The organism is Nocardia beijingensis NBRC 16342 (assembly GCF_001612785.1).
GTDB classification, from domain to species: Bacteria; Actinomycetota; Actinomycetes; order Mycobacteriales; family Mycobacteriaceae; genus Nocardia; species Nocardia beijingensis.
Window position 1 is genome coordinate 1 of record NZ_BDBC01000002.1, and the last position, 113722, is coordinate 113722.

Annotated in this window: 113 protein-coding genes and 1 tRNA gene (1 of these 114 cut by a window edge); 59 read left to right on the top strand and 55 right to left on the bottom strand. The window is 68.9% G+C overall.

Going from position 1 to position 113722, the window contains the following annotated elements; all coding sequences use genetic code 11:
* The 8 genes from NB3_RS00730 to NB3_RS00765 form a co-directional block, all read right to left on the bottom strand.
* Nucleotides 1-1212, bottom strand: a 1212-nt coding sequence (locus NB3_RS00730; RefSeq protein ID WP_443093667.1) for a WXG100-like domain-containing protein, incomplete at its 3' end; no start/stop codon positions are given.
* Nucleotides 1209-1475 carry a hypothetical protein gene (locus NB3_RS00735; RefSeq protein WP_067794901.1) on the bottom strand — a complete coding sequence of 89 codons (267 nt, stop codon included), beginning with the start codon at nt 1473-1475 and terminating at the stop codon, nt 1209-1211. The genes NB3_RS00730 and NB3_RS00735, both read right to left, overlap by 4 nt.
* The gene (locus NB3_RS00740) at nt 1472-3229 is read right to left on the bottom strand and encodes a WXG100 family type VII secretion target (protein ID WP_067794903.1); all 1758 of its coding nucleotides are present in this window, start codon (nt 3227-3229) and stop codon (nt 1472-1474) included. Before NB3_RS00740 ends, NB3_RS00735 begins: the two co-directional genes overlap by 4 nt.
* 57 nt (nt 3230-3286) lie before the next feature.
* Nucleotides 3287-3700, bottom strand: coding sequence for a YbaB/EbfC family nucleoid-associated protein (locus tag NB3_RS00745; RefSeq protein ID WP_067794906.1), 414 nt, complete (start codon nt 3698-3700; stop codon nt 3287-3289).
* A 167-nt stretch (nt 3701-3867) separates the two neighbouring features.
* Nucleotides 3868-4620: a DUF427 domain-containing protein gene (locus tag NB3_RS00750; protein ID WP_067794908.1), complete on the bottom strand. Its 753-nt coding sequence runs from the start codon at nt 4618-4620 to the stop codon at nt 3868-3870.
* Nucleotides 4621-4713: 93 nt separating this feature from the next.
* The gene (locus tag NB3_RS00755) at nt 4714-5955 is read right to left on the bottom strand and encodes an MFS transporter (RefSeq protein WP_067794912.1); all 1242 of its coding nucleotides are present in this window, start codon (nt 5953-5955) and stop codon (nt 4714-4716) included.
* The gene (locus NB3_RS00760) at nt 5952-6410 is read right to left on the bottom strand and encodes a MarR family winged helix-turn-helix transcriptional regulator (protein WP_244891721.1); all 459 of its coding nucleotides are present in this window, start codon (nt 6408-6410) and stop codon (nt 5952-5954) included. Before NB3_RS00760 ends, NB3_RS00755 begins: the two co-directional genes overlap by 4 nt.
* Nucleotides 6411-6538: 128 nt before the next feature.
* Nucleotides 6539-7027, bottom strand: a complete 489-nt coding sequence (locus tag NB3_RS00765) for a cupin domain-containing protein (RefSeq protein WP_067794918.1) — start codon at nt 7025-7027, stop codon at nt 6539-6541.
* Nucleotides 7028-7104: 77 nt separating this feature from the next.
* On the opposite strand from NB3_RS00765, the gene NB3_RS00770 reads away from it, so the two are divergent.
* Complete coding sequence (locus NB3_RS00770) at nt 7105-7698, top strand: TetR/AcrR family transcriptional regulator (protein ID WP_218020513.1); 594 nt, start codon at nt 7105-7107, stop codon at nt 7696-7698.
* On the opposite strand, the gene NB3_RS00775 is transcribed toward NB3_RS00770, so the two are convergent.
* The 6 genes from NB3_RS00775 to NB3_RS00800 all read right to left on the bottom strand — a co-directional run bounded on the left by NB3_RS00775 (nt 7699) and on the right by NB3_RS00800 (nt 15108).
* Nucleotides 7699-9096: an FAD-binding oxidoreductase gene (locus NB3_RS00775; protein ID WP_067794923.1), complete on the bottom strand. Its 1398-nt coding sequence runs from the start codon at nt 9094-9096 to the stop codon at nt 7699-7701.
* A gap of 212 nt (nt 9097-9308) precedes the next feature.
* Nucleotides 9309-10364: an acyl-CoA dehydrogenase family protein gene (locus tag NB3_RS00780; protein ID WP_067794925.1), complete on the bottom strand. Its 1056-nt coding sequence runs from the start codon at nt 10362-10364 to the stop codon at nt 9309-9311.
* A gap of 121 nt (nt 10365-10485) precedes the next feature.
* The gene (locus NB3_RS00785; protein WP_067794927.1) at nt 10486-11511 is read right to left on the bottom strand and encodes an acyl-CoA dehydrogenase family protein; all 1026 of its coding nucleotides are present in this window, start codon (nt 11509-11511) and stop codon (nt 10486-10488) included.
* Complete coding sequence (locus NB3_RS00790) at nt 11508-12650, bottom strand: acyl-CoA dehydrogenase family protein (RefSeq protein WP_067794930.1); 1143 nt, start codon at nt 12648-12650, stop codon at nt 11508-11510. Before NB3_RS00790 ends, NB3_RS00785 begins: the two co-directional genes overlap by 4 nt.
* Nucleotides 12650-13555 (bottom strand): enoyl-CoA hydratase, encoded by a 906-nt coding sequence (locus tag NB3_RS00795; protein WP_067794933.1) that lies wholly within the window; start codon nt 13553-13555, stop codon nt 12650-12652. Before NB3_RS00795 ends, NB3_RS00790 begins: the two co-directional genes overlap by 1 nt.
* Nucleotides 13555-15108, bottom strand: coding sequence for a FadD3 family acyl-CoA ligase (locus NB3_RS00800; RefSeq protein ID WP_280516545.1), 1554 nt, complete (start codon nt 15106-15108; stop codon nt 13555-13557). The genes NB3_RS00795 and NB3_RS00800 overlap by 1 nt, the downstream gene beginning before the upstream one ends.
* A 75-nt stretch (nt 15109-15183) precedes the next feature.
* On the opposite strand from NB3_RS00800, the gene NB3_RS00805 reads away from it, so the two are divergent.
* The 5 genes from NB3_RS00805 (at nt 15184) to NB3_RS00825 (ending at nt 20013) form a co-directional block, all read left to right on the top strand.
* Complete coding sequence (locus NB3_RS00805; RefSeq protein WP_067794938.1) at nt 15184-16401, top strand: acyl-CoA dehydrogenase family protein; 1218 nt, start codon at nt 15184-15186, stop codon at nt 16399-16401.
* Nucleotides 16398-17195, top strand: coding sequence for an SDR family oxidoreductase (locus tag NB3_RS00810; protein WP_067794941.1), 798 nt, complete (start codon nt 16398-16400; stop codon nt 17193-17195). Before NB3_RS00805 ends, NB3_RS00810 begins: the two co-directional genes overlap by 4 nt.
* 186 nt (nt 17196-17381) lie before the next feature.
* A complete protein-coding gene (locus NB3_RS00815; protein ID WP_244891722.1) occupies nt 17382-18155 on the top strand; it encodes a hypothetical protein in 774 nt (257 codons plus the stop codon).
* 45 nt (nt 18156-18200) lie between these two features.
* On the top strand, nt 18201-18809 hold the full coding sequence (locus tag NB3_RS00820; protein WP_067794944.1) for a TetR/AcrR family transcriptional regulator: 609 nt from the start codon (nt 18201-18203) through the stop codon (nt 18807-18809).
* 10 nt (nt 18810-18819) lie between these two features.
* Nucleotides 18820-20013 carry an acetyl-CoA C-acetyltransferase gene (locus NB3_RS00825; RefSeq protein WP_371855870.1) on the top strand — a complete coding sequence of 398 codons (1194 nt, stop codon included), beginning with the start codon at nt 18820-18822 and terminating at the stop codon, nt 20011-20013.
* Nucleotides 20014-20227: 214 nt separating this feature from the next.
* Here the strand turns inward: NB3_RS00825 and NB3_RS00830 are convergent, their stop codons facing one another.
* The 5 genes from NB3_RS00830 to NB3_RS00850 all read right to left on the bottom strand — a co-directional run bounded on the left by NB3_RS00830 (nt 20228) and on the right by NB3_RS00850 (nt 24504).
* The gene (locus tag NB3_RS00830; protein WP_067794947.1) at nt 20228-20689 is read right to left on the bottom strand and encodes a YbhB/YbcL family Raf kinase inhibitor-like protein; all 462 of its coding nucleotides are present in this window, start codon (nt 20687-20689) and stop codon (nt 20228-20230) included.
* A gap of 312 nt (nt 20690-21001) precedes the next feature.
* On the bottom strand, nt 21002-22096 hold the full coding sequence (locus tag NB3_RS00835) for an NAD(P)H-dependent flavin oxidoreductase (protein ID WP_067794952.1): 1095 nt from the start codon (nt 22094-22096) through the stop codon (nt 21002-21004).
* Nucleotides 22093-22851, bottom strand: coding sequence for a CoA-transferase subunit beta (locus NB3_RS00840; protein ID WP_067794956.1), 759 nt, complete (start codon nt 22849-22851; stop codon nt 22093-22095). The genes NB3_RS00835 and NB3_RS00840 overlap by 4 nt, the downstream gene beginning before the upstream one ends.
* On the bottom strand, nt 22851-23726 hold the full coding sequence (locus tag NB3_RS00845) for a CoA transferase subunit A (RefSeq protein ID WP_067794959.1): 876 nt from the start codon (nt 23724-23726) through the stop codon (nt 22851-22853). The genes NB3_RS00840 and NB3_RS00845 overlap by 1 nt, the downstream gene beginning before the upstream one ends.
* Before the next feature lie 13 nt (nt 23727-23739).
* Nucleotides 23740-24504, bottom strand: a complete 765-nt coding sequence (locus NB3_RS00850) for an enoyl-CoA hydratase family protein (protein WP_067794962.1) — start codon at nt 24502-24504, stop codon at nt 23740-23742.
* Nucleotides 24505-24562: 58 nt separating this feature from the next.
* Between NB3_RS00850 and NB3_RS00855 the strand changes: the two genes are divergently transcribed.
* The 5 genes from NB3_RS00855 to NB3_RS00880 all read left to right on the top strand — a co-directional run bounded on the left by NB3_RS00855 (nt 24563) and on the right by NB3_RS00880 (nt 29301).
* Entirely contained in the window at nt 24563-25345 is a 783-nt protein-coding gene (locus NB3_RS00855; protein WP_067794966.1) for an SDR family oxidoreductase, read from the top strand.
* Nucleotides 25346-25373: 28 nt separating this feature from the next.
* The gene (locus NB3_RS00860; protein WP_067794969.1) at nt 25374-26285 is read left to right on the top strand and encodes an SDR family oxidoreductase; all 912 of its coding nucleotides are present in this window, start codon (nt 25374-25376) and stop codon (nt 26283-26285) included.
* A 1257-nt stretch (nt 26286-27542) separates the two neighbouring features.
* Complete coding sequence (locus tag NB3_RS00870) at nt 27543-27794, top strand: hypothetical protein (RefSeq protein ID WP_067794975.1); 252 nt, start codon at nt 27543-27545, stop codon at nt 27792-27794.
* Nucleotides 27791-28306: an ImmA/IrrE family metallo-endopeptidase gene (locus NB3_RS00875; RefSeq protein ID WP_067794978.1), complete on the top strand. Its 516-nt coding sequence runs from the start codon at nt 27791-27793 to the stop codon at nt 28304-28306. The genes NB3_RS00870 and NB3_RS00875 overlap by 4 nt, the downstream gene beginning before the upstream one ends.
* A gap of 8 nt (nt 28307-28314) precedes the next feature.
* Nucleotides 28315-29301: a hypothetical protein gene (locus tag NB3_RS00880; RefSeq protein WP_244891723.1), complete on the top strand. Its 987-nt coding sequence runs from the start codon at nt 28315-28317 to the stop codon at nt 29299-29301.
* Nucleotides 29302-29589: 288 nt separating this feature from the next.
* Here NB3_RS00880 and NB3_RS00885 read toward each other — a convergent pair whose 3' ends face one another.
* Nucleotides 29590-30006: a helix-turn-helix domain-containing protein gene (locus NB3_RS00885; protein ID WP_011207048.1), complete on the bottom strand. Its 417-nt coding sequence runs from the start codon at nt 30004-30006 to the stop codon at nt 29590-29592.
* A 359-nt stretch (nt 30007-30365) separates the two neighbouring features.
* The gene (locus NB3_RS00890) at nt 30366-31529 is read right to left on the bottom strand and encodes a steroid 3-ketoacyl-CoA thiolase (RefSeq protein ID WP_067794984.1); all 1164 of its coding nucleotides are present in this window, start codon (nt 31527-31529) and stop codon (nt 30366-30368) included.
* Between the two features lie 101 nt (nt 31530-31630).
* Here NB3_RS00890 and NB3_RS00895 point away from each other — a divergent pair, with 101 nt between their 5' ends.
* The gene (locus NB3_RS00895; RefSeq protein WP_067794987.1) at nt 31631-32932 is read left to right on the top strand and encodes a cytochrome P450; all 1302 of its coding nucleotides are present in this window, start codon (nt 31631-31633) and stop codon (nt 32930-32932) included.
* Nucleotides 32933-32986: 54 nt separating this feature from the next.
* On the opposite strand, the gene NB3_RS00900 is transcribed toward NB3_RS00895, so the two are convergent.
* The 5 genes from NB3_RS00900 to NB3_RS00920 are packed head-to-tail and all read right to left on the bottom strand — an operon-like array spanning nt 32987 to nt 37500.
* Nucleotides 32987-33409: a nuclear transport factor 2 family protein gene (locus NB3_RS00900; protein WP_067794990.1), complete on the bottom strand. Its 423-nt coding sequence runs from the start codon at nt 33407-33409 to the stop codon at nt 32987-32989.
* A gap of 25 nt (nt 33410-33434) precedes the next feature.
* Nucleotides 33435-34319 (bottom strand): TIGR03619 family F420-dependent LLM class oxidoreductase, encoded by an 885-nt coding sequence (locus NB3_RS00905; RefSeq protein WP_067795172.1) that lies wholly within the window; start codon nt 34317-34319, stop codon nt 33435-33437.
* A gap of 5 nt (nt 34320-34324) precedes the next feature.
* Nucleotides 34325-35491, bottom strand: a complete 1167-nt coding sequence (locus NB3_RS00910; protein WP_067794994.1) for a thiolase family protein — start codon at nt 35489-35491, stop codon at nt 34325-34327.
* Complete coding sequence (locus tag NB3_RS00915) at nt 35488-36522, bottom strand: thiolase family protein (protein WP_067794997.1); 1035 nt, start codon at nt 36520-36522, stop codon at nt 35488-35490. Before NB3_RS00915 ends, NB3_RS00910 begins: the two co-directional genes overlap by 4 nt.
* Before the next feature lie 12 nt (nt 36523-36534).
* Entirely contained in the window at nt 36535-37500 is a 966-nt protein-coding gene (locus NB3_RS00920; RefSeq protein ID WP_067795000.1) for a Zn-ribbon domain-containing OB-fold protein, read from the bottom strand.
* Between the two features lie 115 nt (nt 37501-37615).
* Between NB3_RS00920 and NB3_RS00925 the strand changes: the two genes are divergently transcribed.
* Together NB3_RS00925 and NB3_RS00930 are read left to right on the top strand one after the other, a co-directional pair.
* Complete coding sequence (locus NB3_RS00925; protein WP_067795175.1) at nt 37616-38653, top strand: LLM class F420-dependent oxidoreductase; 1038 nt, start codon at nt 37616-37618, stop codon at nt 38651-38653.
* A gap of 82 nt (nt 38654-38735) precedes the next feature.
* Nucleotides 38736-40274, top strand: a complete 1539-nt coding sequence (locus NB3_RS00930) for an acyl-CoA synthetase (RefSeq protein WP_067795003.1) — start codon at nt 38736-38738, stop codon at nt 40272-40274.
* Nucleotides 40275-40830: 556 nt separating this feature from the next.
* Here the strand turns inward: NB3_RS00930 and NB3_RS00935 are convergent.
* From NB3_RS00935 to NB3_RS00940, 4 genes are all read right to left on the bottom strand, one after another.
* On the bottom strand, nt 40831-41292 hold the full coding sequence (locus NB3_RS00935) for a hypothetical protein (RefSeq protein ID WP_067795007.1): 462 nt from the start codon (nt 41290-41292) through the stop codon (nt 40831-40833).
* Nucleotides 41289-41681, bottom strand: a complete 393-nt coding sequence (locus tag NB3_RS34710) for a hypothetical protein (protein WP_157111407.1) — start codon at nt 41679-41681, stop codon at nt 41289-41291. Before NB3_RS34710 ends, NB3_RS00935 begins: the two co-directional genes overlap by 4 nt.
* Before the next feature lie 79 nt (nt 41682-41760).
* Nucleotides 41761-41901 carry a hypothetical protein gene (locus NB3_RS34715; protein ID WP_218020514.1) on the bottom strand — a complete coding sequence of 47 codons (141 nt, stop codon included), beginning with the start codon at nt 41899-41901 and terminating at the stop codon, nt 41761-41763.
* A gap of 156 nt (nt 41902-42057) precedes the next feature.
* Nucleotides 42058-43056: a sigma-70 family RNA polymerase sigma factor gene (locus tag NB3_RS00940; RefSeq protein WP_067795010.1), complete on the bottom strand. Its 999-nt coding sequence runs from the start codon at nt 43054-43056 to the stop codon at nt 42058-42060.
* 183 nt (nt 43057-43239) lie between these two features.
* Between NB3_RS00940 and NB3_RS00945 the strand changes: the two genes are divergently transcribed.
* Entirely contained in the window at nt 43240-43659 is a 420-nt protein-coding gene (locus NB3_RS00945) for a VOC family protein (RefSeq protein ID WP_039794894.1), read from the top strand.
* Between the two features lie 60 nt (nt 43660-43719).
* Here NB3_RS00945 and NB3_RS00950 read toward each other — a convergent pair whose 3' ends face one another.
* Nucleotides 43720-44502, bottom strand: a complete 783-nt coding sequence (locus NB3_RS00950; protein ID WP_067795013.1) for a crotonase/enoyl-CoA hydratase family protein — start codon at nt 44500-44502, stop codon at nt 43720-43722.
* Nucleotides 44503-44563: 61 nt separating this feature from the next.
* On the opposite strand from NB3_RS00950, the gene NB3_RS00955 reads away from it, so the two are divergent.
* Complete coding sequence (locus NB3_RS00955; RefSeq protein ID WP_067795177.1) at nt 44564-46213, top strand: acyl-CoA synthetase; 1650 nt, start codon at nt 44564-44566, stop codon at nt 46211-46213.
* Nucleotides 46214-46268: 55 nt separating this feature from the next.
* Here NB3_RS00955 and NB3_RS00960 read toward each other — a convergent pair whose 3' ends face one another.
* The 3 genes from NB3_RS00960 to NB3_RS00970 all read right to left on the bottom strand — a co-directional run bounded on the left by NB3_RS00960 (nt 46269) and on the right by NB3_RS00970 (nt 48213).
* Entirely contained in the window at nt 46269-46466 is a 198-nt protein-coding gene (locus tag NB3_RS00960) for a hypothetical protein (protein ID WP_067795016.1), read from the bottom strand.
* 64 nt (nt 46467-46530) lie between these two features.
* Complete coding sequence (locus NB3_RS00965; RefSeq protein WP_067795020.1) at nt 46531-46995, bottom strand: hypothetical protein; 465 nt, start codon at nt 46993-46995, stop codon at nt 46531-46533.
* A gap of 30 nt (nt 46996-47025) precedes the next feature.
* The gene (locus NB3_RS00970; RefSeq protein ID WP_067795023.1) at nt 47026-48213 is read right to left on the bottom strand and encodes an FAD-dependent monooxygenase; all 1188 of its coding nucleotides are present in this window, start codon (nt 48211-48213) and stop codon (nt 47026-47028) included.
* Between the two features lie 100 nt (nt 48214-48313).
* Here NB3_RS00970 and NB3_RS00975 point away from each other — a divergent pair, with 100 nt between their 5' ends.
* On the top strand, nt 48314-48901 hold the full coding sequence (locus NB3_RS00975) for a TetR/AcrR family transcriptional regulator (RefSeq protein WP_067795026.1): 588 nt from the start codon (nt 48314-48316) through the stop codon (nt 48899-48901).
* A 28-nt stretch (nt 48902-48929) separates the two neighbouring features.
* Complete coding sequence (locus NB3_RS34720; protein WP_157111411.1) at nt 48930-49079, top strand: hypothetical protein; 150 nt, start codon at nt 48930-48932, stop codon at nt 49077-49079.
* 63 nt (nt 49080-49142) lie between these two features.
* Here the strand turns inward: NB3_RS34720 and NB3_RS00980 are convergent, their stop codons facing one another.
* Both NB3_RS00980 and NB3_RS00985 read right to left on the bottom strand, forming a co-directional pair.
* The gene (locus NB3_RS00980) at nt 49143-50237 is read right to left on the bottom strand and encodes an acyl-CoA dehydrogenase family protein (protein ID WP_067795029.1); all 1095 of its coding nucleotides are present in this window, start codon (nt 50235-50237) and stop codon (nt 49143-49145) included.
* A 20-nt stretch (nt 50238-50257) separates the two neighbouring features.
* Nucleotides 50258-51451 (bottom strand): acyl-CoA dehydrogenase family protein, encoded by a 1194-nt coding sequence (locus NB3_RS00985; protein ID WP_067795032.1) that lies wholly within the window; start codon nt 51449-51451, stop codon nt 50258-50260.
* Nucleotides 51452-51604: 153 nt separating this feature from the next.
* On the opposite strand from NB3_RS00985, the gene NB3_RS00990 reads away from it, so the two are divergent.
* From NB3_RS00990 to NB3_RS01045, 12 genes are all read left to right on the top strand, one after another.
* Nucleotides 51605-51793 carry a ferredoxin gene (locus NB3_RS00990; RefSeq protein ID WP_067795035.1) on the top strand — a complete coding sequence of 63 codons (189 nt, stop codon included), beginning with the start codon at nt 51605-51607 and terminating at the stop codon, nt 51791-51793.
* A gap of 43 nt (nt 51794-51836) precedes the next feature.
* On the top strand, nt 51837-52739 hold the full coding sequence (locus NB3_RS00995) for a 3-oxoacyl-ACP reductase (protein WP_067795038.1): 903 nt from the start codon (nt 51837-51839) through the stop codon (nt 52737-52739).
* 289 nt (nt 52740-53028) lie between these two features.
* Entirely contained in the window at nt 53029-53793 is a 765-nt protein-coding gene (locus NB3_RS01000; protein ID WP_067795040.1) for an MlaE family ABC transporter permease, read from the top strand.
* Nucleotides 53794-53797: 4 nt separating this feature from the next.
* On the top strand, nt 53798-54649 hold the full coding sequence (locus tag NB3_RS01005) for an MlaE family ABC transporter permease (RefSeq protein WP_067795043.1): 852 nt from the start codon (nt 53798-53800) through the stop codon (nt 54647-54649).
* Nucleotides 54650-54654: 5 nt separating this feature from the next.
* The gene (locus NB3_RS01010) at nt 54655-55869 is read left to right on the top strand and encodes an MCE family protein (protein WP_084485546.1); all 1215 of its coding nucleotides are present in this window, start codon (nt 54655-54657) and stop codon (nt 55867-55869) included.
* Nucleotides 55866-56894: an MCE family protein gene (locus tag NB3_RS01015; RefSeq protein WP_084485549.1), complete on the top strand. Its 1029-nt coding sequence runs from the start codon at nt 55866-55868 to the stop codon at nt 56892-56894. Before NB3_RS01010 ends, NB3_RS01015 begins: the two co-directional genes overlap by 4 nt.
* The gene (locus NB3_RS01020) at nt 56891-57952 is read left to right on the top strand and encodes an MCE family protein (protein ID WP_067795046.1); all 1062 of its coding nucleotides are present in this window, start codon (nt 56891-56893) and stop codon (nt 57950-57952) included. Before NB3_RS01015 ends, NB3_RS01020 begins: the two co-directional genes overlap by 4 nt.
* A gap of 61 nt (nt 57953-58013) precedes the next feature.
* Nucleotides 58014-59294, top strand: coding sequence for an MCE family protein (locus NB3_RS01025; protein ID WP_067795049.1), 1281 nt, complete (start codon nt 58014-58016; stop codon nt 59292-59294).
* A complete protein-coding gene (locus NB3_RS01030; RefSeq protein WP_067795052.1) occupies nt 59291-60544 on the top strand; it encodes an MCE family protein in 1254 nt (417 codons plus the stop codon). The genes NB3_RS01025 and NB3_RS01030 overlap by 4 nt, the downstream gene beginning before the upstream one ends.
* Nucleotides 60541-61965, top strand: coding sequence for an MCE family protein (locus NB3_RS01035; protein ID WP_067795060.1), 1425 nt, complete (start codon nt 60541-60543; stop codon nt 61963-61965). Before NB3_RS01030 ends, NB3_RS01035 begins: the two co-directional genes overlap by 4 nt.
* Nucleotides 61962-62750: an Rv1363c family protein gene (locus NB3_RS33840; RefSeq protein ID WP_084485552.1), complete on the top strand. Its 789-nt coding sequence runs from the start codon at nt 61962-61964 to the stop codon at nt 62748-62750. Before NB3_RS01035 ends, NB3_RS33840 begins: the two co-directional genes overlap by 4 nt.
* On the top strand, nt 62747-63241 hold the full coding sequence (locus NB3_RS01045; RefSeq protein WP_067795063.1) for a h domain protein: 495 nt from the start codon (nt 62747-62749) through the stop codon (nt 63239-63241). Before NB3_RS33840 ends, NB3_RS01045 begins: the two co-directional genes overlap by 4 nt.
* Before the next feature lie 15 nt (nt 63242-63256).
* Here NB3_RS01045 and NB3_RS01050 read toward each other — a convergent pair whose 3' ends face one another.
* From NB3_RS01050 to NB3_RS35460, 4 genes are all read right to left on the bottom strand, one after another.
* Nucleotides 63257-64717 carry a sensor histidine kinase gene (locus tag NB3_RS01050; protein ID WP_067795065.1) on the bottom strand — a complete coding sequence of 487 codons (1461 nt, stop codon included), beginning with the start codon at nt 64715-64717 and terminating at the stop codon, nt 63257-63259.
* The gene (locus NB3_RS01055; RefSeq protein WP_067795068.1) at nt 64714-65445 is read right to left on the bottom strand and encodes a response regulator transcription factor; all 732 of its coding nucleotides are present in this window, start codon (nt 65443-65445) and stop codon (nt 64714-64716) included. The genes NB3_RS01050 and NB3_RS01055 overlap by 4 nt, the downstream gene beginning before the upstream one ends.
* Before the next feature lie 70 nt (nt 65446-65515).
* Nucleotides 65516-67066: an alpha,alpha-trehalose-phosphate synthase (UDP-forming) gene (locus NB3_RS01060; protein WP_067795189.1), complete on the bottom strand. Its 1551-nt coding sequence runs from the start codon at nt 67064-67066 to the stop codon at nt 65516-65518.
* An 84-nt stretch (nt 67067-67150) separates the two neighbouring features.
* On the bottom strand, nt 67151-67321 hold the full coding sequence (locus NB3_RS35460) for a hypothetical protein (protein ID WP_168434172.1): 171 nt from the start codon (nt 67319-67321) through the stop codon (nt 67151-67153).
* Nucleotides 67322-67499: 178 nt separating this feature from the next.
* Here NB3_RS35460 and NB3_RS01065 point away from each other — a divergent pair, with 178 nt between their 5' ends.
* From NB3_RS01065 to NB3_RS33845, 4 genes are all read left to right on the top strand, one after another.
* Nucleotides 67500-68318 carry an alpha/beta fold hydrolase gene (locus NB3_RS01065; RefSeq protein ID WP_067795070.1) on the top strand — a complete coding sequence of 273 codons (819 nt, stop codon included), beginning with the start codon at nt 67500-67502 and terminating at the stop codon, nt 68316-68318.
* Between the two features lie 169 nt (nt 68319-68487).
* Nucleotides 68488-68727: an MbtH family protein gene (locus NB3_RS01070; protein ID WP_067795192.1), complete on the top strand. Its 240-nt coding sequence runs from the start codon at nt 68488-68490 to the stop codon at nt 68725-68727.
* 257 nt (nt 68728-68984) lie between these two features.
* A tRNA-Thr gene (locus tag NB3_RS01075) sits at nt 68985-69059 on the top strand.
* Nucleotides 69060-69900: 841 nt separating this feature from the next.
* Nucleotides 69901-71613 (top strand): glycoside hydrolase domain-containing protein, encoded by a 1713-nt coding sequence (locus tag NB3_RS33845; RefSeq protein WP_084485555.1) that lies wholly within the window; start codon nt 69901-69903, stop codon nt 71611-71613.
* Here NB3_RS33845 and NB3_RS01085 read toward each other — a convergent pair.
* Nucleotides 71610-72035, bottom strand: coding sequence for an HIT family protein (locus tag NB3_RS01085; protein ID WP_067795073.1), 426 nt, complete (start codon nt 72033-72035; stop codon nt 71610-71612). The genes NB3_RS33845 and NB3_RS01085 overlap by 4 nt on opposite strands.
* A gap of 40 nt (nt 72036-72075) precedes the next feature.
* Nucleotides 72076-72453 (bottom strand): PH domain-containing protein, encoded by a 378-nt coding sequence (locus tag NB3_RS01090; protein ID WP_067795076.1) that lies wholly within the window; start codon nt 72451-72453, stop codon nt 72076-72078.
* A gap of 181 nt (nt 72454-72634) precedes the next feature.
* Between NB3_RS01090 and purD the strand changes: the two genes are divergently transcribed.
* A complete protein-coding gene (gene purD, locus NB3_RS01095; RefSeq protein ID WP_067795078.1) occupies nt 72635-73906 on the top strand; it encodes a phosphoribosylamine--glycine ligase in 1272 nt (423 codons plus the stop codon).
* 20 nt (nt 73907-73926) lie between these two features.
* On the opposite strand, the gene NB3_RS01100 is transcribed toward purD, so the two are convergent.
* Nucleotides 73927-74892 (bottom strand): M23 family metallopeptidase, encoded by a 966-nt coding sequence (locus NB3_RS01100; RefSeq protein WP_067795198.1) that lies wholly within the window; start codon nt 74890-74892, stop codon nt 73927-73929.
* 53 nt (nt 74893-74945) lie between these two features.
* Between NB3_RS01100 and NB3_RS01105 the strand changes: the two genes are divergently transcribed.
* The 5 genes from NB3_RS01105 (at nt 74946) to NB3_RS01125 (ending at nt 79542) form a co-directional block, all read left to right on the top strand.
* Nucleotides 74946-76112 carry a pyridoxal phosphate-dependent aminotransferase gene (locus NB3_RS01105; RefSeq protein ID WP_157111413.1) on the top strand — a complete coding sequence of 389 codons (1167 nt, stop codon included), beginning with the start codon at nt 74946-74948 and terminating at the stop codon, nt 76110-76112.
* A gap of 128 nt (nt 76113-76240) precedes the next feature.
* Nucleotides 76241-76939: a TetR/AcrR family transcriptional regulator gene (locus tag NB3_RS01110; RefSeq protein WP_244891724.1), complete on the top strand. Its 699-nt coding sequence runs from the start codon at nt 76241-76243 to the stop codon at nt 76937-76939.
* Nucleotides 76940-76945: 6 nt separating this feature from the next.
* On the top strand, nt 76946-78367 hold the full coding sequence (purB, locus tag NB3_RS01115; RefSeq protein WP_067795084.1) for an adenylosuccinate lyase: 1422 nt from the start codon (nt 76946-76948) through the stop codon (nt 78365-78367).
* A gap of 64 nt (nt 78368-78431) precedes the next feature.
* Nucleotides 78432-78968 carry a hypothetical protein gene (locus tag NB3_RS01120; RefSeq protein ID WP_067795088.1) on the top strand — a complete coding sequence of 179 codons (537 nt, stop codon included), beginning with the start codon at nt 78432-78434 and terminating at the stop codon, nt 78966-78968.
* A gap of 151 nt (nt 78969-79119) precedes the next feature.
* A complete protein-coding gene (locus NB3_RS01125; protein ID WP_067795091.1) occupies nt 79120-79542 on the top strand; it encodes an HIT family protein in 423 nt (140 codons plus the stop codon).
* A gap of 200 nt (nt 79543-79742) precedes the next feature.
* Here NB3_RS01125 and NB3_RS01130 read toward each other — a convergent pair whose 3' ends face one another.
* Nucleotides 79743-80831, bottom strand: a complete 1089-nt coding sequence (locus tag NB3_RS01130; protein ID WP_067795094.1) for an alkene reductase — start codon at nt 80829-80831, stop codon at nt 79743-79745.
* Between the two features lie 46 nt (nt 80832-80877).
* On the opposite strand from NB3_RS01130, the gene NB3_RS01135 reads away from it, so the two are divergent.
* From NB3_RS01135 to NB3_RS01145, 3 genes are all read left to right on the top strand, one after another.
* Complete coding sequence (locus NB3_RS01135) at nt 80878-81249, top strand: MerR family transcriptional regulator (protein WP_067795097.1); 372 nt, start codon at nt 80878-80880, stop codon at nt 81247-81249.
* Nucleotides 81250-81259: 10 nt separating this feature from the next.
* Nucleotides 81260-83428: a S9 family peptidase gene (locus NB3_RS01140; RefSeq protein WP_067795200.1), complete on the top strand. Its 2169-nt coding sequence runs from the start codon at nt 81260-81262 to the stop codon at nt 83426-83428.
* A 133-nt stretch (nt 83429-83561) separates the two neighbouring features.
* On the top strand, nt 83562-84263 hold the full coding sequence (locus NB3_RS01145) for a DUF2334 domain-containing protein (RefSeq protein ID WP_067795203.1): 702 nt from the start codon (nt 83562-83564) through the stop codon (nt 84261-84263).
* A 120-nt stretch (nt 84264-84383) separates the two neighbouring features.
* Here NB3_RS01145 and gad read toward each other — a convergent pair whose 3' ends face one another.
* A complete protein-coding gene (gad, locus tag NB3_RS01150) occupies nt 84384-85775 on the bottom strand; it encodes a glutamate decarboxylase (RefSeq protein WP_067795100.1) in 1392 nt (463 codons plus the stop codon).
* Between the two features lie 192 nt (nt 85776-85967).
* Here gad and NB3_RS01155 point away from each other — a divergent pair, with 192 nt between their 5' ends.
* Nucleotides 85968-87323: a dipeptidase gene (locus tag NB3_RS01155; protein WP_067795103.1), complete on the top strand. Its 1356-nt coding sequence runs from the start codon at nt 85968-85970 to the stop codon at nt 87321-87323.
* A gap of 2 nt (nt 87324-87325) precedes the next feature.
* On the opposite strand, the gene NB3_RS01160 is transcribed toward NB3_RS01155, so the two are convergent.
* Nucleotides 87326-87970, bottom strand: a complete 645-nt coding sequence (locus NB3_RS01160; protein WP_067795106.1) for an MBL fold metallo-hydrolase — start codon at nt 87968-87970, stop codon at nt 87326-87328.
* 130 nt (nt 87971-88100) lie between these two features.
* Here NB3_RS01160 and purS point away from each other — a divergent pair, with 130 nt between their 5' ends.
* Both purS and purQ read left to right on the top strand, forming a co-directional pair.
* Nucleotides 88101-88337: a phosphoribosylformylglycinamidine synthase subunit PurS gene (gene purS / locus NB3_RS01165; protein ID WP_040773797.1), complete on the top strand. Its 237-nt coding sequence runs from the start codon at nt 88101-88103 to the stop codon at nt 88335-88337.
* On the top strand, nt 88334-89011 hold the full coding sequence (gene purQ, locus NB3_RS01170) for a phosphoribosylformylglycinamidine synthase subunit PurQ (RefSeq protein ID WP_067795109.1): 678 nt from the start codon (nt 88334-88336) through the stop codon (nt 89009-89011). The genes purS and purQ overlap by 4 nt, the downstream gene beginning before the upstream one ends.
* A gap of 17 nt (nt 89012-89028) precedes the next feature.
* Here purQ and NB3_RS01175 read toward each other — a convergent pair whose 3' ends face one another.
* Entirely contained in the window at nt 89029-90105 is a 1077-nt protein-coding gene (locus NB3_RS01175; RefSeq protein WP_067795111.1) for a substrate-binding domain-containing protein, read from the bottom strand.
* A 49-nt stretch (nt 90106-90154) separates the two neighbouring features.
* Here NB3_RS01175 and NB3_RS01180 point away from each other — a divergent pair, with 49 nt between their 5' ends.
* Both NB3_RS01180 and NB3_RS01185 read left to right on the top strand, forming a co-directional pair.
* Nucleotides 90155-90586 carry a MarR family winged helix-turn-helix transcriptional regulator gene (locus NB3_RS01180; RefSeq protein ID WP_067795114.1) on the top strand — a complete coding sequence of 144 codons (432 nt, stop codon included), beginning with the start codon at nt 90155-90157 and terminating at the stop codon, nt 90584-90586.
* A 228-nt stretch (nt 90587-90814) separates the two neighbouring features.
* Nucleotides 90815-92113, top strand: a complete 1299-nt coding sequence (locus NB3_RS01185) for a M18 family aminopeptidase (RefSeq protein WP_067795117.1) — start codon at nt 90815-90817, stop codon at nt 92111-92113.
* Here the strand turns inward: NB3_RS01185 and NB3_RS01190 are convergent.
* Nucleotides 92062-93375, bottom strand: coding sequence for a glycosyltransferase 87 family protein (locus NB3_RS01190; protein WP_244891725.1), 1314 nt, complete (start codon nt 93373-93375; stop codon nt 92062-92064). The two genes, NB3_RS01185 and NB3_RS01190, sit on opposite strands and share 52 nt — an antisense overlap.
* A gap of 170 nt (nt 93376-93545) precedes the next feature.
* Here NB3_RS01190 and purL point away from each other — a divergent pair, with 170 nt between their 5' ends.
* Entirely contained in the window at nt 93546-95840 is a 2295-nt protein-coding gene (gene purL / locus NB3_RS01195; protein ID WP_067795120.1) for a phosphoribosylformylglycinamidine synthase subunit PurL, read from the top strand.
* Nucleotides 95841-95901: 61 nt separating this feature from the next.
* Here purL and NB3_RS01200 read toward each other — a convergent pair whose 3' ends face one another.
* Nucleotides 95902-96192: a YiaA/YiaB family inner membrane protein gene (locus NB3_RS01200; protein ID WP_067795124.1), complete on the bottom strand. Its 291-nt coding sequence runs from the start codon at nt 96190-96192 to the stop codon at nt 95902-95904.
* Nucleotides 96193-96375: 183 nt separating this feature from the next.
* Between NB3_RS01200 and NB3_RS01205 the strand changes: the two genes are divergently transcribed.
* The 3 genes from NB3_RS01205 to NB3_RS01215 all read left to right on the top strand — a co-directional run bounded on the left by NB3_RS01205 (nt 96376) and on the right by NB3_RS01215 (nt 99314).
* A complete protein-coding gene (locus NB3_RS01205) occupies nt 96376-98109 on the top strand; it encodes an alpha/beta hydrolase (RefSeq protein ID WP_067795126.1) in 1734 nt (577 codons plus the stop codon).
* 32 nt (nt 98110-98141) lie between these two features.
* A complete protein-coding gene (locus tag NB3_RS33850; RefSeq protein ID WP_244891726.1) occupies nt 98142-98819 on the top strand; it encodes a CPBP family intramembrane glutamic endopeptidase in 678 nt (225 codons plus the stop codon).
* 105 nt (nt 98820-98924) lie between these two features.
* The gene (locus NB3_RS01215) at nt 98925-99314 is read left to right on the top strand and encodes a sterol carrier family protein (RefSeq protein ID WP_067795134.1); all 390 of its coding nucleotides are present in this window, start codon (nt 98925-98927) and stop codon (nt 99312-99314) included.
* Nucleotides 99315-99680: 366 nt separating this feature from the next.
* Here NB3_RS01215 and NB3_RS01220 read toward each other — a convergent pair whose 3' ends face one another.
* Nucleotides 99681-100949 carry an ABC transporter permease gene (locus NB3_RS01220; protein WP_067795137.1) on the bottom strand — a complete coding sequence of 423 codons (1269 nt, stop codon included), beginning with the start codon at nt 100947-100949 and terminating at the stop codon, nt 99681-99683.
* Nucleotides 100950-101165: 216 nt separating this feature from the next.
* Here NB3_RS01220 and purF point away from each other — a divergent pair, with 216 nt between their 5' ends.
* The 7 genes from purF (at nt 101166) to purM (ending at nt 110078) form a co-directional block, all read left to right on the top strand.
* Nucleotides 101166-102755: an amidophosphoribosyltransferase gene (purF, locus tag NB3_RS01225; RefSeq protein WP_067795139.1), complete on the top strand. Its 1590-nt coding sequence runs from the start codon at nt 101166-101168 to the stop codon at nt 102753-102755.
* 46 nt (nt 102756-102801) lie between these two features.
* Nucleotides 102802-103206: a hypothetical protein gene (locus NB3_RS01230; RefSeq protein WP_218020515.1), complete on the top strand. Its 405-nt coding sequence runs from the start codon at nt 102802-102804 to the stop codon at nt 103204-103206.
* Nucleotides 103207-103511: 305 nt separating this feature from the next.
* Nucleotides 103512-105077, top strand: coding sequence for an ABC transporter substrate-binding protein (locus NB3_RS01235; RefSeq protein WP_371855871.1), 1566 nt, complete (start codon nt 103512-103514; stop codon nt 105075-105077).
* 113 nt (nt 105078-105190) lie between these two features.
* Complete coding sequence (locus NB3_RS01240) at nt 105191-106201, top strand: ABC transporter permease (RefSeq protein WP_174553152.1); 1011 nt, start codon at nt 105191-105193, stop codon at nt 106199-106201.
* Complete coding sequence (locus NB3_RS01245) at nt 106201-107190, top strand: ABC transporter permease (RefSeq protein ID WP_067795145.1); 990 nt, start codon at nt 106201-106203, stop codon at nt 107188-107190. The genes NB3_RS01240 and NB3_RS01245 overlap by 1 nt, the downstream gene beginning before the upstream one ends.
* Entirely contained in the window at nt 107183-108871 is a 1689-nt protein-coding gene (locus tag NB3_RS01250) for an ABC transporter ATP-binding protein (RefSeq protein ID WP_067795148.1), read from the top strand. Before NB3_RS01245 ends, NB3_RS01250 begins: the two co-directional genes overlap by 8 nt.
* 130 nt (nt 108872-109001) lie before the next feature.
* The gene (purM, locus tag NB3_RS01255) at nt 109002-110078 is read left to right on the top strand and encodes a phosphoribosylformylglycinamidine cyclo-ligase (protein ID WP_067795151.1); all 1077 of its coding nucleotides are present in this window, start codon (nt 109002-109004) and stop codon (nt 110076-110078) included.
* 148 nt (nt 110079-110226) lie between these two features.
* Here the strand turns inward: purM and NB3_RS01260 are convergent, their stop codons facing one another.
* From NB3_RS01260 to NB3_RS35985, 5 genes are all read right to left on the bottom strand, one after another.
* The gene (locus NB3_RS01260; RefSeq protein WP_067795154.1) at nt 110227-110433 is read right to left on the bottom strand and encodes a DUF3073 domain-containing protein; all 207 of its coding nucleotides are present in this window, start codon (nt 110431-110433) and stop codon (nt 110227-110229) included.
* 175 nt (nt 110434-110608) lie between these two features.
* Nucleotides 110609-111562 (bottom strand): asparaginase, encoded by a 954-nt coding sequence (locus NB3_RS01265; protein ID WP_067795157.1) that lies wholly within the window; start codon nt 111560-111562, stop codon nt 110609-110611.
* Nucleotides 111559-112275 (bottom strand): MOSC domain-containing protein, encoded by a 717-nt coding sequence (locus NB3_RS01270; protein WP_067795160.1) that lies wholly within the window; start codon nt 112273-112275, stop codon nt 111559-111561. Before NB3_RS01270 ends, NB3_RS01265 begins: the two co-directional genes overlap by 4 nt.
* Before the next feature lie 101 nt (nt 112276-112376).
* Nucleotides 112377-113489 (bottom strand): CAF17-like 4Fe-4S cluster assembly/insertion protein YgfZ, encoded by a 1113-nt coding sequence (gene ygfZ / locus NB3_RS01275; protein ID WP_067795215.1) that lies wholly within the window; start codon nt 113487-113489, stop codon nt 112377-112379.
* 101 nt (nt 113490-113590) lie between these two features.
* Nucleotides 113591-113722, bottom strand: partial view of a hypothetical protein gene (locus NB3_RS35985; RefSeq protein WP_244891728.1) — the 3' portion only. 102 nt of this gene lie beyond the right edge of the window; 132 of the gene's 234 nt are visible here — the last part of the coding sequence; its start codon lies off the right edge, out of view — the gene reads right to left on this strand; it ends in the stop codon at nt 113591-113593.

The following is a 113722-nucleotide window of genomic DNA, read 5'->3' on the forward strand; positions in this document are numbered from 1 at the left end:
GCTGGGTCGGCGGGGTGGGTTCCCGTCGCCCGGCGCGGTGGGTCGGCGGGGTGGGTTGCCGTCGCCAGGTGCGCTGGGACGGGGTGGGTTTCCGCCACCGGGTGGGGTGGGTGCGCTCGGGCGCGGTGGATTGCCGCCGCCCGGTGCGCCGGGTGCGGGACCGTTGCCGCCCGGAGGCGGGGTCGACGGGTCGGGGGTCGGTCGGGCTCCAGGGCGGTTCGGGTTGGCGGGGCCCGGGCGGGTGGCCAGAGGTCGGGGCGGCAACGGCTGTGCGAAGACTGTGGCGGAGCCGACGAAGCCGCCGACGAATCCGGTGATCAACGCGTTTTCGAGGTCTTCGCCCTTCGGTATGTGTCCGGTCAGCGGTATCTGCGCGACCAACCCGCCGGCCGCACCGGCGACTCCGCCCGCTCCGCCGATCAGCAACCCGCTGGTGACGTGGGCGCCGTAACGCACAATGTTGGACTGCGACCGCTCGGCGATCCTGCCGATCACCCGGTTGACGCCGGGAGCGACGCGTGAGGCGAAACGTGCTCCCAGGGCTCCGCCCGCACCGCCGATGACAGCGGCGTCGCCGACCTGGTCCCATTCGATCTTGTCGCGGTGATGCAGGACATTCTTCTGCCACCATTGCGCGCCGCCGTTCACCAGGGCGCCAGTGCCCGCACCGAGCGCGGCGCCGATCGCGGTGGCCTTGGCCAGTGGGATACCGGCTCGCCGGATCGCGCACTCGGCTCCGACACCCTTGATGCTGAGCAGGCACCGTCGGCCGGCCGCCACCCAGCTCGCTTCCGCGGCCGCCCGATCCTCGGCGGCCTTGACGACGCCCGGGGCCATGAGCGCCGCGTCCAGTGCCAACTGGGCCAGCAGAGCGAATCCGGTGGCGATCACCAGCAGTTTGTTGAACTCGATGTCGTTGGCGCCCTTGTAGCACTGTTCGGCCATGGAGTCGGCATACGTGGCTTGATTGCGCAGATCGTCGCCGAGTTGCAGATTCCGTTGCGTCTTGACGTCGCTCGTCATGCCCGCGATCGCCGCCCGCTCCGACGCCGCGGCGACATCGTGCCGGTCGGCGAGCGCTCGGCAGCTCTCGGCGGTATCCGACCATTGGTCACCGAGACGGCGCGCGGCATCCTCGTCGCCGCAGGGGAAATGCCCCGCGACGCAGGTCACCAGCCAGTCCGGGAAGGCCTCCGGTATCTGCAGGGTCATAGCGAGACGTCCGGCGAACGGGCCGGTTCCGCTGGGACATCCGCGGTCGCGACGGACTCCGCGACGAAGGCGCGCCGCGCCGCCTCGATCATGGCGTGCGTGACGTTCGGATGGGCCAGCGCGATGGCGATCAGGGCCGCGTCCGTGTCGGGCCCGAACCCCACGTGCATCCGCAGCGGGCTGCCCGCGACGGCTGCGGCCAACTCGGTCTCGAACGTTTCGTGCTGCCGGTCGTCGGCGGTCCGGCCACCGCCTGCGCTCACGGCAGCGCCGTCCAGGTCTTCTTCGCCGTCTCCACCAGCAGGCGATGCAACACCTTCGCGGGCGGCCCCGCTTCGGGTCCGTTGATCTGGACCTCGGCGAACGCGTCGGCCAACGCCATCCCCGGATCGAATCGGCCGTTGTGGAATCCGTAACCGCTCAGTTGGGCCCGCCATTGCTCGTAATCGGTGGGGGACGCGGCCGAGGACTTGTCGCGGGCTTCCGTGCCGCGGGTTCGAGTGAACTCGGCGATCAGCGCGTCCTGGGCCAACTGTCTCGCCTGGAACCGACCGGCGATGTCCAGCGCGTGCCCTAATTCGCGAATCATCGTCGAATACACCGGACGCCGGTCCGATCCGCGTGCGAGGTTTCCGGATTGCGTTGCGTTACGGATGTATTCGGCGAACGCGGTCGGATTCCGCGCGACTACCGAGTCGAGCACGATCCTGCGGGTGTATGGCTCCGGGCCCGCCTGTCCCGCGACCCAGTCCCATTCCAGACGAGTGGCCGCCTCGCGTGATTCCGCTATCGCGATCTGACGCAAGTCGAGGTAGGGATACTGGTTGAGCACGTCGTCGAGCGCCGCCGCCAGTTCCCGGATCGCGTACCCGTCGATGCCGGGATCGTCGAACCCGACGAGTTCGAGGTCGTGGCGCTCGGCCAGTTCCCGCGCGAGCCGGACGTTCTCACTCGCGACCGCGCCATCGGCGGCCCAGGGATGACGCGCGCCGGATTTGGACTCGGCGCCGAATGCCTTGCCTGCCGCCTTCGCCGCGGGCTTGCCCGCCTGCTGATCGGGGAACTGGGGCGAGGGCATGCGCGGCGGCGAGACGTTAGGAGAGGACGCCGAGACCCTCGGTGGGGTGCTCGGCGGCGCCGACACCTGCGGGCCTGCGGCTTTGGCTGCCGGTGTGTTCGAGGAAGGCGCGGTTTCGGCCGAACTCTTCGACCACGGAGTGCGCGCCTGTTTGCGGTTGGTCGCTGGGTCGCCGGTGGCGGTTGCGTGCGGAGCGGTAGCCGCCGGAGCGGTGTCGCGCGTGGTCGCCGGCGCGGTGGCCGAGGGTGTCCGCTCGGAGTCCGGCGCGCTCTCGTCGCGGTCGGGCACGTAGGAGCCGAATGGATTGCCCAGTCCGGGATCTCCCACGCCGGGGATGTTGCCGGACAGCGGGTTGGCCGAGACGCTCGGTTGACTCGATCGGGCCGATTGCGGGGCAGTGGAGGGCGATCGCGAGTCGCCGGGGTTGCTCGCGTTGTCCGCCGCGGGCGATGTGGGGCTACGACCGGGGTCCCATGCCGTGTCCGGCCCGGTCGTCGACGGCGCGGACACGGGGTTGGCATGGCTGCCAGTGGGTGTGGCGCTCGTGGTGGTCGGATTCCGCGCACTCGGGGGAACCTGATAGGGCGACGTGCCGGGACCGGTGTTCGGGCTGTCCTGTGCCGACGGGTCGGCGTCCTTGATCCGCCGGACTCCTTCGGTGTCTTGTTGCTCGAATTTGTCCACCAGGCCCGCGACGACATTCCCTTCTTCGCGCAGGCTCTCTACGGTCTTCGTCAGACCGGCGACACCTTTTTCCGCGTCCGGAAGATAGGTGCGCTCGAATGCTTTGCCCGCCGGGTCGTCTCCCCAGCAGTTGCCTTCGCGCTCGATCGCGGCCTTCAACTCGTTCAGGACGCGTTGGGCATCCGCGCCGATGTCCTCGAATTGCGGAACCAGCGCCCGAAGCCGTTCCTGATCGAGCCGCAACGACTGCGCCACACCCGTCTCCTCACGCCTCCCTGCGGCCGATTCCCGTCCCGTTCGTCGGCCCGCTGTCTAGTTGTCGATGGACTCCGGTTTTTCCCGCCAACTCGGTGCTCCGGGGACCAGGTCGGGTAGGTCGGGCATGGCGTGGGCGGCGTCTGCGATCGCGGCGATCAGGGCCTCCCGCTGCGACCGCGCCTGCTGGGCCGCGGCCTGCGCTGCTTCGGTGATCGACTGTCCCAGTCGTTCCGCCGTCCCGCGAGTCGCGGCGGCCGCCAAGCGCACGTCCGTGACCACGCCCGCGCTGTCCACCGTCACTTCCACCAGCTGATCAGCGGAGCCGCCTCGGACACGCAGCTCCTCCAGCTGCCGGCGCACCTCGGTGAGCTCGGCCTGTTGCCGCTCGTAGATGTCGAGAATGTAGTGGACCTGGCTGCGCAAGCCGCTGTTCGCCGATCGCAGGCCGTCCCGTTCCCATCGATCCACGGGCGGCTCCCTGCTCTGTATCCTCATCGGTCGGCACACACGCCGCCTTCGCGCGGAAACCGCTCGCTCGTCGACGGCGCGTCGCGTCAGCCAATTATCGGAACAGCGTAGGCGCACCGAGCTTCCCATTGCTGGGAATCCTCGGCTTGATCATCGCCGGAGGTGTTTCAGCTGAACGGGGAGCGCGGGCGTTCCTGGAGTTCACCGTCGAGGTAGATGTCGACCTTCTCGTTGTAGAAGCACACCAGCCCGGCGACCTTCTGGCTCTCCGGCAGCGGCGTGCGGTAGCCCCACACGTAGTCGGGATACTCCTTGCCGCCGACGCGGACGGTCCAGTAGTCGGCGGTGCCCTTGTACGGGCAGCTGGTATGGGTGGCCGACGGGTACAGCAGATCCATGCGGACGTCGGTCATCGGCAGGTAGTACCGCGCGGGCAGGCCCGTTTCGAAGAGGATGCGCGGGGTGCGTGAGTCGGCGACGGTGACGCCGTCGATCTCCACCCGCACGTGCCGCGAACTGGCCAGGATGTCGACACGCGAGTACGGGTTGCGCGGGTGGACGTAGATCGGTTCGTCCTCCTCGAACCACTCGTCCATCGCACCCCACTCCAGGCGCACCAGCTCGCGCAGTGCGGTGAGCGGCGACTCGTGATAACGCAGCGCCGCTCCGCCCGCGGTCGTGCCGTCGACCATGACGTCGTAGACGGTGGCGTCGCCGCGGCTGGTGGAATGCCGCGTCTGCCCGTTCGGCTCGAGTTTCGCGCGCAGATCCGTGACCGGCAGATAGTAGGTCGGGTAGTGCGGGTTCTCCCACACGAGCACCGGTCGTACGCTGTCGGCGACCAAGTGCCCGCCCAGATAGACGCGCACACGCTTCTGGCTGGTCTCGACGCTGACGCGCCCCCGCTTCGCTTCGGTCATATCTCTCGACCGTACTCCTCGGCCGGTGCCCGCCAGGGCGGAAAAACGACGAAGGCAGCCACGCTGGTGGCTGCCTTCGGTGCGCTCGGACGATCAGTCGTCGCCGACCGTGATGGCCTGTGCCTCCTCGACGCTGTGCGGAGCGGGCTCGTGGTCGTCGAGGTGGGCCAAGGCGGCGCGCCCGGCCAGCAGGACGACGACCGCGGCGGCGGTGCACGCCGCGCCCACCCAGAACGGCAGCGAGATGCTGTGCTCGCCCAATTTGCCGGCGAGATAGGGCGCCGCGGCACCGCCGGCGAAGCGGACGAAGCTGTAGGCCGCCGACGCGGTGGATCGCTCCACCGGCGCCGAGATCATCACGGCCTCGGTGATCAGGGTGTTGTTCACGCCGAGGAACAGGCCCGCCAGCACGGTGCCCGCGATCAGCACCGGCTTGTGTTCGGCGAACACGGCCATCATCGCCAGGTCGGCCGCGAACAGGCCCAGCGAGAGGCCCATCATCGGCAGCGAACCGAAACGGCGCTGCAACCGGGGAGCCAGGAAGACCGACGCCATCGCCAGCAGCACACCCCAGCCGCAGAAGATGAAGCCGATCGCGTAAGTGCCCATGTCCAGCGGGAACGGGGTGTAGGCGAGCAAGGTGAAGAAGCCGAAGTTGTACAGCAGGGCGGTGAGGCTAACGATCAGCAGTCCCCGGTAGCGCAGGGCGCGGAACGGCGCGGTGATCGAGGTGTGGTGCGTCGGCTTGGGGCCTTCCGGCAGCAGCACGACGATGCTCACCAGCGCGACGGCCATCAGCACCGACACGCCGAAGAACGGCCCGCGCCAGCTGATTCCGCCCAGCACGCCGCCGACCAGCGGACCGGTCGCGATGCCGATGCCGAGCGCCGCCTCGTACAGGATGATCGCGCGGGCCACGCCGCCGCTGGCCGCGCCGACGATGGTGGCCAGCGCCGTGGCGATGAACAACGCGTTACCCAGGCCCCAGCCCGCGCGGAACCCGACGATCTGCGCCACCGTGTTCGACATACCGGCCAGCGCCGCGAACACGATGATGATCGCCAACCCGGACAGCAGTGTCTTCTTCGCGCCGAAGCGGCTGGACACCACACCGGTGACCAGCATGGCCACACCTGTCACCAGCATGTAGCTGGTGAACAGCAGCGACACCTGCGACGGTGACGCGTCCAGTTGCTCGCCGATCGGTTTGAGAATGGGATCGACCAGGCCGATGCCCATGAACGCGATCACGCTCGCGAACGCGACCGCCCAGACGGCTTTCGGTTGCTTGGTGTTGTCCGCGACCGGGGCGCGGGTGGGAGCCAAAGTGCTCATCGGTGTTCCCTCGGGATCGAATCGTGCTGTCGTGTAGCCGTTTTCAGGGCCTCCAGCAGGTCGTGCAGTTCGGAGTCCAGCCGGGCCAGTCGTCCGGTGTCGAAGCCGGGCAGATGTTCGCCGATCGCGGTGGCGAACGCGCGGCGGGACTCGGCCAGCCGGGTGCGCCCGGCCGGGGTGAGTTCGACGATCACGGCCCGGAAGTCCTCCGGGTCCTTGCGCCGGGTCGCGAAGCCTTCCGCGACCAGCTTGCCGATCAGCGCCGTTGCCGCCGGCTGTGAACATCGGTCGATCCTGGCGAATTCGCTGACGCGCAGCGCGCCGTGTTCGTCGAGCACCGCCAGTGCCCGCAACATGGCCCGCGGCAGGTCGTCGCCGCTGATCACCCCGGCCAGCCGGGTGAGCCTGCCCGCGGTGACGAGAAGGTCGACGACGATGTCATCCGCTACGTTCACCTGAGCTTGCCGCACAGGAAATATTATTACATAGGCTAACTATCTATTTGTGGTGAAGTCGGCCACAGGGTGGGGCGCCCGGCGGATGGATGCGTTCCGCCGGGCCGCCCGAGTCGGTCTCGCCGGAATCAGCCTCGCTGTCCCGCAACGGGACTCGCCGGTTCTTCGTAGTGGATGTCGTAGGCCGCCGCGATGGGATTGATCTTCACCGGATCCAGCGCACCGTCGGTCAGCACCGACGCTCCGGCTTCGAAGAGGTCCTCGAGGTAGCACTCCCAGCCGCCGGGCGAGGAGATCTGCAACACCCGCGGCGGTGGCTGCGATCCGCAGCGCAGGGCGTGCGGCACGCCGTGCGGCAGCAGCACGAACATGCCCTCGGTCGCGGAGAGCGTCCGGTCGTCGAACTCGACGTCGAGCGTGCCTTCGAGCACGTAGACGCATTCGTCCGCGACATGATGCGTGTGCCGTGGAATGTCACGCGCGAGCGTCACCTCCAGCAAGGAGAACCTGCCCTCGGTGTCGGCGGTGGTGGCCTTCACCGCGAACGCGGGTGGCAGCGGCACTCGGCCGGGCCGTGCCTCGCCGGGGGTCAGGAGGTGGAAACGATTGTGCGACATGACGTGTTACCCTTCGGTGTAATGAAGCGGAAGCGGAATCCGATTCCGTTTGAAGGGTAAACATGGAGGAATCACCGGTGTCAAGGCCGCCATCGCCCCGCAGGCAGCGGGCCGACGCCACGCTCAACCGCGCCCGCATCGTGGCCGTGGCCCGCACGCTGTTCGCCGAGCAGGGCGGCACCGTGCCGCTGGCCGAGATCGCCCGCGCGGCAGGAGTGGGCGTCGGAACCGTCTACCGCCATTTCCCCACCCACGCCGACCTCATCGAGGCCGCGGCCGAGCAGCGCTTCGCCGAGATCGAGGAGTTCGCCCGCACCGAATGCCTGCGCGGCGAGCCGGGAGAGGGGCTCGCTCGCTACTTGCGCCATGTCGGCGCGGTGCTGGCGGCCGACCGGGGCCTGTCGGCGGCGATCGAGGCGGCTCGGCAGTCGACGGGCAGCGAGCCGAGGGGCGAGTCCCGCGGCAGGCTCGAGGACGTGATCGGCGAACTAGTGGAACGGGACCGGGCCGCGGGAACACTGCGTGCGGACTGCACGGTGGGTGACGTCTACATGATCGTCGGCGCGCTGTCCGCGACCATCAGCAGCGGCAGCGGTGATTGGCGCAGACTCGTGCGGATCGTGCTGGACGGCCTGCGCCCCGACGCGACCCGTGAACGCTCGGTGGAGTGATCAGCCGGGGGCTATGTTGGCGTTGCGGTGGAAGAGGTTGCCCGGGTCGTAGTCGGCCTTGATGTGCGCCAGCTTCGCGTATTTCGTGCGGCCGTACGATTCGCGAATCCGGTCGTGGTCCGCGTCGGACATGAAGTTGACGTACCCGCCCTGGTTGGAAGCCAATGGGCGCAGCGCTTCCCACGTCGTGCGCACCCATTCCCGGTCCGAGGCGAGGGTTTCCGGGTCTGGGGTGATCGCGGTGATATTGCACTCGTAATGCGGGTCGCGCGTGCCGCCGAACGCCGTGTCGTTCTCGCCGACAGTGCTGAACGCGCCGGTGAGCGGGAAGATCGGCATGAACGACAGCGGAGCGGTCTTCCCGGCGGCGTTCGCGGTGAGAACCGCGATGACGTCATTGGAGAAATCGTGGATGTCCAGCGCCTTCTCGTAGCCGTGCAGGCCCCACGGCGCCGCCGTGTCGAGCATCCGCTGCAACCCGGTGTACGGGATCGGGGTGCGGAATTCGAACAGCGGCGGCAATGCGCTGCGGATCGACGCCAGCGCGGCGGCGTGCTCATCGGCCGTGCCGAAACCGGCCACGATCAGGGCGTGGCCCGCACGGCCGTGGTACCGCTCCGGGACGAACGGCGCGGCCGGCGCCGACATCGCCAGCGCGATGAACGCGCCGGACCGGCGCGGCAGGGTGGGGATGAACTCACGGATCAGGCGCAGTGCGTCGGTGCCGTCCGGCATGTCCCAGAACAGCAGGCCCATGTGGACCTCCGGCCCGACGTGGTGCAGGCGGTACTCGAATTCGGTGACCACGCCGAAATTCCCGCCGCCCCCGCGTAAGGCCCAGAACAATTCCGCGTTCTCGGTCTCGGACGCCCGCACCACCTGGCCGTCGGCGAGGACCACCTGCGCCGAGACGAGGTTGTCGATGGCCAGCCCGGCCATGCGGGTCAACCAGCCCATGCCGCCGCCGAGGGTGAGGCCGCCGACGCCCGTGTCGCTGATCACCCCGCCGGTCACCGCCAGCCCGTACGCCTGGGTCGCGGCGTCCATGTCCGCCATCGTCGCTCCGCCGCCGACCCTGGCGCGTTCGGTCTCCGGATTCACCACGACGTTCTTCAAAGCGCTCAGGTTGATCATCAGGCCGCCGTCGCCGACCGCGGTTCCGCTGTAGGAATGGCCGCCGCCGCGAACGGAGATCTCCAGCCCGCGCTCCCGGCCGAAGGCCAGCGCCGCGGCGACATCGCGGGGCGACAGGCACTGGGCGATCACGGCGGGGCGCCGGTCGATGTCGCCGTTCCAGATGGCGCGGGCCCGATCGTATCCGTGGTCGGCTGGGCCGTACACCGGCCCGTCGATGAGGGACCGCAATGCTTCGAGATCGGAATTCACTGTTTGCGTCATGGCATCCTCCCGGATGGTGGCCCCGACGACTTTTGGGGCGAGCCCGCATCTCGACTCGCTACGGCACCGATTCCGACCCGCGGTGCCACTCGAAAACGCATCCCCCGGCATGCGCGTGTGGCGCTTGTCACATCTTAGTGCATCGAGTTGGCGCCGGACAGCCGATCGAGGCAGGGCGCGCCGCCGACCGGTCGGTGCGCCGCTGCCCCTGTTCAGGCCGGCTGCGCCGCCGGGCGGTGCGCGGCGCCGAACAGTTGCGCGTCCCCGTGGGCGCGCTTGAAGAACAGATGCGCGTCGTGTTCCCAGGTGATCGCGATGCCACCGTGCAGCTGGACGGTCTCGGCCGCGATGGCGGTGAGCGCCTCCGAGCAGTGCACACGGGCGACCCAGACGTCCTCGGCGGCCGACGGGCTGTTCGCCGCCACCGCCGCGGTCGCGGCGACGGACGCCGACCGGGCCGATTCCAGCAGCACGTACATGTCGGCCATGCGGTGCTTGAGCGCCTGGAAACTGCCGATCACCCGCCCGAACTGCACGCGGGACTTGGCGTAGTCCACCGTCATCTCCAGGCAGCGGTCGGCGGCGCCGACCTGCTCGGCGGCCAGCGCAGCCCACCCGATCTCCCGCAGCCGGGCGACCGTCGCCGACTGGTCGCCAGAGCCGAGCCGTCGCGCGGGCGCGTCGGCGAAGCCGACTTCGGCCAGTTTGCGGGTGGGGTCCATGGTGGGCACCGCCCGCCGGGTGACGCCGGGCGCGGTGGGCTCGACCTCGAACAGACCGGTCGGCGTGACGACGACGAAGGTGTCCGCCGCCATCCCGTCGAGCACGTAGTGCGCGGTCCCGGTGAGTGCCCCGCCCGTCTCGCGCACGCCCGGCTCGTCCCAGCCGCGCTCGTCCGCCCAGCAGACCGCGATCGTGCGCGTGCCTTCGGCCACCTCGGGCAACAGCCGCGCGCACGCTTCGCCGTCACCGGACAGCAGCACCGCCTGCGCACCGAGGACGGCGGAGCCGAGCATCGGCACCCCAGCGAGCGTCCGGCCCAATTCGCCCACCACCAGCAAGGATTCGACCAGGCTCGCGCCGAATCCGCCGTATTCCTCCGGAATCGCCAGCGCGGCGACGCCGATCTGCTCGCACAGCAGCCGCCACAGCGCGGGGTCGTAGCCGAGTTCGGTGTCCATCGCGGCGCGCACCGCGGCGGACCCGGCGTGCTTGGTCAGCAGCGCCCGCACCGAAGCGAGGAAATCCTGATGTTCGGCGGTGCTCATCGGTGTCCTTTCTGAGGGAAGCGCTGCCGCCTCCGGGCCTGACCGCTCATGCTGGGCTGGTTTGTCGCATGAGCGGGGCCCTGCGTGGTTACGCTGCGCTGCCGCCTCCGGGCCTGACCGCTCATGCGATGCCCCGCGGGGTGGGTTCGGTGTCCTCCCGCAGCGCCTGGGCGATCCGGGCGCGATGCAGGTCGGGTGTGCCCCAGGCCGAACGCAGCGCGGTCACCTTGGTCAGCCACAGCGACAGGTCGTACTCGGCGGTGTAGCCGATCGCGCCGTGTACCTGGAGTGCGGCGCGCGCCGCGCGATAGGCGGCGTCGCCGCAGGCGATGACGGCGGCCGAGACGTCCCGACCGCGGGTGGGCGCGGTCATGGTGAGCGCGGCACGGTAGAGCAGCGGCTCGGCCAGATCCAGCGCGATGAGCACATCGGCCAGCTTCTGCTTCACGGCCTGGAACTCGCCGATCGGCTTGCCGAATTGCTTGCGCTGCTTGGCGTATTCCGTGGACGCGTGCAGCAGCGCCTTTCCCGCGCCGAGCAGCTGGGCCGCGCACGCCAGCGCGCCGGTGTCGAAACCGGCGGCCACGGCCGCGCCGACCTGGTCACCCTGGACGACGGTTTCGTCCGCGGCGACCGCGAACAGGCGGCGGGCGGGATCGACCGATCGCACCAGGCCGCCGCGGCGCCCGGTGGACACCAGGTCCGTACCGGCCACCAGCACCACCTCGGCGGTGTCGGCGTCCAGCGCGACGCCGCCGAGGCCGGGTGAATCGAACGCGACGGTGCCCAGCGCCGTGCCCTCCACGAAGCCGGGTAGCAGGCGCGCGGCCGGACCCTTGTCCGTAAGCGCCTGCAACACCGCCGGAATCGCGGCGGCGGTCTCCACCAGCGGACCCGGCACGGCAGCCCGCCCGATCTCCTGGAACGCCACCACCAGATCGATCGGTTCGGCGCCGATGCCGCCGTGCTCCTCCGCGACGGCCAGACCCAGCACACCGGCCTCGGCCAGTTGCCGGATCAACGCCCGACCCGGCCCGCTGTCACCGGACGCCCACGCGCGCACGGCGGAGGGCGCGCGGCCCGCCTCCAGCAGTTTGCGCAGGCTGGCGCCGAAATCGAGTTGTTCGGGGCTGAGCGCGAATCTCATCGGCCGCTTCCTCTCGGTAGTCCGAGCAGCCGCTCGGCGATGATGTTGCGCTGGATCTCGTTGGTGCCCGCGTAGATCGGCCCCGACAGCGCGAACAGGTATCCGTCGGTCCACGGTCCGGAACGCTCCGCCGCCGGACCGAGCACCTCGAGCGCGGTCTCGTGCATGGCGATATCCAGCTCGGACCAGAACACCTTGGTGATCGAGGATTCCGCGCCCAGCTTGCCGCCTTCGTCGAGCCGGGTGACCGTGCCGAACGTGTGCAGCCGGTAGGCCTCGCTGCCGATCCAGGCGTCCACCACCGCGTCGCGCTGCGCGGTGTTGTCCTGGTCGCCGTCCTCGCGCCACAGCTCGATCAGCCGCCGCGCGGTGGCGCTGAACCGGCCAGGGCTGCGCAGCGAGAGGCCGCGTTCGTTGCTCGAGGTGCTCATCGCCACCCGCCAGCCCTCGCCCGGCGCGCCGATCACGTCGCGGTCGGGCACGAACACGTCGTCGAGGAAGATCTCCGCGAAGCCGGGTTCCCCGTCCAACTGCGGGATCGGGCGCACCGAGACCCCGTCGGCGGTCAGCGGGAACATGACGTAGGTGAGGCCCTTGTGTCGTTCGGCCTCGGGGTCGCTGCGGAACAGCCCGAACGCCCAATCCGCGAAGGCGGCGCGCGAACTCCACGTCTTCTGGCCGCTCAGCAGCCAGCCGCCGTTGGTGCGCCTGGCGGTCGAGCGGATACCGGCCAGGTCGCTGCCCGCTTCGGGCTCCGACCACGCCTGCGCCCAGATGTCGTCGCCGCGCGCCATCCGCGGCATGATCCGCTCCAGCTGCTCGGGGGTGCCGTGTTCGAACAGCGTCGGCGCCAGCAGGAAGATGCCGTTCTGGCTGACCCGCCCCGGCGCGCCCGCCGCGTAGTACTCCTGCTCGAACAGCACCCATTCCAGCAGCGAGGCATCGCGCCCGCCGAACTCCTCCGGCCAGGCCACCACCGAGAGCCTGGCGTCGGCGAGGGTGCGCTCCCAGGCGCGGTGCGCCTCGAAGCCCGCCTTGGTGTCCATGGACGGCAGCGGTTGCGCCGGTTTGTTCGCGGCCAGGAATTCGCGGACTTCCCGCTGGAATTCCTGGGTCGCCTGGTCGAGATCCAGATCCACTAGGTCGTTCCGTTCTGTTCTGCGGTGCTCGCCGAGGCCTTCATCGACTTGGCGTTCATGCCGCCGAGCGAGTCGGCGCCGACTTCGGCGTTGTGCGCGTGGGCGAAGTGGTGCAGGCCGAAGACCGAATCCATGCCCGAACGCATGCCCATCAGGTCCTCGGCCTGGTTGACCGCCTTCTTCGTCAGCGCGAGACCGAATTGCGGCATGGTGGCGATCTTCTCGGCCAGCGCCAGCGTCTCGGTCTCCAAGTCGGCGCGCGGCACCACCCGGTTGACCATGCCCCATTCCTTGGCCTGCGCCGCGCCGAACCGGTCGCCGGTGAACAGGAATTCCTTGGCCGCGCGCGGACCCATCACCCACGGGTGCGCGAAGTACTCGACGCCGGGAATGCCCATGCGCACCACGGGATCGGAGAAGAACGCGTCGTCGGAGGCGATGATCAGATCGCACACCCAGGCCAGCATGAGCCCGCCCGCGATGCAGGCGCCCTGCACCATGGCGATGGTCGGCTTGGGAATCTCCCGCCAGCGCCTGCACATCCCGAGGTAGACCTCGAGTTCGCGGGCGAAGCGCTGGTCGCCGCCGGCCCGGTCCACGTGGTCCCACCACAGCGCGGCCTTGTTCTGGTACCGCACGTGGTGGTCGCGGCCGGGCGTGCCGATGTCGTGGCCCGCGCTGAAGTGTTTGCCGTTGCCCGCGAGCACGATCACCCCGACCTCGGGGTCCTCTACGGCGCGCTCGAACGCGGTGTCGAGCGCGTAGGTCATCACCGAGTTCTGCGCGTTGCGGTAGTCCGGCCGGTTCAGCGTGACGATCGCGACGCGGCCGCGCCGCTCGTAGGTGACGACCTCACCTTCGTCCGGGATCGCCGGACCCTCGTCCGGGGTTGCCGGTTCCGACATTACGACTTCTCCTCACGTAGTTGACGCTTGAGCACTTTCCCGGCGGCGCTGTAGGGCAGCTGGTCGCGGAATTCGACGAACCGCGGCACCTTGAAATTGGCCAGCACGGTGGTGGCGTGGGCGAGCACCTGGTCCTCGGTGAGGCCGGAGCCGGGCTTGCGCACCACGTACGCCTTGCCCACTTCGCCCATCCTGGTGTCGGGCACGCCGATCACCGCCGACTCGGCCACGCCGTCCAGCCGGGCCAGCGCCTGTTCCACCTCGGCGGGATAGACGTTGAAGCCGCCGGAGATGTACATGTCCTTGAGCCGGTCGGTGATCTTCAGGTATCCGCGGTCGTCGATCGTGCCGATGTCGCCGGTGTGCAGCCAGCCGTCGGCGTCGATCGTCTCCGCGGTGCTGTCCGGGTCGTCGAGGTAGCCGAGCATCACGTTCGGCCCGCGCAGCAGGACCTCGCCCGCTTCGCCGAGGCGCAGCTCGAAATCCGCGATCGGCCTGCCGCAGGTGTTCGCGATGGTCTCGGCGTCGTCGTCGACGCGGCACATGGTGCCGAAGCCCGCGCTCTCGGACAGGCCGTACGCGGTGATGACGACGTCGAAGGCCAGTTCCGAGCGCATCCGCTCGATCAGCACCACCGGCACCGTCGCCGCTCCGGTGACGGCCACCCGCAGGGAACTCAGGTCGAATTCGGCGCGGCGCGGGAAATCCAGGATCGTCTGGTAGATCGTCGGCGGGCCGGGCAGCACGGTGACCCGCTCCGCGCCGATCAGCCGCATCGTCTCCGGCACGTCGAAAACGGCCTGCGGGATGATCGTGGCCCCGGTGACCAGGCAGGCGAGGATGCCCGCTTTGTAGCCGAAGTTGTGGAAGAACGGGTTCACCACCAGATACCGGTCGTCGCCGCGCAAGGTGGCGCACTCGGCCCAGGCCCGCACCACCGACAGCGCCTGCCGGTGCGCGACCAGCGTGCCCTTGCTGCGGCCGGTGGTGCCGGAGGTGAACAGGATGTCGGAGATGTCGTCGGGGGTGACCGACTCGGCGCGTTCCTCGGCTTCGGCCACGGTGACCGGCGCGGCGACGGTCGCGAGTTCCGACCAGTCCAGCGCGGCGATGTCGGTGTTCTCGGTGCCCGGTTCGACCGGGATCACCACCACCGTGTCGATGGCCAGATCGGTCGCGGACGTGCGCAGTTCGGCCAGCCGGTCGCGGCCGAGGAACGGCCCCGCGATGAACAGGGCCTTCGCGTCCACCCGGCTGAGCACGTCGGCGGCTTCGTCGGCCACGTAGCGGGTGTTCAGCGGCACCAGCGCGGCCCCGGCGTAGTGGGCGGCCAGCGCGGCGATCACCCAGTGGTGGGTGTTGGGCGCCCACATGGCCACGCGGTCGCCCGTGCGCACCCCGCGTGCGATGAGCGCCCGCGCCACTTCCTGGACCGCGCCGAGCAACTCGGTCCAGTTCAGCCGGACCGAGCCGTCGGCGATCGCTGGGGCTTCGCCGAAGGTCCGAGCGGCGTGGCGCAGTGCCATCGGTGTGGTCTGAGCAGGGGTTGTCACGGTTGTCCTTACCGTCCGCGAGCGAGTTATGCGTGCACTCTACAAAGCAAGTGCTTGGTAGGTTATCCTACCGGCGTGGGTGCGATCCAGACCTCAGAATCCGACACCGCCGCTCCGGACGGGCGGTTTTCCGCCGCGCAGGACGAGCGATTCGCCGCCGAAGTGCGCGAGTGGCTGGAGGAGAACCTCAACGGCGAATTCCGCGCGTTGCGCGGCCTCGGCGGCCCAGGCCGCGAACACGAGGCGTTCGACGAACGCCTGGCCTGGGACCGGCACTTGGCCGCCGCCGGGTGGACCTGCCTCGGCTGGCCGAAGGAGTACGGCGGCCGCGAGGCCACGGTGCGCCAGCAGGTGATCTTCCACGAGGAATACGCCAAGGCGAACGCGCCCGCGCGGGTGTCGCACGTCGGCGAGGAGCTGCTCGGCCCGACTCTGCTCGCGTTCGGCACCCAGGCCCAGAAGGATCGGTTCCTGCCCGGTATTCGCGACGTCAGCGAACTGTGGTGCCAGGGCTATTCGGAACCCGGCGCCGGCTCCGACCTGGCCGCCATCACCACCGCGGCGCACCTGGACGGCGACGAGTGGTCGATCAACGGGCAGAAGATCTGGACCTCGCTGGCCCACGTGGCGGACTGGTGCTTCGTCGTCGCCCGCACCGAGCGCGGCTCGACCAGGCACAAGGGCCTGTCCTACCTGCTGGTCCCGATGAAGCAGCCTGGCATCGACGTACGCCCGATCATCCAGCTGACCGGCACCTCGGAGTTCAACGAAGTCTTCTTCGACGACGCCCGCACCGCGGCCGACCTGGTGGTCGGCGAGCCTGGTGACGGCTGGCGGATCGCCATGGGCACGCTCACCTTCGAGCGCGGCATCTCCACCCTCGGCCAGCAGATCCGTTTCGCGCGGGAACTGGCCGACATCGAGGCGCTGGCCCGCCGCACCGGCGCGGCCGACGATCCGCTGATCGCCGACCGGATCGACCGGGCCTGGGTGGGTTTGCGCGTGCTGCGCGCGCACGCCATGCGCACGATGGAGGGCGCTGGCGTGGACGACGGCGCCGGCCAGGCCTCGGTGGCGAAACTGCTGTGGGCCAACTGGCATCGCGGGCTGGGCGAACTGGCGATGGCCGTGCTCGGCGCCCGCGGTCTGGTGGCGGGCGAGGACGATCTCAACGAATGGCAGCGGCTGTATCTGTTCACCCGCGCCGACACCATCTACGGAGGTTCGAACGAAGTGCAGCGCAACATCATCGCCGAGCGGGTGCTCGGCCTGCCGCGCGAGGCTCGCCCGTGACGGGGCCGCTGTCGGTCGCCCCCGCGCCCGTCGCCGGGCACGGCCTGCTGACCGGACGTTCGGCCGTGATCACCGCGGCGGCCGGCACGGGCATCGGCTCGGCCACCGCGCGCAGGCTGCTGGCCGAGGGCGCGGACGTGGTGGTCTCCGACTGGCACGAGCGGCGTCTGGCGGAGACCGCGACCGAGCTGGCCGCCGAGTTCCCCGACCGGCGGGTCGCGTCCATCCCGTGCGACGTGCAGAGCACCGAACAGGTGAACGCGCTGGTGCGCGGGGCCGCCGAGGCCATCGGCCGGATCGACATCATGGTCAACAACGCCGGGCTCGGCGGAGAGACGCCCGTGGTCGACATGACCGACGAGCAGTGGGACCGCGTCCTCGACATCACCCTCAACGGCACCTTCCGCTGCACCAGGGCCGCGCTCGGCTATTTCCGCGACGCGGGCCACGGCGGGGTGATCGTGAACAACGCCAGCGTGCTCGGCTGGCGCGCGCAGTACGGCCAGGCGCACTACGCGGCGGCGAAGGCGGGCGTCATGGCGTTGACCAGGTGCAGCGCGATCGAGGCCGCCGAACTCGGCGTCCGGATCAACGCGGTGGCCCCGAGCATCGCCAGACACGCGTTCCTGGACAAGGTCAGCTCGACCGAACTGCTCGACCGGCTGTCGGAGCGCGAGGCGTTCGGCCGCGCGGCCGAACCGTGGGAGGTCGCCGCGACGATCGCGATGCTGGCCAGCGACTACACCACCTACCTGACCGGCGAGGTGGTCTCGATCAGCAGCCAACGCGCCTGAGCCGGGCTCGTCCGCTCCGCGCGGGGCGGACGAGCACCCCGGCGACCACTGAGCAGCCGTTCGTACGCCCCGCCCGGCGCGATGTTCCGCGCCGTAGTGCGATCGCCTTCTCGCATCATGCCCGCCGCGTGAAATGGGCGGCTGATCAGGTAGAAAAGGCCGAGCCGGAGCACACCGCGGTGTGCCATGCTGGATGAGATCGGATCGGCGCTCTTCAAGGGGGCGATGGCTATGGGCCGCGATCGCCCACCTGCCCGCGAACAACTGGAACTCGATGTGGTGCGCGAAGTCGTACTGGCCAGGCGACGGCTCGACAGCCTCGTCCTCTCCGCCCTCGCTCTCGGCGCGGAACTCATCGAGCACACCTCCGCGAGCGCGGTCGCCATGGCCGCCACGCGGATTCTCGAGCAGCACGCCGTCGACGAGGGCGAGGTCGCCCGCGACCCGCGCGGCGCGCTGCGGGCCGATCTGGCGCGCGATCGCGAGCGCGCCCGCCGCCTCGGCCTCAGCGCCGACAGCACGGAGAGCGAACAGGAGCAGCGCAGGCAGCGTCAGACGGCGCTGCTGTGCGAGGTGCGCGCCGATCTGCTGGCGGTGGTCGCGAAATGCCGGAAGTTCCGCTTCGACCAGGTGACCTTCGCCGACGAGATTGCGCAGGGCCTGTGCGCGGCCACCGACAAACTGGTGATCGGGGCCGATATGGACACCTACCACGCCTGGCAGCGCGGCATGGTGCTCAAACTGAGCGAGGAGCCGGTGCGCGGCGGCCCGCCGCGGGTGATGGCCACGGTGGACGCCGGTCCCGACCGGGGCCAGCTCACCGTGGAGTGGGACAGCTGCGAACGACGTCTCGCGCTCGTCGCCAGGATGGCGCGGGCGGGCGTGTCCCCCGTGATCATCTGCGATCGGCTGCTCGCCGACCTGTCGGTCTCCTCGCCGCTGCGCTATTCGGCGCGATGACCGGGGCCCCTCGACCAAGCAAATGCTTGGTTGTATGATGGCCGTGTGCCCGCACCAGACGCCTCTAAATCAGCACGGCGCAGCGAGTTGCTCGCCTTGGCGGCCGAATTGTTCGCCGAGCGGGGATTGCGCGCCACCACAGTGCGCGACATCGCCGACGCGGCCGGGATCCTCTCCGGGAGCCTCTATCACCACTTCGACTCCAAGGAGTCGATGGTGGACGAGATCCTGCGCGGGTTCTTGGACGAGCTGTTCGGCCGCTATCGGGAGATCGTGGCCTCCGGTCTGAGTTCGCGAGACACCTTGGAAGCCTTGGTGCTCGCGTCCTACGAGTCGTTCGACCGCTGGCACGCGGCGGTGGCGATCTACCAGGCCGAGGCGAAGCGACTGCGCGACTCGGAGCGCTTCACCTACATCGCCGCGTACAACCGCGAATTCCGCGAGCTGTGGCACCGGGTGCTGACCAACGGCGTCCAGGACGGCAGTTTCCGGCCGGAGCTGGATGTCGAACTGGCCTACCGGTTCCTGCGTGACACGGTGTGGGTCGCGGTGCGCTGGTATCGCCCCGGCGGCCCGGTCACCGTCGAGAACCTCGCGAAGCAGTACCTGACCATCGTGCTCGACGGGCTCACCGCCGACGCGCGCACCACGTAGGAGTCCTTACATGTCAGCACCTTCCGCGTCCCGTCGTCCGTATGCCCCGCTGCGGGACGCCTACGTGATCGATGCGGTACGCACCCCGGTCGGCAAGCGCGGCGGCGCGCTGGCGGGCGTGCACCCGGCCGATCTGGGTGCGGCCGCGCTGCGCGGCCTGTTGGACCGCAACCCGATCGACCCGGGAAACGTGGACGACGTCATCGTCGGGTGCGTCGACAACGTCGGCCCGCAGGCGGGCAACATCGGCCGCACCATGTGGCTGGCCGCAGGCTATCCCGAAGAGGTTCCCGGCGTCACGGTGGACCGGCAGTGCGGATCCAGCCAGCAGGCCATCAATTTCGGCGCCCAAGCCATCATGAGCGGCACCGCCGAGGTGATCGTCGCGGGCGGCGTGCAGAACATGAGCGCCATCCCGATCTCCGCGGCCATGCTCGCGGGCAAGGAGTACGGCTTCGACTCGCCGTTCGTCGGATCGCAGGGCTGGGACCACCGCTACGGCACCGGCGAGGTGTCGCAGTTCCGCGGCGCGCAGCTGATCGCCGAGAAGTGGGACATCAGCCGTGAGGACATGGAGCGCTGGGCGCTGCGCAGCCACGAGCGGGCCCGCGACGCGATCAAGAACGGCCGCTTCGACAAGGAGATCGTGCCCGTCGGCGACTTCTGGATCGACCAGGGACCGCGCGAGACGAGCCTGGAGAAGATGGCTTCGCTGCCCGCCTTGGCCGACGGCAGCCCGCTGACCGCCGCGGTCGCCAGCCAGATCTCCGACGGCGCCAGCGCCACTCTGCTCGCTTCGGACTGGGCGGTGCGGGAGTACGGGTTGACGCCGCGAGCGCGCATCCACCACGTGAGCGCGCGGGGCGCTGACCCGATCTACATGCTCAGCGCGCCGATCCCGGCGACCAAGTGGGCGCTGGAGAAGACCGGGCTCACCATCGACGACATCGACGTGGTCGAGATCAACGAGGCGTTCGCGCCGGTGGTGCTGGCCTGGCTGAAGGAGACCGGAGCCGACCCCGAGAAGGTCAACGTCAACGGCGGCGCCATCGCGCTGGGCCACCCGCTCGGCGCGACCGGCGCGAAGCTCTTCGCGACACTGCTCAACGAACTGGAGCGGATCGAAGGCCGCTACGGCCTGCTCACCATCTGCGAGGGCGGCGGCACCGCCAACGTGACCATCATCGAGCGTCTGCCGCACTGACCGGCGTGGACGAACGGCGCGCCGGCGAGTCCGGCGTGCCGTTCGCGCATCGGAAGCTGACTACCCCTGCTGATGCCGATCCGGCCCCGCGCACTATCTGAACCTGCGATCCGAGTGGCACATGGCTGCGGCGAACCGCGAGTAGGCCCTCCGTCATGTGCCACTCGACGAGGCGTCAGGCGGGGCCGGATCCTCGGGCTGGCGGGTGATCCAGCTAGTCGACGGTGTAGGTGCCGATGAGCTGGCCGTCTCCGATGCTCGCGTCGACGATCGCGGACCTCGCGTCGTCGGCTGATGTTCGCGCGTCCACCTTTACGGGACGCGAGAGCGCGTAGACGATGAATCGGTAATGGTGGACGCCGGTGCCCGCGGGTGGGCACGGTCCGAAGTATTCGGCGCGCTCAGCGCTGTTCAGGCTGACCACCCCGCCCGCGGGTGTCTGTCCCTCCGCGCTGGACGTGGTCGTCGGTGGAATGTTGCTGACCATCCAATGGGTGAACAGGCCGCTCGGGGCGTCCGGGTCGTCCACGATCAGCGCCAGCGTGGCGGCTTCCGGTGGAGTGGTCCAGCTCAGCGGCGGCGGTTCGTTCCTGCCTTTGCAGGTGTAGACCACCGGGATCGGGTCGCCATGATCGAAAGCGCTACTGCGTACGGAGATCTCGTTCGTCGCGGGCATCGCGGCCTCCGCTCGAGTCGAGGGGTGATGATCGAGTCCGACGGTTCGCCTGTCGCAGGACGGGCCGGCGCAATATGGCGATCGACAGGCGAACCCCGTTATGTCGTTGTCAGTCCAGCGTAAGACGACGTTGCGAGACCATCCAGGCAATGAGCAAATCTGCCGTTATCACTGCCGGTCGGCTACGGCCCGTCGCGAAATCGGCTATTTCACTGCCCGCGCGGCGGGATATGCGGGCCGTCGTCCCGACGCGTCGGTCATTTCGATTCGAACGGAGAGGGCGGCCCAGGCCGAACCGGCGGCCGCCATCCCTCAGTTCGACCCCGTCCCCGCCGACTGCTCGTGCTCGGAAAGCGCCGCGATCGTCTCGATCCGCTCCACCGCGTCGGTGACGATCCGATCGATCAACTCCTTGCACGTGGGCAGATCATCGATGATCCCCGTGACCTGTCCCGCCGCGAGAACGCCCGCCTCGGTATTGCCCTCGACCAATCCGGCGCGCAGGAGCATGGGCGTGTTCGCCGCCATGACGACCTGGGACCAGGTGAGGTCCTTGGCCTTCCGCATGGCCAGGCCGTCGCGGATCATGGTGGACCACTTCATGCCGGTCATGCTCTTGAACCGGGCCGCGTTGCCCACCGCCGCGGTGAGGCCGCGCCAGCGGCCCGAATGCTCCAGCCGCTGTACCAGTTCGGTGTTCAGCACGCGATGCGGCATGCCGTCGACCTTGAGCGACACCACCGTGTCCTGAAGCTGTCGCCGCAGGTACTCCTGCTTGACCGCATCGGGGACGGTGCTCTCCTGGGTGAGCAGGAACCGGGTGCCCATCGCGACACCCGCCGCGCCGTAGGCCAGGGCCGCGGCCAGGCCGCGCCCGTCGAAGAACCCGCCGGCCGCGACCACGGGGATGTCCACCGCGTCCAGCACCGAGGGCAGCAGCAGGGTGGTGGCGACCGGGCCGGTGTGCCCGCCGCCCTCGCCGCCCTGCACGATCACCGCGTCCGCGCCCCACGAGGCGACTTTGACCGCGTGCTTGGCCGCGCCGATCGACGGAATGACGACCACTCCGGCGTCTTTCAGCTTCGCGATCAGATCCTGCTTCGGTGCGAGCGCGAACGACGCGACCGCCACCTTCTCCCGGATCAGCAGATCGATCCGCTCGGGCGCGTCCGCGGCATCGGCCCGGATGTTCACGCCGAACGGTTTCGCGGTGTGTGCCTTGGTCTTCGCGATGGCCGCCTCGAGTTCGGCGAAGGTCATGGTGGCCGAGGCGAGGATGCCGAGCCCACCGGCTTCGGCGGTGGCCGACACCAGGCTCGGTCCAGCGACCCAGCCCATGCCGGTCTGCACGATCGGGTGTTCGATGCCGACCAGATCGGTCAACGGCGTACGCAAGCGCGGGCTCATGACGGGACCTCGGTTTCGCGAATCTTCTTGGGATCGAGCACCTCCCGGATCAACCGCAGCTCCTCGGCCGTCGGCTGCCGCGTCTCGGCCGCCTCGGCGAGCCCGGCGATCTCGAAGGAGGTGTTCTCCGCGACCTCCTCGGCGGTGACGCCGGGATGGAGGCTGCGGGCGCGCATGGTGTGATCGGGGCCTTCGAAATCGAAAACACCCAGATTGGTCACCACCCGGTGCAGGTGGTGGAAGCGGTAGGCGGGGTTCGCGGCGTCGACCTTGTCGTATCCCACCCCCGAGACGATGTCCACCTGGTCGGTGAACACCCGCTTGGTGTGCCGGGCGACCCAGTAACTGGTGGCGTGGTTGATCGTGTTGCCCGGCGCGCCACGCACACCGAACATCTGCCGGGTCGGCTGGCGCAACGAGCCGAACGCCGAGAGGTTCTGGTTGCCGAACCGGTCGATCTGGTTGGCGCCCATCACCACATGCCTGCGCCCCGATGCCACCACGTCGAAGACCTTCCGGAACGGAATCCAGCCTTCGATCGGCGCTTTGCCACCCAGCGGGGGAGTCTCGGCGAACAGCAGCGCCTCGCCGTCGGACAGCAGCAGATCCGGTTCGGTGGTGAGTTTGGCCAAACGCGCGCCGATGATGGACATCGGCGACATGGGGCTGGCCATGATCTCGCCCGCGCCGCTGAATATGTCCGCGCAGGCGACGGCGCAGATCTCGGCGCGGGTGACGGTTTCGGTGCTGGTCATCACGCCTCCTCGGCGAATCGGCGGACGGCGGCCTGATACTGCTCCTCGGAGCCGGCCAGATAGGTGTCGACGAATCGCTGCCACGTTTCCGGCGTCTTCGCGGACTCGACGTAATGCTTCTGGAACTTCTCGTCCCGGCCGTAGTCGTCGGCGGCCAGGGTGAAGTGCGCGCCGCCGGGGGCTTCGACCACGCCGTCCACCATCATGCGATTGAGCAGAAGTGCCTGAAGCGGAACGGTTTTCACCAGTTCGTCGGTCTCCACCACGCGCTCGACCGAGACGTAGCGGCGCTGCGCCGCCAGACAGAACAGATCGTCGAAGTAGGGGTCGACGCCGGTGTAGGCGGCGTTGCCGTGCGCGTCGCCGAGGTTCAGGTGCACCAGTGCCGCGTCGAGATTCAGCGCGGGCATGGCGATCAGAGTCTCCGGCGTGCCGTCCACGGGGTAGGGCGATTCGACCGTCTTCAGTTCGCCTTCCCAGAAGTTCGGGACGTCGGAGCCGAGCCCGGCGCGGATCGGCAGGAACGGCAGTCGGGCCGCGGCCGCTTCCAGCCCGCACTTGAGCATGCCCTCGTCCATCTCGCGGGCGACCAGCGCGCCGGAGGTGCGGGCCTTGGCGAACCACGGGTCGTAGAAGGGCGGCGAATCCAGCGACACGAAGCCGTAGTACGCCTTGCGCACCTTGCCCGCCGAGCACAGCAGCCCGAGGTCGGGCCCGCCGTAGCTCACCACGGTCAGGTCGGTGATGTCCGAACGCAGAATGGCCCGCACCAGCGCCATCGGCTTGCGCCGCGACCCCCAGCCGCCGATGCCGATGGTCATCCCGCTGCGCAGCTCGCCGACGACCTCGTCGAGCGACATCCGCTTGTCTCGCATGGGTGATTCCTCTCTACTGCCCGCTCTTGCGCGCCGCGAGGTCGTCGTCGAACCGGGCGCGGATCTCGTCGGCGACGCCGGCGAGGTTGAGTTCGAAGGTGAAGCCCTGCTCGTACCGATAGCTGCGGTGCACGTCCTGCACGTCGATGCCGTTCAGCGCCCGCTTGGCCGCCCGGATCACCCGCCCGTCCTTGGCGGCGATGTTCTTGGCCAGCTCCAAGGCGGCGGCGTCGAGTTCGGCGCGCGGCACCACCTGGTACACCGAGCCGTAGTGGTGCAGCTGCTGAGCGGTGATGGTGCTCGCGGTGTAGAACAGCGCGCGCATCAAGTGCTGGGGGACCAGCCGTGCGAGGTGGGTGGCCGCGCCGAGTGCGCCTCGGTCGACCTCCGGCAGTCCGAAGGTCGCGTCGTCGGAGGCGATCACGACGTCCGCGTTGCCCACCAGGCCGATGCCGCCGCCCAGGCAGAAGCCCTGCACCACCGCGATCACCGGCACCTGGCACTCGTACACCGCCGCGAACGCCTCGAAGCAGCCGTGGTTGGCGTCGATCAGGGCCTGATGGCCCGGCTTGCTCTGGATCTCCTTGATGTCCACGCCCGCGTTGAAGCCGCGGTTCTCCGCCCGCAGCACCACCACCTTGGTGTCCGGGTCGCGGCCCGCCGCGCGCACTTCGTCGGCGATGGCGAACCAGCCGTCGGTAGGGATGGCGTTGACCGGCGGATAGTCGACCGTGACGACGCTGATGCCGGTCGATTCGGAGTGTCGGGTGATCCCCATGGCAAGTCCCATCGTGTGCTCATTGGCAAAGCAAGCAGTTGCTTGGTAGGTTAGCACGGTGCCACTCGAAATCGATCTGTCCGGCCGCGTCGTTCTGGTGACGGGCGGTGTGCGCGGTGTCGGCGCCGGCGTGAGCAAGGCGTTCCTGGCCGCCGGCGCGACCGTGGTGGCGTGCGCGCGGCGACCGGCCGACGCGCCCGTCGAAGCCGACGGCCGCGCGATCGACTACCTGCCGTGCGACGTGCGGGACGAGGACGCGGTGCGCGCACTGATCGACACGATCACCGAGCGCCACGGCCGCCTCGACCATCTGGTCAACAACGCCGGTGGCGCTCCCTTCGCACTCGCCGCCGACGCGAGCAGCAAGTTCCACACCAAGATCGTCGAGCTGAACCTGCTCGCCCCGCTGCTGCTGGCGCAGGCCGCCAACGCGGTGATGCAGCGGCAGGACGAGGGCGGCTCGATCGTCAACATCTCCAGCGTCAGCGGGCACCGTCCGTCGCCGGGCACCGCCGCCTACGGCGCGGCCAAGGCGGGCGTGGACAGTCTCACCGGCTCGCTCGCCGTCGAGTGGGCGCCGAAGGTGCGGGTGAACTCGCTGGTGGTGGGGCCGGTCGACACCGAGTTGAGCCGACTGCACTACGGCGATCAGGACGGCGTCGACGCGGTCGGCCGGACCATCCCGCTCGGTCGCATGGCCCGCCCCGACGATGTCGGCCGCTGCGCCGTCTTCCTGGCCTCGCCGCTGGCCTCCTACGTCAGCGGCGCGACCCTGCTGGTGCACGGCGGCGGCGAACGGCCCGCCTTCCTCGCCGCCTCCAACGCCGACCAGCAGTCCTGAACAAGACCGGACACGAAGAAGGACATCTATGGACACCGAGCAGATTTGCGCCGGGCGCGTCGTCATCGTCACCGGCGCCGGCCGGGGCATCGGCCGCGCGCACGCCCTCGCCTTCGCCGCGGCGGGCGCCAGCGTGGTGGTCAACGACATCGGTTCGACCCTCGACGGCGCGGCCACCGCGGAAACGCCCGCCGCGCAGGTGGTCGCCGAGATCGAGGCGCTGGGCGGCCGAGCGGTGGCCAACGGCGACGACGTCGCGGACTGGGAAGGCGCCCGCAGGCTCGTCAATCAGGCCGTCGACACCTTCGGCAAGCTGGACGTGCTGGTCAACAACGCCGGTTTCGTGCGCGATCGGATGCTGGTCAACCTGGGCGAGGACGAGTGGGACGCGGTGATCCGCGTGCACTTGAAGGGCCACTTCGCCACCATGCGGCACGCGATCGAATACTGGCGTGCGGAGACCAAGGCGGGCCGTCCGGTCGACGGGCGGGTCATCAACACCAGCTCCGGCGCCGGTCTGCAGGGCAGCGTCGGGCAGAGCAATTACGGCGCGGCCAAGGCGGGTATCGCCGGCCTGACGCTGACCGCCGCCGCCGAGTTCGCCCGCTACGGCGTGACGGTGAACGCGATCGCCCCGTCCGCTCGCACCAGGATGACCGAGACGGTGTTCGCGGACATGATGGCCGCGCCGGAGAGCGGCTTCGACGCGATGGCGCCGGAGAACGTGTCTCCGCTGGTCGTGTGGCTGGGCAGCGCGCAGTCGGGTGCGGTGACCGGGCGGGTGTTCGAGGTGGAGGGCGGCAAGGTGGCGCTGGCCGACGGATGGCGGCACGGTGTGCCCGTCGACCGCGGCGCCCGCTGGGATCCGGCCGAACTCGGGCCCGTCGTGGCCGATCTGATCGCGAAAGCGACTCCGCCGGAGCCGGTGTACGGGGCCTGACCGGCCTCGACCCTTTCGGGGGCGCGTTCACGGATCGGGGTTTAGTATGAGCACCCGTCCGTTCGGGAAGTCCCGTGTGCGAGTGGCGACCGGGCACAGAACTGCGCTTCGACTGATGAGGGGAAGGCTCGGCGCATGGAGGTAGGTCGCGCATTCCGTGTGCTGGCGGCATCCGGCGCCCTCGCCTGCTCCGCGCTGCTCGGCAGCCCGGCCTCCGCCGACGTGCCACTTTCCTGCCCATCGTGCGTGGCGGATCCCGCTCCGCCGCCCTACGACAGCGGCGATCCCTGGTTTCCCCTGACCGTGCCGGGTCAGCCGTCGGGGATCAGCGCGGTCCCGGCGCGGCCGACCACGGGGATAGGCTCGGCCACAGCGGGTGCGGCGGGAGCCGACGCAGCCGGTATCGGCGCCGGTTCGGCTGGATCAGGGATCGCGCTCGGCACCGGGTCGGCCGGTCTAGGTGTGGTGCTCGGCTCCGGTTCCGCCGGTCTCGCGCTCCCGCTGAGTGCTGGTTCTGCTGGTCTTGGGCTCGCCCTCGGTACTGGTTCTGCTGGTCTGGGGGTCGCGCTGGGTTCTGGTTCTGCTGGTCTGGGGGTCGCGCTGGGTTCTGGTTCTGCTGGTCTGGGGGTCGCGCTGGGTTCTGGTTCGGCTGGTCTGGCGGCCGCGCTGGGTTCTGGTTCGGCTGGTCTGGCGGCCGCGCTTGGTACTGGTTCGGCTGGTCTAGGTGCCGCGCTCGGTACTGGTTCCGCTGGTCTGGGGATTGTGCTCGGCACTGGTTCGGCCGGTCTGGGGATCGCGCTCGGTTCCGGTTCCGCTGCTGTGGGTTCTGCCGCGGTGGGCACAGGCTCAGCTGTCCTCGGGCTCGGTTCGGCTGCGGTGGGCACCGGTTCCGCCGTCTTGGGCGGCACCGGTTCAGCAGCGGTCGGGTCGGCGGGCGTGGGTTCGGCCGCAACCGGTTCGGCTGCGGTGGGGACCGGCTCCGCCGTCCTCGGTGGTACTGGTTCCGCAGCGCTCGGGTCGGCGGGTGTTGGTTCGGCCGCAACCGGTTCCGCCGCCGTGGGTTCGGCCGCAACCGGTTCGGCCGCCGTCGGGTCCGCGAGTCCGCTTCTGCTCCTGTTGATTCCGATTCCCCAAGCGACCGCTCCACCCGCCCCCGCGCTCCCGCCGATAACCGTGCCATCGGTGCCCGCTCGCGAAGCGCCCGGGAACACGTCGATACCGATTGGCGCGCCGACGTTTCCACCGCTCGCCGCACCGATGCCCCACCTCGACGAGCCCGCGTCACCGCAGGCGCGCGGACCCGGTTCCCTTCCCACGGTCCGTCCGGCGGCCGCCGCCGACGCTTTGCCCGCCCCGCGGCTGCTGCCGGTGATCGGCGGACTGATCGCGTTCGGCCTCGCGGGCGTGGTGTCCGGCGTGATCAGTTTCCAGAGCGCGGCTGCCACGCAGGCAAGGATCGACGCCGCCCGCGCCCAATTCTTCCCGAGGCCGGGAGGGGGCAGCCGATGAGCGTGAGCCGGATACGCGACGACTTGCGGTCCTATCGCCGGGTCGCCGCCGCCGTCGACGCGGTGTGCGCGGTGGCGGCCGACTTCGACGCGACCACGCTGGACGAAGTGGTCGACGCGATCGCGGACGAGCGCCGCCGCGACATCGAGATCGCCAGCGCCAGGCTCGGTCCCGGCGTCTGCGGCCAGCGCAGGTTCTATCCCGACCGCGACGTGATCGTGCTGGCGGAGACGCTACCGAGCCGCGAGCACACCCTCGCCCACGAACTCGGGCACATCGTGTTCGACCACGAAGGCGCACCCGCGCCGGAAGTGACCTTGGAGGCGAGCGACGACCTGATCGCCTACATGCTCAGCCAGCGCGCGCACCAGCGGATCGTCGACGACGGCGCGGACGAACTCGCCGAATGGGAAGCCGAGACCTTCGCCGCCATGCTGATGACCAGACTGCGCGTGTTCAACAGCCGGGGCCCGGGCGTCTCGGTCCTTCGATTCGACGAGGCGCTCGGATGATCCTCTGGGTGACGGCTCTGCTGGTCTGGATGGCGGCCGGCGCGCGGGTGGGACGCGTGCTGGTCAAGCCCGCGACCACCGCCCGCGTCGCCATCGTCGTCGCGGTCGCCGCCGTCGCGCTCGCCGCGACCGTCGCGGTGCCCGAGATCGCGCTCGCCGTGGACCATCTCGTTCCCATGGGCCTGCACGCGGGCAGGCTGTCCGATGGCGTCACCACCGCGAGCTGGATCGCGTTCGCGACGGCCACCTCGGTGGTCGCAGCGGCGGCCTGGCCGGTGGTGTCGCGGCGGCATCTGCGGCGAATCGCCCTGGCGATCCACGGCGTCGGCCTGTGTGCGGTCGCGCTCACGCTGGCCTGGTCGTTCGCTCTCGGCTGGGCGGTGGTGGCCGTCGGGTGCGCGTTCGTCGTCGTCACCGGCTTGCGCAATCTGGACTGGACCGCGCTCGGCCGCGGCATCGCGCTGTATACGGCGGGCACGGCGGTGGTCGCGGTGCTGGCCGTGGACCGCGTTCGGCACACACCCCAGGTCGCGCCCGGCGATCCGGGCTGGGCCTGGCCCGCTCGGGCGGTCGCGAGCCTGCTCATCGCGCTGGGTGCGGTGTGGATCGTGGTGGAACTCTGGATGCGCGCGCGGCTGCTGCTGCGCCGGATCCGCCCGTTGCATCGGACCATGGTCGGTCGCTTTCCCGAGGTGGTCGCGCACGAACAGAGCGGATTCTCCACGCAGCTGAAGGCTTCCGACCAGGTGGCGCAGATCATCGACGCGCTGTATCTGCAGTCCGGTGGCGGTCTCGTGCTGGCGGAACTCGCTCCGCCGCCCGCATCGGTGGCGGACCGGGCCGACCGGGTGGCCCGGTGGGCGCGCGATCCGGTGCGGGCAGCCGCGGTGGACGCGCGGTGGATTGCTCCGCCGGAAGGCATTAGTCCGCGCGGCTGGGTGCGGGCCGTCGCGCGCGCCTATCGGACCACCGCGCCCGGGTCCGCTCGAAATTGATCGACTTCGCGCGAATGCGATCAATCCGGCGCAATAGCCGATCGATCGGACTATTCGGACAGACCGGTTGGACCGGCAATCCTCTTCGGTCCGAACGACCGTCGGCGAACCCCGCCGAAAGTGCATATGTAAGTACACGATCGGTGGCGCGACACTAACCCGCGCGCGGTCGCGCCCCAATTTCTCCGGGGACGACCGCGCGCCGGTTGTGTGCTTCGCCCGCTTACGCGCGCATAACACAGCACAGTGCGACCCGGCGGGTCGCACTGTGCTGCCGTGCAGGAGAACCTATTCGGTTCCATCCGGAGGAATTTCGGGCAAGCCCTCGCTTGCCCGCAACTTCTCCGCCATGGAGGTGAGCAGGTTCTGTGATTCTTCGGACAAGTCGAACGCTCTACTCGACAGCCGTCGCAGTCCGTAGCCCTGCAGCTGGGACAGCAGCTCCAGATCGTGATCGATCTTGGCGGCATAGATGTCGTTGAAGAAGTAGTCCGGCTTGACTTTGAAGAACTTCGCCAGGGCGGCCACCGTCTCATCGGACGGGTTCGTCCGCTGTCCCGACCGCAACTGCGACAGGTACGGTTTCGAGATCGGATGTCCGGAGGCCGTCAGCGCTGCCGCAACCTCCGCGTTGGTGTGCGGCTTACGCCCCGGGGGATGCACGGTTTCGAACAGCTTGTTCAGCCGCGCCGCGAAATCAGCCATTGTGAGCCGCCCAATTCCCTTCGCTGTACTAACAGTCGTTATCTCGGATACGTATCATTGATATTAGCGGCTCAGTAACTGAAAACCTACGCCTGATTCCGGATTTCCTTGAAGCTTCTAGGTCGGAAGGCGGCGAAGGTACTGGGACGGTCGCGTTTGCGGGTCACCCCAAGGCCTCTCGAGAAGCCGCGGTACGAACCGGTTCTGGCCCGTCGCTGCGGTCTCGCCGCAAGGGGTCTTGATAGCCGCAAGATAGCTGACATCTCATGGACTCGGCGGTACATGGGTTTGTGTGGCGTACGACACGTTTGCGCCCGTATGGGATGAACGTTCAACCTACGCGCAGGAAATGGTTGAAGTCACAAACGTTCGATGATCGTTCCTGTCGCGAGTGCGCCACCGGCGCACATGAGCACCATTGCGGTGCTGCGGTCGGAGCGCTCCAGTTCGTGCAAAGCCGTTGTGATGAGGCGTGATCCGGTCGAGCCGACCGGATGCCCCAGGGCGATGGCGCCACCGTTGACATTAACCCTATCCATGTCCGGTTGGTGTACAGAAGCCCAGGAAAGTGCCACCGACGCGAACGCTTCATTGATCTCGAAGAGGTCGATGTCACCGATATTCATCCCGGACCGTTCCAGCAGCCGGGTGCACGCCTGCACGGGGCCGTCGAGATGGAACTCGGGCTCCGCGCCGACCACCGCCTGCGTGACGATCCGTGCCCGCGGCCGCAAACCCGCACGCTGAGCGGCCTTTTCGTCCATCAGCAGCACCGCGGCGGCGCCGTCGGAGATCTGCGAGGACGACCCTGCGGTGTGCACGCCGCCCTCCAGCACCGGCTTCAGCTTCGCCAGGCCCTCGACGGTGGTCTCGCGCAGGCCCTGATCCCTTGACACGTCGAGCTTTTCGCCGGTGGGATTGCCCTCTTTGTCGACCGCGGGGGCGGTGACGGTGAGCACCTCGCGATCGAACCGGCCTTCGGCCCACGCCTGCCCTGCCAGTCGCTGCGAGCGCGCGCCGAACGCGTCCACGTCCGCGCGAGTGATGCCGCGCCGCTTGGCGATCCGCTCGGCCGCCTCGAACTGGTTGGGCAGGTCGATGTTCCACGACGCGGGCCTGCGCGGCCCCGCGTTCTCGCCGACGTTGGCGCCCAGCGGAACCCGGCTCATCGCCTCGACGCCGCAGGCCATGCCGATGTCGATGGCGCCGGCCGCGATCAGGCCCGCGATCAGATGGTTGGCCTGCTGCGCGGAACCGCACTGGGTGTCGATCGTGGTGGCGCCCACCTGCCATGGCAGCCCCGCGTGCAGCCACGCGACCCGGGTGACGTTGTTGGACTGCTCGCCCGCCTGGGTGACGCAGCCGCCGATGACCTGCTCGACCTGCGCGGGGTCCAGGTGTGCGCGCTCGAGCAGCCCGCGCTGGGCCGCGCCGAGCAGTTCGGCCGCGTGCAGGCCCGACAGCCAGCCGCCGCGCTTGCCGATCGGGGTCCGTGCGGCCTCGACGATCACCGGTGTGCCCATGTCCAACCTCTCCTTTGGGACAGAAAACTGAAACGCGTTCATAGCACTTGATAGGGGCGGATCTGTCCGGTTTCTTTCCTCGTTCTCCCGCCTGTGCTTCAATGATTATAGAACGTGTTTCAGTTTGTCGAAGGAGACATCTGGTGGTAGACACTCGGAATGCCCGGCCGAATCTTCCGGACGGGTTCGACGTCACGGACCCGGACATCTACGCCGAGCGTGTTCCGGTCGAGGAGTTCGCCGAACTGCGCCGGACCGCGCCGATCTGGTGGAATCCGCAATCCCCCGACGTCAGCGGCTTCCACGACGACGGCTTCTGGGTGGTGAGCAAGCACGCCGACGTCAAAGAGGTCTCGCGGCGCAGCGACGTGTTCTCCAGCTACGAGAACACCGCCATCCCGCGGTTCAACGACGACATCGCCCGTGAGCAGATCGAGCTGCAGCGGATCGTCCTACTGAACATGGACGCGCCGGAGCACACCAAGCTGCGCAAGATCATCTCGCGCGGCTTCACCCCGCGCGCCATCAACGGCCTGCGTGCGGAGCTGTCGGCCCGCGCCGAATCCATCGTGAAGGCGGCAGCCGAGTCGGGCTCAGGGGACTTCGTCACGCAGGTCGCCTGCGAACTGCCCTTGCAGGCCATCGCCGAGCTGATCGGCGTCCCGCAGGAAGACCGGATGAAGGTCTTCGCCTGGTCCAACGACATGACCGGCTACGACGACCCGGAGAGCACCGCCGACCCGGTCGCGGCGTCGGCGGAGATCCTGGGCTACGCCTACCAGATGGCGGCCGCGCGCAAGCAGTGCCCGGCCGACGACATCGTCACCACGCTGATCGAGGCCGACGTCGACGGGGACAAACTCACCGAGGAGGAGTTCGGCTTCTTCGTGATCATGCTGGCCGTCGCGGGCAACGAGACCACGCGCAACGCCATCTCGCACGGCATGATCGCGTTCCTGGAGAACCCGGACCAGTGGGAGCTGTTCAAGAAGGAACGCCCCGCGACGGCCGCCGACGAGATCATCCGGTGGGCCACTCCGGTCACCTCATTCCAGCGCACCGCCCTGGAGGACACCGAACTCGGCGGCGTGCAGATCAAGAAGGGCCAGCGGGTGGTCATGCTGTACCGCTCGGCCAACTTCGACGAAGAGGTCTTCGACCAGCCGGAGAAGTTCGACATCATGCGCAAGGACAATCCGCACCTGGCCTTCGGCGGCACCGGCGCGCACTTCTGCATCGGGGCGAACCTGGCCCGGTTGGAGATCGATCTGATCTTCAACGCCATCGCCGACCACCTGCCCGACATCACCAAGGTCGCCGACCCCAAGCGGCTGCGTTCCGGCTGGCTCAACGGCATCAAGAACCTGCCGGTCGACTACAAGACCTGCCCGGTCGCGCACTGAGACATGGAAAAGGCCCTCGCACTTCGGTGCGAGGGCCTCTCCGTCGGTACCGGGTCAGTCGACCGGACGCGCGGTCTTCATAGCGCGGTCGACCTCCCAGAACGCCCGCAGTGCGGCGATCTTGCCGTCCTCGTTCACCCGGTAGGTGAACACGCCGTCGGCGTCGATCCGGTGCCCGCCGATGGTGCTGCGGATCGTGCCGGTGAAGGCGACCTCGTTGCCGCAGGCGAACGAGTCGCCGAACAGGAACTCGATCAGATCGGTCTTCGCGATCGCCTTGTCCCAGAACGCGGCGATGGCCTCCGTGCCGCGGTGGCCCTTGCCCTCCGGGTCGAAGCCCGACGGGCCGATGGGGTCCTCCACGATGCCGTCCTCGGCGAACAGCGCGACCCAGGCCTGCTTGTCCCGCGCTCGCACGGCGGCCTGTGAGGCCAAGCCAGCGGCCCGGGCGGGATGTTCGGTGGTGGTGGTGGTCATACGGCCTCCCTCGGCCAGCGGGTCGTCACCGTGCGGCGAGGACGGGTTCGGCGATGTACTGCTGCGCGAACTTGCGCAGCGAGTCCTGCTTGGCGGCCAGTTCGCCGTCGAAACCGATGCCGTCGGCCAGCCACGGCACCACGATCGCGTCGGTGACGCCCGCGTCCGCGAGATCCTGATAGCCCGACCGGCCGAAGCGATCGACGCACACCGCCTGGATCTCGAACGGTTCCTCGGAGCGGCCGTACTCGGCGCGCAGCACGTCGAGCTTGCCGATGGTGCCCCGCAGTTCGTCGTAGGTCATCATGGCCGAGGTCCAGCCGTCGCCCACCCGTGCTGCCCGGCGCAGCGCCGCCTCGGTGTGCCCGCCGATGTAGAACGGCACCGGCTCGCTCGGGGCCGGGCTGATCTGTAGCGGATCGAAGTCGAAGAACTCGCCGTGGTACTCGACCATGCCGCCTGCGAGCACCAATTTGATCACTTCGATCATCTCGTCCACCCGCGCGCCGCGACGCGCGAACGGCACGCCGCACCACTCGAACTCCTCCGGCGCCCAACCGATTCCGACGCCGAAACCGAACCGGTTGCCCGACAGGTTGGCCACCGAGCCGACCTGCCGGGCCAGCAGCAGCGGGTTGCGCGAACCCAGCTTCAGCACGTTGGTGTAGAAGCGGATGCGGCTGGTGACGGCCGCCATGGCGGTCGCACCGATGAGCGGATCGACCCACGGGGTGTCCGGCCCCCAGAACCTGCTGCCGTCGGGGGTGTAGGGGTACTTCGCCGACGCCGACTTCATGTAGAACAGCGAGTCCGGCAGCGCGATCGACGAGAAACCACACTCTTCGGCGGTTTTCGCGAGTCCGGTCAGCTGGTCCAGCGGACTCAGCGCGATGCCGACGGTGAACTTCAGCGCGGTCACCGTCGCTCCGATCCGACCACCCACATCGAGAAGTACTGCGAACCGCCGCCGTAGGCGTGGCCGAGCGCTTTGCGCGCGCCCTCGACCTGATAGTCCCCGGCCCGCCCCATGACCTGCTTGGCGGCCTCGGCGAACCGGATGAGTCCGGAGGCGCCGATCGGGTTGGACGACAGCACGCCGCCGGACGGATTGACCGGAAGGGTGCCGCCGATCTCGGTCTCGCCCTTGTCGGTGAGCTTCCAGCCGTCGCCCTGCGGCACGAAGCCGAGGTTCTCCAGCCACATCGGTTCGAACCAGGAGAACGGGACGTAGATCTCGGCCACGTCGATCTCCTCGAGCGGGTTGGTGATGCCCGCCGCCTGCCACAGCGCCGCGGCCGCGTCCCGGCCCGCCTGCGGATTCACCTGGTCGCGCCCGGCGAACGTGGTCGGTTCGGTGCGCATCGCGGTGCCGTGCACCCAGGCGACCTTCCGCCCGGTGGCCTCGACCGCTTCGGCGGCGTCCGCGTCGCCCAGCACGATCGCGCACGCGCCATCGGAGGACGGGCAGGTCTCGTCGAAGCGGATCGGGTCCCACAGCATCTGCGAGGCGAGCACCGATTCCAGCGTGATGTCGGGCTGCTTCAGGTGCGCCAGCGGGTTCTTGGCTCCGTTGCGGCGATCCTTCACCGCCACCATGGCGCCGATGTGACCGGGTGCGTTGGAGCGCCGGATGTAGGAGCGCACGTGCGGGGCGAAGTATCCGCCCGCGCCCGCGCCGACCGGCATGGTGAACGGCACCGGGATCGACAGCGCCCACATGGCGTTCGACTCCGACTGCTTCTCCCAGGCCACGGCGAGCACACGCTTGTGCACGCCCGCCTGGATCAGGTTGGTCGCGACGATGCCGGTGGAGCCACCGACCGAACCGGCGGTGTGCACCCGCAGCAGCGGCTTGCCGGTGGCGCCGAGCGCGTCCGCCATGAACAGCTCGGGCATCATGACGCCCTCGAAGCCGTCGGGCGCCTTGCCGACCACGACCGCGTCGATGTCGGCGATGGTGAGACCGGCGTCGGCCAGGGCACGATCGATGGCCTCGCGGCACATGCCCGACATGGACACGTCGGTCCGTTTCGTCACGTGATGGGTTTGTCCGGTGCCGAGCACCGCGGCGGGCAAGCTCATCGGTTCTCCGATTCCAAGACGGTCACAAGGTTCTGCTGCAACGCCGGGCCGCTGGTGGCGTGCGCCAACGCGCGATTCGCCGAGCCCGCGATGATCGCCTCGGCCGCGAAGCCGATGCGTTCCAGGCCCGCGGCGAACATCGGGTGGGCCGCGAGTGCGCCACCGGACGGGTTCACCTTCGTGCCGTTCTTCAGCCCGATCGCCTCGGCGAGGATCAGCTGCTGATGGCTGAACGGCGCGTGCAGTTCGGCGATGTCGAAATCGCTCACGTCGCCGCCGGTGACCGCCTTGGCGGCGGCGGCCGTCGAGGGCGAGACGGTGAGGTCGCGCGCACCGAGCACGGGAGTGTCGACCCGATGCGCCATGCCGGTGATCCAGGCGGGACGTTCGCACAGTTCGCGGGCGCGGTCGCCCACGGCGAGCACGATCGCGGCCGCGCCGTCGGTGATCGGCGCGATGTCGTGCGCGCGCAGCGGATCGGCGACGTAGGGCTGGTCGAGCAGGCTGTCGACGTCACCGTCGCCTGCCACGACGGCCGCCATGTCGCGCTCGGTCCAGCGGCCCGCGTCCAGACCGGCGCGCGCCTGCAGGCCCGCGATCGACCAGGCGTCCGGCCACAGCGGCGCGACCAGGTACGGGTCCAGTTGCATGGTGAGCACCTGACGCAGCGTGCCGGCGGAGGACTTGCCGAAGCCGTACACCAGCGCCGTGGTCGCCTGCCCCGAGCGCAGTTTCACCCACGCCTCGTACAGCGCCCACGCGGCGTCCATCTCGACGTGCGATTCGTTGATCGGCGGCACCGCGCCGATGGCGTCGATCGCCGAGATGAACGAGAAGGCGCGTCCGGCGAGGTAATCGGACGAGCCGGAGCACCAGAAGTCGATGTCGGACTTGGTGATGCCGAGTCGGTCGTAGAGCTGCTGGAAGCAGGGCACCAGCATCTCGACACCGTTGGTGGTGCCGAAGGTCTCCGGCACGTGCGGCGCGTGGGCGAAGCCCACGACCGCGATGTCGGTGGCGTTGTCAGTCAACGTGCGCCTCTCTCAGAGGTGGTGCTTGTAGGTCTCGTAGTCGGCGTCCGGCTCGCCGGAGGGGCGGAAGTGGTCCACGTTCTCCAGGCCGTAGCCCCACTCCTCGCGCGGCTTCCACACCGCCTGCACCCGCATGCCCATGCGTACTTCGCTCGCGTCGCAGCCGAGCACCAGGTGCAGCACCGGAATGTCCGCGCCATCCAGCAGCACATACGCCGCGACATAAGGCGGCTTGATCCGCTGGCCCATGAACGGCACGTTGACGATGCAGAAGGTGGTCACGGTGCCGTGATCGGACAGCTCGATGAACTCGTCGGTCGGCCTGCCGTCGGTCGGATTCGCGCCGCGCGGCGGGAAGTACACCTTGCCCGCGGCGTCGGTGCGCGCGCCGATCAGCTTGCCTTCGGCGAGCCCGCGCAGGTAGACGGTCTCCTGCGGCGAGGCGGTGTGCTTGTAGGACAGGTCGACCGGCGTGGTGATCATGGTGACCGGGTCGGCCGCGGCGGACTCGACGGGTGTGGAGGACTTCTCGCCCGGCTCGAAGCAGAGGATGTCGCGAATGCTGCCCTCGGTCTGCTCGGCCCAGCGGGCGGCCACCCGCAAGCCTTTCCGAATGTCCTCGGGCGCGGCCACGTCGACGGCGTGCAGCAGCGTCGTGTCGGCGCCGTCCAGCCGGATCAGCGCCCAGGCGAACGGCCGGTCGAACGGCTGGCCGGGCAGCGGCTCGCGCACCCAGGTCCACGATTCGACGGTGCCCGTGTCGGCGACGTCGACGAATTCGGTCAGCGGTTCGGCGGTGATCGGATCGTATTCCGGCGGCGGCACGATCACCCGGCCGTCCGAGCCGCGCGCGCCGACGATCTTATGGTCGCGCAATCGGGTCAGGAAGGTTCCGATGGTGGAGCCGACGGAGCGGGTGTAATCGAAACGCACCCGCAGGGGCGCGCTGAGTACCTCGGGCACGGCGTCCGTGTTCAATGCCGTGCCGCTACCACCAGCGATTGCCGTGGATGCAGTATTCCCCTGAGTCACGATATCGAGTAGAACAGGTTCTAACTCTGGTGGCAAGCGGTTGATCGGAAAGGAGTCCGGCGTGAAGTTCGGATTGCAACTCGGGTACTGGATGGCCCAGCCGCCCGCGAACGCGGGGGAGCTGGTGGTGGCGGCCGAGGAAGCCGGGTTCGACGCCGTCTTCGCCGCCGAGTCGTGGGGGTCGGATGCCTTCGGTCCGCTCACCTGGTGGGGTTCGTCCACGCGGCGGGTGCGCCTGGGCACGTCGGTGGTGCAGATGTCGGCGCGCACCCCCGCGGCGACCGCCATGCACGCACTCACCCTCGATCATCTCAGCGGTGGCCGCGCCATCCTCGGTCTGGGCGTCTCAGGTCCGCAGGTGGTGGAGGGGTGGTACGGCCAGCCGTTCGCCAAGCCGTTGCAGCGCACCCGCGAGTACGTCGGGATCGTGCGCCAGGTGCTGGCCAGGCAAGCGCCGGTCACCAACGAGGGCCCGCACTACCCGCTGCCGTACACCGGGCCGGGCTCGACCGGGCTCGGCAAGCCGCTGAAGCCGATCGTGCATCCGCTACGTGCGGATTTGCCGATCTGGCTGGGCGCGGAGGGGCCGAAGAACGTTGCGCTCACAGCCGAGATCGCCGACGGCTGGCTGGCCATCTACTACGCGCCGCGGCTGGCCGGGATGTACGACGAGTGGCTCGATGAGGGCTTCGCGCGGGCGGGCGCGCGGCGCAGCAGGGCGGACTTCGAGATCGCCGCGAGTTGCCAGGTGGTCATCACCGACGACCCGGCGAGCGAGCTGGAGCGGATGCGCTGGATCATGGCGCTCTACATCGGTGGCATGGGCGCGCCGGAACTCAATTTCCATGCCCAGGTGTACCGGCGCATGGGGTACGACCGCGAGGTCGACGAGATCGGCAAGCTGTTCCAGTCGGGCAAGAAGGCCGAGGCCGCCGCGGCGGTGCCGGACGAGCTGATTCTGGACACCGCGATCATCGGCGACGAGGAGCATGTCCGCAAACAACTGCGGGTCTGGGAGGCCGCCGGCGTCACCATGATGCTGGTGTCGGTTCCCGATGTCGCGCAATTGCATCGGCTCGCACCCCTTGTCGAACAGTAGAACACGTTCTAGATTCGATGGGGTGACTGCCTCACCCGCCCCGTCGGCTCCGCCTCCTCACCAGCCCCCCGCGCAGGAGCCAGTGCAAATTCTCGGTCTGTGGAACATCGCCGAAGCCGAACCCGATCGGATCGCGATGGTCGATCCCTGGGGCCGGGAGGTGACGTATCGCGAATTGGCCACGCTGGCCAATCGTTACGCCACCGGCCTGCGCGGGCTCGGCTTGAACACCGGCGACGTGCTGGTGAGCATGGTGCACAACTGCGTGGAGGCCATCGCGGCGTATTTCGCGGCCTACCAGTCCGGGTTGTACATCGTCGCGGTGAACTGGCATCTCACCGGTCCGGAAGTCGCCTACATCCTCGCCGACAGCGAAGCCAAGGCGTTCATCGCCAGCGATCGTTTCGCCGCCGCCGCCAAGGCCGCCGCCGACGAAGCCGGGCTGCCCGCGACGGCGCGCTTCGCGGTGGGGGAGATCGAGGGCTTCAAGTCGGTGGCCTGGCTCGGCGCGGCCGACACCGGCCGTCCCACCGACCGCAGCACCGGCGCGCCGATGCTCTACACCTCCGGAACCACCGGACGGCCCAAGGGCGTCCGGCGGCCGCTCACCGGTGCGGACCCGGACGTCGTCCCGCCGCACACCACCGCGTTCTTCGGCCTGTTCGAGCTCGCGCCCTACGACGACCACGTGCACATCTGCGGCTCGCCGCTGTACCACACGGCGGTGCTGAACTTCGCGACCATCTCCATCCAGCTGGGCCACAAGCTCGTGCTGATGGACCGCTGGGACGCCGAGGACATGCTGCGGCTGATCGACAAGCACCGGGTGACGCACAGCCACATGGTGCCCACCCAGTTCCACCGCCTGCTCGCCCTGCCGGAGGAGGTGCGCGCCAAGTACGACGTGTCCTCGCTGCGCAGCATGGTGCACGGCGCCGCGCCCTGCCCGCAGGAGACCAAGCGGCAGATGCTCGAGTGGTGGGGTCCGACGGTCACCGAGTACTACGCGGCCACCGAGGGCGGCGGCACGGTGATCAACGGCACCGACTGGCTGCGCAAGCCGGGCTCGGTCGGCAAGGCGTGGCCGTGGTCGGTGATCAAGGTGCTCAGCGAAGAGGACGGCTCCGAGGTGCCGGTCGGCGAACCCGGCCTGGTCTACATGCGCATGGGCGCGTCGAGTTTCGAGTACCACCACGACAAGGCCAAGACCGAGGACTCGCGCGTCGGCGACCTGTTCACCGTCGGCGACATCGGCCACCTCGACGAGGACGGTTACCTCTACCTGCACGACCGGCGCTCGGACCTGATCCTGTCCGGCGGTGTGAACATCTACCCGGCGGAGGTCGAGAACGTCCTGATCACCCACCCGAAGGTCGCCGACGTCGCGGTCTTCGGCATCCCGCACCCGGATTGGGGCCAGGAGGTGAAGGCGGTCGTACAGCCCGCCGACGGAACCGAGGGCGACGACGCGCTCACCGAGGAACTCCTCGCCTTCGCCGCCACGCAGTTGGCGAAGTACAAGATGCCCAAGTCGATCGATTATCTGCCCGAACTGCCGCGCGATCCGAACGGCAAGCTCTACAAGCGCAAGCTGCGGGAGCGGTACATTCCCGCGTCCTGAGGCACCCCGCCGGACGGGCGGCGTCGGGCAACGCCCGGCCCAGGTCCGACGGAGGGCAGGCGCCGCGCAGCCGGGCCGCTGGGGCTGTGACCCGGCCGCGCGATGACGCCGAAGGCGAATGCGCCCTTCACGATTACCGTGAAGGGCGCATTCCCGTCCCCGCGGATGGGGATCTGCGAGCACGGTATGGATCGAACATGTCTATCAAGAGTGCTCGTCTATCGCCTGCCGAAACTCCTCTGCGTGCGGCCCCGAGAGATCGAAGGTGACCGTGACTGTGGACTCGTCCCGCTCGGTGGTGGTCATGGCCGGACATTACCTATCGGCGTCGCGCCTGTCCTGCCGCCGTAGCGGCTGTCACCGCCGAAGTCGAGTATTTCGAGTGAAGCAACGATGTGGACGATCAGCCGGGTTGCTAGCTGCCGGGCACCTCGGGCAACCAGTGCGAACTCAGTAGCCGCAGCTCGGGACCCCCACGCAAGCAGAGTTATCGGGTCTACAACAACGAAACCCCCGGCCCTTCTCGGCCCGGGGGTTTCGTGGTTCGCGAGTTGGGTCAGCGGGCCGACAGCGCGATATGTTCCTGCCGGATGTCGCCACTGGCGACGGCGACGAGACGCTCCCGGTCATCGAGCGGCATCGCGAAAAACCGCATTCCATAGTGCGGTTCACCAAGCTCAGCGGCAGCGATTTCGATGGACCGCCGCGTCGTCTCGACCAGGATGCCCGGCCGATCCTGCGCCACCCGGACGGCAACGACTTCAGGGAAACCGTCACGACCGCCGACGCAGTACCGCAGTTGCTCGCCGGGCTCGCGAACACCGCCGATGCCGCCGGAATCCAGGCGGCCCTCGCCGTCGGCGACTTCCACGAAGGTCGCCAAGAAATCTGCATCCTCCGGCCAGCCCATGAGATCGGCTTCCGGTGGCCGTCGTGCGTCGCACCAGACGCGCCATGTGAATTCACCGCGGGAACCAACCGGCGTGACCGGCTCCCAACCTTGATCGCGGAGGGTCATTTATGGATTGTCACACACGGGTAGCCGGAGATCGAGACCCGTCCGGTGGGGTCCCACCAGCCAGCACAGATCCGCGTACCATCCAGGAACCCCCCAGTTGGGCCGTAGCTGTCACGGTAAACTCCGGAACCTTTTGCCCCCGGCTGGGTTACTTCGGAGTTGATTCTTTTGGCTTTACCGTCCGGGCTCACCACGATGTAGTACGCCTGCACTTGGCCTTCACCTCCGGGGCTGGCGTAGGTGGTGACGGTCTTGCCGACAATCAAGCCCTCGCCGATCACTGTGAGGCTGACTGGGCCGTCTTGTTTCTCCGCGCTGGCATGGGCCGGGGCGGCGCCGACAGCGAGTGCGGCAAACGCGGCGGCGACAGCGAGTGTTGTAGTGTGCATGATTCCCCCTGTGCGCTAATAGGTTTGGGCTTGCAGCCCATAGAAATGGTCCCTGATTGGGGCACGTCAGCGCGAGTGGTTATGTCCATGTGGCCGGGAGCTGGTTGTTGACGTCCCGGAGGATGGCGTCGAGTATGGGACCGCTGCCGGGCGCGAGCGCTCCCGCACCCTTGGCGGCGAGGTAGACCAGATGCTCCCGCGCGACGAGGCCAGGCATCATCAGCCGCAGCCCGTGCACGGCGTTGTGCGCTACAGCCTCACTGTGTCGTTCGCTGGCCGTTTGTTCGCGGCGGGCGCTGGTTTGTAACCGGGAGAATGGCAAGTGTTGGGGGACCGAAGCTTTTTATGCCGAGAAGGGCGCATTCGCGCGTTCGAGTCAGATGCTTTCGCGGAGTTCCGGCGCGAGGCCGAACAGCGGGAACAGCTTCTCGGTGTCCAGGAAGAAGTTCAGTCCGGCGATTGTGTCGCCGTCGAGTTCCAGGACCGTGATCGACCACGGGACCCATACGCCCGGCTCGCCGCTCGGCTTGTAGTGGCCGAAGGCGGGCAGGCCGTTGGCGCCTTCCAGCCGGACCAGTCGCGAATCGCGGCAGGCGCTTCCGTGGCCGAGCATGAACGCGGCCACGTTCTCCGGGCCGGAGATCCACAGCTCGATCGGCGGCATGGACAGCGCCACATCCGCTTTCAGCAGCGAGGTGAGGGTGTCCATGTCGTAGGCCTCGAACGCCTTGACGAAACCGTCGACCAGTTTGCGCTGGTCCTCGTCGGTCTCGTCGTAGGTGTCGGTGGCCGCGGGCTGAACTTTGGACATGGTGGCGCGCGCCCGTTGCAGCGCGCTGTTGACCGACGCGGGCGACATGGTGAGCGCCTCGGCGGTCTCGTTGGCGGAGAAACGCAGCACCTCGCGCATGATCAGGATCGCGCGCTGGGTGGCGGGCAGGTGCTGGCAGGCGGCGACGAAGGCCAGGCGCAGCGTGTCCTTGGCGCTGGCGTGCTCGGCCGGGTCGGCGCCGAAGGCGAGGGCGTTCGGGATCGGCTCGATCCACACGTAATCCGGCTGCGGCGCGGGCAACGGCGAATCCGGCCGCGACGGGCCGGACAGATCCATCGGCCTGGCGCGGCGCTGCGGGCCGTCGAGCATGTCGAGGCAGACGTTCGTGGTGATCTTGTACAGCCAGGAGCGGAGGCTGGCGCGGCCCTCGAACGAGTCGTAGGACTTCCACGCCCTGGTGAGGGTCTCCTGCACCGCGTCCTCCGCTTCGAAGGAGGAGCCGAGCATGCGGTAGGCGTACGCGCAGAGTTCCCTGCGATGGGTCTCGAACGCGGCGAGCAGATCGGGAGCGAGGCCGGCGGGGGAGGCTGGCGAGTCGGTCATGGGGGTCACCCTGCCACAGGTCACCGACACAAAACAGGCCCGTGAACTCGAGGGCGACACCGATCAAGATCACTAAACCCGTTCGGCGTGTGGGACCTGTCACGGGCGCGGCGACGATTAGTTCCGCGCCCGTAGGTCGTCCTATCCAGTGACACGAACGGACATGCTCGAAAGGAAGAGGCCATGAGCAGCAAGATGATCTTCGTCAATCTCCCGGTGGCGGATCTGCACCGGTCGATGGCGTTCTACGAGGCGCTGGGCTGGAAGGTCAACCAGGAGTTCACCGACGACAACGCCGCCTGCATCGTTGTGGACGACAACATCTGCCTGATGCTGCTCACCAGGGATTTCTTCACCACCTTCAGCAAGCGCCCGGTGGCGGACACGAAGGCGGCGATCAACGCCGCGTACGCGCTCGCGCTCGGCAGCGCCGAGGAGGTCGACAGCCTGACCGAGGCCGCGCTGGCCGCGGGCGCGACCGAAGAGGTGAACGAGGACAAGCGGGCGCAGGAGGCGCAGGTGGGCATGCACGGCCGCACCTTCATCGACCCGGACGGGCACCAGTGGGAGCCGTTCTGGATGGATTACCCGGGCGCGAACTGAGCCCGGCGGGGGGTCGCCCCCGATGCGTGCGCATCGGGGGCGCGGGGCTCGGGTGGAAACTCAGTTTCCGTTGAAAGAGGGCTTACGCTTCTCCGCGAACGCCCGCGGCCCTTCCTTGGCATCGGCCGAGCGGAAGACTGACATGCCGAGCTTGGCGTCGATCTGGAAGGCGTCCTCTTCCGGCATGGCCTCGGTCTCCCGGATCGTGCGCAGGATGGCCTGCACGGCGAGCGGGCCGTTGGCGGCGATCTGTCCCGCGATCTCCAGCGCTTTGTCCAGCGCCGTTCCATCCGGCACCACGTGCCCGATCAGGCCGATCTCCTTGGCCTCGGCGGCGCTGAGGTGCCGTCCGGTGAGCAGGATCTCGGCGGCGACGGTGTAGGGGATCTGGCGGACCAGCCGCACCGCCGAGCCGCCCAGCGGGAACAGGCCCCAACGCGCTTCGGAGACACCGAATTTCGCGCTCTCCCCGGCCACCCGGATGTCGGTGCCCTGTAGGATCTCGGTGCCGCCCGCGATGGCGGGGCCCTCCACCGCCGCGATCAGCGGCTTGGTCAGTCTGCGGCCTTTGAGCAGCGCCTCCAGCTTGGCCGGATTCCACCCGCCGCCGTCGATGGTGTCGCCGGGGTGCTCGGAGGTCATGCCCTTGAGATCGGCGCCCGCGCAGAACGCGCCGCCCGCGCCGGTCAGGATCGCGACCCTGATATCCGGATCGTCGTCCACCTGGTTCCAGGCGTCCTTCATGATCGCCATCATCTCGCCCGACAGCGCGTTGCGCGCCTCCGGCCGGTTCATGGTGACGATGAGGACGTGGTCTCGCTTCTCGACGAGGCAGTGCGGCATCGCTGATTCTCCTGACTTCAGAGCCTTGTCAGAAACAGTAACACGTTCTATTTTTATGGCTGTGAGCTACAACATAGCGGACCTAGTCGAACACGCCATCGACCTGATGCCCGACCGCGTCGCGCTGGCCGACGACGGCCGCGAGGTCACCTACGCCCAGTTGGAGGAGCGGGCCAACAAACTCGCTCACTACCTGCAAGAACAGGGAGTCCAGCCGGGCGACAAGGTGGGTATCTACTCACGCAACACGATCGAGGCCGTCGAGGCCATGGTCGCGGTCTTCAAGGCGCGGGCCGTGATGATCAACGTGAACTTCCGTTACGTCGAGAACGAGTTGCAATACATTTTCGACAACTCGGACATGGTCGCGCTGATCCACGAGCGGCGCTACAGCGACCGGGTCGCCGCCGTTCGGCCGAAGACTCCGCTGCTGCGCACCGTCATCGTCGTCGACGACGATACGACCGGCACCATTCCCACCGCAGCCGATTCGGTGGAATACGAAGCGGTGATCGCGCAGTCCTCCGGCGAGCGCGACTTCGGCGAACGCTCCCCGGACGACCTGTACATGGTCTACACCGGCGGTACCACCGGCATGCCGAAGGGCGTGATGTGGCGCCAGGAGGACGTCTGGCGCGTGCTCGGCGCGGGCATCAACTTCATCACCGGTGAATACGTCCAGGACGAATGGGAGCTGGCCAAGGTCGGCGCGGGCAGCCCGCCGATGGTGCGGTTCCCGATCCCGCCGATGATCCACGGCGGGGCGCAGTGGGCCACGTTCCACAGCCTGTTCGGCGGCGGCAAGGCCGTGATGCTCCCGGAATTCTCCGGGCACGGCGTGTGGCGGGCCATCGACAAGCACAAGATCAACCTGATCTTCATCACCGGTGACGCCATGGCACGCCCGATGCTCGACGCGCTGATCGAGGGCAATCCGGAAACCGGTCAGCCCTACGATCTTTCGAGTCTGTACGTGATGGCCAGCAGTGCGGCGCTGTTCTCGCCCGCGCTCAAGGACCAGTTCCTGGAGCTGCTGCCCAACCGGATGATCTCCGATTCGATCGGCTCCTCGGAGACCGGGTTCGGTGGCATCGCCATCGTCGCCAAGGGCGCGACGCACACCGGAGGGCCGCGCGTGAAGATCGACGCGTCCACCGAGGTGCTCGACGAGGACGGCAATCCCGTGCAGCCCGGCTCCGGCGCGGTCGGCATCCTGGCCCGGCGCGGGCACATCCCGCTCGGCTACTACAAGGACGAGGCGAAGACCGCGGCGACCTTCAAGGAGTTCAACGGCGTCCGCTACGCCATCCCCGGCGACTTCGCCCGCGTCGAGGAGGACGGCACGGTCACCATGCTCGGCCGCGGCTCGGTCAGCATCAACAGCGGCGGCGAGAAGATCTACCCCGAGGAGGTCGAGGGCGCGCTCAAGACCCACCCGGAGATCTTCGACGCGCTCGTGGTCGGCATCGATGACGAGCGCTGGGGCCAGCGCGTGGTCGCGGTCGTGCAGTGCCGCGGCGAGTCCCGCCCCACCCTCGAGGAACTGCGCCCCATGCTCACCCAGGAGATCGCGCCCTACAAGCTCCCGCGCAGCTTGTGGTTCGTCGACGAGATCAAGCGTTCCCCCGCGGGCAAGCCCGACTACCGCTGGGCCAAGGAACAAACGCAATCCCGCCCCGCCGACGACAATGCCGTGGCGAGCGCGAAGTAGCAGTCCGACCGCACGGCCGGCCACCGCGCCTCGAGGGTGGCCGGCCATTACGGCATCAGCGCCGCCGATCGGTCTGCCGTGGATGCCCCGTACCGGCGAGTGTGAGGTAGAGGGTGCGGTTGGCGTCATCGATCGCGTACCAGATCCGGCCGCCTCCGGTGATCTCGTACTGCCATTGCTCCAATTCCGCGCCGCCGAGTTTGACCGATTTGAGCTCATACTTCAGTCGATGCTGCCGCGAAGGGTTCGCCATGCTACGAGGGTCACGACAACGCGCCACGGATTGGGGCGCGGCACCTCATCACCTCGGTGCAGCTTCATTCCGCCGTTCCCGGCCGTGTGACCTCGGTGAAGTCCGCCGGGTCGAACGGCCCGGTCAGTCGGCGGGCGAGTTCTGGTTGCGCGTAGATCTCGGCGGTGCTTCGCCAGGCGGCCAGATCGCGGGCGAACGGAATGAACAATCCGGTGTCCGCACCGGCGATGAGCTGGTCCAGCAGTTCGCTCACCGCTTCGGTGCGTCCGGTCTCGGGTAGCCATTTCAGCCAGGGCAGCTCTTCGGCGAACACCTCTTCCGCCAAAGACCGATTCGACCGGGCGATGATGGCGAGGGTGCGGGCGAGCAGCCGCGTCGCGGCCTCCTTGGCCTCGAACCGCTCCGAGCGAGACAGCACGAGATTCTCCGCGTCGCGGCGCTCCAGGATGACCTCGGCGTCGTCCAGGGCGGGAAACACCGACGTCTGTTTACGAATCAGGTCGCTGAAGGGAAAACTCTTCGCGGTCATGTGCCTAGCCTACGCGACTTCTGAAGTAGTTCAGCGGTTGGCGAGTTCCGACAGTTGGTAGGCGAGGCGGTGGCGGAAGGCGGGGATGCGGGACACGGTGCTGAGGACGAGGTTGCGTACGGTGCGGGCGGGGCGGGCGTGCAGGGTTGCCATCTTGGTCATGCGGTCGGTGAACGAGACGACGCCGAGGGCGACGGGGCGGCGGGTGGTTTCGTAGTCGTCCAGCAGGGTGTCCGGCTCGCCTGCGAGCACGCGGGCCAGCAGCGGGCCGAGCGCGGCGGCGTCCTGGATTCCGGTGTTCATGCCCTGGCCGCCCGCCGGGCTGTGCACGTGCGCGGCGTCGCCCGCGAGCAGGATGCGACCGCTGCGGTAGTGGTCGGCCACGCGGTGATGTACCCGGAAGCGCGAGCTCCACAGCACTTCGCGCACGCGCACCGTGCCGCCGGGGCCGCGGGCGTCCAGAAGCTTCTGGATGTCCTCCGCGGTCGAGTGCTCGGGCGCCGTTTCCAAGGTGGCGACCACGCGGAAGCGGTTCGGCTGCTCTTCGTCGGGGAGCGGCGCGACCACCATGACGCCCTCGGGGGAAAGGTGCAGGGCCACTTCGTCGCGCCCGATCGGCCAGTCCATCCGCACGTCGGCGAGGACGAATGATTCCGGGTACGTCGCGCCGGTGAACCCGATGCCGGCCTGTTCCCGCACGATGCTGTGCATGCCGTCGGTTCCGATGACGTAGTCGGCGCGAATGCTGCCGGGGGCGCCCGTCTCGTCGGTGTAATCGACCGTCACGCCGTCGTTCTCCTCGACGACCCGGGTGACCTGGTACGGCCGCCGCACTTCCCCGCCCGCCTTGCGCAGCCGCTTCAGGAGCACTGCCTCGGTGGTGTCCTGCGGGGTCATCAAGGTGTAGGGGTAGCGCGTCGGCAGCCCGTCGAACCCGATGGTCGCCAGGGTGCGTCCGCCGTCGTGGACGGTGAAGTGCGCGACGATGTCGCCCGTCGCGACCAGCTCGTCCGCGATGCCGAGCTGCTCGAGCACTTCCAGCGTCCTGGCGTGCACGACCGCGGCGCGCGAGGTGTTCGCGCCTTCGCTCAGCCGGTCCAGCAGGAGGAAATCCACCCCCGCGTCAGCCAGCGTGATGGCTGCGGTGAGCCCGGCGGGGCCCGCGCCGACGATCACGACGGAAGTGGTGGCGGGCAGCGGGCTCGGGGTGGTGTTCATGGGAACTCCTCAGGTCAACGTTTGTAGGCCAACGTTTGTTGACATAACCGTAGGCCGATGGGGCTAGGAAGTCAACAGTTGTTGGCCTACACTTGTTGACATGACCGTAGAGTCTGATCAAGCGCCTGTTCGCCGCTCGGACGCGACGCGTGCGGCGATCCTGGATGCGGCCCGCGCGCGGTTCGCCGCCGAAGGTTTCCGCAAGGCGACCATTCGCGCCATCGCCGCGGACGCCGACATCGACCCATCCATGGTCATGCGGTACTTCGGTAGCAAAGACGGCCTCTTCGCGGCGGCGGTGGACGTCCGGCTCGACCTGCCCGACCTCGGTTCCGCGGACCCGGACACCCTGGGCGAGCAGCTGGTGCGCCGCTTCTTCGAGATCTGGGAAGAGCAGCCGAACGGGGAGGTGCTGCTGACGCTGCTGCGCTCGTCGATCACCGACGAGGCCGTCGCCGAACGCGTCCGCGCCATCTTCACCCAGCAGATATTGCCCGCCGTCCTGCGTTTCGGCGATCCCGCCGACGCCCCACGCCGGGGAGGTCTGATCGTCACGCAGATGCTCGGCCTCGCCCTGTGCCGCTACGTCCTGCGCCTGCCCCCGGTCGTCGGTCTGACCCGCGACCAGATCATCGCCGAGGTGGCGCCCACTCTTCAGCGCTACCTGACGTCCACTCCGACTGCTTGAGATCAGCTGGTCGGTACGGTATCGAACGATGGCCGACGAATTCTGCTGCTCCGCGACCGAGTGGCCGCACGTCCATGGCTGCGGCAGGCAGGAGCTCGACCAGCGCCGCGCAGTGTTCGAAGACGCTGCCGACCACGTATTGCGGGTCAGCGCGGAGCTGAACCGCCGACTCGCCTGAGGTGCGACAAAAAGGCCCGCACGACGTGCTGTCGTGCGGGCCGGATCGGCTACCGTGCCGGGCTCAGCCGGCCAGCAGCGCGCCGAGGGCGCGGAGGTGGTCGGTGCTCGCGCCGAGGGCGAACTCGTTGTGTTTGGCGGCGGTGAAGTAGTTGTGCGCGATGTGGTCGCGGTCGATGCCGACGCCGCCGTGCACGTGGACGACGGTGTGCGCGACGCGGTGGCCCGCGTCGGCCGCCCAGAACTTGGCGGTGTGCACCGCTTCGGCGGCGGGCAGGTCCTCCGACAGCAGCCAGGCCGCCTGGGTCACCGCAAGACGCAAACCCTGCACGTCGATGTAGGCGTCGGCGAGTCGCTGGGCCACGGCCTGGAAGCTGCCGACCGCCTTGCCGAACTGCTCGCGTTCCCTCGCGTATTCGGCGACCAGCTCGAGCGCCCGCTCCAGGGTGCCGAGCTGCGCGGCGCTCAGGCCGAGCCAGGCGCGGGTGAGAACCCACTCCAGGATCTCCGCGCCGCCGGCCACCGTGCCGACCAGTTCGGCCGGAGTATCGGTGAGCTCGACCGCGAACTCGGGACTGCGGTCGACCACCTGCTGCGCGGTCACGGTCGCCACGGCGGGATCGACCAGGAACACCGCAGGGGTTCCGGAGACCGTGGCGGGCACGAGGATTCGCTCGGCCCGGTTCGCGAAGGGCACGGTGGTCTTTGTCCCGGTCAGCCGCCAGCCGTCGTCTGTCTCGACGGCGGTGGTGGTCGGCGCGGCGGGTTCCCAGTTGCGCTCCTCGGCCAGCGCGACCGTCAGGATGACGCTGCCCTCGCCTGCCCGCGTGGCCAACTCCTGGTGCGCCGAGGAACCGAACCGAGCCAGCGCACCGGCGCCGAGCACGATCGACCACAGGTACGGCACGGCCGCCAGGTGCTTGCCCAGCTCGCGCAGGATCGCGGTCTGCTCGAGCGAGCCGAGGTCGCTGCCGCCGACCGACTCGGGCAGCGCGGCCGCGAGCACGCCGGTCTCGGCCAGCGAGCTCCACAGCTGCTGATCGAATCGCTCGTCGGCCTTGTCGAGTTCGCGCAGCCGGTCGGCGGTGACCAGCTTGCCGCACACCTCGCCGGTCAGCCGGCCGAGATCCAGTTGGGCTTCGGTGGGGGTGAAATCCATGGAAGTTCTCCCTGTTTCGATCAGCGCGCCGCGGCAGGCTGCTTGAGGGCGGTCATGGCGATGATGTCGCGCTGCACCTCGTTGGTGCCGCCGCCGAAGGTCAGGATGAGCGCGGCGCGGTGCATGCGCTCCAGACGGCCGCGCAGTTGCGCGCCGGGGGAGTCCTGGCGCAGGTAGGCCTGCGGACCGAGCACCTCCATGAGCAACCGGTACGCCTCGGTGGCCAGCTCGGTGCCGTACACCTTGCAGGCCGAAGCGTCCCACGGGCGCGGTGCCGCGTCGCCGCCCGCGTCGGCACGGCTGGCGATCTCCCAGTTCAGCAGCTTGAGGTACTCGACCTTGGCGTGCACCTTGGCGAGATTGAGCTGCACCCACTCCCGGTCGATCACGCGGGAACCGTCGCTCGCCTTGGTGTCGCCGGCCCACTCGACGGTCTGGCGCAGCGCCAGCGCCAGCGGTGCGGCCGAGGTGAGCGCGACGCGCTCGTGGTTGAGCTGGTTGGTGATCAGCGCCCAGCCGCCGTTCTCCTGGCCGACCAGCGCGCTCGCGGGCACCCGGACGTCCTGGTAGTAGGTGGCGCTGGTGTCCGGCCCCGCCATGGTGTGCACGGGCGTCCAGGAGAAGCCCTCGGCGGTGGTCGGCACGATGAGCATGCTGATGCCTTTGTGCTTCTTGGCCGTGGGATCGGTGCGCACGGCCAGCCAGACGTAGTCGGCGTAGGCGATCAGGCTGGTCCACATCTTCTGGCCGTTGATCACGTAGTCGTCGCCGTCGCGCACCGCCGTGGTGCGCAGGCTGGCCAGGTCGGTGCCCGCGCCCGGTTCCGAGTAGCCGATGGAGAAGTGCAGTTCACCGGCCGCGATCTTGGGCAGGAAGAACTTCTTCTGCTCCTCGCTGCCGTAGTGCATGATCGTGGGCGCCACCGAGTTGATGGTCAGGAACGGCACCGGCGCGCCCGCGATCGCGGCCTCGTCGGTGAAGATCAGCTGATCCATGGTCGGGCGATCCTGGCCGCCGTACTCCTTGGGCCAGCCCAGCGCCAGCCAGCCGTCGTGGCCCATCTGCTGGACCACCTCGCGGTAGACGTTGCCCTGCCCGTACTCGCCGGTCTGCGCGCTCAGGGCCTCCCGGCGCTCAGGGGTGATCAGCCGCGCGAAGTAGTCGCGCAGCTCCGCGCGCAGCTGCTCCTGTTGCGGCGTGTACGCAATGCGCATGGCAATACCTCATGCTCGTTGGATCGGGTTCCCCCGATCATTGCATATGGACTGAAACATGTTCCAGTATTGATACTGAATCCCCCCGATGACGCCCCGGTGGAGCGGATCGGCTTGTTAGGCTTCGGCCAGAGTGGTGGTAAAGGAGTTGCCATGAAGATCAGTGTCGATCCAGACCAGTGCGAAGCTAATGGAATCTGTGTCGGAATCGCCCCCGACGTGTTCGAACTCGATGACGAGGACGTACTGCACATCACGGAGGCCGACGTGCCCTCCGATCGGCTCGCCGATGTCCAGGATGCCGTCGCGCAGTGCCCCAAGGCGGCGCTACGGCTGCAGTGAACGGGCCTTGCCGTAAGTTGGAACACGTTCTAGAGTCGGCCGCGTGAGCAATGATCTGAGCCTGGCGGGCCGTGTAGCGATCGTGACCGGCGGCGGCGCCGGACTTGGGCGGGCCGAGGCGCTCGCGCTGGCCGGGGCCGGTGCGTCCGTGGTGATCAACGACCTCGCGGAGTCGGACGCCGTCGCGGACACGCTCGGCGCGATCCGGGCGCTCGGCGCCAAGGCGGAGTTCGTCGCGGGCAGTATCGCCGAGCGCGCCACCGCCGACGCGCTGATCCGCACCGCGGAGGAGTCGTTCGGTTCGGTCGACATCGTGGTCAACAACGCGGGCATCACCCGCGACCGGATGCTGTTCAACATGTCCGACGAGGATTTCGACGCGGTGCTCGCGGTGCACCTGCGCGGCCATTTCCTGCTCTCGCGCAACGCCGCCGCCTACTGGCGCGGCAAGTCGAAGCAGGCGGGCGCGCCGGTGTACGGCAGGCTGGTCAACACCTCGTCGGAGGCCGGATTGCTGGGCCCGGAGGGGCAGGCCAACTACGGCGCGGCGAAGGCGGGCATCACCGCGCTCACCCTTTCGGCCGCGCGGGCGCTGTCGCGCTACGGCGTGCGCGCCAACGCGATCGCCCCGCGAGCGCGCACGGCGATGACCGAGGCGGTGTTCAGTCCCGCCCCGGAGGGGGAGCCCGACCCGCTGTCGCCCGATCATGTGGCCCGGCTGGTGGCCTACCTGGCCTCGCCCGCGGCCGACGGGGTCAACGGCCAACTGTTCGTCGTCTACGGGGGGATGGTGGCGCTGATGGCGGCGCCCGTCGTCGAGCGCAGGTTCGACGCGGCCGAGGGGGAGTGGTCGCCGCGGGATCTGGCCGATACGCTGGGCGGCTACTTCGCCGATCGCCCCGATGGGCGGACCTTCTCGGCGTCTTCGCTGACCGAGCTGGGGTGAGCCGCGGCGGCTCGCCGCGGGCACGCTACTGATCAGCTGTCCAACTGTTGATCATGTGATCGGTGCTTGGTAGACATAGGGACGGGTTATGTCCCACCTCACAAAGGTGGGATCATCACTCGCTGACACCGGTTCCAAATTTATATGCCGATCTTTCGAAATAATGCACGTCAGATGTGTGAAAAATGCTACCGGCAACACGGTGAACATGTTCTAATCGTTCCGGCGGTGCGGCCACGGTGAGATTCGCGCCGTGTGCTGTGTACGCCGGTGAGCAAGGAGGATCGCGATGAACGAGGTCCTTGCCGTGCCGTTGCGGGCCGTCGGCGGATTCTTCGAACTCACCGCCGATGTCGCACGTGCCAGCGTGCGCAGACCCTTTCAATGGCGCGAGTTCATCGATCAGTCGTGGTTCATCGCGCGGGTATCGATCGTGCCGACATTGCTGGTCGCCATTCCCTTCACCGTTCTGGTGAGCTTCACGCTGAACATTCTGTTGCGCGAGATCGGCGCGGCCGACCTGAGCGGAGCGGGCGCGGCGTTCGGCGCGGTCACCCAGGTGGGTCCGATCGTCACCGTGCTCATCGTCGCCGGCGCAGGCGCGACCGCGATCTGCGCCGACCTGGGCGCCCGCACCATCCGCGAGGAAATCGACGCGATGCGGGTGCTCGGCATCAATCCGGTGCACCGCTTGGTGGTGCCGCGGGTGCTCGCCTCGATGTTCGTCGCGCTGATGCTCAACAGCCTGGTGTGCACCATCGGCATCGTCGGCGGATTTCTGTTCTCGGTGTTTCTGCAGGACGTGAACCCCGGCGCGTTCGTCAATGGCATCACGCTGCTCACCCATCTGCCCGAGTTGATCATTTCGGAGGTGAAAGCCGGATTGTTCGGGCTGATCGCCGGACTGGTCGCCTGCTATCTGGGCCTGAATGTCAAAGGTGGACCCAAGAGTGTCGGTGATGCGGTGAATCAGACCGTAGTGTTCGCTTTTATGGCCTTGTTCGTCGTGAACGTGGTGGTCACCGCCGTCGGCATCAAGTTCACGGCGCGGTGATCCGATGGCCTTCGTAATCGAATCCCGCTTCCCCCGTACCGTTCGACGGGTGCGCCGGATGTCGGATTCGCTCGATTCGGTGGGCAAGCATGCGGTGTTCTATGCCCAGGCGCTCGGTTCCATTCCGCGCGCCCTGCTGCACTACCGCACCGAGACCATCCGGCTGATCGCCGAGATCAGCATGGGCACCGGTGCGCTGGCGGTGATCGGCGGCACGGTGGTGATCGTCGGGTTCCTCACCCTCTTCGCGGGCGGAACCATCGCCGTGCAGGGTTACAGCTCGCTGGGCAATATCGGCGTCGAGGCGCTGACCGGCTTCTTCGCGGCGTTCATCAATGTCAGGATCGCGGCGCCGGTGATCTCCGGCATCGGCCTGGCGGCCACCATCGGGGCCGGTTCGACCGCGCAGCTGGGCGCGATGCGGGTCGCCGAGGAGATCGACGCGCTGGAATCGATGGCCATCCGGCCGGTGCCCTACCTGGTCGGCACCCGCGTGCTGGCCGGGATGATCGCGATCGTCCCGCTCTACGCGCTCGCGGTGATCGCCTCGTTCCTGGCCAGCCGGTTCGCCACCGTGGTGATCTACGGGCAGTCGGCGGGCGTCTACGACCACTACTTCTCCACCTTCCTCATCCCGAGCGACATCCTCTGGTCCTTCGCCCAGGCGATCTTCATGGCGTTGGCGGTCATGCTGATCCACACCTACTACGGCTACAACGCCGCTGGCGGCCCGGTCGGCGTCGGCGTCGCGGTGGGCAACGCGGTGCGCGCCTCGCTGGTCGCGGTGGTCACGGTGACCCTGCTGATCTCGCTGGCCATCTACGGCACCTCCGGCAACTTCCATCTCTCCGGATAAGCGACATGGCGGAATCGAAGCAAACGGAAAACCGCCTGGTGCGGGCGCTGCGCGGCGGCCTCGGCCTCAAACTGGCCGGGGCGGCGATGGTGCTGGCGCTGGTCGCGATCGTGACGGTCGCGCTGATCATGTTCGTCGGCGGGTTCACCCCGACGGCCACCGTGACGGTGGACGCGCCGCGCAGCGGGCTGGTGCTCGACCCGGACGCCAAGGTGAAGGTCCGCGGTGTGGAGATCGGCCGGGTGGCCGCCATCGACAACACCGCCGACGGCGCCCGGCTGAAGCTGGCCCTCGACCCGGAACTGTTGAAGCTGGTGCCGTCCAACGCGGACGTCGACATCAGGTCCACCACCGTGTTCGGCGCGAAGTACGTCAACTTCATCGTCCCGCAGCAGCCGTCGTCCACCTCGCTGGCACCGGGCGCGGTCGTCACCGCGCAGCGGGTGACCGTCGAGTTCAACACGCTGTTCCAGCATCTGTCCGACGTGCTCGCCAAGATCGAGCCGGAGAAGCTGAACGCGACGCTGTCCGCGCTCGGCACCGCGCTGCAAGGCCGCGGGGACAAGCTCGGCCAACTGCTCGTCCAGAGTGACGCCTACTTGCGCGACATCAACCCGTACCTGCCCACGCTGCAACAGGATCTGACGAAGACCGGCCAGGTCACCGACCTGTACGCCGACTCGGTGAACGACCTGCTGCGCACCGTGGACAACTTCACGGTGACCAGCAAGACCCTCGCCCAGGAGCAGGACAGCCTGGACAACGTCCTGGTGAATCTCACCGGCCTGGCCGACACCACCGGAGCGGTCCTGCGCGAGAACGAGAATCAGCTCGGCACGGCGCTGGACCTGCTGCGCCCCACCACCGGGCTGCTCGACGAGTACGCGCCCGCGCTGTACTGCCTGATCGGCGGTCTCGGCAAGGCGCTGCCGCTGGGTGAGGCGGTCTTCGGCGGCCTGCAGGAAGGCGTCGCGCTGAACACCGGCTTCATGTACGGCGCGAAGCCCTACACCTATCCGGAGGATCTGCCGAAGGTGAACGCGACCGGCGGCCCGCAGTGCGGCGGCATCCTGGACCGGGTGCCGGGCAGCCACGCGAACTATGTCGTCACCGACACCTCGGAGGGGCATGTGTACACACCGTCGACGACGCTGACCGTCAATCCGCCGAAGGTCTTCCAACTCCTGTTCGCCGGACTACCGGGGGTGCCGCGCCCGTGAGGAATACCGCGACCACCGTCAAACTGGCCATCTTCACCCTGGTGATGACGCTGATCTTCGCCGGCCTGGCGGTCGTGTTCAGTCAGATGCGCTTCGCGCGCGAGAACGGCTACCACGCCGTGTTCACCAGTTCCTCCGGCATGCTGCCCGGGGCGAAGGTGCGCATCGCCGGCGTGCCGGTCGGCTCGGTGACGTCGGTGAAAGTCGGCAAGGACTATCTGGCGCACGTCGAGTTCGACGTCGATCGCAAGTACCGTCTGCTCACCAGCACCCGCGCGGCGATCAAATACGAGAACCTGGTCGGCGACCGCTATCTCGAGCTGTCGGAGGGACCAGGCTCCAACCGCGTCTTGCAGCCCGGCGGCACCATCGTGAAGGAGCAGACCGCGCCGGCGCTGGATCTGGACATGCTGCTCGGCGGATTCCGTCCGTTGCTGCGTGGCCTCGACCCCGGCCAGGTGAACGACCTGACCAACGCGCTGCTGCAGATCTTCCAGGGCCAGGGCGGCACGCTGGTGTCCCTGCTCAACAGCGGCGGCTCGTTCGCCAAGACCCTCGCCGACCGGGACGCCTTGATCGGCAGCGTGATCAACAACCTCAACGCGGTGCTGCGGACCATCGATGAGCGCGGCGACCAGTTCGCCACCACGATCGCCGAATTGCAGCGCCTGATCAGCGGACTGGCCGCGGACAAGGACCAGATCGGCGACGCGCTGCCGCGCATCGCCGGAGCCACCGGCGACCTGACCGATCTGCTTTCCCAAGCCCGTCCCGATCTGCGGGGCACCATCGAGCAGACCGGTCGCCTGGCCACGAACCTCGACGCCGGGTCGGACACCGTCCAATGGGTGCTGGACCGGCTGCCGTCGACCTATCGCCAGCTGATCCGCATCGGCTCATACGGTTCCTTCCTCCAGCTCTACGTCTGCTCGACGAACTTCCTGGTGGACGGCCCGAACGGGCAGACGATGAAGATCAATATGCCCGGGGCGCAGACGACCGGAAGGTGTGCGGACAACCGATGAACGAGCAGCGATCACCCGCCATCACCATCGGCATCGTCGGCCTCGTGCTCGCGGTGGCGGTGGCGCTGTCGGCACTGCAATTCGACCGGCTGCCGTTCATCCGCTCCGGCGCGACGTTCACCGCCTACTTCGCCGACGCGGGCGGCCTGCTGCCCGGCGACGCGGTCCAGGTGGCGGGCGTGCGATCGGGGCGGGTGGAAGACGTCAGCCTGGACGGCGCGAAAGTGCTGGTCCGGTTCACCCTCGCGGAGTCGATCGTGCTCGGCGAGAAGACCTCGGCGGCGATCAAGACGAACACGGTGCTCGGGCGCAAATCGCTCGAGGTGACGCCATCGGGCCCCGGCGCGCTGCGCGCCGACGACACCATCCCGCTCGAACGCACCACCTCGCCGTACTCGCTCAACGAGGCGTTGAGCGAACTGGCGGGAACCGTGCACGACCTGGACCTGGACCGGGTCGACCAGACCTTGGACGTGCTTTCGGCGACCTTCGCCGACACGCCGGCGCCGTTGCGCTCGGCGCTGGACGGCGTCACCGCGCTCTCCCGCAGCATCAACGCGCGCGACCAAGCGCTGACCGACCTGCTGAAACGGGCGCAGAACGTGACGAAGATCCTCGCCGACCGCGGCAACCAGATCAACGCGCTGCTGCTGGACGGCAACGAACTGCTCGGCGAGCTGGACCGGCGGCGCACCGCGCTCGGGCAGCTGATCGTCTACGTCAACGGACTCGCCCAGCAGCTTTCCGGCCTGGTCGCCGACAACGAGGCACAGCTGAGACCCGCCCTGGACAAGCTGAATTCGGTGGTGGCGCTGTTGCAGCGCAACAAGCAGAACCTCGCCGACGCGCTGGACGGGCTCGGCCCGTTCGCCGCGGCCCTCGGTGAACAGGTCGGCAGCGGCCCCTACTTCCAGGCGTACGTGATCAACGCGGCGAGCAAGACGTTGCAACCGCTGGTGGACGCGCTGGTGTGGCCGCAGCACCTGCCGAACGACTTGCAGAGCTATCTCACGCCGGCCCCGTCGATCGTTCCCGCGACCCAGGAGCCGCCGCGATGAGTGAGCGCAACACGGCCGCTTGCGCGGTCTTGCCGGAGCCGACCGTCAGCGAGGTGGACGGATGAGCGCGCTGAACGCCGTACGAAGACTGCCCCGCTGGGCGCTGGTGCTGGCCGGCGTGGTCGTCGCGGCGCTGGTGGTCGCGGTCGCGTGGAACGGCATAACCCGGATCGGGACCACGAAGGTGACCGCCTATTTCCCGTCCACATCCGGCCTGTACGCGGGCGACGACGTGCGGGTGCTCGGCGTCAAGGTCGGCCGCATCGATGCGATCGAGCCGGGAGCGGACCGGGTGAAGGTGACCATGACGCTGAATCGCGGCGTCGACGTGCCCGCCGACCCGAAAGCGGTGATCATCTCGCCTTCGCTGGTCTCGGCGCGTTTCATCCAGCTCGCGCCCGCCTACACCGGCGGCCCGAAGCTGAAGGACAACGGCGTGATCCCGATCGAGCACACCGCGGTGCCGGTCGAGTGGGACGACATCAAGGCCGAGCTGTCCAAGCTGGCCACCGCGCTCGGGCCGGTCGGCGACGACAAACAGGGGTCCTTCGGCCGCTTCGTCGACACCGCCGCGAACAACCTGGACGGCAACGGGCAGCGCTTCCGAGACACGCTGCGGGAGCTGTCGGCCACGTTGAGCACGCTGTCCGACGGCCGCACCGACCTGTTCGGCACCGTGCGCAATTTGCAGAAATTCGTCGACGTGCTGTCGGCGAGCAACGAGCAGATCGTGCAGTTCGAAGGCAGGCTCGCGTCGGTGTCGTCGGTGCTGAGCGGGGTCTCGGCGGATCTCGGCGCGGGACTGGACAACCTGGACGCGGCGATCGTGGACGTGCGCCGGTTCATCGACGGCAGCGGCGCCGAACTCACCGAGGGGGTGCAGCGGCTGGCCGACGCCACCCAGGTGCTGGTCGACAAGCGCCCGGAACTGGAGCGCGTCCTGCACTCCGGCCCGACCGCGCTGGTGAACTTCTACCAGATCTACAAACCGGCTCAAGGGACGCTGACCGGCGCGATCGCGTTGAACAACCCGGCCGACCCGCTCGGCTTCCTGTGCGGCTCGGTGCGCGCGCTGGAGACCAACGACTCCGATCGCAGCGCCGACCTGTGCGCGCAGTACCTGGCGCCCGTGATCAACAGCCTGAGCATGAACTACGTGCCGATCATGGCGAACCCGGCCAGCGGCGTGACCGCGTTCCCCGACCAGTTGGTGTACACCGATCCCAGCCTGGCGGGGCGGGTGGCGAGTCAGAACTCGGCGCAGCCGCAGCCCGCGCCGGTGAGCATTCCGGACGGCCTCGCCGGACTGGCCATTCCGGGACTGACAGGAGGAGGGCGATGATGCTGAGGCGGCGGATGCGCCGCACCGCCGCCGTAGCGGCGGGGCTGGCGGTGGCGCTCGGCGTCACCGGCTGTCAGTGGGACGGATTGAATTCGCTTCCGATGCCAGGTACCGAGGGCACCGCGCCCGGCTCGTACCAGGTGCTCGTTCAGATGCCGAACGTCACCACGCTGACCAGGAATTCACCGGTGCGGGTGCACGATGTGGCCGTCGGCACCGTGTCGAAGATCGAGGTGCAGGACTGGCACGCGCTGGTCACCGTCACGTTGAACCCGGATGTGCGCCTGCCTGCGAACGCCGTCGCCGAGATCGGGCAGACGAGTTTGCTCGGCTCCAACCATCTGGAACTCTCCGAGCCGACCGATCAGCCCCCGGAAGGCCAGTTGAAGGCGGGCGACGTCATCCCGCTGGCTCGCGCTGGCGCCTATCCGACCACCGAGCAGGTGCTGTCCTCGCTGTCGGTGGTGCTCAACGGCGGTGGCGTCGCGCAATTGGAAACCATCACCCATGAGCTCAACTCCGCGCTCACCGGGCGCGAGGACGCCATCAGGGACCTGCTGCCGCAGCTGAACGAGCTGACCACGAACCTGGACCGCCAGACCGGCGACATCATCGCCGCGATGAGCGGACTGGACCGGCTCGGCGGTCAGCTGGCCGAGCAGCGCGACGTGGTGGCGGCGGCGATCGAGCAGATCCATCCGGCGTTGACCGTGCTCGCCGATCGCCGCGCGAACATCACCAGGGCGATCACCGCGCTGGGCGAGCTGAGCGACGTCGTGCGGCGCATCGTCGCCGCCAGCGGTGAGGACCTGAAGGCCAACCTGCGCAGTCTCGTGCCGGCGCTGAAATCGCTGTCGGACACCGGCAGCGACCTGACCGAGGCACTGAAGATCCTGGCCACCTTCCCGTTCCCGATGAAGAACCTGGATCACGCGATCAAGGGCGATTACCTCAATCTGTTCATGACCGTGGACATCACCGGCAAGCGGCTGGATTCGAACTTCCTCACCGGAACGCCGCTGGGCGGACGGTTCGGCGGCGTGGAAGGCGCGCTCGGCAGCTTCGCGCCGGGCACGGCCGCGCAGAACGGCGACCCGGCTACCGGCCCGTTGCAGGCGCCGCCCCCCGCGCCGAGTCAACCGGCCCCGACCATCCCGGGACTGCCGCCGATCCCCGGCATTCCCGCCATTCCCGGGTTGACCGTGCCCATGCCGGGCAATACCGCGCCGCAAGGGGGTCCGGGACAGTGAAGCTCACCCGGTTCGTCCGTACCCAGCTGATCATCTTCTCCGTGCTGACGGTGATCGGCCTGGTGGTCATGGGCGGCACGTACGTCAAACTGCCCGCGATGTTCGGCATCGGGCGCTACGAGGTCACCGTGCAACTCGCCGCGACCGGTGGGCTCTACCCGACGGCCAACGTCGCCTATCGCGGCACCAACGTCGGTGTGGTGAAGGAGGTCCGGCTGACGCCGGTCGGGGTGGACGCGAAGCTGTCCATCGCCAGCGACTACAAGATTCCCGCCGATGTGGACGCGTGGGTGCGCAGCGTCTCCGCGGTCGGCGAGCAATACGTGGACCTGGTGCCCGCGCAGAACCGCACGGGCGGAAACCTGCGCGACGGCAGCGTGATCCCGGTGGAGCGCACCAAGCTGCCGCAAGATGTCGGCGCGCTGCTCGACCAGGCCGACCGGCTGCTGTCGAGCGTCGCGGACACCCGGTTGAAGCAGGTCATCGACGAGGCGTTCCTCGCGTTCAACGGCGCAGGACCGGACCTGCAACGGTTCATCGACTCCGCCTCGCTGCTGGTGCAGGAAGCGCAGGCGAACGCGGAGCCGACGAAGCGACTGCTCGATCAGATCGGGCCGCTGCTGGACACGCAGACCCGCTCGGATGCCGCGATCCGTTCCTGGACCGCCGATCTCGCGACGGTCACCGACCAGCTGCGCGGGCACGACCCCGCGCTGCGTGGCATCCTGCGCGACGGCCCGTCCTCGATGCAGCGGGTGACCAACCTGTTCGAGGACCTGCGCCCGACCCTGCCGCTGCTGCTGTCGAATCTGGTCAGCGTCGGTCAGGTCGCCGTCACGTATCACGCGGGGCTGGAGCAGATCCTGGTGGTCTATCCGCCGCTGGTCGCCGCGCTGCTGACCGCCGTCCGCGGTCCGCTCGAATATGGCGCGCTGGTCGACTTCATGGCGCTGGTCAACGACCCGCCCGCGTGCACGACCGGTTTCCTCCCGCCGGATCAGCGGCGCTCGCCGAGCGAACTCGACACCCCCGACACGCCGCCCGGCCTGTACTGCAAGGTGCCGCAAGACGCTCCGGAGGCGGTGCGCGGCATCCGCAACACGCCGTGCGCCGAGGTGCCCGGCATGCGCGCCCCGACGCCGGAACTGTGCCGCACGGGGTACGTTCCGATCGGCGACAACCCGCCGTTCGGGCCGCCGCATCCGGTGGCGCCCGCCGCGGCGCCCGCGGAGGAGCCCCCGGTCGTCGCGCCGGCGAGTTACGGCGGCGGCACACCAGCCGCCGCGCGGTCCTACGACCCGGCCACCGGTGTCTACATCGGCCCCGACGGCCGGACATACCGGCAGGGCGATATCGGACCGAGCGGTTCTGGCACGGTACCGTCGAGCTGGCAGGCGATGCTCGAGGAGCAGCAACGATGAGTGAGAGCAACGGAGAAGGTCACCGCACCCGACGGCGTGCGGTGCGCTCGGCCGGGCCTCCGGTCGAGGAGAACGCGACCGGCGGCGTGCCGGCCGTGACTGAGCAGGCCCCTGTCGCCGCCGATACCGGCGTCACGGACAGCAAACCGAGTTCGGTGGCGGCCGAACCGAAGGCCGCCTCGGCCGACCGACCAACGGCCGGTGACGCACGCGCCGACGCGCCGAAAGTTGCTGTGCGGAAAGCCGACCCGGAGCCGGACTCCGAGACGACGCAGGCCGAGCCCGCCCGGAGCGAGCGGCGTGGTCTCTCGCGCATCCTCGCCACGGCCGCGGCGGCGCTGCTGGTCGTCGTGCTCGTGACCGGCGCGGTCGTCTCGGCGCTCGTGATGCACCGGGCGCACGAACGCGACGAGCGCCGCGCCGAGTACGTGGACACCGCCAGGCAGGCGATCGTCAACCTGACCACCATTCGCGCCGACACGGCCAAGCAGGACATCGACCGGATCCTCTCGCTGGCCTCGGGGGAGTTCAAGACCGAGTTCGACGGCCGGGTGGACCCGTTCACCAGCATCGTGCAGCAGGCCAAAGTGGTCTCCAGCGGCGAGATCGTGGAAGCCGCGCTGGAAAGCGACGACGACTCCTCCGGGCGGGTGCTGGTCGCCGCCAAGCAAACACTGACCAACGCGGGCCAGGCCGAGCCGCAGACCAGGTACTACCGGTTCCGGGTCACCGTGTCGCGCGGCGATTCCGGGCTGACGGTGTCCAACGTGGAGTTCGTGGCATGAACGGCAACGGAATTCGAGCCAAGATCCTGCTCGCCCTGCTCGGCGTGGTGGTCGCCGCGGCCGCGGTGGTCGGCGGCGTCAACGGCTACCGGTACTGGGACCGTGCGCAGAGCGAACAGGCGCGCAAGGACGCGGTCGCGACGGCGGGACGCACCGTCGAGGCCATGTTCACCTACACCCCGCAGACCGTGGACACCGAACTGCCCAAGTCGGCCGACAACCTCACCGGCGACTTCCGCGCCGACTACTTGACGCTGATCGAGAAGCAGATCGCGCCCGGCGCCAAGGAGAAGCAGCTCACCGTCACCGCGACCACCCAGGCGGCTGGTGTCATCTCCGCCGACCGCTCCCACGCGCAAGTCCTGCTGTTCCTCAACCAGGTGATGACGAGCAAGGACACCCCGCAGGGCACCACGACCGGCAGCCGAGTCCGGGTCTCCCTGACGAAGTCCGATTCGCACTGGTTGGTGTCGGCGGTGACTCCGGTTTGACGCCGCTCCGGTTCGCTAGGACGACGTCGGTGTGCGCGGCAGCCGCACCGTGAACGTCGTCCCGGCCTCAGGCGAACTCCGCACGCCGACCGCACCGCCGTGCGCCGTCACCAGCGCCTGCACGATGGACAAACCGAGCCCGGTGCCGCCACTGCTGCGGGCGCGGGAGGTGTCGGCGCGGTAGAAGCGCTCGAAGACGCGTTCGGCGTCCTCCGCCGCCAGGCCGGGACCGGTGTCGGCCACTTCGAGCAGCACCTCGTCCGGGCCGGGAGTGAGCAGCACCGTCACCTTCGCGCCGGGCGCGGTGTGCGTGAGGGCGTTGTTCAGCAGATTGCCAAGGACCTGGCGCAGCCGTGCCTCGTCGCCGATCACCTCGAGCGTCCCCTCGCCCGGCTCGATCTTCAGCTCGATGGTGCGGACGGGCCCGTCGGAGTGTCCCGCGGCGACCACGGCGCGCGCGTTGTGCACCCCGTCGCTGGCGACGGCGAGCAGGTCGACCGGACCGAGTTCCAGCGGGCGCTGGGCATCCAGCCGCGCGAGCGTCAGCAGGTCTTCCACGAGCACGCCCATCCGCTGGGCTTCGCGCTCGATCCGGTCCATGAACGCGGCGGGGTCGTCGGTGGCGCCTTGGCGATACAGCTCGGCGAAGCCGCGGATCGTGGTCAACGGGGTGCGCAGCTCGTGACTGGCGTCGGCGATGAAGCGGCGCATGCGCTCCTCGGACCGGCGTGCCGCCTCCTCGGAGGCGGCGGTGGCGGTGAACGCGCGCTGGATCTGCGCCAGCATCCCGTTCAGCGATCTGGACAGCCGGTCGACCTCGGTGTTGGTGTCGCGCACCGGCACCCGGCGGTGCAGGTCGCCGCGGGCGATGGCCGCGGCGGTGCTCTCCACCCGGCGCAGCGGCCGCAGACTGCGCCGCACCACGAAGTACGCGAGCACCGCCAGCACGGCCAGGACCACCGCCCCGACGATCAGCTCCAGCACCACCAGCCGGTGCACCGTGTCGGTGTTCTGCGTGAGCGGCAGCGCCACCGTCGTCGTGCCCTCCGGTGTGCGCAGCGTCAGCACCCGCCACCGGATCGCTCCGCCGTTCGCGGAGTCGACGGTGTACGGGCCGGAGGGTGGTGTGTCGGGCAGGACCGGCTCGGCGTCGACAGCGAACGCCGGAATGAGGAACGCGCGCCCGTCGGTGCGGATCGAACGCACCCAGAACTGACTCGGTGCGTGACGCGGGTCGGGCGGCAACACCGGGGGCGGCGGCCCGCGCCGGGACCATTCCATCGCGCCACCGCGCAACTGCTGGTCGGTGCGGTCGGTCAGCTGCTGCTGGAGGGCCGATGTGACCACCATGCCGGAGACGAGCAGCCCGAGGCCCGCCGTGAGCACCAGCAGGACCATCAGCGTCACGCGCAGCGGGACGGCGGACAGCCAGCCGGAGACCTTCGCCCGCGCTTCGACGATCCGGCCCGGACTCATGAGCCGCTCTTGCGGTGCGGAGCGCGCATCACGTAGCCGACGCCGCGCAGCGTGTGGATCAGCCGGGTATCACCCGTGTCGACCTTTTTGCGCAGGTAGGAGACGTAGGTTTCCACGACGCCGACCTCGCCGCCGAAGTCGTAGCGCCAGACGTGATCGAGGATGCGCGGCTTGCTCAGCACGGTGCCCGCGTTGACCATGAAGTAGCGCAGCAGCGTGAACTCGGTGGGCGAGAGCGCGACCGGCTCGCCGGCCTTCCATACCTCGTGGGTGTCGTCGTCGAGTTCGATGTCCTCGAAACGGAGGCGCGAACTCTCCCGCTGCGGAGCGGCGTGCCCCGCGCGGCGCAGGATCACCCGCAGCCGGGCCACCACTTCCTCCAGGCTGAACGGCTTGGTGACGTAGTCGTCGGCCCCGAGGGTGAGACCGGTGATCTTGTCCTGCACGTCGTCGCGCGCGGTCAGGAACAGCACGGGCGCGTCGATCCCGTCGGCGCGCAACCTGCGCAGCAGGCCGAAGCCGTCCATGCCCGGCATCATCACGTCCACGATGAGCGCCTGCGGACGGAAGCTGCGCGCCTTGTCCAGCGCCTGCGCGCCGTCGGCCGCCGTGTCGACCTCGAAGCCCTGGTAGCGCAGACTCACCGCGAGCAGCTCGACGATCATCGGCTCGTCGTCGACCACCAGAACCCTGGCCTCGGGTGTCTGCTGCACGGGGGCGCCACTCATGGCTACATCGTCCGCTCTCGGACTGCGATGTCGCTGGGCCGAAGCTGGGAGCTTCCTGTGAACGCGGGATTCAGCGCGGCTCGCGGTCCTCCGGGTAGACGTCGTCGTCGGTGAGCAGCGCGCTGCCCGCGACCTGATCCTGCGCCAGCGCGTCGAGGAAGGCCCGCGCCCAGCGATCCACGTCGTGGGCCAGCACCTGCCTGCGCAGCGAGCGCATCCGCCTGCGTTTGACGTCGCGTTCGTCCTCCAGCGCCGCGACGATGGCGTCCTTCACGTCGTCGAGGTCGTGCGGGTTGCACAGGTACGCCTGCCGCAGCTCGGCCGCCGCGCCGGTGAACTCGCTCAGCACCAGGGCGCCGTTGAGCCCGCTGTGGCACGCCACGTACTCCTTGGCGACCAGGTTCATGCCGTCGCGCAGGGGCGTCACCAGCATCACGTCGGCGGCGACGAAGAACGCGACCAGCTCGTCGCGCGGGATCGGGCGGTGCAGGTAGTGCACCACCGGGTAGCCGACCCTGGCGAACTCGCCGTTGATCCGGCCGACCTGGCGTTCGATGTCGCCGCGCATCTGGATGTAGCTCTCGACCCGCTCGCGACTGGGCGTGGCCAGCTGGATCATGACCGTGTCCGCGGGGTCGATCCGGCCCTCGACCAGCAGCTCTTCGAGGGCGTTGAGACGGATGTCGATGCCCTTCGTGTAGTCGAGCCGGTCGACGCCGAGCAGGATGTTCTTCGGGTTGCCCAGCTCGGCGCGGATCTTCGCGGCGCGCTCGCGCACCGACCTGCGCCTGGAGTGCTCGTCCAGTTCGGCGGAGGCGATGGAGATCGGGAACGCGCCGACCCGCACCGTACGGAAGCCGACCTGGACGACGCCGAGCTTGGAGCGCACGCCGACCGAACCGCGCGAAGTCGGCTGACCGGCCAGCCTGCGCGCCAGGTAGAGGAAGTTCTGCGCACCGCCGGGCAGGTGGAAGCCGATGAGATCGGCGCCGAGCAGGCCCTCCACGATCTCCGTTCGCCACGGCATCTGCATGAACAGCTCGACCGGCGGGAACGGGATGTGCAGGAAGAACCCGATGGTGAGATCCGGGCGCAGCATGCGCAGCATCTTCGGCACCAGCTGCAGCTGGTAGTCCTGCACCCACACCGTCGCGCCCTCGGCGGCGACCTTGGCGGTGGCCTCGGCGAAGCGCCGGTTCACGGTGACGTAGGCGCTCCACCACCTGCGGTCGTAGACCGGCCGCACGATGACGTCGTGATAGAGCGGCCACAGGGTGCCGTTGGAGAAGCCTTCGTAGTAGTCGGCCACTTCGTCCGCGGACAACGGGACTGGATGCAGTTCGAGGCCGTCCTCGATGATCGGGTCCACATCGACGTTCGGGACGCCCGCCCAGCCGACCCACGCCCCCTTGTTGTTGCGCAGGACCGATTCCAGCGCGGTCACCAGACCACCCGGACTGCGTTTCCACCGGGTGCTGCCGTCGGGCAGGCGTTCGAGGTCGACGGGGAGCCGGTTGGCGACGACGACGAAACCGGAGCCCGCGCCGGAGCCGGTGGTTTCCGCCGCGGCGTCAGCAGTCGAGGCGTCTCTGGCGTGCTCGGAATCGTCGGACGGATTCATCTGGTCCACTCACGCATCCTTTGCGCGTCGCTGTATCCCGCTGGAGTTGTGTAGTCGACGTCGCCGTTGGCGTCGAGAACGAGGTTATTCGCCCCGAGCGTTCGGTCCAATACCCAGCATGGACAACAACATCCGGCATTCGTCCGCGTCCTCGGCGTAGGCCGCGACCACCCGCTGCGCCTGACGCGCGGTTTCGTCGGCGAGCGGTTCCAGATCGTCGTCCGCAATGTCGTTGGCGCTGCCCTTCACGGCCATCGTCAAGTCCTCCCGGCTCAGTGCGCACTTACCCTGCGAAAAATCAATGGTATGCGACGCTGGGAGGTGCGCTTGCCGCGGCGTTGGCGCAAGCGCGCCACGACCCCCGGTCCGCGCACCTTCCGCGCTGGTCCCTATACCGTGGGGGACGCAGCACCAACTCCACGAAAGGGTCGACATGCCGCTGGCCACGGTGAACGGGATTTCCCTCAACTATCAGGTGAAGGGTGACCGCGCCAAGGGATCGGCGCCGCTGGTGGTCATGATCATGGGCACCGGCAGTCCCGGCCGGGTGTGGGAGCTGCACCAGGTGCCCGCGCTGGTCGCGGCGGGCTACCGGGTGTGCACCTTCGACAACCGCGGGATCGCGCCGTCGTTCGAGGCCGCGTCCGGCATGACCATCGACGACCTGGTCGCCGACACCGCCGCGCTGATCGAGTTCCTGGACGAGGGCCCGGCGCTGGTGGTGGGCACCTCGATGGGGGCGCGCGTGGCGCAGGAGCTGGCGCTGGCCCGCCCCGACCTGGTCCGCAAGGCCGTGTTCATGGCCGGGCACGGGCGGCTGGACCAGTTCCAGAAGACACTCTCGCTCGGTGAACACGAACTCGACGCGAGCGGGGTGAAACTGCCGCCGAAATACGAGGCGGCGATCACCGCGGTCATGAATCTCTCGCCCGCGACCATGGCGGAGCCGAACGCCGCGCGCGACTGGCTCGACCTGTTCGAGTTCACCGGAGGGCCGGTCTCGCCCGGCATCCGCGCCCAGCGCAGGATGGATCACGATTTCGACCGGGTGCAGGCCTACCGGGCGATCCGGGTGCCGTGCCTTTCGGTCGGATTCGCCGACGACCGGATGATTCCGCCGTATCTGTCCAGGGAGATCGCCGAGGTCATTCCGGGTGCGCGGTACCAGGAGGTACCGGACGCGGGGCATTTCGGATATTTGGAACGGCCGGAAGCGGTGAACAAGATTCTCCTGGACTTCTTCGCGGCCTGATCGCGAGTCGGCCGAGGTCCCAGCATAGGTAACCGCCCAGGCGTAACGTCTTGCTTGCTAGTGTCGAAACAACGCTCGGGGTCTCTCGGCGCCAGGGGTTGGCAGCAACCCGGCACCGTGCGAACCAGGAGCGATCCCGTACATAGCGCCAGTATCCAGTGAGGTGAAATTGAGCACCAACCCCTTCGATGATGAAGACGGCCGCTTCTTCGTCCTGGTCAACGACGAGGAACAGCATTCCCTGTGGCCCGCCTTCGCAGAGGTTCCAGCCGGCTGGCGAGTCGTGTTCGGCGAGGACAGCCGCGCCGCCTGTGTCGAGTACGTGGAGAAGAACTGGACCGACATGCGTCCGAAGAGCCTGCGCGACGCCATGGCCGCGGACGACGCGGCTCGGCAGGGCTCGGTCTGATCCGAGCGTCTGATCCGCCGCGCCGTCGGCGCGGCGTGTTCGCGGTCCCCTGATGGCTCGCGTCCGCGTGGCCGCCGCGCGCGACTTCGTCGCGGCCGCGGCGGTCACTCGACGGTGAGCCCGGCCGCGAGCGGCGCATGCTCGATCTCGCTTCGCTCGAAAGCGGTTGTCGGGCCGGTGCGGCCGCGTTCGGTGCCGAACGCGGATTCCGTTGTGATGCGGACCGCGTGCCGGGCTATGATGACAACCGCTTTCCCGCCTCCTTAGCTCAGTGGTAGAGCACTCGCCTTGTAAGCGAGCGGTCGTCAGTTCAATCCTGACAGGGGGCTCCATCCAGCCGCTGCGCGGCTGTAGCTCAGTGGTAGAGGCCGTGCCCGGTGTTGTAAGCGAGCGGTCGTCAGGTCGATCCTGTCAGGGGGCTCCATCCAACCGTCGGGCGGCTGTAGCTCAGTGGTAGCGGCCGTGCCGGTGTACAGGGGGCTCCATCCAGGCGCCGGGCGGCTGTAGCACAGTGGGAGGGGCCGCGCCGGTGTGCGTGGGTCTCTGGGCGAGTGGGGTGCCGCTCCTGTCGGTGAGTGGCCCCGGTGTGGTTCGCCGTGGTCGTGTCGCTCGCGTTCGAGTGTGCGGTGCGGTCAGGTCGGAGTCTTCGGGCGGTCTGGGGATCGCGTCAGGAGCGTGGCGGGCGCAGGCCGACGCGGAGTGAGCGCATCGCCCGCGCTGCCCGTTGCGCAATCCGTGGGCTCGGGTGCTGCCGCGGGCGACTGTCCCGGGAGTACGGCGAACCATGTGTCGTCGAACGCGCCGATTCGAATTCCGCGGATGTGTCGGAGAATTCGTCCTCGTGATCCCGTCGCGGCCGCGCGGCGAAAGCGGCCGACCAGTTCGATGGTCGATAGCGAACGGGCAGCACATCTGATTACCGACTGACGAGCATGTTTTCGGCAACGAGTCTGTTTGTAGTCTGGTGTGCGCAAACATTTCTCGCGATGGGCCTGCTCAGATCACGCGCAAACACCGGATGGGCCACAAATGGAGCGTGCCGGCATACTTCGCGCACATTCGGGTGACTCTAGCTGTGCCGGGTTCTCCATCTGTCGAAAGTTACCGAGATGTACGAATACAACGCCTTGCCGCCGACCGCCGCGCGGGCTCGTACCATCCAGGGGGCGCGCGATGACTGAGCTGATCGACTTCTCCGCCGCGCTCATCGAGCCGCAAGCGATCAAAGACGCCGGATACGCGGGCGTCATCGGCTACTTCAGCGATTCCCGTCCCGGCACGAATTTCGGTGCGAAGCCGCTGCGGCGGGAATACTGCGACCGATTGCGTGCCATCGGGCTCGAGATAGTGACCAATTACCAGTACGGCAAGGGTGAGACGTCGGACTGGAAAGGCGGTTACGACGCGGGGGTGCGCCATGCGCGGATCGCACTCGATTATCACCGCGCGGCCGGTGGGCCGGACTCGCGCCCGCTGTATGCCCCCGTCGACGCAAATCCGACGCTGGCGGAGTGGAATTCGCTGATCGCGCCGTTCCTGCGGGGCTGGGCGTCGGTGGTCGGTCTGGAATGGACCGGCATGTACGGCAATGCCCGATGCATCGATTGGGCGCTGGAGGACGGCGTCGCCACGTGGTTCTGGCAACACAACTGGTCCGGTGATCCCTCGATCAACGGCGACCATCCCGCCGCGCACCTCCATCAGATCCGCATCGACGCCGACCGGGTCGGCGGCGTCGTCGTGGATATCGACAAAGTTCTCGCCGACGACTACGGCCAATGGTCCAAGGCGCTGCCGAATTCAGGGGGAACGATGCAAAAGCCCGAGTACACCGAATTGGACCGGATGGGCGACTCCGCGTCCAGCCGCCACGGCGCCCGCGTGGAGAACTTCCTGCTGCACACCCAGGAAGGCAATGGAACGGCGGAGAGCCTGGCGAACTACCTCAACAATCCGGCGAACGGGGTGAGCTACCACTACACCGTCCGCGACCGCGTGGTGGTCGACGTGGTCGACACCGACCTGGCCAGTTGGTCGGTGCTGGACGCGAACTCGTTCACCATCAACCTCTGCTTCGCGGGCAGCCGCGTCGCATGGAGCCGGGACGACTGGCTGCGCATCCGCGACGACATTCGCATCGCGGCCTGGCTCGCGGTGCAGGACGCGCGCAAATACGGGTTCGACACCTATGTCATCGCACCGCCCTACCAGCGGCGTCAGGGCATCTCCGACCACAAGTACGTCACCGAGTGCCTCGGCATCGGCACCCACACCGACGTGGGACCGAATTTCCCCTGGGACGTGTTCGCCGACGATGTTCGCGGCTTCGCCACCGGCGAGCCGAGCGGGTCGGAGCCGAACGCGATCAACGATTGCGCGGCGGCGAATCCGTGGCTCGGTCAGCGGATCACGGCGGGGGAGATCGCGACGCCCGACGGCGCAGGCCGCTTCGCCCAGTTCGAGCACGGCTACATCTACTGGCATCCGGACACCGGCGCACACGCCATCCCGGAGACGCTGTGGGGAAAGTTCGAGGCGATGGGCTGGGAGGCGGGCCCGCTCGGCTATCCGGTCACCGACCGCACCGTGCTGCACGGCCCGGACGGCCGGACGACCGGTGAGGTGCAGGGCTTCCAAGGCGGAGCGCTCTACCGGCGGCAATCGAGCGACAACGTGTGCTGGGTGCACGGCGCGATCCGCGACCGCTGGAATCGCTCGGGTTACGAGAACGGACCGCTCGGCTGGCCGACGACCGACGAAATCCGCTGGGACACTGGTACCTACCAGGACTTCGAGCACGGCCGGATCTACTGGACCCCGAGCCAGACCCTGGCCACGGTCGCGGTCGGCGGAGTCGACACACCCCTGCACGACGTGGCGAGCTAGACGGGCACGTTCTCGCCGTAGCCGAGATCGCGCAGCGCCTGCTTGATCTTGGCCTGCGCCTCGTCCAGCGACTCGGGACTCGGATTCGGGTCGGCGCCGGAGATGTCGAAATCACCCATCGAGAAGGCCGGGAACACGTGCACGTGCAGGTGCGGCACTTCCAGACCGGCGATGAGCAGACCGGCGCGCGGCGCGTCCCAGGCCGCGCGCACGGCCTGGCCGATCTTCTGGGCGACGGCGGTCAGCCGGGCGAAGGCGCCCGCGTCGATGTCCTGCCACTGGTCGATCTCCTCGCGGGGCACCACCAGGGTGTGACCGGGAGTGACCGGGGCGATGGTGAGGAAACCGACGAACTCGTCGTCCTCCCAGACGAAACGGCCCGGGAGCTGACCGGCGATGATCGCGCTGAAGACAGAAGCCATGTCCCGCAGCGTAGCCCCGAGTCGCCGCGGGCGCCCCGCGCTATACCGCGACGAAGTGCGACAGGATGCCCTGCACCTCGTAGATGTCCACCTGCCGGTTGAACCGCTTCAGCAGCGGCTCGTCGCTGCCCGAGATCCAGATCGCCAGCTCCGCGTCCAGATCGAAGGTGCCCGCCGTCTCCACCGAGAAGTGGGTGATCGCGCGATAGGGAACGCTGTGGTAGCTCACCTTGCGGCCGGTGACGCCCTGCTTGTCGATGAGGATCAGGCGGCGGTTGGTGAACAGCATCGCGTCGCGGACCAGCAGGTACGCGGCATAGACCTGTTCGCCGTTGCCCAGGAGCTTGGCGTACTCCTGTTGCGCCTGCCCCGGATCGATCCGGCCGGCGTTGCCCATCAGTCCGTCGATCAGACCCATTTCAGCACTTCCTTCGGTGCTCAGGAGGCACGAGTGGTCAGGCCCCCGCTCATGCCGGAAAAAGGACACAGTGGTCGGTGGGGGACTGCTGCCGTCCCACATCCGTTGTCCCCTTTCATCATCCCCTCCGCGCGCACCGGCAGCGGCGATCCCGCCGAACGGCTCGTTTAGGCTGTCTGCCGTGCGTGTACTCGTCATCGGTTCCGGAGCCCGTGAACATGCCCTCGTCCTGGCCCTGCGCCGGGACCCCGCGGTGACCGCGCTCTTCGCCGCCCCCGGCAATGCCGGCATCGCGCAGCACGCGCAGGTTCGTCCGGTCGACCCGTGCGCCGCCGAGGACGTGGTCGCGCTGGCCACCGAGGTGGATGCCGACCTGGTGGTGATCGGCCCCGAGGTCCCGCTGGTGCTCGGCGTCGCCGACGCGCTGCGCGTGGCGGGCATCCCGTGCTTCGGCCCGTCGGCCGCCGCCGCCAGGATCGAGGGCTCCAAGGCCTTCGCCAAGGACGTCATGTCCGCGGCGGGCGTGCGCACCGCGCACAGCGAAGTGGTGGACAACCCGGCCGAGCTGGACGACGCGCTCGACCGATTCGGCCCCACCTGGGTGGTGAAGGACGACGGACTCGCCGCGGGCAAGGGCGTGGTGGTGACCGCCGACCGATCCGCCGCACGCGAGCACGGGGCCGAACTGCTGGAGCAGGGCCACCCGGTGCTGCTGGAGTCGTTTTTGGACGGACCGGAAGTCTCGCTGTTCTGCCTGGTCGACGGCGAGACGGTGGTTCCGCTGCTGCCCGCGCAGGATCACAAGCGCGTCGGTGACGGTGACACCGGACCCAATACCGGCGGCATGGGCGCCTACACGCCGCTGCCGTGGCTGCCCGAGCAGACCGTCACCGCGATCGTCGAAGACGTGGTGAAACCCGTTGCCGCCGAGCTGGTCCGGCGTGGCAGTGGCTTCTCCGGCCTGCTCTACGCGGGGCTGGCGATCGGCGCGGCCGGGCCCGCCGTGGTCGAATTCAATTGCCGCTTCGGCGATCCCGAGACGCAGGCGGTGCTGGCGTTGCTGGAAAGCCCGCTCGGCGAGCTGCTGTACGCCACCGCCACCGGCACGCTGGCGCAGGTGGCGCCGCCGCGCTGGCGCGACGGCTCCGCCATCACCGTGGTGCTCGCCGCGGAGAACTACCCGGGGCGTCCGCGTCTCGGCGACGCGATCACCGGCGCGGGCGAGGGCGCGTCCGACGAGAACGCGACGGTGCTGCACGCGGGCACCACCCAGCGCGAGGACGGCGCCTTGGTCTCCGCGGGCGGACGGGTGCTGAACGTGGTCGGCGTCGGCGCCGATCTCGCCGAAGCCCACGCCCGCGCCTACGACCGCATCGCCGCGATCAAACTGCCCGGCAGCCACTACCGCACCGATATCGGCTTGGCCGCCGTGGAGAACCGCATCGAGGTCTGAGCCGCCCGGTGCGTCGCGGCTCAGCCGAAGGTGAGCCCGCGCACCGCCAGCCATTGCTGCGGGTCGACGTGCTGTCCGCCGACGATCACCTCGAAGTGCAGATGCGGCCCGGTCGAGTCGCCGCGGTTGCCCATGCGGGCGATCTGCATCCCTGCGGGCACTCGCTCGCCGACCGAGACGAAGAAGTCGTACATGTGCCCGTAGACGGTGATGCTGCCGTCGTCGTGGCGGATCCGCACCCACAGGCCGAAGCCCTGCGCCGGTCCCGCGTCGATGACGGTGCCGTCGGCGACCGCGTAGATCGGAGTGCCGATCGGGCCCGCGATGTCGATGCCGTTGTGGAACGTTCCCCAGCGAGACCCGAAGCCGGAGGTGAAGACGCCGTGGGCGGGCAGCGCGAAGCCGCGTCCGCCCGGCGGCATCGCCCCAGGCTGCACCGGCGCGGTGCCGGTCATCCACGGTTGCCGCTCACCGGCGACGGCGGCGGCCGCCTCGGCCTTGGCGCGTTCGAGCGTCGCGCGCGCGGCGGCCGCGACCACCGCCTGCTCGCGCAGCCGCTCACCGTTGGCGATCGCGTTCAGCAACCTGCTCACCGAGGGCGGGGTGTTCTGCATCTGCGGCGGGTAGGCGACGGCGACGCGCTGGGCGCGGTCCGGCGCGGGCGTGCGATCGGTGACCGTCCCGGCGAAGGACATGTCGCCCGCGGCGAACACCGCGGTCGCCGCGAGCCCGCCGAGCAGCACCTTGTGTTTGCGCGCCAGTGCGAGCAACTCCTCGCCGGTGGGTTTGCGCCGCCACAGGTCGCGGGGATCCGGCCTGCGCTGCCACCAGGCCCGCAGATGGCGCGGATCGAGCCGGCCGCCGCCCCCGAAAAGCCGTCGTCGGGGCCGCTGCGGCGAGCGCGCGCGCCAATCGCGCGGAATGACGCCGATACCGGCCACTCCGCGCACTCGGTCGAGTCCGTCTCGTCGAGACTTATCGAGCATCGGGTAGACCATAACCGCGACTGCGCGGCGAAGCGTGCTCTACCGTCTGTCGAGTGTCCAGAGAATCTCGCCGGTCGACCATTCCACCTTTCTACGTGATGGATGTGTGGAAAGCCGCCGCGGAACGCGCCCGGACGCACGGCGATGTGCTGGTGCTCGCGGCGGGGCAGCCGTCGACGCCGGCGCCAACGCCGGTCCTGCGCGCCACCCAACTGGCCATCCAGTCCGAATTGCTCGGTTACACCGAGACTTTCGGCATCCTGGCGATTCGGGAAGCGATCGCCGAACACCATCGGGAAACCTACGGTTACCAGGTCCACCCGGACGACGTAGTCGTGACCACCGGCTCGTCCGGCGCGTTCTCGCTGATCTTCCTCGCGGCGTTCGACCCGGGCGACACCGTCGTGGTGGCGCGTCCCGGCTATCCGGCCTATCGCAACACTCTCGCCGCGCTCGGCTGCCGCGTGCTGGAGCTGGACTGCGGCGCGCAGACCAGGTTCCAGCCCACCGTCGCCATGCTGGAGGCGCTTCCCGAGCCGCCCGCCGGTCTGGTGGTGGCCAGCCCGGCCAACCCCACCGGCACCATGATCGCCCCCGCGGAGCTCGCCGCGCTGGCCCGCTGGTGCGAGGAGCACGGCACGCTGCTGATCTCCGACGAGATCTACCACGGCATCACCTACGACACGGGCGCCGACAGCGCCACCTCCTCGGCCTGGGAGACCTCGCGGGAAGCGGTGGTGATCGGCTCGGTCTCCAAATACTTCTCCATGACGGGCTGGCGGCTGGGCTGGATGCTGGTGCCGAGCGGCCTGCGCCCGGCGTTGCAGCGTCTGGCCTCGAACCTGACCGTGTGCCCGCCGGCGATCTCGCAGTACGCGGCCCTGCACGCGTTCGGCGCGGAGGCCAAGGAGGAACTCGACGGGCACGTGCGGCGGTACGCGGAGAACCGGCGGTTGCTGCTGGACGGCCTGCCGAAACTGGGCATCACCGACCTCGCCCCTGCCGACGGCGCCTTCTACGCCTACGCCGATATCGGCCACCTCACCGACGACTCCCGCGCCTGGTGCGCCGACGTGCTGAACCACACCGGCGTCGCGCTCGCTCCGGGGGTGGATTTCGACACCGTCAACGGACACCGGACGGTTCGTTTCTCGTTTGCCGGAGCCACCGCGGACATCGAGGCGGCGCTGCTGCGTCTAGGGCACTATCTAGGCGTTTGAAAGCCCTGTCCGGCAAGAACTTTTCGCAGTTCGGCACCCTGGCCGCGCGGATGCGGTAAAACAACGATGGTTGCTTTTCCTCGCTGATTTCCCCTGGAAGAACTGATGACGACTGGCACGATGGCACGGTGATCACCGCGACGACCCCGAAAGGCGAACGGCGTCGCCAGGCTTTGATAGCCGCCGCTGCCGAGCTGTTGCTCGAAGGCGGTTTCGAGGCGGTGCGGCACCGCTCGGTTGCGACGCGCGCTGATCTGCCTCTGGCGTCGACCACCTACTATTTCGAATCCTTGGACGACCTCATCGCTCGGGCCGTCGAGTTCAGCGGCAATGCCGAGCTGGACGCGATGCGCAGGCGGGTCGGCGAGGTGAGCCACCGCCGCCGCGGCGCGGAGGCCACCGTCGACCTGGTGCTCGACCTGCTGGTCGGCAGCGACGGGGCCGACGAAGGAGTGCGCGGCCAGCTCATCGCGCGCTACGAGCGTTCGGTCGCCTCGGCGCGGCACCCTGAGCTGCGCGAAGTCCAGTTACGGCTGCGCGCGCAGCTGGACGAGCTGCTGGCCGACGTGCTGCGCCGATCCGACCGGATGGTGCGGCCGGAACAGCTGCGCAGGTTGGTCGCGGTGGTGGACGGAGCCGTGGTGGCCGCGCTCACCGAGATGGACCCGGAACCGCGGCGGATGGCCCGCGGCGCGCTGCTGGAAGTGATCGACATCGTCGCGCCCCCTGCGCGGTCGGCGGCCCCGGAGGCAGCGGCCTATGCGGCCGCGGACGGTCCCGTCCGTGCCACGCCCCAGCAAGTGGATCGTTACCGAGCACTAGACTGACCGGACGTGAGCATCGTCCCCAATGTCCTCGCCACCCGTTACGCCAGCCCGGAGCTGGTGCACCTGTGGTCGCCGGAGCACAAGGTGGTACTGGAGCGGCGGCTGTGGCTGGAGGTGCTGCGGGCGCAGGCGGAACTCGGCGTCGAGGTGCCGGAGGGGGTCATCGCCGACTACGAGCGCGTGCTCGACGAGGTGGACCTGTCCGCCATCGCTGAACGCGAGCGGGTGACCCGGCACGATGTGAAGGCGCGCATCGAGGAGTTCAACGCGCTGGCCGGGCACGAGCACGTGCACAAGGGCATGACCAGCCGCGACCTCACCGAGAACGTGGAGCAGCTACAGATCCGGCTCTCGCTCGAGCACGTGCACGTGCACGGCGTCGCGATCGCGGCGCGACTGGCCGAGCGCGCCGCCGAGTACCAGGCGCTGGTGATGGCAGGCCGCTCGCACAATGTCGCGGCGCAGGCCACCACGCTCGGCAAGCGGTTCGCCTCCGCGGCCGACGAACTGCTGATCGCGCTCGCCCGGCTGCGGGAACTGATCGACCGCTATCCGCTGCGCGGGATCAAGGGCCCGATGGGCACCGCGCAGGACATGCTCGACCTGCTCGGCGGCGACCCGGCCAAGCTCGCCCGGCTGGAGCAGCAGGTGGCCCGGCATCTCGGTTTCGCGACCGTGCTCACCAGCGTGGGCCAGGTCTACCCGCGCTCGCTGGATCACGATGTGCTGTCCACGCTGGTGCAGGTGGGCGCTGGTCCGTCCTCGTTCGCGCACACCATCCGGCTGATGGCCGGGCACGAGCTGGTCACCGAGGGCTTCCAGCCCGGTCAGGTGGGCAGCTCGGCGATGCCGCACAAGATGAACACCCGCTCCTGCGAACGCGTCAACGGCTTGCAGGTGGTGCTGCGCGGTTACGCCTCGATGGCGGCCGAGCTGGCGGGTGCGCAGTGGAACGAGGGCGACGTGTTCTGCTCGGTGGTCCGCCGCGTCGCGCTGCCGGACGCGTTCTTCGCCATCGACGGGATGATGGAGACCTTCCTCACCGTGCTGGCCGAGTTCGGCGCCTACCCGGCGGTGATCGCCCGGGAACTGGACCGGTACCTGCCGTTCCTCGCCACCACCCGCATCCTGATGGCGGCCGTCCGTACCGGTGTGGGCCGCGAAACCGCGCACGAGGTGATCAAGGAACACTCCGTCGCGGTCGCCCTCGCCATGCGTGAGCAGGGACGCGAACCCGACTTGCTGGACCGCCTCGCCGCCGACCCTCGGCTTCCCCTCGACCGCCCCGCCCTCGACACGGCGCTGTCGGACAAGTCCGCCTTCGTCGGCGCGGCCGAGTCCCAGGTCGCCGACGTCATCGGCCAGGTGCAGAAACTCGTCGACCGCTACCCGGACGCGGCCAGGTATTCACCGTCGCCGATCCTGTAGCGGGACTGCGCCTTTCGCGGCGAAATCGTTCGTCGGCTCGACTAGTGGCCGGTATCGTCCCCCGGTGCCCATTCACGCCTTCGTGGACGAGTCGATTCGCCGCGACCGCTACATACTGTGCGCTGCCCTCGTGCCCGCCCAGCTGCTCGAGCACGCACGAGCGGTGGTCCGCGGTCTGTGTATGCCCGGCCAGCGCCGGTGGCATTTCGCGAAGGAGCCGGACCAACGACGTCGGCAAATTCTCGCCACGATGGCCCGATGTGAAGGCGTGCGCGTCGCGGTCTTCGTCGGGAAAGGCGCTGAGGTGCGCGTTCGCGACGAATGTATGGCTCGATTGGTCACCTATCTGGTGGATCTGAAGGCTGAGCGGTTGGTTATCGAATCTCGCGAGAGCCTGGACCATCGCGATCGCAATTGCATCGCCGCAGCGCTTCGTAAGGCTTCGGCGGAACTGCCGTACCTGCATCTGCCGCCGCATACTGAGCCGGGACTATGGTGGCCTGACGCCGTGGCCTGGGCGTTCGGCGCCGGTGGGGTTTGGCGGCCACTGGTGGCTTCCTTGGTTGTAGACGTCATCGATGTCGACAACCACTCCAGATAGCGCGAAACCCGACTGCTCACCGTCCGGAGAGGAGCCGGGCCCACTTCCCCCAGCTACTGCCAGGAGCTGATTCGATGGTACCGCACCCGTGATGTCCGGGCTATCCATTACCCGGCATCGCCGCGACCGGTGACCGCATAGGCTGCCGGTCGTGAATCCCTACACGATTTTCGCCGATATCGTTGCCGGGCGGGCGCCGTCGAGCAAGGTCTACGAGGATGACGACGTTCTGGCGTTCATGGATATCCGGCCGATGACGCCGGGGCATCTGCTGGTGGTGCCGAAGGTGGCGGCGCGCAGTCTGGCGGAGCTCGATCCGGAGGTCGGGGGGAAGTTGTTCCAGGTGGGGCAGCGGCTTGCGGCGGCGTTGCGGACCAGTGAGGTGGGCTGCGACGGGGTGAATTTCTTTCTGGCGGACGGGGTTACCGCCGGGCAAGAGGTCTTCCACGTGCACCTGCACGTCATCCCGCGTACGCCGGGCGACGGGTTCGGTTTGCGCGGCCGCCCGACCAGTCCGCGGCGAGAGGATCTGGACTACCTCGCCGCCTCGATCCGGGGCGCGCTGGGCGGCTGAGCGCTGTTCGGTCGCGCCAGCCGTCGGCGCCCATCGCGGACCAGGGCTCCCGCGAACGCTCGGCTGCGGTGCCACAGCCGAGCGTCGCCGGAAGCCGGCCAGCCGTGTGGACCGCTCCCATCCGTGCGGCGAAGGAGCCGCTTGGTTCGCTCGGTAGTTACGAGCGGGCCTCTCGGGTACTCGCGGGACGTAGCGACGAGTCAGTCGCCCACCAGTTGGGCCGCCGTCCAGTTCGGGTAGTCGCTGTACCCCTCGGCAGTGCGGCCGTACAGGAACTCCTCGCGAATGGGAGCCAGGGGCAGGTCGTATCGGATCCGGTGCACCAGATCGGGATTGGCGATGAACGACCTGCCGAACGAGACCAAGTCGGCGTGTCCGGCGCGCAGCGCAGCTTCGGCGCCCGCCGCCGTGGTCGGCTCGCGGTTCTCGCCGATGTTCGCGATGAGTGTGCCGTGCCAGCGCGGCCGCAGGTCGGCGAGTGCGGGGTAGCGATCGTTGTCGGTGAGGTGCAGGTAGGCGAGGTCGCGCGCGTCGAGTTCGGCGACGAGTGCGCGGTAGAGCGGGGCCGGGTCGGCTTCGTACATGTTGAACTGGGGATTGCCGGGCGAGAGCCGGATGGCGGTGCGGTGCGCGCCGATCGCCTCGGTCACCGCGTCCACCACCGCGAGGGGCAGCCGCATGCGGTTGACGATCGAACCGCCGTACTCGTCGTCGCGCAGGTTGGTGTTGTCGGCCAGGAATTGATGCGGCAGATAGCTGTTGGCGGCGTGGATCTCGACTCCGTCGAAGCCCGCCGCCACGGCATTGCGCGCGGCGGCCGCGTAGTGCCCGATCGCGGCCTCGATGCCGGCGCGATCGAGTGCGGCGGGCGTGATCGGATCGGCCTTGCCACCGTCGATCAGGTGCACGCGGTCGTCGTCGAGCACCGCCGACGGTCCGGCGGGCCAGGACCCGTCGATCCGGGCGAGCGGGTGACCCTTGCGTCCGCCGTGCATGAGTTGCGCGAAGATGCGTCCGCCGCGCGCGTGCACCGCCTCGGTGACCCGGCGCCACGCCGCGACGTGCGCCTGCGTCTGCAATCCCGGCACCCACGCTTCGCTCTGGCCGGTCGAATGCGGCCAGATGCCCTCGGTGATGATCAGTCCCGCGGTCGCGCGCTGTGCGTAGTAGTCGGCGACATCGCTGGTCGGAGAGCCGTCGGGCAGCGAGCGCAGCCGGGTCATCGGGGACATGACGATCCGGTTGGGCAGGTCGAGCTTGTGGTTGCGGTATTCGGTCAACAGCAGCATGGCTGTACCGTAAAACCTGACATTGATGTTAGGTCAAGGGGCGAAGATGCGGATCGGTGAACTGGCCGAGCGGACCGGCGTGAGCGTCCGGTCGCTGCGGTATTACGAGACCAAGGGCCTGCTGAGCTCGCAGCGGTCCTCCGGCGGGCAGCGCGAGTACGCGGAGGCGGCGGTCGACCGGGTCCGGCGCATCCAGGAGATGTTCGCCGCGGGCCTGCACAGCGACACGATCGGTGAACTGCTGCCCTGCATCCACGACGTCGACGGCACGCCCAACGCCATGGCCACGCCGTTCCTGGTGGAGAAGCTCACCGAGGAACGGGCCAGGATCGATCAGGCGATGCGCGATCTGCGCCGGACCGGTGAGGTGCTCGACGGCATCATCCGCGCGGCGGGCGGCGAGGCGGCCGAACAGTAGGGTGGACGCCATGGCTCTCGACAGCGGAACGATCTCCGAACCCGGTAGCGGCGCGGTGGCGCCGCCGGTCGCCAAGCAGGTGCCCACCGAGCGGGTGCACCACGGCGACGTGTTCGTCGACGAGTACGAGTGGCTGCGGGACAAGGACAACCCCGACGTCATCGCCTACCTCGAGGCGGAGAACGCCTACACCGAGGCGCAGACCGCGCATCTGAGCACGTTGCGCGAGACCATCTTCGACGAGATCAAGGCGCGCACGCAGGAGACCGACCTGTCGGTGCCGACACGGCTGGGCGACTACTGGTACTACTCGCGCAGCTTCGAGGGCAAGCAGTACGGCGTGCACTGCCGGTGCCCGATCGCCGCCGAGGCCGAAGGCATCGACGCGTGGACGCCGCCGCAGCTGGACGCCGAGACCGAGGTTCCCGGCGAAGAGGTGCTGCTCGACAGCAACGAGCTGGCCGAGGGACACGACTTCTTCGCGCTCGGCGCGTTCTCGATCAGCCATGACGGCACGCTGCTGGCCTACTCGGTGGACAACGTCGGCGACGAGCGCTACGTGCTGCGCTTCAAGGATCTGCGCACCGGCGAACTGCTCGGCGACGAGATCGCGGGCACCGCTCCCGGCGCGACCTGGTCGCTGGACGGTAGCCATGTCTTCTATCAGACCGTGGACGAGTCGTGGCGGCCCGACACGGTGTGGCGGCACCGGCTCGGCAGCACCGATCCCGACGTCAAGGTGTTCCACGAGCCCGACGAGCGCTATTGGGTGAGCATCGGCGCGACCCGCTCGGAGAAGTACCTGATGATCTGGGTCGGCTCCAAGATCACCAGCGAGGGCTGGGTGCTCGAGTCCGACGATCCGGAGGGCGAGTTCCGCGTGCTGCTGCCGCGCCGCGAGGGCGTCGAGTACTCCGCCGAGCACGCGGTGATCGGCGGGCAGGACCGGTTCCTGATCCTGCACAACGACGTGGTCGACGGGGTCAAGGCGGAGAACTTCGTGCTCGCCGAGGCGCCGGTGGACGACCCGTCGAACCTCACGCAGCTGATCGCCCATCGCGAGGACGTGCGGCTGGAGGACATCGACGCGTTCCGAGATCACTTGGTGCTCAGCTACCGGCGCGAGGCGCTCACCCGGATCGCGGTGTGGCCGCTGACCGACTCCGGTTACGGTGAGCGGCGCGAACTGGAGTTCGATCTGGAACTCTTCGCGGTCGGCACCGGCTCCAACCCGGAGTGGGCCCAGCCGACTCTGCGCATCGGACTGACCTCCTTCATCACCCCGATGCAGGTGTTCGACTACGTTCCCGCCACCGGTGAACTGCTGCTGCGCAAGGAACAGCCGGTGCTCGGCGGTTACGACGCCGACGAGTACGAGCAGCACCGGGATTGGGCCGTGGCCGAGGACGGCACCCGCATCCCGATCTCGCTCGTACGGAAGAAGACGACCGCCGACGGGCCGAAGCCGCTGCTGCTGTACGGCTACGGCTCCTACGAGGCGAGTATCGACCCGTCGTTCTCGGTTGCCCGATTGTCGCTGCTGGATCGCGGCATGGTCTTCGCCGTCGCGCACGTGCGCGGCGGCGGCGAGATGGGCAGGCTCTGGTACGAGCACGGCAAGACGCTCACCAAGAAGAACACCTTCACCGACTTCGTCACCGCCGCACGGCATCTGATCGACACCGGGGTCACCGCCCCGGACCGGATGGTCGCCGACGGCGGCAGCGCGGGCGGCCTGCTGGTCGGTGCGGTGGCGAACCTGGCACCCGAGCTGTTCACGGGCATTCTGGCGAACGTCCCATTCGTCGATCCGCTCACCTCGATCCTCGACCCGTCGCTCCCGCTCACCGTGATCGAGTGGGACGAATGGGGCAACCCGCTGGCCGACAAGGACGTCTACGCGTACATGAAGTCCTACTCGCCGTACGAGAACGTCGAGGCGAAGGACTATCCGGCGATCCTGGCCATCACCAGCCTGAACGACACCCGCGTGCTCTACGTCGAGCCGGCGAAGTGGATCGCCAAGCTGCGCGCCACCGCGACCGGCGACGCGCCGCTGCTGCTGAAGACGGAGATGAGCGCGGGCCACGGCGGGGTCAGCGGCCGCTACGAGAAGTGGCGGGAAGTGGCCTTCGAGCACGCCTGGGTGCTGGACACGGTCGGTCTCGCCGACGCGTGACGCGTCGGCGCGCCGCTGGTGGCGGCGGCGCGCCGAGCGCGGGGCGGCCGCTCGACGCAGGTGTGGCGGAGTGTTCGCCACCTCGTCATACACTCTGCACATCACGGACACGTCCGGCTGGCACCGTGGGGTCATGAACGCTGAGCTGATCGTGTCGATTTCCGGGATCAGGGACACCACCCGGGACATGGCGATCGAATTCGCCGAAGAGATGGATCGGCGCGGCGTGCCGCTCTCGCTGCTGGTCGCGCCGCGGTTGAAGGGCAAATACCGGCTGCTCGAGGACCCGGCCACGCAGGCTTGGCTGCGCGGCAGGCGCGCCCGCGGCGACGCCATCGTGTTGCACGGCTACGACCAAGCGGCCACCAAGCGACGGCGCGCCGAGTTCGCCACGCTGCCGGGACACGAGGCACGGCTGCGGCTGACCGCCGCCGACCGGGTGCTGGAACAGGCCGACCTGCGCACCCGGCTGTTCGCGGCCCCGCGCTGGGATGCCTCGGCGGGGGCGCTGGACGCGCTGCCGACGGCCGGTTTCCGGCTGGCGCTCGGCCTCACCTCGATCATCGACCTGGAGCGCAACACGGCGCAGAAGGCCAGGGTGTACGGCATCGGCGAAGGTTTCCGCGCGGAACCCTGGTGGTGCCGCGCCCTGGTGATGGGCGCGGCGCGCACCGCCCGCCGCGGCGGCGTGCTGCGGCTGGCCGTGTCGGCCGCCCAGCTGGGGCGGCCAGGCCCGCGTCAAGCCATGCTCGACGCCGTCGACCTCGCGCTGTTCCACGGCGCGACCGGCGCCACCTACCGGTGGGAGCCCTTCCAGGCGGCTCGGGCCGCATGACTGACGCCGCGGGCGGGGGCGGGTCGGCTCCGTCGCCCGCGGCCGGTCGGGACCGCTCGCGCGCGCCCGATCGGCGCCGCCGCCCGCGAATGGCGTAGCCGGGCGGCGGCGCTGTCACGATCAGGACGCGGCGATCGTCGTGTCCGCCACGGCGGGCTCCGCGTCGTGGGTGAAACCCCCCGCCTCCGCACGGGTGAGCGAGGTGGCGAACGGCCGTTGTCGCAGCTGGGTCATGCAGCGGTCGAGATCGGCGAGCAGCAGGTCGGCCATATCGATGGTGAAGCCGTGGCGCAGCACCGCCCGCATCACCGTCTCGTCGTCCCGGTCGGCGGGCAGCGGGTAGGCGGCGATCAGCCAGCCTCGGGAGCGCAGCCGGTCGGACAGGTCGTAGAGGTTGAAGCCGGGATCGCCGGTCAGCCGCCAGCACACGGCCGTGATGCCGCGCTGCGGATCGCCGTCGTGGATCAGCTCGAAGACCCCGAGCCCGCGCAGGCCCGCGGCCAAGTGCTGCGCCGCGCGGTAGATCGCGGACTGCACCCGGGCGTAACCGGTGCGTCCCAGCCGGATGAACTGGTAGTACTGCGTGATCGCCTGCCCGCCGGGGCGGGAGAAATTGAGGTTGAAGGTGGCCATGCTGCCACCGAGGTAGTCGACGTCGAAGATCAGCTCCCGCGGCAGGTCGGCCGCTTCGCGCCAGATCGCCCAGCCCGCGCCGAGCGGGGCCAGCCCGGTCTTGTGGCCGGAGGCGTTGATCGACTTCACCCTGGGCAGCCGGAAATCCCAGACCAGATCCGGTGCGGCGAACGGAGCGAGGAAGCCGCCGCTGGCCGCGTCGACGTGGATGGGGATGTCCAGGCCTTTGTCCCGCTGCAACGCGTCGAGCGCGGCGCTGATCCCGGTGACGTCCTCGAACAAACCGGTGTAGGTCTGGCCGAAGGTCGGCACGACCATCATGGTGTTCGCGTCGCAATATTCCGCGAGGTCGTCGGGGTGCATGGTGAGCCGGTCGCCGCGCAGCGGAATCTGGCGGATTTCGACATCGAAATAGCGTGCGAACTTCTCCCAACACACCTGGACGGGCCCACAGACGAAATTGGGCGTCCCGGTGCCGCCGCGCTTGCGCCAGCGGAATTTCGCCGCCAAGCCGCCGAGCATGGCCGCCTCGCTGGACCCGATGGTCGAGGTGCCGTGCGTGGCGGCCGGGTCCGGCGCGTGCCACAGATCGGCGACCATCCGGACGGCCCTGCGCTCCAATTCGGCGGTCTGCGGGTACTCGTCCTTGTCGACGATGTTCTTGTCCAGGCACTCGGACATCAGCCTGCGCGCCTGGTCGTCCACCCAAGTGGTGCAGAACGTGGCCAGGTTCATCCTGGAGACGCCGTCGAGCATCAGTTCGTCGTGCACGATTTCGTAGGCGACCTGCGGGAACATCTCGTGCGGTGGAAATCCGGCCCGCGGCGCGGACCGGCTGAGCCCCGGCAGGGCGAACAGGTCATCGGCTGCTTCGGACATGTCAACGGCCTCCCGGTTCGACGGTGTGCGGGCGTGCCTGCCGAGAATGCCGGTAGTTTGCCGACGCCCTCGACGCTCAGCTTGGCACACCCTTCACGCCATCGGCCGCACTTCGCGCTTCCGGCGCGGACCGCGTGAACACCCCGCCCGCGGTGCGGACTTCGCCCCGACGGCGGGGGATAGGGTTGTGGCATGGCAGAGGATGTGCGGGTGGCGGAATTGCGCGGTGCCGTGGCCGGGTTGATGGAGCAGGCGAAAACCGATTTGGCACAGCTGGTTTCGTTTCGGTCGGTGGCCGATCCACGGCAGTATCCGATGGAGGAGTGCGACATGGCGGCGCAGTGGGTGGCCGACGCGTTCGCCGCCGCCGGACTCACCACGGTCGGCCTGCACGAAACGCCGGACGGCACCAAGGCGGTCGTCGCGTCCCGGCCCGCCCCCGCCGGCGCGCCGACGGTGTTGCTCTACTGTCACTACGACGTTCAGCCTCCGATGGACGAGGCAGCGTGGCGCACCTCGCCGTGGGAGCTGACCGAGCGCGACGGGCGCTGGTACGGACGCGGCAGCGCCGACTGCAAGGGCAACATCGTCATGCACCTGACGGCGCTGCGCGCGCTGGGGCCGGACCTGCCGCTGGGCGTCACCGTCGTCGCGGAAGGCTCCGAGGAGCAGAGCACCGGCGGACTGGAGCGCTTCGTGGAGGCCAATCCGGAACTGCTGCGCGCGGACGCGATCGTGGTCGGCGACTGCGGCAACTTCGCCGCGGGCGTGCCGACCTTGACCCAGACGTTGCGCGGTGGCGTGAACGTGGTGGTCACTGTCGAAACCCTCGCCAGCCCTTTGCATTCCGGCATGTTCGGCGGTCCGGCCCCCGACGCGCTGGCCGCGCTGATCCGCTTGCTGGCCTCGCTGCGCGACGAGCGGGGCAACACCACCGTCGACGGGCTGCCGAACGATCAGGTCTGGCCGGGTGTGCAGTATCCGAGCGAGCAGTTCCACGCCGACGCGCGCGTGCTGCGCGGCGTGGAACTCGTCGGCGACGGCACCGTCGCCGACATGCTGTGGGCCCGGCCCGCGCTGACGGTGCTCGGCATCGACGCCCCTCCGGTGGTGGGATCGGCCGCCGCGATCCCCGCGACCGCGCGCGCCCGCCTCAACCTGCGCATCCCGCCGGGCACCGACCCGGATGACGCGTACCGGGCGCTCGTCGCGCACTTGGAGGCGCACACCCCGTGGCGCGCCGAGCTGACCGTCGAACTGGAAGGCGCCGGAGCGCCTTTCCGGTCCTCGACGGGCGGCCCGGCGCGCGCCGCCATGGAAGCGGCGCTCGCCGCCTCCTACGGCCGCCCTGCGACCACCCAGGGGCAGGGCGGATCGATCCCGCTGTGCAACGTCTTCGCCACCACCTACCCGGACGCGGAGATCATGCTGATGGGCGTCGAGGAGCCGAAATCCTTGATCCACGCGCCCAACGAGAGCGTGGACCCGAAGGAGATCGAACACATGGCGCTGGCCGAGGCGATCTTCCTCGCCACCTACGCCGGGTAGCGCTACAGATCGGTGTCGTGCTCCGGCTGGAGCACGCGGAATTCGGTTCCGGCCGGGGCCATCTCCGACAGCCTGCCGAAGTAGATGCCCTGCGCCTCCTCCCGGATGATGCCGTAGTGGATGGGCAGCGCGACACGCGGAGCGACCGCGCGCAGGTAATCGACGGCTTCGCTGACCCGCATCCATGGCGCGGCGGCCGGAGCGGCGAGCACCCCGACGGGCACCGGCGGCACCCACAGCGAGTCGCCGGGGTGCACGAGCTGCGCCGGGTCCTCGGCGGTGCCCAACTGGAAGACGGTGTTGTCGATCACGGGGATCTCCGGATGGATGACGGCGTGCCTGCCACCCCCGCCGGTGATGCGGAGATCGCCGAGAGTGAGCACGTTGCCCGCGTGCACCGCTTCCCACCGCTCGCCGCGCTGCTCGGCGGTCTGCGGGTCCGACAGCAGGCGCGCGCCGGGGTTCGCGTCGATCAGCGCCTCGATCCGGTTCGGGTCGATGTGGTCGGGATGCTGATGGGTGACCGCGATCGCGTCCAGGCCGGTGAGGCCCTCGAAGCCGTGGGAGAAGGTGCCCGGATCGAACAGGATCTTCTTGCCGTGCAGCTCGACGAGGAGGCAGGAATGACCGAAGTGGGCTATGCGCATGCCGTCATGCTAGCCACGCCCGGTGTGTTCTCCACGACAGCGCGCGGTCGCGGACGACCCCGCGGATGACGCAGGCGACCAGCACAACTACGCTGCTGAGGTAACCCCCCAACCACATGAGGAGCAACGCGTGGCACGAGTCGTGGTCGAGGTGATGCCGAAGGCCGAGATCCTGGATCCGCAGGGGCAGGCCATCGTCGGCGCACTCCCGCGCCTGGGATTCGATGGCGTCTCGGACGTGCGGCAGGGCAAGCGATTCGAACTCGACGTCGACGACAGCGTCGACGACGCGGCGCTCGAGCAGATCGCCGAATCGCTGTTGTGCAACACGGTGATCGAGGAGTGGAAGGTGGTCCGCGTCTCATGACCGCGCGCATCGGGGTCATCACGTTCCCCGGCACGCTCGACGACATCGACGCGGCCAGGGCGGTGCGCTTGGCGGGCGCCGAGGCGGTGAGTCTGTGGCATGCCGACGCCGACCTGAAGGGCGTCGACGCGGTGATCGTGCCCGGCGGCTTCTCCTACGGCGACTACCTGCGCGCGGGCGCCATCGCGCGCTTCGCCCCGGTGATGGGCGAGGTCGTGCGCGCGGCGGGTTCCGGACTGCCGGTGCTCGGCATCTGCAACGGCTTCCAGGTGCTGTGCGAGGCCGGGCTGCTGCCCGGTGCGCTGACCCGCAACGAGGGGCTGCACTTCATCTGCCGCGACGAGTGGCTCACCGTGGAGTCGGTGTCGACCGCGTGGACCTCCCGCTTCGAGCCCGGCGCTCAGATCCTCGTCCCGCTCAAGTCCGGCGAGGGGCGCTATCAGGCGTCGGAGGCCGTGCTGGACCAGCTCGAGGGCGAGGGCCGGGTGGTCTTCCGCTACGCGAGCGACAACCCGAACGGCTCGCAGCGTCGCATCGCGGGCATCGCGTCGGCCAACGGTCGCGTCGTCGGTCTGATGCCGCACCCTGAACACGCCACCGAGCCGCTGACCGGCCCCAGCGACGACGGGCTCGGCCTGTTCCTGTCGGTGCTGGACACGCTCGTAGGGGTCTGATCGTCCCCGGCGTCGACTCAGCTGATGCGGTCGACGATCTCGAAGTCCACGCCGCTCGCTCGGGCCACGTAGCCGTGCTGGATCGCCTGGTTGCCGCGGAAACCCCGGATTCCGGAAGGGGTTTCCAGGTACAGGCCGTGGTCGAGCGCGTCGAGGATATCCGGCACTTCCAGTGACCCAACCGTCCGCGCGAGCGCGCCGATGGCGTGGACGGCTTCGTAGGTGGCGTTGCTGAAACTGGTCAGCGCGGGGGCGAACGCGCCGTGCCGCGCGCGATAGCGGGTCATCCGGTCGCGCGCGTCGGGCACGCGCTCGTCGAGGAAGAAGCTGGACGCAACGAAGAAGCCGTGGTTGGCCTCCGCTCCCGCCGCGAGCAGCACGTTTTCGTCGGCGGCCGGACTCAGCCGCAGCTGCGTCGCGTCGCGGCCGCATGCCGCGTACTGCCGGTTGAAGCGGGCGACATCGGCGCCGACCATCAGGATGACCACCGCGTCGGCCAGGTCCAGGGCCGGATGAGCGAGAAAGTCCGAGAAGTCCGCGTACCCCAGCGGGACGTATCGTTCCAGCACGATCGCGGCCGGATCGGACAGGCTTTCCCGAATCGCCTGCGCTGAGCGACGCGGCCAGATGTAGTCGTTGCCGATGACGGCCAATCGCCGCACGCCGTACTCGCGTTCGAGCCAGTGCACGGCGGCCACGGTCTGCCCGGCCGGGTGCTCGCCGAGCATCAGCACGCCGGGTAGTTCGTCGGTCAGGCCCTCGTGGCTGGTGGCGTACAGGTACGGCACCCGGCCCGCACCTGCCCGCGCCACCGCTCGCCGCACTGCGGAGGTGTGCCAGCCGGTGATCGCGTGGACCATGCCGGTGGCCAGCAGGGCGGAGACCTCGGCGGCCACCTCGTGCGGCGGCCGCCCTCCGTCGATATTCGTAGTACGAATTTCCCGCCCCAGAATTCCCGCTCCCCGGTTGATTTCATCCACCGCGAGCGATATCGCCGCATCGCAGGACGGAGCGACGATACCGCCGGGTCCCTGCCGTGGAACTATGTTCAAGACCTCGATCGTGCCGTCGGGGCTCTCGATCGACGTCGACATTCGGTACTCTTCTTCTCGTTCGAGCGGAATTCACGGCAGGCGGGAAATAATGACGTCCATTGTAAGCGGAAATTCGACGCTGCATGGCGCGCTGCGTGCCGCGGAGCGCGGTTGGGTACGGCACTTGGACGCGGCACTGTGCGCCAGGCAGCTCTCGCCGGATCAGTGGTCGATGCTGTCGAACCTGTGTTGCGACGCGGGCATCACGATGACCGAGCTGGCGGCCAAATCGCAGCTCGCGCCCTCCTCGGCCACCAGGCACGCCGACTATCTTGCCGAGCGCGGCCTGATCTTCCGGCTCGCCGCCCAGGACGATCGGCGCCGCATCCTGATCGGTCTCAGCAGGCTCGGCGCCGACCTGGTCGCCGAGGTACGCGCGGAGGAAGCGCGCGCCGAGCAGGAGTTGCGCGGGCGAATCGGCGCGCGCCGATATACCGAACTCATGCGATTGCTCGACCTGGTTTCCATCGCCTCGGAGTAAATACTCTCGCGTACCGGACATTCGTCCGATGAATGCCGCGAACGTCCGATTCGTGATCGGATGCCAGACCATTCTTGTCCTTATGTCGCGGGTCGAATCGGGGGACGCCTCATGGTGATCTCCGTGCGGCGGTAACGGCATAGTTCACGCCGTTTCGGCCGGTATTCGCCACGCGGGCGCGGCGACCGGGACACGCCGGTAGCGCCCCGCTTGCCTAGGATCGCAGGCATGCCCGTCTCCACCACCGCAGCCACGGCCGCCGGGCTGTGCGCGTTCATCGATGCGTCCCCGTCGCCGTTCCACGTCTGCCGCACGGTCGCCGCGGAATTGGACGCTCGGGGGTTCACCCGGCTCGCCGAGTCGCAGACCTGGCCCGCGGACAGCGCGGGCAGGCATTACGTGGTTCGTGGTGGCTCGCTGGTCGCCTGGGCGGCGGGGGACGCCGATGGTGCGACCCCGTTCCGCGTCGTCGGAGCGCATACCGACAGTCCCAACCTGCGGGTCAAGCAGCATCCCGATCTGACCTCGGCGGGCTGGCAGCTGGTCGGGCTCGAACCCTACGGCGGTGCGTGGCTGAACTCATGGCTTGACCGGGAGCTGGGTGTCTCCGGGCGGCTGAGCGTGCGGGACGGAAACACGCTGGGCGAACGCCTGGTTCGCATCGATGAGCCGATCCTGCGGGTGCCGCAACTGGCCATCCATCTGTCCGAGGACCGCAGGGGTGTCACGCTGGATCCGCAGCGGCACGTCAACGCGGTGTGGGGCGCGGGCTACGAGGCGGCCGCCTTCATCGATTTCGTGGCCGACTGGGCCGAGGTCGATCCGGGCGACGTGCTCGGCTGGGAGCTGATGACCCACGACTTGACGCCGAGCAGGCTGATCGGGCGGGACCAGGACTTGGTCAGCGCGCCGCGTCTGGACAACCAGGGCACCTGTTTCGCCGGCTTGCAGGCGTTCCTCGCCGCGATCGACGAGCCGGGCGCGGCCGTCCCGGTGCTGGCCATGTTCGACCACGAGGAGGTCGGCAGTCAGTCCGACCGCGGCGCGCAATCCGATCTGTTGCCCACGGTGCTGGAACGCATCGTGCTCGCGCGCGGCGGCGGCCGCGCCGATTACCTGGCCGCGCTGGCCGGTTCGGTGTGCGCGTCCGGCGACATGGCGCACGCCACGCACCCCAACTATCCGGAGCGGCACGAGCCCGCGCACCGGATCGAGGTCAACGGCGGGCCGGTGCTGAAGGTCAACCAGAATTTGCGCTACGCCACCGACGCCACCGGCGCCGGCGCGTTCGCGCTGGCCTGCGCGCAGGCCGCGGTCCCGTTGCAGCGCTATGTACATCGCGCCGACCTGCCCTGCGGCTCCACCATCGGGCCGATGACCGCGGCGCGCACCGGCATGCCGACCGTCGACGTCGGCGCGCCGCAGCTGGCGATGCATTCGGCGCGCGAACTGATGGGCGCGTTCGACGTTCCCGCCTACGCCGCCGCGCTGGCGGCCTTCCTCACGCCGGAGGCCACCGGGCGGTAGGTGAACACCGCCGCGATGAACACGGCGAAAGTGGCGAGCACGTAATTGCTTCCGATGATCTGCTGCCACCAGGCCCAGTCCAGCTCGTGGTCGCGCGAGTGCGGCAGCAGCCAGTGCGGACCGATCAGGAACAGCACGGCGATGACCACGACCACGCCGATCACCCGAGGGCTGCGCGCGCCGCGCACCATGAGATCGGCGGTGAGGACCAGCGCCGGCGCGATCCACACCCAGTGATGCGACCAGGACACCGGCGAGACCAGCAGCACGGCGGCGGCATTCACCAGCAGCGCAGCCACGGTGGCCCCCGCATCGATCAGCCTGCGCATCCACACCGCGGCCAGTGCGACGGCCAGCACCGACAGGATGATCCACACCAGGGTGGCCGCCGTGTCGTCGATGCCGAGGCGGAACGCCATGCCTTTGATGGACTGGTTGCCCGCGAAGTACGGCGGTCCGATCCGGCCGGTGTCGGCGAGTGTGTGGAACCAGTAGTCCACGGAATCGCCCGGGAACAGGAGGAATCCGAGGCCGACCGCCGCGATCGCGGAGACCACCAGCGTGCCGGCGGCCTTCCAGTCCTTGCGCAGCACGAAGTACAGCAGATAACCGGCCGGGATGAGCTTCACCGACACCGCGATGCCGATCAGCATGCCGCGCGGCCAGAACGGCTTGCGCGCCAGGCAATCCAGCGTGATCGCGGCCATCAGCACCAGGTTGATCTGGCCGAAGCCGAAGGTCTGGCGGACGGGTTCGAAGAACTGCGCCACCGCGACCGCGCCGATCACCAGCGTGAGCAGCATCGGGCGGGACAACTCGGGCCGCAGGCGAGTCAGCACCAGCCACAGCGAGATGCCGAGGCTGAGCACGTTGGTGACGACGACCAGCACCTCGGCGGCGACCAGCGGCATCAGGGCGAGCGGCGCGAAGAACAACGCGGCAAGCGGCGGATAGGTGAACGGCAGTCCGATCCCCTCGACCGGCGGCATCGGGCCGTACAGATCGCCGCCGTCCAGCCAGACCCGGGCGCCGTTGCGATAGACCTGAAGGTCGATATAGCCGTGCCACCAGTGCGCCAGCAGCGAGACGAGCGCGGACACCGCGAACAACGCGATCGCAGCAATCAGCCAGCGTACTTGCGGCGCGCGCGAGTTCGGCAACACGTCACCGGGTGCGGTCCCCGATCCGCCGCCACGGGAGGGCTCGGCGTTCGAGGTGACCGATCTCTCACCCGGATTCGCGACCCCCGATCCTTCGTTCACCGGCTCAGAGTAGCCGGTTCGCAGGGTCGGTACCCAGTGCCTCTAGACTTACTGCTAGGCATCTCGCCGCCGCCCAGTGACAACGCTCGTCGCTTCGCTGAGCGCGCCCACCCCGCCGGCTCCGCCGGCTTGCCGACCCCCATGCCCGGCCGAAAGGACCCTGGTACTCCGTGACTCCGCAGGTCGACACCGTCAGCGCAGCCGCAGCAAACCCCGACGTGGCGCAACCCTACAAAGAACTCGGCCTCAAAGACGACGAGTACGCCCGCATCAAGGAGATTCTCGGTCGCAGGCCCACCGACGCCGAGCTGGCGATGTACTCGGTGATGTGGAGCGAGCACTGCTCCTACAAGTCCTCCAAGGTGCACCTGCGCTACTTCGGCCAGACCACCACCGACGAGATGCGCGCGTCCATGCTCGCAGGCATCGGCGAGAACGCGGGCGTCGTCGACGTGGGTGACGGCTGGGCGGTCACCTTCAAGGTGGAAAGCCACAACCATCCCTCCTACGTGGAGCCGTACCAGGGCGCGGCCACCGGCGTCGGCGGCATCGTGCGCGACATCATGGCGATGGGCGCGCGCCCGATCGCGGTGATGGATCAGCTGCGCTTCGGCGCGGCGGACGCGGCCGACACCCGTCGCGTGGTGGACGGCGTGGTGCGCGGCGTCGGCGGGTACGGCAACTCGCTCGGCCTGCCGAACATCGGCGGTGAGACCGTGTTCGACGCCTCCTATCAGGGCAACCCGCTGGTGAACGCGCTGTGCGCCGGCGTGATGCGGGTCGAGGACCTGCACCTGGCCTTCGCCTCCGGCACCGGCAACAAGATCGTGCTCTTCGGCGCGCGCACCGGCCTGGACGGCATCGGCGGCGTCTCGGTGCTCGCCTCGGACACCTTCTCCGGCGACGAATCCGGCTCCGGCCGCAAGAAGCTGCCCTCGGTGCAGGTGGGCGACCCGTTCACCGAGAAGGTGCTCATCGAGTGCTGTCTCGAGCTGTACGCGGCGAAGCTGGTGGTCGGCATCCAGGACCTCGGCGGCGCCGGATTGTCCTGCGCCACTTCCGAACTCGCGGCGGCCGGGGACGGCGGCATGCGCATCGAGCTGGACAAGGTGCCGCTGCGCGCGGCCAATATGACGCCCGCCGAGGTGCTCTCCAGCGAGTCGCAGGAGCGCATGTGCGCGGTGGTCACCCCGGAGAACGTGGACGCGTTCATGGCCGTGTGCCGCAAGTGGGACGTGCTGGCCACGGTGATCGGCGAGGTCACCGACGGTGACCGGCTGGTGGTCACCTGGCACGGCGAGACCGTGGTCGACGTGCCGCCGCGCACCGTCGCGCACGAGGGCCCGGTCTACGAGCGCCCGGTCGCGCGCCCCGACGAGCAGGACGCGCTGATCGCCGACACCCCTGATCGGCTCGCCCGGCCGAAGACCGCCGACGAACTGCGCGCCACGCTGTTGCAGATGATCTCCAGCCCGCAGTTGTGCAGCCGCAAGTGGATCACCGAGCAGTACGACCGCTACGTGCGCGGCAACACGGTGCTGGCCGACCAGGCCGACGCGGGCGTCATCCGGATCGATGAGGAGACCGGCCGCGGCATCGCGCTGGCCACCGACGCCTCCGGCCGCTACACCAAGCTGGACCCCTACGCGGGCGCGCAGCTGGCGCTGGCCGAGGCCTACCGCAACGTGGCAAGCACCGGTGCGACGCCGAAGGCGGTCACCAACTGCCTGAACTTCGGTTCTCCGGAGGATCCCGGCGTGATGTGGCAGTTCCAGCAGGCCGTGCGCGGCCTCGCCGACGGCTGCGTCGCGCTCGGCATCCCGGTCACCGGCGGCAACGTCAGCTTCTACAACCAGACCGGCCAGACCGCGATCCTGCCGACCCCGGTGGTTGGCGTGCTCGGCGTGATCGATGACGTGCACCGTCGCATCCCGACCGGCATCGGCCTCGAGCCGGGCGAGACGCTGATCCTGCTCGGCGAGACCCGTGACGAGTTCGGCGGGTCGATCTGGTCGCAGGTGGCGCACGACCATCTCGGCGGCGTCCCGCCGAAGGTCGATTTCGCCCGCGAGCAGTTGCTCGCCGAAGTGCTGACCGCCGGTTCGCGCGACGGCATGATCAGCGCCGCGCACGACCTGTCCGAGGGCGGTCTCGCCCAGGCCGTCGTGGAGGCGGCGCTCGCCGGTGAGACCGGTTGCCGCATCCTGCTTCCCGAGGACGCCGACCCGTTCGTCACGCTGTTCTCCGAGTCGGCGGGCCGCGTGCTGGTCGCCGTTCCCCGTTCGGAGGAAACCAGGTTCACCCGCATGTGCACCGCGCGTGAACTGCCGTGGGTGCGCATCGGCGTGGTCGACCAGGGCTCGGACTCGGTCGAGGTGCAAGGCCAGTTCTCGATCACCATGGACGAGTTGCGGGCCGCGCACGAAGGTACGCTCCCGAGGCTGTTCGGCGCGGGAACCGTCTGACGAAACGCCCACCTGGGCGGGCCTGGACCCCTCGTTACCGGGCCCGCCCAGGTGCGCGTACTCAGGCGACGGAATTGAACGGATCGTGCTCGGAGAGCAGCTTCTCCATCCGCGCCTGATCGATGCGACCGTGAATGGTCGCCGCCTCGTGCTGGTCGCGCACTACTTTCGCCAGCGTGAAAGTGCTGGTGACCAGGAAGAACACGGACATTCCGAGGAATCCGCGCTGCCAGACGTCCAGCGGCAGCGCGTAGATCCCGATGCCGATGCCGACGAAGCTGATGCCGAAGGCGATCGCGGCCTGTGCGACGTAAGCGGCGCTGGCCTTCTGCCCCGCGGTCGTAGTGCTCATGACCAAAAGTTTCCGTACGGCGGGACCCGGGCACCCGTGTACAACTACTCGAGCGGAATGGGTAGTTGCCATCCGCGCGACAGCGTTCGATTACGGGCTGCGGGGGTGTGATCCGCGTCGTACGCGCCCGCGTCGCGGTGGCCGACGCGCCGGACCGTCGGTGGCGACCGCCATACTGGTCGAATGCTGGAGACCGCCGGGACCATGCGAAAGCTGCGCACGCGCGCGGTCGCGGCGACCCGGCGCGTCGAGGACGTCATCGATCTCAACTACGTCGGCTTGGTGGTGGCGACAGTGTTCTTCGCACTGTCGGTGACCCCGTCGCTGTTGCCGCGCGACTGGCTGTTCCAGGGATTGATCAGTGGGATCAACGCCGCCATCGGGTACGGCGCCGGATGTTTGCTGGAGTGGCTGTTCCGGCTGTGGGTGCGGCCGCGGCTGAAGATCGCGCCGCCGCCGACGTGGGTGCGGTACGCGATCAAGTCCGCCGTGCTGTTCACCGCCGCCATGAGCGCGGCGCTGATGCTGGTGCAGTCGGCGCGCTGGCAGCGTGAGATCACCGCGTTGATGGGCATGGCGGGCACCACGACGCCCGCCTATCTGCGCACCGGTCTGCTCAGTTTGGCGGTCGGCGCCGCTGCGGTCGCGGTCTACCGGACGGTGCGGGAGATCATCCTGTTCCTGGCCCGTTTGCTCAACCGGTGGGTGCGGGTGCCGCGCGAACTCGCCCCTGCCGCCGGATTCCTGGTGCTGGTGGTGCTGGCGGTGACGATCTTCAACGGTGTCGCCACCCAAGCGTTCTTCGCGGTCGCCAACTCGGCGTTCAGCGTGCGCAACGACCACACCTCGGTGAACGCGGTACAGCCGCAGCAACCGGAGCGGTCGGGCAGCCCGGCCTCGCTGGCGAAGTGGGAGACCCTCGGTTTCGAGGGACGCTGGTTCGTCTCGCACGGGCCGACGGCGAGCCGCATCACCTCGGTCACCGGCCGTCCGGCCAAGGAACCCATCCGGGCCTACGTCGGCCTGGAGTCGGTCGAAGGGGACCAGGCACCGGCCGAGTTGGCGGTGTCCGAGCTGGAGCGCACCGGGGCGTTCGACCGGAAGGCGCTCGTGGTGGTCACCACCACCGGGACCGGATGGGTGAACTCGCTGGCGGCGGGGGCGATCGAGTACATGTACGACGGCGACACGGCGCTCGTCGCCACGCAGTACTCGTATCTGCCGAGCGTGCTGTCGTTCCTGGCCGACCGCAACAAAGCCACCGCGGCGGGCAGGGACCTGTTCGACGCGGTGTACCGGCACTGGACCGCTCGGCCGCCGGAGGTACGGCCGAAACTGCTGGTGTACGGCGAGAGCCTGGGTTCACAGGGTTCCGAGGCGGCGTTCGACGGTCTGGCCGACCTGCGGGCCAAGGTCGACGGCGCGCTGTGGGTCGGGCCGCCCAATTCCAACCGGCTGTGGCAGCAGTTCGTCGCCCGCCGCGATCCCGGTTCCCGCGAGGTCGAGCCGCTGTACGCGGACGGGCTGGTGGTCCGGTTCGCCTCCGACAGCGCCGATCTGGCGCGCCCTTCGTCGGAATGGCGGCCGCCGCGCATCGCGTATCTGCAACACGCGTCCGACCCCATCGTCTGGTGGTCGCCGGATCTGATCTTCTCGCGCCCGGACTGGCTGTCGGAGCCGCGCGGTTCGGATGTCTCCTCCCAGATGCGCTGGTGGCCGTTCGTCACGTTCTGGCAGGTGGCCGCCGATCTGACCAACGCGCAGGGCGTCACCGACGGGCACGGGCACCGCTACGGAAGCCTGGTGCTGGACGGCTGGGCCGCCATCGCCGCGCCGCCGGACTGGACGGCGGAACGTTCCGAACGGATCCGGCTCGAAGTGGAGGCCGCGGAGGAGTTCGAGCGGAAGACGAAGTGAGTCTCGGCCGATTCTCGAAAACCGTTGTGGCCGTGGGTGTTCTGCTCGTCTGGAACAACGCGGTCCTGCCTCGCCTTGGTCTCGGCATACGCGGGCGGACGGCAGCCAATGCCGGTTTCGCCACGGTGTACGCGCTCGCGTTACGAGGCGGCCCTGGCCGCTGCTCGAAGCGTGGCGTGCGCGGGGGGCTCCTCGCCGCCTCGGGCGTTGTGGCCGGTTACGGAGCGGCCCTTGCCGTTCCGGCGCTGCGATGGCGATTGGCCGAACTAACCGACCGCGGACCCGAAGTGCCGACCTGGGAGTGGGTGGCGGTCCACATCCCCCTCGGGACCGTCTACAGCGAGGAACTCGTCTTCCGCGGCACGCTGGGCCCTTTGCTCGACCGTGTTCTCGGTCCGCGAGCCGGTGCATTGGTGGGTGCGGCGGCCTTCGGGCTCTGGCACGTCGCTCCCGCGCGTGCCGTGGGCGACAGCGTTCCCGCCACCGTGGCCGTCACCGCGGCGGGCGGACTGGTGTTCGGCTGGCTGCGCCGCCGCACCAGGGGGACTGCCGCCCCGGCCTTGCTGCACCTCGCCATGAACGCGGGCGGAGCTATCGCTCCGCGCGTGGCCCGACGTTGCGAAGCCACCCCGCGCGGCGCTCGTGTGGCCCGGTTCCGTCTGGGGACGGTTGGGGATGATCGTGCGACCCCCGGTTTCGGGAGCGGCTGAGCATCTTGGCGTCGTAGCCGTAACTCGCCTACGGCGGCCTGCCGTCACGCCGGGAGCGTGGCCGGTCGGGCGATGGGAGTCGGGACGGGAAGTAGGGTCGGGCACGTGGCAGGACGAGGGACGGTCGATCCAGCGCAGACGCGGGCGGCGGTGGCGGCGGTGAGCGAGTGGTTGCGCGACGAGTCGGGGGACGCGCCCGCGCGGGCGGAGCTCGCGGCGGCGGTGCGCACCACGGCGCGCTCGCTGGCGGCTTCCGCGCCCGGGCACTCCGTCGAGGTCCGGGTGCCGCCGTTCGTCGCGGTGCAATGCGTCGAGGGCCCGCGGCACACCAGGGGTACGCCACCGAACGTCGTGGAGACCGACCCGCGCACCTGGCTGCTGCTGGCCACGGGGCTGCTCGAGTTCGAGGACGCCCTCGCCTCGGGCGCGGTGACCGCATCCGGCACACGCGCGGCCGAGATCGCGCACTGGCTGCCGATCGTCCGAGTCGGCTGAACGGCGCGACCAGTCTGCGGTGCGGACTTCCCAGCCGCCCGATGACGCACCACGCGTTCGCGAGCGAGGACAGCTCGCCACCGCGCTGTCGGCAATCGCGTCACGGCAGCGGCCACATGCGCTCGTGAGCTCGTTGCGGCAGGTGACGGCAGCGGCCCCGATCGCTCGTAACCATTGCGGCAGGTTGACGGCGGCGGTGCCGTGCGCTCGTAATCGGTTGCGGCAGGTTCACGGCGGCGGTCACGTGCGCTCGCAACCCGTTGCGGCACGTTGACGGCGACGGCCACGATCGCTCGAAACCGGTGCGGCCCTCCACGGTCGCGTGCGGACGTCCTCGGGCCGCGTTCGATCACCGCCGCGGACGGTTCACGCGCGGACGATGTTGCGGCGCTCCAGCCCCTTGCGGTCGTAGAAGCGGGTGACCACCGCGCCGAAGACCAGTCCGATGGCCAGCCCGAGGACCGCCATCCACACGCCACGGGTGAGTCCGGCCTCGAAATCGGCGTCGAAGTACAGGATCGACCGCACGCCCAGGAACACCTGGTGCATGGGCTCGAAGGAGGCGAGCCAGCCGAAGTACTGCGGCGTCGCCTCGATCGGCACGGTGCCACCGGACGACGGCAAGCCGAGGATGACGAACAGGATGAGGTTCACCAGCAGGCCCGCCGAGCCGATCGCCGCCAGCATGGACAGCCCGGTCACGCCGACGGCGGTCATGGCCAGCGCGCTGTAGAGGTACAGGGCCAGTGGATTGCCGATCGGCATGTGCAGCGCCTTGCCGACGATGAGGAACACCGCGGCGACGATGTTCGCCGCGAGCACGAACACGCCCCACTTGATCAGCAGCGTCTTGAATCGCGAGATCGGCGTGGGCGGGTAGTGCACATACCACGGGCCGTACTCGGTGGGCACGAAGCCGAGCTGCGCATCGATCATGGTGTGGATGACCATCGCGCCGACCACCCCGGCCAGCAGCAGCAACAGGGCGTAGAAGAACGCGGTGAGGCCCTGGCCGCTGCCGTGCGGCAACGGGTGGTACTGCTGCTGCACCACCTCGATCGGCGACGCCAGCGCGACCCTGGTCGCGCCGGACAGCTCGGGCGCGGGCGGCCCGCCCGGACGCGGCGCGAGCTGGGCGTTCACCTGATCGAGCAACTGCTTGCCGACCTGTTTGTTCACCTCGGTCAGCGCCTCGTTGCCGACCCGGAGCACGATCTGCGTGCCGAACGCGCCGGTGCGCGGGTTGGTCTGCACCGTGATGATCGGCCGCGGGATGTCGCCGGGTATGACACTGCCCACACCCAGGTTGCCGAGTTGCTTGCTGAAATCGCTCGGGATGACGATCGCGCCGTAGACCTGCCCCGACTGCATCTGCCGCTCGGACTCGTTGATGCTGAGCACGCGCAGGTCGACCTTGTCCGATGGCACCCCTTCGGTCAGCGCCCGGGTGATCTGGTCGCCGAAGTTGACCTTCTGCTCGGTGCCCCCGCTGCGGATGATGTCGCCCACATCCTGGTTCACCAGGGCGATCGGGAAATCGTGCAGGTTCTGCTCCGGATCGACGACATAGTCGAGATACATGATGCCCAGCAGCGCGGTGAGCAGGCTCAGCACCGCCAAGGGAAACAGCACCATCCTGGGCCATGGCCTGCGCGCAGGCGCCGCGCCCGGCTCTGTCGTGCTCGCGTCGTCGGTGGTCGTCACGGTCCGCACCGTAACAGCCGATGATGTCGCGGCGGCCGTTTCGGGGCACCTCGGATTGCTGTTCGGATGCGGCGGCGGTGCGCGGGCACCAGCACCGCATCCGTAGAATGAAATCTGCCCCCAGCCCGCCCGAACAGGGAGCAAACGGTGACCAACGCCGAACTGCCGGTCCAGAGCATTTCCGCCACCTCATGTCCCGCCCCGGACGTCGACGAGAACGAGCCGCGCGAGGAGTGCGGAGTCTTCGGAGTCTGGGCGCCGAGCGAAGAAGTGGCGAAACTCACGTATTACGGGCTCTATGCCCTGCAACATCGTGGACAGGAGGCGGCGGGCATCGCGGTGTCGGACGGCTCGCAGATCCTCGTCTTCAAGGACCTCGGTCTGGTCAGCCAGGTGTTCGACGAGCAGACGCTGGCGGCCATGCCGGGTCACATCGCCGTCGGTCACTGTCGTTACTCCACCACGGGCGGGGTGACCTGGGAGAACGCCCAGCCCATCTTCCGCACCACCGCGGTGGGCTCCGGAGTTGCCTTGGGGCACAACGGCAATCTGGTCAACACTGCCGAATTAGCGGGCCGCGCACGCGAATTGGGCCTGCTCGCCTCCGTTCGGGGCGGGCGCCCGCAGCCCGCAGCGGCGACCTCCGACTCCGACGTGGTCACCGCGCTGCTCGCGCACGCCGCCGCCGACTCCAGCATCGAGCAGGCCGCGATGGAATTGCTGCCCACCCTGAAGGGCGCGTTCTGCCTGACCTTCATGGACGAGCACACCCTGTACGCCGCGCGCGACCCGCACGGCGTGCGCCCGCTCTGCCTGGGCAGGCTGGAGCGTGGCTGGGTCGTTGCCAGCGAGACCGCCGCGCTGGACATCGTCGGCGCGGCCTTCGTCCGCGAGATCGAACCCGGCGAATTGCTGGCGATCGACGCCGACGGCGTGCGCTCGATGCGCTTCGCCAACCCGGAGCCCAAGGGCTGCGTCTTCGAGTACGTGTACCTGGCCCGTCCCGACAGCACCATCGCGGGCCGCTCGGTGCACGCCACCCGCGTGGAGATCGGCCGTCGCCTGGCGAAGGAACACCCGGTCGACGCCGATCTCGTGATCCCGGTCCCCGAATCCGGCACTCCGGCCGCGGTCGGTTACGCGCAGGGCTCAGGCGTGCCCTACGGCCAGGGCCTGATGAAGAACGCCTACGTCGGCCGCACGTTCATCCAGCCCAGCCAGACCATCCGGCAGCTGGGCATCCGGCTCAAGCTCAATCCGCTGCGCGAGGTCATCCGGGGCAAGCGCCTGATCGTGGTGGACGACTCGATCGTGCGCGGCAACACTCAGCGCGCCCTGATCCGCATGCTGCGTGAGGCGGGCGCGCTGGAGATCCATGTGCGGATCGCATCGCCGCCGGTGAAGTGGCCCTGCTTCTACGGCATCGACTTCGCCTCGCGGGCGGAGCTGATCGCCAACGGCGCAGGCACCGAGGGCGATGTCGCGGACATGGTCGAGGGCGTGCGCCGGTCGATCGGCGCCGACACCCTCGGCTACATCTCGCTCGACGGCATGATCGCCGCGACCGAGCAGCCGCGCTCGCGCCTGTGCGCCGCGTGCTTCGACGGCGATTACCCCATCCCGCTGCCCACCGAGGCCGCGATCGGGAAGAACGTGCTCGAGGGCATGCTCAGCGGCCAGACCGAGGCGGAGCTGCTCGGCGACAACGCGAATGCGAGCGCGCTGAGCCGTCCGTGAACGCGCGACGTCGCTCGGGATCCGCGTAGCCGAACTCGCTCCCCGCGTGCCGCACAACGAGCGCCTGGATGCGAGGTACGCCGCAGCGCTGGAGCCCGTGCGTCGGGATCTGGCCGCTACCTGCGCAGTTCAGCCCATCGTTGTCGAGGAGACGCATCAGGGCGTGCACTGGGTGATGTTCTACGAGCCGGACGGCAGCGGCACCGGGATCGGACCGCTGCTCGGCGACGACTACGCGGAGCAGGTGGCGTACCTCGCCGACAAGGCGCACGAGTGGGCGGTGGAGGCGTTGTGGACGGCGGGCGAGTCGCCGGTGTGGCCGGTGTGCCCGGCACATCCGGACACCCATCCGCTGGCGGCGGGCGTGAGCGGCGGGGTAGCGGTGTGGTCGTGTCCGAGGACAGGTGCGATGGTGGCGCCGATAGGGCGGTTGGGAGTCGGCGTGCCGTGACCCCTCGCGTTCGCTGTCGCGCGCGGTGATGTGGCCTGCTCGAGACATCGCGCGATGCGGCGTCCGGCAATTCTGGACGTACGACCGGTTTTCCGCCCGGTCGTAGTCGCTGCGCATAACACCTGCTGAGAGCGCCGCGGATTTTCTTCGAAAACGTAACGTGCCGAAAATGCTTGGTAGGTACGGTGCCGATCAGATCGGAAGTTCACCCGTGTCCGCACCGGGCCTGCAACGCGGTGCGGCGCTCGAGAAGTGGGGCCGTGATGAGGAATTCGAGGTTGGGGCGACGGATCGGGACGCGAGCCATCGCGGCCGTCGGTGTGCTGACTTTGGCGGGGTCGGTGCTGGCGGGCTGCGGTTCCGGGCAAACCGGCGATGGGGGTGACGGCTTGGTGACGGGCACCACCGACAAGATCTTCTCGCTCGATCCCGCGGCCGCCTATGACAACGGGTCGCTGGTCGCCGAGACCCAGATCTATCAGTATCTGCTCAATTTCGCGCCCGGCGACGCGACGCCGAAACCGGACGCGGCCCAGAAGTGCGAATTCACCGCGCCCACCGTGTACACCTGCACGTTGAAGGACGGCCTGAAGTTCGCCAACGGCAACCCCCTGACCGCGACCAGCGTCAAGTTCTCCTTCGATCGGATGGTGCGGATCAACGACCCGAACGGCCCCGCGTCGCTGCTGGGCAACCTGGAGAAGACCGACGTGGTGGACGCGCGCACCGTCGCGTTCACGTTGAAGGTGGCCAACGACCAGACCTTCCCCGCCATCCTGCCCACCCAGGCGGGGCCGATCGTCGACGAGAAGGTGTACGCGCCGGACAAGGTGATGCCGGACCAGGACGTGGTGCAGGCGAAGGGTTACTCCGGTCCGTACACCATCGCCAGTTACGACAAGAACAAACTGGTCGAGTACCAGGCGTTCGCCGACTACAACGGCATCCTCGGCAAGCCGAAGACCGAGACGGTGTCCACGAAGTACTACGCCAGCACCGACAACATGAAACTCGATTTGCAGAACGGCTCGCTCGACGTGGGATACCGGTCGTTCACACCCACCGATATCGAGTCGCTGCGCAACGACGGCAAGGTCGCCGTGCACGAAGGCCCCGGCGGTGAACTGCGGTACATCGTGTTCAATCTGAACACCATGCCGGGCGGCACGCCAGCGCAGAAACTGGCCGTGCGCAAGGCCGTCGCGGCCACCGTCGACCGGGCGGCGCTCGCGGACGGCGTCTACAAGAAGACCTATCTGCCGGCCTATTCCTCGGTGCCGCAAGGCATGCCGGGCGCGGCCGAGCCGTTCAAGGACATCTACGGCGCCGGGCCGAACAAGGATCAGGCGGCGAAGTTCCTCGCCGATGCCGGAGTCGCGACCCCGGTCGAGCTGAATCTCCAGTACAACCCCGACCACTACGGGTCCAGCAGCTCCGAGGAATACGCGGCGATCAAGTCGCAGTTGGACGCAACGGGCTTGTTCAAGGTCAACCTGCAATCCACCGAATGGGTTACCTACCAGCGCGAACGCGCCCGCGACGGCTACCCGATCTTCCAGTTCGGCTGGTTCCCCGACTTCCCGGACCCGGACAACTACCTGTCCCCGTTCTTCGGCCCGAACAACTTCCTGCAGTCGCACTTCGAAGATCCGGGCATCTCCGCCCAGCTGATCGCCCAGGCGACCCAGCCCGACAAGGACAAGCGGCTCGCGCAGATCCAGCAGGTGCAGCGTGACCTCGCGCAGAACTTCCTGCCGATCGTCCCGCTGCTGTCCGGCAAGCAGATCGCGGTCTCCGCCACCGGCGTGCAAGGCGTGGAGCAGACGCTCGACGCGTCGTTCAAGTTCCGCTATACGGTGCTGAGCAGGTGAGTTCCGCCGACACGGCCGGGCCGGAGGCGGACACCGCACCGGCATGGGTTCCGGCCCGGCCCTCCGGCCTGCGGCGAACCGGCAAAGCAGGCGGCGATTCTCGTCACGGCGCGTTGCTGCGTTACCTCGGCGTCCGCCTGCTGCTGATCCCGGTGACCGCGTGGATCCTGGTCACGGTCGTGTTCTTCCTGATGCGCGTGGTCGGCGACCCGATCAGCGCGGCGATGGGCGGACGCATGACCCAGGAGCAGATCGAGGCGCGCAAGGAGGCCGCGGGGCTGAACCGGCCGATCCTGGCCCAGTACTGGGACTATCTGTCCGGGCTCCTGCACGGGGATCTCGGCCGCTCCCAGGACAACCGGGCGATCAGTGAGGTGGTGATCACCTACGGCGCCGCTTCGCTGGAACTGGTGTGCTGGGCACTCGTGGTCGCGTTCGCGATCGGCGTTCCGCTGGGCAGATACGCCGCCACCCGGCGGGATTCGGCTGCCGACACCACGCTGCGGTTGCTGGCCATCTTGTTCTACGCCGCGCCGGTGTTCTTCGTCGGCCTGCTGCTGAAGCTGGTGTTCGCGGTGCGCTTGGGCTGGCTGCCGGTGGCGGGCCGGGCCAGCACCAATGTGGAGCTGCGCCTACAGCACGTCTCCCCGAAGACCAACATCATGGTGATCGACGCGATCCGCTACGGCGACGCCGGATACCTCCTCGACGTGCTGAAACACGCCGTGCTGCCCGCCGTCGCGCTGGGCCTGCTCACCGCGGGCATCTTCCTGCGGCTGGTGCGGATCAACCTGATCCAGACCCTCCGCGCCGACTACGTGGACGCGGCGCGGGCTCGCGGCCTGTCCCGCCGCGTGGTCACCGGGCGGCATGCCTTCCGCAACGCGCTCATCCCGATCGTCACGGTCATAGGTATGCAGATCGCCATGATGCTCGGCGCCTCGGTGCTCACCGAGACCACGTTCGAGTGGAAGGGCCTCGGCTACCAGTTCGCGCAATACCTGTCGGCGCGCGACTTCATCGCCGTGCAGGGCATCGTCGCGTTCATCGCGCTCATCGTGGCGGTGCTGAGCTTCCTGGTCGACGTCCTGGTGGCGCTGATCGATCCGCGGGTGAGGTTCTGATGACTGCTCCGGAATTGCTGAACGAACCCTTCGGCACACCGCCCTCGGCGCGCCGTGGTGTGCCCGGCCTCCGGCTGTTCGCGCTGACCGCCGGTTTGCAGCGTGCGACGCTGATCCTCGGGCTCGTCCTGGTCGGTCTCTTCGTCGTCGCGGCTGTCTTCGCTCCGTTGATCGCGCCGTACGGATTCGCCCAGAGCGCCTCCGACGGCGTCGATTTCGTGCGCCAGCAGGCGCCGTCGGCCGAGCACTGGTTCGGCACATCGGTGCGCGGGGAAGACGTGTTCTCCCGGGTGGTCTACGGCGCGCGGACGGCACTGTGGGTGATCGCGATCTCGCTGGTGCTCGCGCTGTTGATCGGGGTGCCGCTCGGACTGCTGTCCGGCTATGTCGGCCGGTGGCCGGACCGGTTGCTCGTGCTGTTCATGGACGCGATGTACGCCTTCCCGACGCTGCTGCTCGCGATCGTGGTGTCCATCGTGGTCGCGGGCGGACGCTCGACCAGCCTGGGCGGTGTGCTGTCCGCCGCGGTGGCGATCACGGCGGTCTTCGTCCCGCAGTACTTCCGGGTGGTGCGCAACGCGACCGTGGCCGTGAAGCAGGAGCCGTACGTCGACGCGGCCCGGGTGACCGGCGCGTCGACCGCGCGCATCCTGTTCCGGCACATCCTGGCCAATGTCACCCAATCGCTGCCGGTGATCATCACGCTCAACGGGTCCGAGGCCATCCTCACCCTGGCCGGCCTGGGGTTCCTCGGTTTCGGCATCGAGCCGACCCAGGCCGCGGAGTGGGGTTTCGACCTGAACAAAGCGTTGCCGGACGTGTCCAACGGCATCTGGTGGACCGGCGTCTTCCCCGGTGTCGCCATCGTGCTCGTCGTGCTCGGCATGACCTTGGTCGGCGAGAGTCTCAACGAAGTGCTGAACCCGGTCCTACGCACCCGTCGCGCGGCGGCGGCCGGGCCCGCCGGGAAGGACGCGACCGATGCCTGAGTCATCCGCGGCGGACCGGGGCCGTCCCGCCCTGTCCATCGAGTCGTTGTCGGTCACCTTCGCCACCGACTCGGGGCCGGTGCACGCGGTCACCGACGTCTCCTATGAGGTCTATCCCGGCGAAGTGCTGGCCATTGTCGGGGAGTCCGGTTCGGGCAAGTCGGTGAGCTCGCGCACGGCGATGGGATTGCTGCCGGAGACGGCCACGGTGCGCGGCCTGGTCACCCTGGGCGCCGAGCAGGTCACCGCGATGAACGATCGGCAACTCACCGCGTTGCGCGGCGGCGCGATCTCGATGGTGTTCCAGGAACCCGGCCTGGCCCTGGACCCGCTGTTCACCGTCGGCTTCCAGATCGGGGAGGCGCTGCGCGCCCACACGGATCTGTCCAAGAAGGCCGCCAAGGCGCGGGCGGTGGAATTGCTGCGGCTGGTCGGGCTGCCCGATCCGGAGCACCGGGTGGACTACTACCCGCATCAGCTCTCCGGCGGACAGAAACAACGCGTGATGATCGCCATCGCCATCGCCTGCGAGCCGAAGGTGATCATCGCCGACGAACCGACCACGGCGCTGGACGTCACGGTGCAGGCCGAGATCCTGGCCCTGCTGCGGGACCTGCGCGACCGGATCGGCAGTGCGATCGTGCTGATCACCCACAACATGGGTGTGGTCGCCGACATCGCCGACCGAGTGGTGGTGATGCGCGACGGCGCGGTGGTCGAGCAGGCGCCGGTGGAGGAGCTGTTCGCCCGTCCCACGGCCGACTACACCCGCGCCCTGCTGGCCGCGGTACCGCACCTGGGCACCGAGCAGATCGAGCACGGTCCGCCCGGAACCACCGAGACCCAAGGCGACCCGGTGCTCGAGGTCCGGGATCTCGTGGTCGAATTCCCCGGCCCGTTCGGCCGGCCGCGTTTCCGCGCCGTGGACGGCGTGAGCCTGCGCATCGGCCCCGGCGAGACGCTCGGCCTGGTCGGTGAGTCCGGATCGGGCAAGTCCACCATCGGCCGCTGCGTCGCGGCGCTGCAACGGCCGACCTCGGGGACGGTGCGGGTGCGCGGGCAGGACATCGTGGGGCTGTCCCCGCGCAAGCTGCGACCGATCCGGCGGCGCTTCGGGTTCGTCTTCCAGGATCCGGCCAGTTCGCTGAACCCCCGCCTCACCGTCGGCGAGTGCGTGGCAGAACCGCTGCTCGTGCACAAGGCGGGAAGCGCGGCGGAGATTCGCGCCAGGGTGCGCAGGCTGCTCGACGACGTGCGGTTGCCCGCCGGCGCCGAACGCCGCTACCCGCACGAGTTGTCCGGCGGCCAGCGTCAGCGGGCCAGCCTGGCCCGCGCCCTGATCCTCGACCCGGACCTGCTGGTCGCCGACGAACCGACCAGCGCCTTGGACGTCTCGGTGCAGGCGGCGGTGCTGGAACTGTTCGGTGAGCTGCAACGCGAATGCGGCTGGGCCTGCCTGTTCATCAGCCACGACTTGGCGGTGGTCGACCAGCTCGCCGACCGGATCACGGTGCTGCGCGACGGCGCGGTGGTCGAAGAGGGCGATCGAAACAGCATCCTGCGCGCGCCACGCGAGCAGTACACCCGCCGCTTGGTCGCCGCGGTACCGGTGCCGGATCCGGTGCGGCAACGCCACCGCAGGGCGCGAGCGGCGGGGCTCGATGGCGACGAGACGGACTGATCGTCCGCTTTACGGTTGGCTCTGCCCTATTGTCAAGAGGGCGAGCCAACACCGGTGCGGGGTCGTTATCCCGCTCCGGTAGCGTGAGCAGGCATCTATCCGCCGATTCGGTTTGGAGCTTTCCCCGAAAATGACTGAACAGACCCCCAGTGGTGGTGCCTCGTACGCCGCGGCAGGCGTGGACATCGAGGCAGGTGACCGCGCAGTCGAGTTGTTCGGGCCATTGGCGAAGAAGGCGACCCGGCCCGAGGTCCAAGGCGGCCTCGGCGGCTTCGCCGGGCTGTTCGCGCTCAAGGGCGGCTACCGCGAACCGTTGCTGGCGGCCTCCACCGACGGCGTCGGCACCAAGATCGCGGTGGCGCAGGCGATGGACAAACACGACACGGTCGGCCTCGACCTGGTCGCCATGGTGGTGGACGATCTCGTGGTCTGCGGCGCGGAGCCGCTGTTCCTCCAGGATTACATCGCCATCGGCAAGGTCGTCCCGGAGAAGGTCGCCGAACTGGTCTCCGGCATCGCCGAGGGCTGTGTGCGCGCCGGATGCGCGCTGCTCGGCGGCGAGACCGCCGAGCATCCCGGGCTGATGGACCCGGACGACTACGACCTGTCCGCGACCGGCGTCGGCGTGGTCGAAGCCGACGCGGTGCTCGGGCCGGACCGGGTCCGTCCCGGCGACGTGGTGATCGCCATGGGCTCCTCCGGACTGCACTCCAACGGCTACAGCCTGGCCCGCAAGGTGCTGCTCGAGATCGACCGCATGTCGCTCACGGGCCACGTCGAGGAATTCGGCCGCACCCTGGGCGAGGAACTGCTCGAGCCGACCAGGATCTACGCCAAGGACTGCCTCGCGCTGATCGCCGAGACCGATGTCCGCACCTTCGCCCACGTCACCGGCGGTGGCCTGGCGGCGAACCTGGCCAGGGTGCTGCCCGCGGGCATGATGGCCGAGCTGGATCGCGGCACCTGGAACCCGGCGCCGGTGTTCAAGATGATCGCCCAGCGCGGCCGGGTGGAGCGGCCCGAGATGGAGAAGACGTTCAACATGGGCGTCGGCATGGTCGCCGTCGTCGCGCCGGAGGACGTGGACCGGGCGCTGGCGGTGCTGACCGCACGGCACATCGAATGCTGGACGCTGGGGACGGTCAAGAAGGCCAAGGACGCCGACGCCGTGCGCGCCGTCCTGGTCGGTGAGCATCCGCGGTTCTGATCCGCGGCGAAGACACGTCAGAGTCCCGCATCCTCATGCGATGCGGGACTCCGGTGTGTTGCAAGCCTTTTCGGCGCCAGAGACGTCAACCCGCGACAACGCCCGAAGGGGGAGGCCCGTCGGCCTCCCCCTTCGGCGTAAATCCGAGTCAGCGGCGCCAGTCGTCGTAGTCGTCCTCGTCCCAGCGGGACAAGGAGTCGTCCGCGTCGTGCTCATCGGACAGCACACCACCCCGCTGGGAGTTGGGGCTTCCCGAAAGCTCGCGCTGAAGGCTCGCGAAGTCGGTCGTGGGCGAGCTGTACTTCAGCTCGCGTGCGACCTTGGTCTGCTTTGCCTTAGCCCGGCCACGGCCCATGGCTGACCCCCTCGCGTCACAGCGGGGCGGCCTGGGGTTTGGTGGCGGCCCCGTTCGAATTAATACTCTTCCTGACAGACACTTTAGCGTGTGTCCGGCGGTCTCGCTTCCAGGAGTGGGTGAAGAACTCGGGAACCGGTGCCGTTTGCCCGCTTGTCGCCCTGCCGTGGAATACCTAGAGCACGCCGGGTATCGCGCGAATCACACCCACTCGGGCGCCTCCGCCGAGCACCGCAGGGGCCGCCAGCTCCGCGTGCGCATCGGTCCACTCGATTCCCATCCGGTGCAGAATCGCCAGCGTCAGCGGCATTCGCGCGCGGTCGTGCCCGTCTTCGATCTTGTACGCGAAAGCCGATCCGTCCGGCAGCGCACCCGCGTGCACGCCGTCGGCGCCGATCTTGCACACCAGCCCCGGAGTGGCCCGCATGGTCAGAAGATCGGGCGCGTTCGTGCCGGAAATCACTCGCGGGTGCGCGCGCACCGCGTCGGCGACCCGGCGTTCCGGGCTCCCCGGCTCGGCCGTGGCCATGGCCGAGAACACCCGCGCGAGGTTGACCAGGGAAACCGGGATGATCGGCAATCCGCAGCCGTCGATGCCGAGATCGGCTTCCGGCTCGCCGGTCAGATCGGCCACGGTCGCGATCACCGCGCGCTGCAGCGGATGCGCCCCGTCCTGGTAGCCCTCGGTTGGCCAGCCGTTGATCGCACACGTCGCGAGCATCGCCGCGTGCTTGCCCGAGCAGTTCATGTAGATGGGATGCGGTTGCCCTCCGCCGGAAAGCAGCGCGGTGCGGGCGCCCTCGTCGTACGGGAGATCGGCCGGGCAGGCCAAGGACGATTCGGGCAGGCCGAACCGGTCCAGCAGCCTGCGGACCAGCGCGACATGGTCGGGCTCGCCGTAGTGCGATGCCGTGGCGATGGCGAGTTCGGCGTCGTCGATCGGCTCGAAACCATTGCGCAGCAAGGTGATCGCCTGCATCGGCTTGTTGGTCGAGCGCGGGAAGATCGGCAGATGCACTTCGCCGAGCGCGAGGGTGGGCTCGCCCGCGGCGTCGAGCACCACCACCGAGCCGCGGTGCACGCATTCGCGGAAGCCGGAGCGGACCACCTCGACCAGTTCCACACTCACGATTTCGCTCCCGTGCCGATGTCGTCGGTGCTTGCTGTCACGTGGCGGTGCGCGGCGGCGCGCGCGGCGTTGCCATGCCTGCGCGCGTGTCGGGCCACCTGCATGCGCACGTCGTCGGAGATGGTCGGCTCGTCGGCGAGCAGGATCGCCAACAGGTCCGGATCGGCGCCGGTGAACAGGTCGCGGACGGTGATGCCGTGCTCGGGGACGTGCACCACCGAGATCCGGTCGCCGGCTCCGATCGTGCCCTCGGTGAGCACCCGCAGGTAGGCGCCGGTGTCGCTGCGCAGGGCGAACCGTTTGACCCACTGCTGCTCGCCGCTCCAGTGCTGGAAGGTGCCGCACGGCACGCGCGGAGCGCTCACCTCGAGCAAGGTGTCGCCGACCGACCAGCGCGCGCCGATCACCGAGTCGCTGACCGGAAGGCCACGCACGCGCAAGTTTTCGCCGAACCAGCCCGCGGGCAGTTCCCGGCCGAGCTCGGTGCCCCAGCGGCGGGCGTCCTCGTCGGCGTAGGCGTACACGGCCTGGTGCACGCCACCGTGGTCCTTGGTGTTGCAGACGTGATCGCCGTCCAAGCCGAGGGCGCGCACCGGGACCCGTCTCGCGACCGGCCGCTTGTCGATGGCGCTGCGACCGACGCGTCCCGGCACTTCGATATCGGCGTGCACGACGCACGCAGCGAGCACCTCTCCGGAATCACCGACGCGCATGAACGGCGCTCCTCTCGTCTGGAATGGGGAGCTCGGCGTTGAGCAAGGGTGCGGATGTCGGCCGAGGGAAGGCCCCCGCCCGCCGGTCGTCGGTCAACAGGTCAGCGCCCGCGCAGCCGGTCGACCGCGAGACGGCCCGCCTGCGGTTCGTCGTCGGCGGGCACCGAATCGGGATCGATGGACGCCGCGACCGGACCCGCGACCAGCGCGGCGTCGGCCGGGACCGCGCGCTTGATCAGCGCTAGGGCGATCGGGCCCAGTTCGTAGTGGTCGACGACCGTGCCGAGCCTGCCGACCGCGCGACCGCCCGCGGTGACGTCGTCGCCGGTGGCCGGGCGCTCGTCCGCCGAGCCGTCCAGGTGCAGCAGCAACAGGTGCCGCGGCGGCTTGCCGAGATTGTGCACCCTGGCCACGGTCTCCTGGCCGCGGTAGCAGCCCTTGTCCAGGTGCACGGCTCCGTGTTCGGCGACGCCGCCGATCCAGCGGGCCTCGTGCGGGATGGTCCGCTCGTCGGTGTCCAGTCCGATACGCGGACGCACGGCCGCGACCCGCAACGCCTCGAACGCCCACATTCCGGCGGGGACGGCGCCCGCCGCGGTGAGCCGGTCCCACAGGCCGGTCAGCTGGTCACGGGGGACGACCAGATCGAAGGAGTCGGCCGTCGGCCACGGCATCCGGCGCAGGAATCCGCCGCCGGGCAGCGCGGTGGCCTCGTACACCCCGGGAAGGGCGGTGATGGCGAGCGTCTCGGTCAGCGCGGCCACTCCGGGGCCGAGCAGGCTCAGCACCGCGTGGTCGGCGGCCTCCGGTTTGGCATCGGCCCAGAAGACCATCTTCTGCAGGAACGCGAGCAGGTCCGGTCCGCGCTCGGCCTCGGTATCGATCCAGACGGCGCCGTCCAGTTCGGTGAGCACGAAGTGATGCTGGACCCGGCCGTTCAGATCGAGGTCGAGATTCTCGGCGGACCGCCCGTCGCCCAGCGCGGCGACATGCTGGCTGGAGATGGTGTGCAACCAGGTGAGCCGCTCCCCGCCGGTGATGCGAAGAACGAATCGGTGCGACCGGTCGATGATCGCGGCGCGCTGCACCGCCGCGCGCTGCTCGCCGAACGGATCGCCGTAGTGCCAGGCGACGGCGGCGTCGGGCGAGCCGGCCGCTCCCGCGACGGCTCCCGACACAGTGAGGATGGGGCTGGGCGCAACGACCACGGACACCTCTCCCACTCTAGGCGGGGCCGCCCGGCCGTGCGCGAGCCGGGCCACGGCGGCGCGGAACGGCATAGCGGATCGGCATTGTCCGAGCATTACGGCGGGCGTCATGGGGAGGCCACACAAAAGGTCTGGCAAAAGCGGCCGTGACATAGGCATTGTCCGCTCACACCGCCTACGCTCGTCGCATGGTGGATCGAGTTCTGGTAACTCTCGATGGCGCGGTCCGAGATGCGGAT

Excerpts from the sequence above, each read along its gene's own strand:
- NB3_RS00750 (WP_067794908.1), bottom strand. The coding sequence starts at position 4,620 with ATGACCGAAGCGAAGCGGGGGCGCGTCAGCGTCGAGACCAGCCAGAAG.
- NB3_RS00755 (WP_067794912.1), bottom strand. The coding sequence starts at position 5,955 with ATGAGCACTTTGGCTCCCACCCGCGCCCCGGTCGCGGACAACACCAAG.
- NB3_RS00765 (WP_067794918.1), bottom strand. The coding sequence starts at position 7,027 with ATGTCGCACAATCGTTTCCACCTCCTGACCCCCGGCGAGGCACGGCCC.
- NB3_RS00775 (WP_067794923.1), bottom strand. The coding sequence starts at position 9,096 with ATGACGCAAACAGTGAATTCCGATCTCGAAGCATTGCGGTCCCTCATC.
- NB3_RS00780 (WP_067794925.1), bottom strand. The coding sequence starts at position 10,364 with ATGAGCACCGCCGAACATCAGGATTTCCTCGCTTCGGTGCGGGCGCTG.
- NB3_RS00785 (WP_067794927.1), bottom strand. The coding sequence starts at position 11,511 with ATGAGATTCGCGCTCAGCCCCGAACAACTCGATTTCGGCGCCAGCCTG.
- NB3_RS00795 (WP_067794933.1), bottom strand. The coding sequence starts at position 13,555 with ATGTCGGAACCGGCAACCCCGGACGAGGGTCCGGCGATCCCGGACGAA.
- NB3_RS00815 (WP_244891722.1), top strand. The coding sequence starts at position 17,382 with ATGCTGGATGAGATCGGATCGGCGCTCTTCAAGGGGGCGATGGCTATG.
- NB3_RS00825 (WP_371855870.1), top strand. The coding sequence starts at position 18,820 with ATGTCAGCACCTTCCGCGTCCCGTCGTCCGTATGCCCCGCTGCGGGAC.
- NB3_RS00830 (WP_067794947.1), bottom strand. The coding sequence starts at position 20,689 with ATGCCCGCGACGAACGAGATCTCCGTACGCAGTAGCGCTTTCGATCAT.
- NB3_RS00835 (WP_067794952.1), bottom strand. The coding sequence starts at position 22,096 with ATGAGCCCGCGCTTGCGTACGCCGTTGACCGATCTGGTCGGCATCGAA.
- NB3_RS00840 (WP_067794956.1), bottom strand. The coding sequence starts at position 22,851 with ATGACCAGCACCGAAACCGTCACCCGCGCCGAGATCTGCGCCGTCGCC.
- NB3_RS00845 (WP_067794959.1), bottom strand. The coding sequence starts at position 23,726 with ATGCGAGACAAGCGGATGTCGCTCGACGAGGTCGTCGGCGAGCTGCGC.
- NB3_RS00850 (WP_067794962.1), bottom strand. The coding sequence starts at position 24,504 with ATGGGGATCACCCGACACTCCGAATCGACCGGCATCAGCGTCGTCACG.
- NB3_RS00860 (WP_067794969.1), top strand. The coding sequence starts at position 25,374 with ATGGACACCGAGCAGATTTGCGCCGGGCGCGTCGTCATCGTCACCGGC.
- NB3_RS00870 (WP_067794975.1), top strand. The coding sequence starts at position 27,543 with ATGCCCCACCTCGACGAGCCCGCGTCACCGCAGGCGCGCGGACCCGGT.
- NB3_RS00875 (WP_067794978.1), top strand. The coding sequence starts at position 27,791 with ATGAGCGTGAGCCGGATACGCGACGACTTGCGGTCCTATCGCCGGGTC.
- NB3_RS00885 (WP_011207048.1), bottom strand. The coding sequence starts at position 30,006 with ATGGCTGATTTCGCGGCGCGGCTGAACAAGCTGTTCGAAACCGTGCAT.
- NB3_RS00890 (WP_067794984.1), bottom strand. The coding sequence starts at position 31,529 with ATGGGCACACCGGTGATCGTCGAGGCCGCACGGACCCCGATCGGCAAG.
- NB3_RS00895 (WP_067794987.1), top strand. The coding sequence starts at position 31,631 with ATGATTATAGAACGTGTTTCAGTTTGTCGAAGGAGACATCTGGTGGTA.
- NB3_RS00900 (WP_067794990.1), bottom strand. The coding sequence starts at position 33,409 with ATGACCACCACCACCACCGAACATCCCGCCCGGGCCGCTGGCTTGGCC.
- NB3_RS00910 (WP_067794994.1), bottom strand. The coding sequence starts at position 35,491 with ATGAGCTTGCCCGCCGCGGTGCTCGGCACCGGACAAACCCATCACGTG.
- NB3_RS00935 (WP_067795007.1), bottom strand. The coding sequence starts at position 41,292 with ATGACCCTCCGCGATCAAGGTTGGGAGCCGGTCACGCCGGTTGGTTCC.
- NB3_RS34710 (WP_157111407.1), bottom strand. The coding sequence starts at position 41,681 with ATGCACACTACAACACTCGCTGTCGCCGCCGCGTTTGCCGCACTCGCT.
- NB3_RS34715 (WP_218020514.1), bottom strand. The coding sequence starts at position 41,901 with ATGATGCCTGGCCTCGTCGCGCGGGAGCATCTGGTCTACCTCGCCGCC.
- NB3_RS00940 (WP_067795010.1), bottom strand. The coding sequence starts at position 43,056 with ATGACCGACTCGCCAGCCTCCCCCGCCGGCCTCGCTCCCGATCTGCTC.
- NB3_RS00945 (WP_039794894.1), top strand. The coding sequence starts at position 43,240 with ATGAGCAGCAAGATGATCTTCGTCAATCTCCCGGTGGCGGATCTGCAC.
- NB3_RS00950 (WP_067795013.1), bottom strand. The coding sequence starts at position 44,502 with ATGCCGCACTGCCTCGTCGAGAAGCGAGACCACGTCCTCATCGTCACC.
- NB3_RS00960 (WP_067795016.1), bottom strand. The coding sequence starts at position 46,466 with ATGGCGAACCCTTCGCGGCAGCATCGACTGAAGTATGAGCTCAAATCG.
- NB3_RS00965 (WP_067795020.1), bottom strand. The coding sequence starts at position 46,995 with ATGACCGCGAAGAGTTTTCCCTTCAGCGACCTGATTCGTAAACAGACG.
- NB3_RS00970 (WP_067795023.1), bottom strand. The coding sequence starts at position 48,213 with ATGAACACCACCCCGAGCCCGCTGCCCGCCACCACTTCCGTCGTGATC.
- NB3_RS00975 (WP_067795026.1), top strand. The coding sequence starts at position 48,314 with ATGACCGTAGAGTCTGATCAAGCGCCTGTTCGCCGCTCGGACGCGACG.
- NB3_RS34720 (WP_157111411.1), top strand. The coding sequence starts at position 48,930 with ATGGCCGACGAATTCTGCTGCTCCGCGACCGAGTGGCCGCACGTCCAT.
- NB3_RS00980 (WP_067795029.1), bottom strand. The coding sequence starts at position 50,237 with ATGGATTTCACCCCCACCGAAGCCCAACTGGATCTCGGCCGGCTGACC.
- NB3_RS00985 (WP_067795032.1), bottom strand. The coding sequence starts at position 51,451 with ATGCGCATTGCGTACACGCCGCAACAGGAGCAGCTGCGCGCGGAGCTG.
- NB3_RS00990 (WP_067795035.1), top strand. The coding sequence starts at position 51,605 with ATGAAGATCAGTGTCGATCCAGACCAGTGCGAAGCTAATGGAATCTGT.
- NB3_RS01000 (WP_067795040.1), top strand. The coding sequence starts at position 53,029 with ATGAACGAGGTCCTTGCCGTGCCGTTGCGGGCCGTCGGCGGATTCTTC.
- NB3_RS01005 (WP_067795043.1), top strand. The coding sequence starts at position 53,798 with ATGGCCTTCGTAATCGAATCCCGCTTCCCCCGTACCGTTCGACGGGTG.
- NB3_RS01010 (WP_084485546.1), top strand. The coding sequence starts at position 54,655 with ATGGCGGAATCGAAGCAAACGGAAAACCGCCTGGTGCGGGCGCTGCGC.
- NB3_RS01020 (WP_067795046.1), top strand. The coding sequence starts at position 56,891 with ATGAACGAGCAGCGATCACCCGCCATCACCATCGGCATCGTCGGCCTC.
- NB3_RS01025 (WP_067795049.1), top strand. The coding sequence starts at position 58,014 with ATGAGCGCGCTGAACGCCGTACGAAGACTGCCCCGCTGGGCGCTGGTG.
- NB3_RS01030 (WP_067795052.1), top strand. The coding sequence starts at position 59,291 with ATGATGCTGAGGCGGCGGATGCGCCGCACCGCCGCCGTAGCGGCGGGG.
- NB3_RS33840 (WP_084485552.1), top strand. The coding sequence starts at position 61,962 with ATGAGTGAGAGCAACGGAGAAGGTCACCGCACCCGACGGCGTGCGGTG.
- NB3_RS01045 (WP_067795063.1), top strand. The coding sequence starts at position 62,747 with ATGAACGGCAACGGAATTCGAGCCAAGATCCTGCTCGCCCTGCTCGGC.
- NB3_RS01050 (WP_067795065.1), bottom strand. The coding sequence starts at position 64,717 with ATGAGTCCGGGCCGGATCGTCGAAGCGCGGGCGAAGGTCTCCGGCTGG.
- NB3_RS01055 (WP_067795068.1), bottom strand. The coding sequence starts at position 65,445 with ATGAGTGGCGCCCCCGTGCAGCAGACACCCGAGGCCAGGGTTCTGGTG.
- NB3_RS01060 (WP_067795189.1), bottom strand. The coding sequence starts at position 67,066 with ATGAATCCGTCCGACGATTCCGAGCACGCCAGAGACGCCTCGACTGCT.
- NB3_RS35460 (WP_168434172.1), bottom strand. The coding sequence starts at position 67,321 with ATGGCCGTGAAGGGCAGCGCCAACGACATTGCGGACGACGATCTGGAA.
- NB3_RS01065 (WP_067795070.1), top strand. The coding sequence starts at position 67,500 with ATGCCGCTGGCCACGGTGAACGGGATTTCCCTCAACTATCAGGTGAAG.
- NB3_RS33845 (WP_084485555.1), top strand. The coding sequence starts at position 69,901 with ATGACTGAGCTGATCGACTTCTCCGCCGCGCTCATCGAGCCGCAAGCG.
- NB3_RS01085 (WP_067795073.1), bottom strand. The coding sequence starts at position 72,035 with ATGGCTTCTGTCTTCAGCGCGATCATCGCCGGTCAGCTCCCGGGCCGT.
- NB3_RS01090 (WP_067795076.1), bottom strand. The coding sequence starts at position 72,453 with ATGGGTCTGATCGACGGACTGATGGGCAACGCCGGCCGGATCGATCCG.
- NB3_RS01100 (WP_067795198.1), bottom strand. The coding sequence starts at position 74,892 with ATGCTCGATAAGTCTCGACGAGACGGACTCGACCGAGTGCGCGGAGTG.
- NB3_RS01130 (WP_067795094.1), bottom strand. The coding sequence starts at position 80,831 with ATGCTGCTGTTGACCGAATACCGCAACCACAAGCTCGACCTGCCCAAC.
- NB3_RS01135 (WP_067795097.1), top strand. The coding sequence starts at position 80,878 with ATGCGGATCGGTGAACTGGCCGAGCGGACCGGCGTGAGCGTCCGGTCG.
- NB3_RS01140 (WP_067795200.1), top strand. The coding sequence starts at position 81,260 with ATGGCTCTCGACAGCGGAACGATCTCCGAACCCGGTAGCGGCGCGGTG.
- NB3_RS01145 (WP_067795203.1), top strand. The coding sequence starts at position 83,562 with ATGAACGCTGAGCTGATCGTGTCGATTTCCGGGATCAGGGACACCACC.
- gad (WP_067795100.1), bottom strand. The coding sequence starts at position 85,775 with ATGTCCGAAGCAGCCGATGACCTGTTCGCCCTGCCGGGGCTCAGCCGG.
- NB3_RS01155 (WP_067795103.1), top strand. The coding sequence starts at position 85,968 with ATGGCAGAGGATGTGCGGGTGGCGGAATTGCGCGGTGCCGTGGCCGGG.
- NB3_RS01160 (WP_067795106.1), bottom strand. The coding sequence starts at position 87,970 with ATGCGCATAGCCCACTTCGGTCATTCCTGCCTCCTCGTCGAGCTGCAC.
- purQ (WP_067795109.1), top strand. The coding sequence starts at position 88,334 with ATGACCGCGCGCATCGGGGTCATCACGTTCCCCGGCACGCTCGACGAC.
- NB3_RS01175 (WP_067795111.1), bottom strand. The coding sequence starts at position 90,105 with ATGTCGACGTCGATCGAGAGCCCCGACGGCACGATCGAGGTCTTGAAC.
- NB3_RS01180 (WP_067795114.1), top strand. The coding sequence starts at position 90,155 with ATGACGTCCATTGTAAGCGGAAATTCGACGCTGCATGGCGCGCTGCGT.
- NB3_RS01185 (WP_067795117.1), top strand. The coding sequence starts at position 90,815 with ATGCCCGTCTCCACCACCGCAGCCACGGCCGCCGGGCTGTGCGCGTTC.
- NB3_RS01200 (WP_067795124.1), bottom strand. The coding sequence starts at position 96,192 with ATGAGCACTACGACCGCGGGGCAGAAGGCCAGCGCCGCTTACGTCGCA.
- NB3_RS01205 (WP_067795126.1), top strand. The coding sequence starts at position 96,376 with ATGCTGGAGACCGCCGGGACCATGCGAAAGCTGCGCACGCGCGCGGTC.
- NB3_RS01220 (WP_067795137.1), bottom strand. The coding sequence starts at position 100,949 with ATGGTGCTGTTTCCCTTGGCGGTGCTGAGCCTGCTCACCGCGCTGCTG.
- NB3_RS01245 (WP_067795145.1), top strand. The coding sequence starts at position 106,201 with ATGACTGCTCCGGAATTGCTGAACGAACCCTTCGGCACACCGCCCTCG.
- NB3_RS01250 (WP_067795148.1), top strand. The coding sequence starts at position 107,183 with ATGCCTGAGTCATCCGCGGCGGACCGGGGCCGTCCCGCCCTGTCCATC.
- purM (WP_067795151.1), top strand. The coding sequence starts at position 109,002 with ATGACTGAACAGACCCCCAGTGGTGGTGCCTCGTACGCCGCGGCAGGC.
- NB3_RS01260 (WP_067795154.1), bottom strand. The coding sequence starts at position 110,433 with ATGGGCCGTGGCCGGGCTAAGGCAAAGCAGACCAAGGTCGCACGCGAG.
- NB3_RS01270 (WP_067795160.1), bottom strand. The coding sequence starts at position 112,275 with ATGCGCGTCGGTGATTCCGGAGAGGTGCTCGCTGCGTGCGTCGTGCAC.